Source organism: Pseudoduganella sp. R-31, assembly GCF_049913235.1.
Classification (GTDB): Bacteria; Pseudomonadota; Gammaproteobacteria; order Burkholderiales; family Burkholderiaceae_D; genus Rugamonas.
In genome coordinates, this window is record NZ_CP183986.1 from 3,229,304 (window position 1) to 3,342,600 (window position 113,297).

Here is a 113,297-nt window from a genome sequence, read left to right on the forward strand (position 1 = left end):
GCAGGGCCGACAGATCGAGCGGCAGGCGATTGAGCAGGATCTTGCCCGACATGGCACGACTGAGGTCAAGCAAGTCGTCCACGATACGGCCCAGGTGCCGGCTCTGGCGCTGGATGATTTTTTTCGCGTGGCTCACGCTGTCCGCGTTCACGCCCGGCAAGCCGATCAGCGAAGCGGCGCTGCTGATGGCCGACAGGGGGTTGCGCAACTCATGGCCCAGCATGGCGAGGAATTCGTCCTTGGCGTGGCTGGCGCGCTCGGCGGTCTTGCGTTCCTCGATCTCGCGCAGCAGGCGCTGGTTGCTGGCGATCAGGTCGGTGGTGCGCTGGCTTAGCTGGCGCGCCTGGCGCCGCAGCTCTTCGTTCTTGGTGGCGAGCGAGACGAACACGCTGATCTTGGCATACAGGACTTGCGGGATCACCGGCGTGAACAGGAAATCGACCGCGCCTTTCTGGTAGGCCTTCAGGCGGTCCAGTTCATCGGCCACGAAGGCAGTGATGAAGATGATGGGAATGTCCGATGAACGCGGGCGCTGGTGGATCGCTTCCGCCGTTTCAAAGCCGTCCATGCCCGGCATGTTCACATCAAGCAGGATCACCGCGAAGTCGTGCGTGAGCACTTCGCGCAAGGCTTCCTCGCCAGAGCGTGCGGCGACGACTTCGTAGCTCTCTTGCGCTGCCCACTGCTCAAGCAGGTTGGTCAGCGCGAAGAGACTGTTGGCGTCGTCATTGACGACGAGGATCTTGGGCTTGTCCACCAGTCTGATCATAGCCGTGCCCCTTTACTGTGTCAAAAGAACACATGCCAATCGAACACGTCCTGTGTACGCACGCGCACAGTCAGGCGGCAGCCCTGCTGCCATAGTGAAAACTCGTCCAATGGAGGAGTGACCATGAATATCGACACCATCGTTGACAAAGAGTATGTGGACAAGAGTTTCCGTGAATTGGCCGATGCTCCCGTGAGCGCCTTGCGCGGCCTGAGCCCGAAAGATGCCAAGGCACTGCATGCCGCGTTCGGCGTGAGCACCGTGCGCGAATTTGCGCAGCTCAATTTCGTGCGCTGGGCATGTGCCATTTCAATCCTGGCCGACGAAGAACAACTGGCGCCTGCCGAAAAGGCCAAGGAAGAATTGCTGGACGATGCAGTCGAAATGACTTTCCCGGCCAGCGATCCGATCTCGGTCGATGCCGGTATCACGCGCATTGAAGTGGCGCCGGAGAAAGTCGACGCACAGCAAGACCACCAGCACGCCGGCAAGGTTGAGGAGTCGACAGAGATTGGCCGCGAGGCGGAAACCACGTCGTGACGGCCTGGCGGCCTGGCCTTGCAGGCCGCCCGCATCGGCTGCCGGCATCACGCAGCCGTGACCTGCGCCTGCGGCGAAAGCGCCGCGTCGGTGTGCGCGGCCGCGCAATAGCGGTTCTTGCCGGTGCGCTTGGCTTCGTACAGCGCGGCATCGGCCACATGCATCAGGTTGTCGACCGTGCTGGCATCGTCAGGGTAGAGCGCGATGCCAAGGCTGGTCGATAGCTGCAGCGTCAGGCCATTCACCATATAAGGCTGGGCCACCACCTCGATCAGCTTGCTGGCCGGCTCTTGCGCATCGGCCAGGGTGCCGACATCGCCCAGCACGATCACGAATTCATCACCGCCGATGCGCGCCACCGTATCTTCCTTGCGCGCGGAGTTGACCAGGCGCTGCGCTACCTGTTTGAGGATTTCATCGCCATAGGCGTGGCCATGGGTATCGTTGACGGCCTTGAAGCCGTCGAGGTCGAGGTACATGACCGCGGCGCGGCGTTGCTGGCGCGCGGCGTGTTGCAGGGCGGTAGCAATGCGGTCTTCCAGCAAGCGGCGATTGGGCAGGCCGGTCAGCGGGTCGTGCAGCGCCAGTTCCTGCTGTTGCTTGCTGTAGGAGGCGAGCTCCTTGTACAGCAGGCGCACTTCCAGCATATTGTGGATGCGCTTGTGCACTTCGAGCAGGTCGAAGGGCTTGCTGATGAAGTCGCGGGCGCCGGCCTCCAGCGCCGCGATCTTGAAGCTGGGCTGGGCCGTCAGGGCCAGCACCGGGAGGTAGCCCTCCTGCTCGATTTCCTTCAGGCCTTTCATGACCTGGAAACCATTCAGTTCCGGCATTTGCAGGTCGAGCAAGATCAGATCGTAACGATGCTGGCGGTGCAGGGGGCAAACCTGCTCCGGCAACATGGTGGCCGTCACATTGGTGTAACCGGCATCGCGCAGGATCTCCAACATCAGGTCGATGTTGTCGGCGCAATCGTCAACTACCAAGATCTTGGCATTCAGGATCTCATCAGGGCTTGGCATGGCGGTCTCGGGAACTGGACTCTCAGTGTATCTTGCGACAGTTTGCCGCGGCGCACGTGTCATTAACCAGTCTAGCAAAGATTTCGCCAGTTTCTTGTAGGACATTTTCCCGTGCTAGGGTAGTCCTCAACCACTCTTGCTGGCATGGCAGACGCGCTCAATAGTGGCTACCAGTTCAGAAGGTTCTATGGGTTTGGGCACATGGTCAAGGAAGCCTGATTCGAGCGCAGTGAGGCGGTCTTCCGGCCGGGCGAAGGCGGTGAGGGCGATGGCGGGCAGGGCGCCGCCGCGGGCGGGGCCGAGCGCGCGAATGCGTGACAACAATTCAAATCCGTCCACATCGGGCATGCCGATGTCGCTGACCAGCAAGTCATAGCGGCTGGCGCGGGCCAGGGCAACGGCTTCGGCGGCATTGGCCGCTGGCTGCACCTCGCAGTTGCAATCCCGCAATATCCGGCTGATCAATTCGCGCGCATCGGCTTCGTCGTCCACCAGCAACACTTTCAGGCCGCCCAGGTCGCGCAAGCCCAGGTCGGGCAGGGGCACGCTCTCGCTGCGCGGCGGGCTGTGCATGCGCGCGGCGCGGATCTCGCCGCTGGCCAGCGGCAGCCGCACGCTGAAGCTGGAGCCCATGCCTTCGCCTTCGCTGGCTGCCGAGACCGTGCCACCGTGCTGCTCCACCAGGTGCTTGACGATGGACAGGCCCAGCCCGAGCCCGCCGTGCCGCCGCGTGGTCGAGGCGTCGGCCTGGCGGAAACGCTCGAAGACATAGGGCAGGAATTCGTGGCGGATGCCCAGGCCGTTGTCGGTGACCGTGATGTCGACGTGGCCTTCATGCGCCCAGATCGAAGCGCGCACCGTGCCGCCGCGCGGCGTGAACTTGAGCGCGTTGGTGAGCAGGTTCCATACCACCTGCTGCAGGCGGTTGGCGTCGCCCGCCACGTGGCCGGTGGAGGAGAAGTCGCGTTCCAGGCGGATGCCCTTGGCTTCGGCGGCCGGGCGCACCGCATCCAGCGCGGCATCGACCACTACGGAAGGCAGCAGCAGCTTCATGTCCAGCAGGACTTTGCCGGAAGTGATGCGGCCCATGTCCAGCAAGTCCTCGATCAGCTGGGCCTGGGCGCGTGCGTTGCGCTCGATGGTTTCCAGGCCGCGCAACTGTTCTTCCGGCGTGCGGTTGCCGCGCCGCAGAACCTGCGCCCAGCCGAGGATGGCGGTCAGCGGCGTGCGCAGTTCGTGCGACAGCGTGGCCAGGAATTCGTCCTTCATCTGGCTGCTGCGCTCGGCTTCGGCGCGCGCGTTGCGTTCGCGGTCCAGCAGCACCTTGCGTTCTTCGGCGGCGCGCTGGGCGGCGTCGACCATGCGCGCATTGTCGATCGCGATGCCGGCCTGCGCGGCCACGCCGCTGACGATGCGCTCGGTGCGCTCGTTGAACATATTCGGTTCGGGGTGGCCGAAAAACAGCGTGCCGACCACTTCGCCGGCGCGGGCCAGCACCGGCACGGCCAGGCCGCTGCGCACTTGCGGATGCGGCAGTCCCTGGAAGTCGTCCGGCGGAGCGCCCGACAGCGTGTGCATGGCCTGCTTGGCGTCGTCGCCATCGGCGCCATGGTAGAAGAAGGCGCCAAAGCGCGCGCCGGAAATGCTGGTGGCGGCATCGGTGACATCCTGCAACAGCGAATGCAGGTCGCGGTTCTGCACCAGGGCGGTGCCGGTGCTGTTCAGCAGCTCCAGGATATTGGTTTCATCGCGCAGCTGCTCCTGCACCCGCTTGACCTGGTCGACGTCGGTGCTGGTGCCGAACCAGCGCAGGATGCGGCCGCTGGCGTCGCGCATGGGGTTGGCGCGCGTCAGGAACCAGCGGTACTGGCCATCGCGCGCGCGGATCGGGAATTCCATTTCGAAAGGGCGGCCGGTTTCCACCGAGAGGCGCCAGTGCGCCAGCATGGCGGGGATGGCTTCCGGCGCATACACCTGGCGCCAGCCATCGCCCAGCATGTGCTGGTCGTCCGTGCCGGTGTATTCCTGCCAGCGCTCGTTGTACCACATCATGGCGCCATCGCTGCTGGCGATCCAGGCCAGTTGCGGAATGCTGTTGGCCAGCGCTCGCAATTCCTCTTCGCTGTTGCGCAGGGCGTCTTCGGTGGACTTGCGCGCCGTGATGTCCTGCATCATGCCGATCACGCCGCGCAGCTGGCCATCTTCGCTGAAATCGCCATGGCCGATCACGGACAGCCAGCAGGTCGCGCCATCGCGGTGGCGGATGCGGCATTCGACATTGAAATCGCGCCGCGCCTGGACGGCATCGGTGAAGGCCTGTTCGACCACCTCGAAATCCTGCGCTGCAATGCGGTCGCGCAGCACCGGCCAGGTAATCGGGATCTCGGCTGGCAGCTCGAAGATTTCCGCCGCGCGGCGGCCCAGGCGCACCAGGTTGGTGGCGGCATTCCATTCCCAGTCGCCGAGGCGGCCGGCGGCCAGCGCCACTTGCAGGCGGTTGGTGCTTTCGCGCAGGCCGCGTTCGTGCAGCTTGCGCTGGTGGATGTCGAGCAGCAGGCAGGTCATGCCCAGCGGCGATGGCCAGGCGCGTACTTCCAGCCAGCGCTGGCTGGGCTGGTAAAGCAGTTCGCAGGTGGCGGGCAAGCCCTGTTCGAGGGTGCGGCGCAGCGGCGCCTCCAGCGCGCCGCCAGCCAGGGCCGGAAAGGCGCGCCACAAAAGCTGGCCGCGCGGATCGTGCAGCACGGGAACCTGCGGCTGCAGCATGTCGGCCGCTTTCGGGTTCAGGTATTGGACGGTCCAGTCCCTGGCAATGACGGCAAAGCCGTCACCCATGCTATCCAGTACGTTGTGCGTGCGGGGATCGGGACTCATAACGTTCGATTGTAGCCTTGACAAGCAACTTGCCGACGCACTATTGCTTAGTGCAAACCTTGCAATACCTGCTGGAGCTGCTCGATGTCATACGGCTTTTGCATCGATACGGCGGGGAAGTCAAGGTGGCTGGTCAAAGACTGGCTGTAGCCGGACGCAAAGATGATGCGCAGGCGTGGCTGGCGCTTGAGGGCGGTGCGGCCCAGTTCGACGCCGCTCATGCCGGGCAGGCTGACGTCGCTGAACAGTACGTCATACTCCCGCTCGGCCAGCAGTTCGAGCGCGGCTTCGCCGTTGGCTGCTGCGCTGACCTCATGGCCGAAGGCGCGCAGCATTTCGCACACGAGGTATTGGGCGTCCTGGTTATCTTCCACCACCAGGATGCGCAAGTGGCCGTCATTGGCAGCGGCGGCGGGCAAGGGCGCAGCGCTGGCCGGGGCCAGCGTGCACAAAATGCCGACAACCGCGCCATCGGCTTCGCGCACGGGGGTGTAATGCAGGTCGAAGCTTGCTTCGGCCATGCGGCCGTCGCGCCACAGCTTGAGCGGCTGGCGCGGAAAGACCAGGCTTTGCCCGGCCCAGGCTTGTTCGATCGCCGGCGGGTTCCAGCTCCAGGCCGAAGGTGGCACGGCAGGGACGGTGCCGCCGGGCGGCACTGCGCTGGCGGTGCCGACATTGCTGGCGTAGGCCTGGTTGTAGAGCATGACTTGCCGGCGGCTCCACATCAGCAGCATCGGCAGCGGCGTATTGAGCATGATGTCCAGCACCAGGCGCAAGGCCTGGGGCCAGGTCTCCTGCGGGCCGAGGTCGGCGCGCGACCAGTCCTGGGTTGCCATGCTTTCACCTGCGATTTGCGCCATGTTGTATCAGTGCCGGGATGTCAATATGGGCAATGCTACACCAAGGACGACAAAAAAAAAGGCCCGCTATCTGCGGGCCCGAATTCTATTTTCTTGGAGGAGAATAGAGGAGACAGGTGAATGATGCTGCATCGCGGAATAAAGATCCAATTTCGATTCATGATGAGAGAAATAAGTTTCATGAATGAAGTAATAATGTCTGGAAGGCAATAAAAGAAAATGTTTCGCGAGACTGGACAAGCGGGAAACACCCACATATAATGCTGCCTCCTTGCACAGGATACTGCGCAGGAAAGAGCCGGAAACGCTGGTTTCGCCTTGGAAAGTTGAGTAGAACGTAAGCTTTCCAAAACGAAATTCATGCGATATAATCCTGCTTCTTAAGCGGCTGTAGCTCAGCTGGATAGAGTACTTGGCTACGAACCAAGGGGTCGTGGGTTCGATTCCTGCCAGCCGCGCCAGAATTTGTTGTAGAAGTTTGTGCCCTTTGCTGTCGAGCGAAGGGAGTAGCAGGAAGTTGGTAGTATGCATAACTGACTGTTATAATTTAGTTTTTGCGGCTGTAGCTCAGCTGGATAGAGTACTTGGCTACGAACCAAGGGGTCGTGGGTTCGATTCCTGCCAGCCGCGCCAGATTTTGTAAGTGTTGTACCCGCCGCTGTCGAGTGGCGAGGAAAAAGCAGTTTTTGCGGCTGTAGCTCAGCTGGATAGAGTACTTGGCTACGAACCAAGGGGTCGTGGGTTCGATTCCTGCCAGCCGCGCCAAATTGAAAGGGTCCATACCGGGAGGTGTGGACCCTTTTTCCTTTTTGCCGTTTGCGGCATATACTTCAGGCATGAACCAGCTCACCCATGCCACCGGCGCCGCCGTCCTGCTGCTCGCTTCGGCCAGCGCCTTTGCCGCCGCCACCGTCAGTTTTGTCGATATCGGCAAGATGACCGACGTGCCGCACGACTTCCAGAAGCGCGAAGACATGCAGTTCCTGTTCCGCGAACACCTCGCGCAGCTGTCGGAAAAACTGCCGGCAGGGCAGGTGCTGAAAGTCGATTTTCTCGACATCGACCTGGCCGGCGATGAATTTCCCCGCGTCGCCGTGCGCGACATCCGGGTACTGAAAGGCCAGGCCGACTGGCCGCGCATGCACCTGCGCTACAGCATCGAGCAGGATGGCAAGGTCATCAGCAGTGGCGAAAGCAAGCTGTCCGACCCCGGCTACCTGATGGGCACAAACAGCTACGACCGCGACCTGTACGGCCACGAAAAGCAAATGCTCGACGATTGGTTCCGCAAGGAAGTCCTCAAGCAGCGCTGACCCGCGTCATGTCCGTGCCCTGAAAACCAGGCCGGCCAGCAGCTTGCACAGTTCATCAAAAAGGTTGGGTTCCTTGTTGTTCATTTGCGTTTCCTTTCTACTAAAGGTCTAAGTAAGCGCATTGTGAACTGTTTCATTGTTGGGATAAATGCTTATAATTGAATTGAGTATCCCAAAAATGGAGCAATGAATGGATAGGCTGCACCATATGCGCCTTTTTGTCGAGGTCGCCAAGCGCAAGAGTTTCCGCGCCGCGGCCGAGGCGCTGGACATGTCGAATTCCACCCTGTCGCGCAATATCGCGGAACTGGAAAAGTCCATCGGGCTGCGCCTGCTGCACCGCTCGACGCGCAAGGTGGAACTGACCGAGGCCGGCGAAGCCTATTTCAAGCGCTGCCAGGGCATCGTGGAAGAAGCCATGAGCGCCCACGAGGCGCTGCTGGACTGGTCGGAAAAGCCCGCCGGCATCCTGCGCGTGACCATGACTTCCAGTTTCGGCGTCGGCTACCTGGCGCCGGTGCTGACGGAATTCGCCGACATGTACCCCGACATCAAGATGGAGTTCGATATCTCGTCGCGCACCGTGGACCTGCAGTCGGAACCTTTTGACGTGGCGATCCGCATGGGCCAGCCGCCGACCGCGCCTTCGACGCTGGTGGTGCGGCGCATTGCGATGATGCCGCGCTACCTGTACGCTTCACCGGTCTACCTGGCCAGGATGCCGCCGCTGGAACACGCCTGCGACCTGGTGCAGCACACCATGTGCGGCCGCTCCTTCTCCAGCCGGCTGCCCGATATCTGGCGCAAGCTGTATCGCGGCGAGGAAGTGGTGGAGGTGATGGCACACTCGCGCTACGCCACCAATAGCGCGGCGCTCAGCATGTCGTTTGCGGCCAATGGCCTGTGCATTTCGGCGCTGGACCCGCTGCTGGCGAAGCAGGAAGTGCAGGCCGGCCGCCTGCAGCGCGTGCTGCCGGACTGGCATATGGAGCCGATCATGGTGCATGCGTTGACAGAAACGCGCCACCTGCCGGCGCGCACGCGGCTGTTCATCGACTTCCTGCGCCAGCGCCTGGGGGCGGGTTAGCATTCAGCCGCCGCCGATCCCTTCGATAATGCGTCCGCTGCCGCCGCAGTTGGGGCATTGCTTGCCGTCCGGCGTCTTGCCGGAGCCGCTGCAGACGGGGCAGATGCCTTCACCGCTGCCGGGTGTTCCCGGCGCCGCTTCGTCGCCGGGATTGAGGGGCTGCTGGGTGGCTGCTTGGTTCATGGCTGCGATCCTCCTCGCTGCAGACTGCCATGTGCAACAGATTTCGTCTGTTGCTTGGCTAACGGAGCGCAATCGGCATTACAATGCCTGCATCACCCGACTGGAGAATGCGCCATGGCCACGCTGATCCGACACCGAAAGACCCGCATCATCACGCTTGATGCCGGCGATGACTTGCACGAGCATTGCAAACCAAAGGACATTGCCCTGGTTCCCGACCCGGCGGGATGGTGGACCTACTTCATCGGCGAGGACGGCTCGGTCGAACGCTACGACATCCCCTTCGCTACCTACAACGAGGCGCTGTGGTCGGCCAAGGCTGCCGCAGAATTCGACGCGCAATAAGCCCGAGAACCTATGCCCGACACCTCCATCCTGGTAATCGAAGACGACGAACATATCGGCCAAATCCTGACCTTCATCCTGCAGCGGCAAGGCTACCAGACCACTCTTGCCGCCGATGGCCTGGCGGCGCGCAAGGCCATCGTCTCAAGCCCGACGCCACCTTCGCTGGTGCTGCTGGACGTAATGCTTCCCTATATCGACGGTTTCGAACTGGTGCACATCATTCGCCAGCGCGAAGGCTGGACCGAAGTGCCGATCGTGATGCTGACCGCCAAGCATACCGAAAAAGACATTGTGCGTGCGCTCGACGCGGGGGCCAACGATTATGTCGTCAAGCCCTTCCAGCCGAATGAATTGCTGGCGCGCGTGCGGCGCCACCTGAAGGATCAGCAATGAAGTTCGCCATCCTCCCTGCACTGGCTTGCGCTGCCTTGCCGGCTGCCGCCCAGACCACCATCGGAATCAGCCACGGGATTGACAACCTGAGCGGGCCGGCATCGAACTGGCATGAGACTTCGCTGGCCGTGCGCCACCAGCTTGCGCCTCGGCTGGGCTTTGGCGCAGGCGTCACCCGCATCGAGCGCTTCGGCATCAGCGAAACCCAGTTCGGCGCCGGCACCGACATGCCGCTGTCCGACAGCCTGACCGCCTCGGTTGACGGCAACGCCAGCAGCGAGCACCATATCCTGGCGCGCCACGCCCTGGGCGCGACCTTGCAGTACGAGTTTGCCAAAGGCTGGCTGGTGCATGGCGGAGGGCGCAGCAGCAGCTACAACGATGTGCACGTCAACCAGAGCCTGCTGATGCTGGAACGCTATGTCGGCAATTACAGCTTTTCCGGCGCATGGCGCGCGGCGCGCGCCTTCGGTACGACAGCGCACAGCGGCGAGCTGCGCGGCAGCTATTACTACAGCGACCGCAGCACGGTCGGATTGTCTTTTGCAGTGGGCAAGGAAGCAGCAAATATCGCCGGTACCACGCGCCTGACCAGCGTGCAGTCGGCCGCCCTGGTGGGGCGGCACTGGTTTGACCAGCGTTGGGCCGTTACTTATGCCCTGGCATCTACGCGCCAGGGCGACTTCTACGTGCGCAACGGGGTCAATCTTGGATTACAGGCTGCCTTCTGATGTCTACCTCCAGGTCGCATTCTGGACCGGTGCCGGCGCGCTGGCGTTGACCGTACTGGTCGGGCTGCAGATCATCTGGCTGCGCCTGTCGATGCGCCGCATGCAGCGCCGCGAGCAGGAGCTCACCCTGAAATGGCGCCCTTTGCTGAATGCCGCCATTGCGGGCGAACCGGTGGGCAACCTGCCCGAACTGCCCCAGCGCGACGGCCTGCTGTTCATGAAGCTGTGGCTGCATTTGCAGCAGGCGGTGCGCGGCGAAGCAAGCGAAGGCCTGAACGGCATTGCGCGCCGCCTGGGTTGCGACGAACAGGCGAGAGGGTTGCTGGCGGGCGGCAACCGAGCCGAGAGGCTGCTGGCGATCCTGGCGCTCGGGCATATGCGCGACAAGGAATCCTGGGCGGCGCTGGCCCGTACCGCGCACAGCGCCGACAGTGCTTCCTCTGTTCACGCACTGTGGGCCATGGTGCAAACCGATGCCGCGCGGGCGGCGCATGAAATGGCGCCATTGCTGTTGCGGCGCGACGACTGGCCGCTGTCCCAGTTGGCCAACATCCTGCAAAATGCGCGCGCCGAATGGCAGCCGGTGCTGGCGGAGGCCCTGGCGCGCGTGACGCCGACCGAGCTGCCGCAAGCGCTGCGCCTGGTGGCAGCCTTGCGCATGCACCTGCCGCAGGCCCAGTTGCGCGGCTACCTCGCCAGCAAAGAACAGGAAGTCGTGCTGGCCGCGTTGCGCATGGCGCATGTGCCCGGCGTGGTGGACGAAGTGCGCCGGCACCTGGCCAGCGAAGATTGGCGCGTGCGCCTGCAGGCAGTCCGTGCGCTGGGTGAAATGGGGGACCGCAGCGACGTGGCGCGTTTCCGGTCCTTGCTGTCGGATCCGCAGTGGTGGGTACGCTATCGCGCGGCGCAGGCCCTGCTGGCATTACCCTTCCTGACAAGGGAGGAGCTGGCCGAATTGCGCAATGCCGGCGACCGCTACGCAGCCGACATGATTGCGCAGGTGACGGCGGAACAGGAGGCCGCATGACGCCCAATCCGCTTTTCATCCAGATTATCTCGATCAGCGTGCTGGTGTACTTCGTGCTGCTGAACGTCGGCTACCTGATGCTGAATTTCCTGGCGATGTATGCGCTGCGCCGGCGTTCGCAGGAAGCGATCCTGGACGACCTGCCGCAGGTATATTCGGCGCTGGAGCCGCCGATCAGTATGATCGTGCCGGCCTATAACGAGGAAGCAACCATCGTCACCTCGATCCGCTCGATGCTGCAGCTTTCCTATTCGGAAATGGAAGTCGTTGTGATCAATGACGGCTCCACCGACCGCACCCTGCAGGTCATGATCGACGAATTCGGCCTGGTGCCTTTCCCGGAGGCTTATCGCATCCAGCTTGAGACCAGGCCGGTGCTTGGCATCTACCGTTCCACGCGCTTCCCGAACCTGCGCGTGGTGGACAAGGTCAATGGCGGCAAGGCCGATTCGACCAATGCCGGCATCAATGCGGCGCGCTATCCGCTGTTCTGCTGCGTCGACGCAGATTCGATCCTGCAGCGCGACAGCCTGCAGCGGCTGGTGCGCCCGTTCCTCGGCGACCCGCTCATGGTGGCGACCGGCGGCACGGTGCGCATTGCCAACGGCTGCGAAGTGCGCGGCGGCTTCCTGACCCGCGTCGGCATGCCGAAAAATCCGTGGGCGCTGTTCCAGGTGGTCGAGTATCTGCGCGCCTTCATGTTCGGCCGCATGGGCTGGTCGGTGATCAACGGCATGCTGATCATCTCCGGCGCTTTCGGCCTGTTCCGCAAGGACACGGTGGTGGCCGTCGGCGGCTACAACCCGAAGGCGATTGGCGAAGACATGGAACTGGTGGTGCGCATGCACCGCAAGCTGCGCGCCCGCGGCGTGCCGTACAAGATCGAATTCGTGCCCGACCCGGTGTGCTGGACGGAAGCGCCGGAAGACCGCAAGCAGCTGCGCAACCAGCGCATCCGCTGGTCGCGCGGCCTGTCGGAGAGCCTTACCACCAACTGGGGCCTGATGTTCAGCCGCCATGGCGGCGTGGCGGGCTGGCTGGCTTTCCCGTTCTTCGTGCTGTTCGAGTGGCTGGGGCCCTTCGTCGAGCTGTTCGGCTATATCTTCATGGCGGTCGCCTCGTGGCAGGGCTGGGTGTCCTGGGAATCGTTCGGGATCTTCCTGTTCCTCGCGATCGGGCTGGGGATCCTCGTGTCGGCCTTCGGCCTGCTGCTGGAGGAAATTTCCTTCCACCTTTATCCGCGCCCCAGCCATCTGCTGATCCTGGCGGCAGTCGTCGTCGCCGAGAACTTCGGCTACCGGCAGATCAACAGCTGGTGGCGGCTGGTCGGCTTGTACAAATGGGCGATCCGCGAGGAGGCCAGGTGGGGCGTGATGACCCGCAAGGCCGACTGGCAGCGCGACATCAGTTAAAGGGCGGGCAGGGTCACATGGAAGGTCGTGCCGCGGCCTTCTTCCGTGTCGAAGCCTATGGTGCCGCCATGCTGTTCTGCGATGGCACGGCAGATCGCCAGCCCCAGGCCGGTGCCGCCTTTCAGGCGCGAGTCGGAACTGTCGGCCTGGGCGAATTTTGCGAAGACGCGCGCCTGGAATGCTTCCGGAATCCCCGGGCCGTTGTCGCTGACCGCTAGCCTGATACCTGCCGGCACTTGACTGCAGGCCAGGGTCACGGAATTGTATTGGGGCGAATACTTGATGGCGTTGGACAGCAGGTTGACCAGCAACTGCACCAGGCGGTCATGGTCGCCGCGCACGCGCAAGCCGCGACCGCTGCCCGCACGTTCCAGCGCTACCGGGCGCTGGGCCGCGCTGCCGCGCACCGCGTCGATGGCTTCGTCCAGCAGTGTTGCGATCTCCAGTTCGTCGCTGCGAAATGCCATCTTGCCGGCTTCGATTTTCTCGATATCGAGGATGTCGTTCACCAGGCGCACCAGGCGTTCGCTGCTCTGGTAAGCGATATTGACCAGGTGCTGCACGTCCGGCGGCAGTTCGCCGGCGCCGCCGTCGACCAACATGGACAGCGAGGCGCGGATCGACGTCATCGGCGTGCGCAGCTCGTGCGAAACGGTGGCGATGAACTCGTTCTTCATCTCTTCCACCTGGCGGCGTTCCGAGATATCGTGCAGGAAGACGCAGAACAGGCCGTTGGCCGGGCGGCTGATGCTGGCCTCCACGGTCAGCTCATCGCCGTTGCGCCGGATCAGGGTGCGTTGCACATGGCGGCCGAAAGCGGGCGCCTCACTGCCGCCGGCGGCCGCCAGCGCGGCCTCCTGTTGCGCACGGAAACGCTGCGGCACCATCAGGTCGATATAGCTCTTGCCTACAGCTTCCTCGCGCGACCAGCCGAACATGTGCTGGGCGGCGGGGTTCCAGTCGGTGATATGGCCGTCCGGACCGACAGCGATGAAGGCATCCTGGGCGGTTTCGATAATGGCGGCGATGCGCTGCATGGCATCGCGCAACTGGCTGGTGCGGGCGCTGACGCGGCCTTCCAGGTTGGAGACCAGGGAATTGAGGGTGCGCGACAGCGCCTGCACCTCGGCGTAGGGGGCGAGCAGCGGCAATTCGGCGGCCGCGCCGCGGCGGATATGGTCGGCTGCGTCGGCCAGTTCGCTCAATGGACGCGCAATGCGGCGGGCAAGAGGGAAGGCGAGCAGCGGGAACAGGGCTGCCATCGCCACGCCCAGCCACAGGGCGCGTTTCTGCAAGGCCCGTACCGGCGCCCAGGCAGTGTTGACAGTCTGGCGCACCAGCACCGTCCAGCCCAGGCCCGGATAGGCAGCGTGGCCGCGCGTGCGCGCATAGCCGACCAGATATTCGACGCCATCGGACCAGCGTTCCACCAGGTAGCCGTTACCCTGGCTTGGCGGCGGCAGGCTCCTGCCCAGCAAGTCCGGTGGCCCCAGCAAGACCGTGCCCCGCCGGTCGACGATGAGGGCCTGCACTTGGCGGTGTGCGCTTGCCGGTTCAATCACCGAGCGTTCAAGTTCGCGCGCCCATTGCCATGACAGGTGGGCGCCCAGGATGCCGCTGCCGTCGGCCAGCGGGAAGGCCAGGTCGACGAAGCGCTGTGTTTGCGAATCGGGTGCCGGCAACAGCTTGGCCAGCATGACGGCATCGTGCACGTCGCCGACGAAGGTCCCGGCCTGGGCGTTGCGGTACCAGGGGCGTTCACTGACGTCGATATTTTCCAGCAGGGAGCCGGTGGCGGCCAGCACGCGGCCGCTGCGGCCGGTGACGCCGATCCAGGCATAGTGGGGGTAGCTGTGCTGGTGCTGCTCCAGGGTGGCGCGGCGCGCCGCTGGCGCCGCGGCGGCGCCCATGTCGGGACGCTGCGCCAGCAACTGCACCTCGCGGTAGCGCTCGAACATATTGCGATCCAGCTTGTCGGCGGCTTGCTGCGCCAGGTCGGACAGGGCGCTGCCAATATCGGCCTTGACCTGGTTGCCGGCCGTGCGTGCGATGACGGCGGCCAATATCGCTCCCATGGCGATTGCCAGCGCGCAGAAAGCGACGGCAAGGTAGGTGCCGATTCCCGCCTTGGCGCGCGCGCGTTTCATGCGACGCGATTGGCCGGGCGGCCCGCAATGAAGGCTTCTATATTGTCGATCAGCTGGTCGGCCAGGCCCTGCATGGCCTGGCCGCTGGCCCAGGCGGAATGGGGCGTGAGCAGGAAATTCGGCAGGCGCAGGCGCAGCAGCGGATTGTCGGGCACCGGCGGCTCTTTCGTCAGCACGTCAAACCCGGCGCCGGCGATCACGCCACGCTGCAGGGCATCGGCCAGCGCTGCTTCGTCCACCAGGCCGCCGCGCGCGGTATTGACCAGGATGGCGCTGGGCTTCATCCGTTCCAGTTCGGCCGCGCCGATGATATTGCGGGTGGCATCGGTCAGCGGCGCGTGCAGGCTCAATACGTCGGATGTCTCCAGCAGTACGTCCCAGCTCACGTTGCGCACGTTCGGGTCGTCGGCCGGGGTGCGGGTATGCACGACCACTTCCATGCCGAAGGCGCGGCCAAGGTGCGCGACTTGCTTGCCCAGGTCACCGTAGCCCAGCAAGCCCAGGCGGCTGCCGTGCAGGTCGCGGATGGGATGATGGAACAGGCAGAAGCGCGGCGATTTCTCCCACAGGCCCGCTTCGACGTCGGCGCGGTAGGCCAGCAACTGGCGGCGCAGCGCCAGGATCAGGGCGAAGGCATGTTCCGGCACCGAGGCATGGGCGTAGCCCTGAATATTCGACACCACGATGCCGCGCTCGCGCGCCGCCGCCAGGTCGATGATGTCGGTGCCGGTGGCCGCCACCGCGATCATTTTGAGGCCGGGCAGGGCGGCCAGCGCTTCGGCTCGTAGCGGCACCTTGTTGGTGATGGCGATGGTGGCGCCACGCAGGCGTTCGATCGCCTCTGCGGCCGTGGAAGCGGGATGTTCGGCCCATTCGTGGGCAAACGATGGACGCCGGATGTCGGCAATGATGCTGTCGCGGTCCAGGAAAACGAGTCGTTCGGTCATACAGTCAGCTCCACAGGGAGGGAAGCGGCCAAAGGACGCAGCCGCATTTGGGGATGGCTGGCCATCAGGTCCGCCACCCATTCAACGAACACCCGCACCTTGGCCGACAGGTGACGGTTTTGCGGGTACACCACGTGGATCGGCAGGGGATCGGTGACCCAGTCCTCCAGCACGCGCACCAGGCGGCCGTCCCTGCCGTGGCTCCCCAGTTGTACATCCGTCATCATGATGATGCCCAGGCCCGCCAGCCCGGCTTGCAGGTAGGCGTTCGAATCGTTCAGTGCCACCACGCCCGGCAGCATCATTTCAATGCGCTCGCCGTCGCGCGTGTAGTCCCAGTTGTATATTTTGCCAGTCTTGGACGAGAAATAGTTCACGCAACGGTGCCGTTCCAGGTCGCGCGGGTGGGTGGGCGTGCCGAAGCGCTCCAGGTAGGAGGGCGCCGCGCAGGTCACAAAATTGAGCAGGCCGACGCGTCGCGCAATCAGGGTGGAATCGGCCAACTGGCCACCCCGCACTGCACAATCGACGCCTTCCTCGATCAAATCGACCGGACGGTCGCTGCAACCGAGTTCCAGCTGGATATCGGGGTATTGTTCAAAGAAGGAGGGCAGGGATGGCACCAGGATTTCGTTCGCGAGCCCGGTCGGCGCGTCGACCCGCAGCCGGCCGCTCGGGCTCAGTCGGGTGCGCGACAGCGACTCCTCGGCATCCTTCACGTCGGCCAGGATGCGCAGGCATCTTTCGTAGTAGGCAGCACCGTCGGCGGTGACGGAAACGTGGCGCGTGGTCCGGTGCAGCAGCTTGACCGACAGCGCCGATTCGAGGCTGGCCACCAGGGTGGAAACGGTCGCCTTGGGCAGCTGCAGGGTTTCCGAGGCGCGCGTGAAGCCTCCGGCGTCGACCACCTGTACGAACACTTCCATTGCTTGGAGCTTATTCATGAGTCCACCTTCATTGTTCGAGATTCTGAACAATCAATTCAACATTAATGTATTTTTCTTATTCTAGTGGAAGTTTATTATTACCGTATTGCAGCATGAAAAAGCCCTTGACCCTCCCGCGGTGGGAAAGTTTAAAGTGGCTTTCGGTAACACAGGAAAGGAGCAGTCATGAGTAACCGGGATGGATTCTTTGCAATGGTATCGCTGGCGCTGGGCGCGATCGCCCTGGCAGGCGTCCTGTATACCGACGAATACTCGTACGGCGCGCAAGTCGGCTTTGGCGCGGCGCCGGCGCGCACCTTGCTGGCTTCGGCCAGCTCGGAGGCGAAAGAATGACGGCGCAGGCGCCGGCGGACCTGAAGATCCGCGAACTCGAAGTGCGCGGGGCCCAGGGGCCGCTCGCCGCACGCCTGTACCTGGCCGGGAATTCGTCCGCCAAGCGCGATGCGCTGATCGTTTTCTTCCACGGTGGCGGCTTTGTAGCCGGCGACCTGGAGGAGGCGGACGAATTCCTGCGCCACCTGGTCGCGTGCAATCCTGGCCACGTGATCCTGGCCACTAATTACACCCTGGCCACCGTCAGCCCGTTTCCGGCAGCGGTGGAAGATGCCCACGCCGTGCTGGCCTGGGCCAAGAAGAACAAGGCCAAGCTGGCCTGGAGCGGCAAGCAGCTGCTGACCGCCGGCATCGAGGCAGGCGCCAACCTGGCAGCCGTGTCGGCGCTGATGGCGCGCGACCGCGGCGGCCCGGCCCTGGCAGGGCAGATCCTGATCATGCCGATGCTCGATCCCGGCCTGTCCACCTGTTCGATGCGCGAGCTGCCGAACTGTCCGGACCAGATGAAGGTAGCAAATAACTGTGCCGCCGCCTATCGCGGCTACCTGCCGAATGCCGCCGACCGCGCCCACCCTTACGCGTCGCCGCTGCAATCGAGCCGATTGAAGAATTTGCCGCCGGCCCTGATCCTGTCGGCCGAGGACGACCCCTTACGGGATGAAGCAGAACAATACGGGGCGAAACTGATCGCCTGCGGAGTAAAGACAACAGTCAGACGCATGCCACCGGCGCCATTGCAGGAGCCGGGAGCCAGGAATGAATGCGCGTGCAGGGGCTTTGCACTGAAAGAGATGGCCAGTTTTATCGGCGCCATCGACGGGACGGAAACACCCGCAGTGTAAGGCTGTATCAATAAAACAGAAGTTCAGAAAAAAGTGCCTGCGAGGCACATGGGCCCCTTTTTGCTCAAATTTCCCACTAATTTTCACCCCCAAGAGGTTAACAATGAAAAAGATGAATCAAATGTCCACTCTTGTGCGGCCGCTGGTTGCCGCATTGGCGATGGGCGGGCTGGCGGCGGCCATCCTGTCCGGTTGCAGCGCCAATAGCAAGCCGGCCGAAAGCCAGGGCCCTGCAGCGGGCGGTCCGCCGGTTTCGGCAGCCGTCGTCGTGCAGAAGTCCGTCGCCGAAACCCAGGAATTCTCCGGCCGCCTGGAAGCCATCGACCACGTGGAGATCCGTCCACGCGTCAGCGGCTTCATCACCGCGGTGAACTTCAAGCCTGGCAGCGAGGTGAAAAAAGGGGACGTGCTGTTCGTGATCGATCCGCGTCCATTCCAGGCTGAAGCCAGCCGCGCCGACGCCGCAGCCAATTCGGCCAAGGCCAAGGCCGACCTGGCCAAGCTGGAGCTGGCCCGTGCCGAAAAGCTGCTGGCCGATAAAGCGATCGCCCAGCGCGAATTCGACGAACGCGCTTCGGCATTGAAGGAGCTGGACGCAACCGCCCGCGCCGCCGCTTCGGCCGCCGAAGCAGCGCGCCTGAACCTGTCCTACACCCAGGTGACGTCGCCGATCAACGGCCGCGTGTCGAAGGCGGAGATCACCCTCGGCAACCTGGTAGACCAGAGCGCCGTGCTGACCAGCGTGGTTTCGCTGGACAAGATCTACGCCAGCTTCGACGGCGACGAAGACACTTTCCTGCGCGTCGGCGGCCAGGCCTACAAGGGCCAGCCGGTGACCGTGAAGGTCGGCCTGGCCAACGAAGCTGGCTTCCCGCATGAGGGCAAGCTGGAATTCGTCGACAACCAGCTCGATACCCGCACCGGCTCCGTGCGCATGCGCGCCACCTTCGACAACAAGGACCGCGCGCTGGTGCCCGGCCTGTTCGCCCGCGTCCAGCTGGACGGCGGCACCGCCACCCAGCAAACGGTGCTGATCAACGATCGCGCCGTCAGCACCGACCAGGATCGCAAGTTCGTCTACGTGGTCGGCGCCGGCAACAAGGCGGAATACCGCCCTGTGGTGCTGGGTCCGAACGTCGACGGCCTGCGCGTGGTACGCAACGGCCTGAAAGCAGGCGAAAAGATCGTCGTCAACGGCCTGCAGCGCGTGCGCCCTGGTGCGCCGATCACGCCGCAAATGGTCGACATGACCTTTGACCCGATGGCAGCAGAAAAAGTGGCCGCCGCCGATGCCAAGAAAACCAAGGAATAATCCATGAATTTTTCACGCTTCTTTGTCGATAAACCGATCTTCGCGGCGGTTCTATCGATCATTGTCTTCGTAGCGGGCTTGATCTCGATCTTCAAGCTGCCCGTCTCCGAATACCCGGAAGTGGTGCCGCCATCCGTCGTGGTGCGCGCCGTCTACCCGGGCGCGAACCCGAAAGTGATTGCGGAAACCGTCGCCGCTCCGCTCGAAGAGCAGATCAACGGTGTCGAGAACATGCTGTACATGTCCTCGCAAAACACCTCCGATGGCGCGCTGATGCTGACCGTGACCTTCAAGATCGGCACCGACGTCGACAAGGCTGAAACCGCGGTGCAGAACCGTGTGCAGCGCGCCTTGCCGCGCCTGCCGGAAGAGGTGCGCCAGATCGGCGTGACTACGGTGAAGTCTTCGCCGAATCTGACGATGGTGGTCCACCTGCTGTCGCCGAACGGCCGCTACGACGACCTGTACCTGCGCAACTACGGCGTGCTGAACGTAAAAGACCAGCTGGCCCGTATTCCAGGCATGGGCGACGTGCAGATCTTCGGTGCCGGCGACTACGCCATGCGCGTCTGGCTCGACCCGCAGAAGGTCGCAGGCCGCAACATGACCGCGTCCGACGTGGTCGATGCGATCCGCGAGCAGAACGTGCAGGTGGCTGCCGGTGTGGTGGGCGCTGCGCCTTCCAAGTCGGCCGACTTCCAGCTGACCGTCAACACCCAGGGCCGTTTGAGCTCCGTCGAGGAATTTGGCGACATCATCGTCAAGACCAATGAAGACGGCGCGCTGACCCGCCTGAAGGACGTGGCCCGTATTGAAATGGGCTCGAACAGCTACTCGCTGCGTTCGCTGCTGAACAACCATTCCGCAGTGGGCCTGGGTATCTTCGAAGCACCTAACAGCAATGCGCTGGAGTTGTCCGCCAACGTGCGCGCCAAGATGGAGGAACTGAAGAAGGACTTCCCTGAAGGCGTGGCCTACGACATCGTGTACGACCCGACCCAGTTCGTGCGCGAGTCGATCAAGTCCGTGATCCACACCCTGCTGGAAGCAGTGGCACTGGTGGTGATCGTGGTGATCATCTTCCTGCAGACCTGGCGCGCATCGATCATTCCGCTGCTGGCGGTGCCTGTATCGATCGTCGGCACCTTCGCGGTGATGATTGGCTTCGGCTTCTCGATCAATACGCTGTCGCTGTTCGGCCTTGTGCTGGCCATCGGTATCGTGGTCGACGATGCGATCGTGGTGGTGGAGAACGTCGAGCGGAATATCGCCAACGGCCTGTCGGCCCGCGATGCGACCATCCAGGCCATGAAGGAAGTGTCGGGCCCGATTATCGCTATCGCCCTGGTGCTGTGCGCCGTGTTCGTGCCGATCGCCTTCGTGTCCGGCCTGACCGGCCAGTTCTACCGCCAGTTCGCGCTGACCATCGCCATTTCGACCGTCATTTCGGCACTGTGCTCGCTGACCCTGGCGCCGGCCCTGTCGGCATCGCTGCTGCGTCCTCACGATGCACCGAAAGACGCGCTGACCCGCGTGATGGACAAGATCTTCGGCCGCTTCTTCGCCTGGTTCAACCGCTTCTTCAACCGCGCTTCGCACAGCTATGAAACCGGCGTGCAAGGCGTCCTGAAGCGCAAATCCGCCTCCATCGTGGTGTACCTGGTGCTGGCTGCCGCCGCAGGCATCATGTTCAAGGTCGTGCCTAGCGGCTTCGTGCCGGGCCAGGACAAGCAATACCTGGTGGGCTTCGCCCAATTGCCTGACGCCGCATCGCTGGAACGCACCGAGCAGGTGATCCGCAAGATGTCCGACATCGCCAAGGAAATCCCGGGCGTGGATGCTTCGGTTGCCTTCCCGGGCCTGTCGATCAACGGCTTCACCAACGCGCCGAACGCCGGTATCGTATTCACCACGCTGAAGCCATTCCACGAGCGTACCGACCCGTCGCAATCGGGTGCGGCCATCGCAGCGGAGATCAACAAGCGCATGGGCGCCGTGCAGGACGCGTTCGTGATGGTGTTCCCGCCGCCGCCAGTCAACGGCCTGGGTACTACCGGCGGCTTCAAGATGATGATCGAAGACCGCAACAACGCAGGCTACGACGCGCTGTACAAGACCGTGCAGGAAATCCAGATGAAGGCATGGGGCGACAAGCGCCTGGCCGGTGTGTTCTCCAGCTTCCAGATCAATGTGCCGCAGCTGTTCGCGGACATCGACCGCGCCAAGGCCAAGCAACTGGGCGTGCCGCTGCAGACCATCTACCAGACCTTGCAGATCAACCTTGGCTCGCTGTACGTGAACGACTTCAACCAGTTTGGCCGCACCTATCAGGTGCGCGTGCAGGCTGATGCCCCGTTCCGTTCGCAAGCCGAGCAGATCGCGCAGCTGAAAGTCCGCAACAGCAAAGGCGAGATGATCCCCCTGTCGTCGCTGATGCGCGTGAAAGACAGCTACGGCCCTGACCGCGTGGAGCGCTACAACGCCTACGTATCGGCCGAGATCAATGGTGCCCCGGCTCCAGGCTTCTCGTCCGGCCAGGCCCAGGCTGCGCTGGAAGAAATCACCAAGGCGACCCTGCCGAAAGGCATGGGCTATGAATGGACCGAGCTGACCTACCAGGAAATCCTGGCCGGTAACACCATGATCTACGTGTTCCCGCTGTGCGTGCTGCTGGTGTTCCTGGTGCTGGCTGCCCAGTACGAATCGTGGACCCTGCCGCTGGCCGTGATCCTGATCGTGCCGATGTCGATCCTGTGCGCCCTGATCGGCGTCAAGCTGACCGGCGGCGACAACAACGTGTTCACGCAGATTGCCTTGTTCGTGCTGGTCGGGTTGGCGTCGAAGAACGCGATCCTGATCGTGGAGTTTGCGCGGGAACTGGAAGACCATGGCCGCACCATCCTGGAAGCGGCGCTGGAAGCCTGCCGCCTGCGTCTGCGCCCGATCCTGATGACGTCGATCGCCTTCATCATGGGTGTGGTACCGCTGGTGTTCTCGGTTGGTGCAGGTGCTGAAATGCGTCATGCAATGGGTGTGGCGGTGTTCGCCGGCATGCTGGGCGTGACCTTCTTCGGCCTGTTCCTGACGCCCGTGTTCTACGTCCTGCTGCGCACCCTGGCCAAGCGCCTTGAGAAGAAATCCCCGGCAGCCGACGCTGCCCCGCAACTGGAAGGGACCCACTAATATGAAAAATATGATTGCCAAGGGCGTCGCCCCGCTGCTGGCAGCGCTGCTGCTGACGGCATGCGCCGCGCCTGAATTCAAGCAACCGCAAGTCGACACCCCGGCCGCCTTCAAGGAGCCGCAGGTGATGACTGCCGAAGACGGCACCAGCTGGAAGCCTGCCCAGAACGCCGAGCGCCAGCCGCGCGGCGAGTGGTGGCTGGCCTTCAGCGACCCGGCCCTGAATGAGCTGATCGCCGAAGCGACCCGCAACAACGCCAACCTGGCCGTGGCGGCCGCCCGCGTCAAGCAGGCACGCGCCATCGCCGGCATCGCCGAAGCGGACCGCATTCCGCAAATCGGCGTGGGCGTTGGCGCCCAGCGTGCCCGCAATTCGGCGTTGTCGCTCGGCGTGCCGGCTAGTACCGACATTGCGCCGCAGACCACTTACAACGCGAACCTGACGGCGAGCTATGAAGTGGACCTGTTCGGCCGCGTATCGAGCAATGTGGCCGCGGCCCGTGGCGACGCCGCGCAGGTGGAAGCGAATTACCGCTCCGTCCTGCTGTCGCTACAAGCCGACGTGGCACAGACCTATTTCCGCCTGCGCGCCACGGACGCCGAATTGGCGACTGTGGAGCAGACGGTCCGTTTGCGCGAAGAGAGTGTGAAAGTCAACCAGCGTCGTTTCGACCTGGGCGACATCGGTGAGTTCGACCTCTCCCGCGCCAAGACCGAGTTGTCGACCACCCGCTCGGAAGCGATCGGCCTGCAACGCCGTCGCGCCACCACCGAGCATGCGCTGGCAGTCCTGCTGGGCAAGCCGGCGGCAGCCTACACGGCGGGCAACAGCCCGCTGCTGGATTCGACGCTGCTGCCTGCGATCCCGACCGGCGTGCCGTCCGCGCTGCTGGAACGCCGTCCCGACATCGCCGCCGCACAGAAGGCGATGGAAGCGTCGAACGCCCGCATTGGCGTCGCGCGTTCGGCCATGTTCCCGGCGCTGAACATCACCGCCAATGGCGGCGGCGCTGCCGGCCACTTCAGCGACGTGTTCAAGTGGAGCAGCCGCTCGTGGGTGCTGGGCGCCTTGCTGTCGATGCCGTTGATCGACGGCGGCCGTAACAGCAACAACGTCAAGCGCAGCGAAGCAGCGCTGGAAGAATCGGTTGCGGGCTACCGCCAGACGGTGTTGGGCGCTTTCGCCGAGGTGGAAGACAACCTGGCCGGCCTGCGCATCCTGGGCGGCCAGACTGCGCAGATCGACGAAGCCCTGGTCTCGGCCCGCCGTTCGGCCGACCTGGCGCAGAAGCTGTACGACGCCGGCCGTTCCAGCTACCTGGACCTGCTGGACGCACAGCGCAACCTGGCAGCCGTCGAACGCAGCGCAGTCCAACTGCGCGGCGACCGCGCGGTGACGACCGTAGCCTTGATCCGTTCCCTGGGCGGCGACTGGAACTAAACAATATCGATCAGCCCTTAACGGCGCTCCGCATACGCGGGCGCCGTTTTTTTTATCAAAGTGGAAGGCAGGCGAGGGCGATCAGAGGTTCTTCTTAGTTCTTAATCTGAATGGTATTGATTGACTTCTGGTTCCCGAAACCACAATTTCCATTACCTTGTTGGTCATGCCAGATCAGCACAGTTTTGCCTTGGGCTTGGGCCGCCAGAAAGCCAGCGAGCAATTCCTTGTAAAGGGGGGACTCTTTGATGATGACGAATTGAGTGCCCGACCAGTCAGCGGTGCATCCGGCAGGCGCTGGCGTGACCTCTATGTGAGCGCCATAGCCCCCGACGATGACCGATTTAATAGTGAACGGACCTTCCGTGGTGGATGCCGATGCGACTGGGGCGATAGCGGTTGCGCAGAGTGCAGAAAGAATGGCGGTGCGGCCGACGGCTTTGAATCGAGTGATATGCATTTTCGAGTCGTGTGAGGTTGACAATCAGTGCTTTTGAATAAGAAGTCTTGTTGCGCTGACAACGTGGAAGGCAAGAGGATACAGGCTTTTCTGGGCAAATTCCACCCATTGACCGAAAATCGGAAGACCTTGTCGTGTCAGCGCAAATTCCGGGTAAGGCGTCATTGGTGAGCAGCAATGCGTCGGTCTTTGCGGCCGGCGCCGGCAAAGTATAATTTGCTGCTTTGGCCTGCTATCCGTTCAAATGCCGTTACTGCATAAAGCGACAATCACGTTGTTCACCATTTTTGTCGTCATCTGGTCCTACCTCGCCTTTTTCCCCGAGCCAGCATTGAATAAACCCGCGCTTGGTCACGATGCAAAAGCCTTCGTGACGCGGTCGCTGGAGAATTTCTGTGCCGGCCTTTACACCGATGGCATCTGTCCAAAAGTCTCAATTGCCGGCAAACAGCGATGGGTGGCAAGTACGTATCTTGGCGGCTCGGATATCCCGACGCAACAGACGGATACCATCCTGCTTGGGCAAGGGTGGCAGAAGGTACCGGCCGACTACGAACGGACAGCCGTGTTCTGCAAACAGGGTTACTCGGCCCGCTATACCTATATGGAGGGCTATGTGGGCACCTTGTACTTCGCGGCCGGCAGCCACAACTGCGAAAAACTGACCCGAACTAACTAGCGCGGCGCACTGTTGAATGGCACGCTTGCAAATCGGCCCGGATCAACCTATGATTGCGACAAATGTCACACAAAGGCTAATATGGTCGCAAGTAGTCTGTTAAGCAGTATTCCTGGCATCCGGCACGGTTTCGGCAGTGCCTCCGTACTCGTTCCGCTTGAACTGCTACCCGTATGGGATTCAAGGCCGACCAAGCGCCAGGTACACGGCACCCGCATCGCAGCGATTCACGAGCCGCTGCAACAGGCCGGTGAAGCCGATGGCTTCCATACGGCGGCGCTCAGCCTCCCTGTCAGCATCATCACCGCCGATTGCATCCCGTTGCTACTGGCGCGCCGTGATGGATCGCAGATCGCGGCAGTCCATGCCGGTTGGCGAGGCCTGTACGACGGCATCATTCCCGCAGCACTCGCCGCGATAGGGGACGGCGCTCCTGTCGTAGCTGCTGTCGGTCCGACGATTTGCGCATCCTGCTACGAGATAAGTGAAGAACTGGCAGAGGATTTCGCGCAGCGCTTTGCCGCATTGCCGCGCGACGTCGTGTTGCCAGCGTACCGCCACCTTGATCTACGCGCCATCGCAGAACACCAGTTGCGCACCTCCGGCGTTGAAGAAATCGAACATGTCGGCGGGTGCACCTGCTGCGCCCGCGATGCCGCCGGCGAACACATTTACCGCAGCTACCGGCGTGGCGACCGTGGGTCGCAAATGCACTCCGGCCTGTACATCACCACCAAAGGAGAAAAATGAAGGTCATCGCATCCCTCATCCTGGCCGCTTTCGCGACCGTCGCCAATGCACAAGACCGTGACTGGAGTGCGCCGCAGAAGCCGTTCACCATCTACGGCAACACTCACTACGTTGGCACCGCTGGCATCAGCGCCATCCTGGTGACGTCGCCGCAAGGACATATCCTTGTCGATGGCACCACCGCCCAAGGCGCCGAAGTCGTCGCAGCCAATATCCGTACGCTGGGCTACAAGCTGGAGGACGTAAAGTACATCCTCAGTTCTCATTCGCATGAGGATCACGCAGGCGGCATCTCCGCGCTACAAAAGATGACTGGTGCCGCCGTGCTGGCTGGTAGCGCCAACGTCGACGCCATACGCACCGGCGTCTCGCCGAAAATTGACCCGCAGTTCGGCAGCCTGTCGAACTTCGCCGGCTCCGCAAAAGTGCGCGGCGTCGCCGATGGCGATGTAGTCAAGCTTGGCCCACTTGCCGTCACCGCCCACAGCACTCCCGGCCACACGGCAGGCGGAACCAGCTGGAGTTGGCAGTCCTGCGAAGCAGGGCAGTGCAAGAACGTGGTGTTTGCCGACAGCGTAACTGCCGTCTCGGCCGACAACTACCGCTTCACCGATCACCCTGAAGTCGTCGCCCAACTGCGCGGCAGTTTCACCACCATCGAAGGCCTGGCATGCGACATCGCTATCGCCGCGCATCCCGAAGTAAACGACTTGTGGGGGCGCCAACAGCGCGCAGCGAAAGAAGGCAACGGCGCCTACGTTGACGCAAAAGGCTGCCGCATCATCGTTGAAGCGGCCCGCAAGCGCTTGGAGAATCGCCTGGCGAGCGAAATGAACTGATTGAGTCGCGGCGCGCTCGCGGTAAGGAGTGCCGCGCGTCGAGGTCATCGCCCCTAGTCGCCAACATTTAACCGTGAATGTTTAGACTCGGTCATCGTGGCGTGGGAGGTGCAATCGAAGAATTCGCGAGCTGTACGCGTTGATATAACGGCTAGAGCGCACGGGCTCAAATTTGCGTCTGTGCACGATTTCATATTAAGATTGCCACAGTTTTTGTTAACAATCAGTCCTGAGAAGGCTCATGAAGAATCTAAGAATCGCTCTAAGTGCCGTTTTCTGCATTTGTCTGTCACTTACCAGCAACAGTGCTAACGCAAGCGAATATGTTGCTGGACGTAAAGTCGTGGGTGTGGGGTGCCATAACACGGACGGCATTTGCTTTGTAACGTTGGACGGCAGCGCATTTGGGGCGACGCTTGGTTGTGCAAATGGGGCTTCGAACGAGTTTCGCTTTGATAATGGTGACACGTCAATCGGCAAGCGAGCATATGCGTCGTTTCTCGCTGCGGCCCTTGCTGGAAAGACTATTTCCGTTTCCGTGGAGGGGTGTACTGTTCAAGGCTATTCGAAGCTCGCCTACTTCTTCGTTTCGAACTAGCCTCCTGGTTCCAGTCCCGCCTAACTGAACAAACGGGTAGCAAGTACTTTACACCTTTGCTGCCCGGTTCAGGTCGCCATCTTTTGTTCCGTCGAAATAAGTCTGACGCGGCAGTTCCTTCGTGCCACATGTGGATCAGGCGATTTAGCGGGCGCCCTGCGGTGCACTCCGTGTCGCTGACGATGACGGTCAGGTTTTTTCCTGTCGAAAAGGCTAGTAGCGCGGCCGCATAGTGTGTTTTATAGCCCGGCTCTGAATTGCCGCCATATACGCGTCCGGCGCGGAGCAGTGGGCCGGGTTGACGACTGCCTGTCCAGTCTCAATGGCGAACGTATCGGAGCCCCAGCCAGTGCGAATCATGGTGATGGAGACAGCCCCTGAGTTCGACTGGGCATGGGCGTTTTCGGAAAGCGAGATCCCAGCCAGTAGCGCATAAGTCCAAAGGTATCTAAATTTCATTTTTATCATCAACGGGAGGCTTTGAATCCTCAAAAAATAGTTGCAATTCGATCACAGTTGTTGCTTGTGTGTGGGTTGTCTTTATGGCGCGAGCTCCGCAGATCGGCGTTGATAAATATTGCTTTGACGGTCATAATGTGAGGTTTTTGAAAACGCAGATTGCACCCAGGATACTGGCGGCGGATGCGCAATGCCGGGGAAGACAGCTGGCCGGATCGACAATATGCAACCAGGTGACAGAGGGACGACTTGTTTGTTGAGTTGCTCGAGCTTGGTGGGTGAACTGTCCTGGGAAAGCTGTCAGTATTTTGGAGAAATAAATTATGGAGTTGCGGAAATTGTCGTTCCGTATTCGCCGGAAATCTGTCGCAATTGTCGGTCTCTCGGCGGTGCTTGCGTTTCCTTTGAATTCGTTTGCCTACAGTTGCAATGGCACCGTCGCACATCTAGGGATTGATGCGGAGGGCCGGATCTACGTTTCGCTCACCAATTCAACCGCGGTCCACTCGATTTGCAGCGTGGTGACCCAGGGAAGTTTTGCAATGCCAGTGCCCGTATGCAAAGCGGCGTATGCATCGTTGGTGAGCGCTCGAGTCGCGGGAAAAAGTATGATCCTTTACTACAACGACAGCGCTTTCACTTGCAGCTCTATTCCCAATTGGGGGCAAATGCCTTCGGCCTATTACGTTGAAGGACCTTATTAAGCCTTCTTCGACTTCGAGCAGATCGGCGAAGGCCGACTTGCCGCAACAGCGGCAAATTGCCAGCGACGTTCTTCGAGTTATATATGCTTCTCCCATTTCTTCGTTTTCATGGTGCGCGACTGTTCCGCGCCCAGCCGATCGTTATGCCGCTTCTTGCTGTGTCTGGCACTGCATTGGTTGCAGCGGTGCTTGCATTTGCAGACCAACGGCGCGAAGCAAGGCAGGCGTTTGTTGAATTGCAGCGATTGCAGGAATCAATAGACGGCATGAAGGCACGCGCCCCAGAAATAAAGTCGGAAAGCCCGGCGGCGGTGGAGCTCCCTGCATTCGATAACGCCAGCTTGGTCCAGTCTTTGAATGCATTTGCGGCCGAGACGCAGTTGCCTCTCGACGAAGTCGCTTATGCGCTGGATGAAAACAGCAGCGAACCCTTCATTCGGTATCGCATTACGATGAGGGTCAACGGCAGTTATCGAGCCATTCGTGGCTTCAGTGCCCGCTTCACCACCGATTTGCACAATGTGTCGCTGGATTCGATTAGCTGTGCGCGGAAGGATGTCGCTGTTGCGCCACTGAGCTGCGACTTGGCTTTTTCAGCCTTCTACCGCCGGAGCCTGCATGGATAAGGCCACCGTTGTGCGGAAAGTGATTTTGTTCTCGGCCCTGGCCGCGACCGTCTATGTTTCAATTGGAACGAGCGACGAAGCGCCCGCGCAAGTCAAAATTCCCACTTCGGAAACAATTCAAAGGCCTGCGGTCTCTGTGCCTGGAACGATGCAGGTCGCAGAAGAACTTGGCGCGGAATCCGATGGCAGCGATCCATTTGAACCGAGGAACTGGGTACCAGCACCGCCGCCTCCGGAGCCGGTAAAGGAAGTGGTAGCTCCCCCTCCGATAGCGCCGTTGACCATTCCCGAGGGACCGCCTGCGCTGCCGTTCCAGTTTATGGGGCGCTTGAAGGATGGCGCCGATGAAGTTGTGTATTTGGGACGCGGCGATCAGCCGGTGGTGGCGCGGGCAGGGGAGGTCCTGGAAAGTACTTACAAGGTGATTTCGATCACCCCGACCCAGATTGAATTCGAACATTTACCGACCAAGCAGCGGCAAGTCCTGTCGATGCAGAGCAACTGAACAATGCGTATCAAACCGATGATTCTTCGATTGCGGCCGATGGCCGCGATGACTGCGGCAGCAATGTCCCTCCTATTGGCGGGATGTGACGCTACTCTCCATCACCGGCGCGGGATGGTTGCGCTGGACAAGGGCGAGTACGCCAACGCCGTGCAGGAACTGGGCATGGCCGCGGAGCAGTCGCCAGGCGATGTGGAGTATCGCCGCGACTGGCTGCGTACACGCGAAACTGTCACGGCAAAATTGCTGGCAAGCGCCGCATCGGCATACGCGGACGGGAAAATGACAGAAGCAGAGAAATCCTATCGCTCTGTCCTGCAATATGACGCTACGAATGCCCGGGCCCTGGAAGGATTGGAACTGTTGTCTGCAACGGCAGTCGCGAGCACAGATGCCGTGAATGCGAGGGATTCGTTCAAGCGTGGCAATACTCAGGAAGCATCGGAACTGGTGGCTCGGGTGTTGAAAGTTGCGCCAAATCACGCAGATGCGCGCGCCTTGAAGCGGGAGATCGAGACGCTGCAGGCGCAGGAAACAATGACATCCCCTAGCCTGGGCGCCATGTACCGCAAGCCGATCAATCTGGAATTCCGGGATGCGAGCCTCAAATTCGTATTTGACGCGTTGTCGCGCACTACCGGCATCAATTTCATTTTCGACCGTGACGTAAGGTCGGATCAGCGCACGACCCTGTTCCTGAAGAACACCACGCTCGACGATGCAATTGACGTAATTCTGTCGACGGGACAGCTCGAAAAGAAGGTTCTGAACCCCAGCAGCGTGTTGATCTACCCGAATACGTCCGGCAAAAATCGAGAGTACCAGGACCTGATGGTCAAGGCGTTCTATATGTCCAACGTTGAGGCCAAGCAGGCTGCAAGCATGTTGAAAACAGTCCTCAAATTGAAGGACGTTTTTGTGGACGACAAGTACAACATGCTGATCCTGCGTGAGAATCCGGAAACGATCGCGCTGGCCACCAAGCTGCTGGCCTTGCACGACCTGGAAGAACCCGAAGTCATGCTGGAAGTGGAAGTGCTGGAAATTAACCGTTCGCGGTTGCTGAACCTCGGCGTGCAGTGGAGCAGCCAGTTCACCGTGGCTCCATTGGCCAATGGTGGTTCGGGTGGGAGTAGCACGACTGCAGCCACAATGAAATTGAGCGACCTGAAAGCGCTGACATCTGCCGGCATTGGTATCACGGTACCGTCGGCGACGATTAACCTGACGAAGTCGGATGGCGACGCCAATTTGTTGGCGAACCCTCGAATCCGCGTGCGCGACCGGGAAAAGGCGAAAATCCTGATCGGAGACAAGGTGCCAGTGGTAACGACGACCACCTCTGGCAATTTTGTCACAGAGAATATTCAATACCTCGATGTTGGTCTGAAACTCGATGTGGAGCCTGATATCCACCAACGCGACGAAATCGGTCTCAAACTGGGACTGGAAGTCAGCTCGCTCGTGTCCTCGGTCAAGACCAATAATGGCTCGCAGGCATACCAGATTGGCACCCGCAACTTTAGCAGTGCGCTACGATTGAAGGATGGCGAGACCCAAATCCTGGCGGGGTTGATCAATGACGAAGATCGCTCGGCGGCCGCTAAACTGCCACTGATTGGCGACTTGCCGCTAGTAGGCCGCTTGTTTGGCAGCCAGAGCGATAATCGCCACAAGACTGAGATCGTGCTGTCGATTACCCCGCACCTTATCCGGAACATGCAGCGCAAGGATGCCAGCGCGGAAGCATTCTGGTCGGGCACCGAAGCCACGTTGAGCAGCAAGCCGCTTCGCTTGCGTAATTTTGAGCAGGCGAATGGCGCATCGGCGCCAGGTGCTGCTCCTGGCGCAGTGCCTGCCGCGCAATCGGCGCCGCAACCGATGCAGCCACCTGCTTCGCCGCCAGATGCGCCGAAATTCCAATGGCAAGGGCCGCCGTCTGCGAAAGTTGGTGAGGTGTTTACGCTGCAGTTGACGATGGATAGTCCGGAAGCATTGCGGGCTGCGTCGCTGCAGCTGGCGTTCAACCCTGCCGAGTTCGAGATCGTCTCCGTCAGCGATGGCGGATATTTCGGCCCGGAAGGGAAGGGAGCGTTCAGCCATACGATCGACAATGCTGGTGGGCGCGCGTCGCTGGGAGCCAGCATTCCTGGTGCTGCTGGTGTCAAGGGGCCTGGCAAGCTGATGTCCGTACAGGTCAAAGCAAAGAGTATCGCACCTGGCGCTCAAATTAGCGTAATCAGCATGACAGCAATTGGCGCGCAGCGTGCGGTATCGCGACCCGGCTTGCCATATTCGCACCAGATAACGGTTTCGCCATGATGCTTGTCTTGCGTGTGCGACGCAGTGGTGGATTTAGCCTGATCGAATTGCTGGCGGCGTCAGTGATCGTTGGAATACTGGCGTCTGTCGCGGTTCCGTTTATGGAAACAGCCTTAAAGCGCCAAAAAGAACAGGCCCTGCGCGTGGCACTGCGCGACATCCGCAATGCGATCGATGCGTACAAGCAGGCCACGTCGGATGGCCGTATCAAAATAGAAGACGGCAAAACGGGATACCCGGCGAGCCTGCTGGAGCTGACGGATGGAATTGAGGATGCCAAAGATCCGAAGAAGCCGAGGCTTGTTTTTTTGCGTCGAATTCCGCGTGATCCATTTTATGGAGACAGCAGAATCGCGGCTGCCAGTACCTGGGGACTACGCAGTTACGCTTCTTCAAGCGAGCAACCGCAGGTGGGCGACGATGTGTTTGACGTGTACTCCATGTCGGACAGGACAGGCCTGAACGGCGTGCCTTACAAGGAGTGGTAATGCGCGCGAAAAACGGATTCACCTTGATTGAACTGCTCGTCGCTTTGGCCATTGTCGGAATGATCGTAGCCATCGCTGCGCCACGCTATTTCAGCAATATCGACCGGACCAAGGAAGATGTGTTGCGCGAAGACTTGTACTTGTTGCGCGATGCGATCGACAAGTATTTCGCGGATCACAACGCGTACCCGAACGAACTGGAAGACCTGGTCAAGGATAAGTATTTGCGCGCGATCCCGAAGGATCCATTTACCAACAGCAGCAGCACCTGGATCGTAATGCCGCCGGAAACCGCGGCGCATGGTGCCGTTGCAAATGTTCGCAGCGGCGCAACTGGTACTGGTCGCGACAATACCCAGCTTGGAGACTGGTGAGGTATGGAGCGGCAGCGTGGTTACAGCTATGTGGTAGTGATGTTTCTGGTCGCGGTGATGTCACTGATATCTGTGCGTGCGTTGCGCAATACGCTGACTGAGGAGCGCCGTTCGAAGGAAGCTGAACTGCTGGCAACTGGAATCGCGTACAGGAATGCCATAAAAGCGTATTACGAAAATGCGCCGGGCACGGGAAAGATCTATCCGGAGACGCTGGATGCCCTGCTCGAAGACAGGCGAGGAACCAAGATTCGAAAGCATTTGCGCAAGCGCTTCCGCGATCCAATGAACGGTAGCAAAGAGTGGGGTCTGGTGTACCTCGATGAGGAACATAAGCAGCTTATTGGCGTGTATTCCTTGTCTGAGCAGAGACCAATCAAGCGTGACGGCTTTTCGGACGACCTGAAGACATTTGTCAACGCGGCGAGCTATCGCGACTGGAAGTTCGTATTTGCACCAGGTTAGGAAAAGTCATGAATCAAAGGGCGCGAGGCTTCACTCTGCTTGAATTACTGGTCGTGATCGTCATAGTCGGCATGCTGGCGGCATTCGTCGGCCCGAAGTACTTCTCCCAGATTGGGAAGTCGAAGGTGCAAATCGCCAAGGTGCAGATCGAGGCCTTCGATAAAGCTTTGCAGCAGTACCGCATTGACACCGGTCATTACCCACCGGCTGCGGCGGGCCTGGCCGCACTGTACGTGCAGCCGCCCAACGAACCAATGTGGCACGGCGCCTATGTGAAAAAAGGCATTCCTCTCGACCCATGGGGGAGCCCATACCAGTACAAGATTCCAGGCGTCGATGGCCGTGATTTTGAGCTGATGTCGTTTGGCAGCGATGGAAAGCAGGGCGGTGAAGGCGAGAATGCCGACATCCCGAATTACTAATTTTTTTGTATTTTGTTGATTGATGCAGTTCAAGGCAAAGGTACTGAGTGCCACACATGGCGTTCAGCAAGTTGAAGTCAGCGCGGCCAGTGAGTCCGAGGCGCACCGCGTGCTTGCATCGTCAGGCGTGCGCGTGCTTGATTTGCGTGCGGTGGGTTCGGGCCTGGCATTCGGGCATAAGCGGTCATCTTTCAATTTGACGGTATTTAACCAGCAGCTGTCTTCACTTCTTGAGGCCGGCCAAACCGTGGTGGATGCCATTGAGATACTGGGCAAGAGCGACCGCCGCGAACAGCATCGCACCGTCTACAACGCGATCCTGCAAAGCCTGCAGCAAGGTAACCAGCTATCCGAAGCAATGGCCGGCTTGCCTTCCGTTTTTCCGCCGCTCTACGTGGCGATGGTGCAGGCAAGCGAAACCACCGGCACCGTGCGCGCTGCGGTGGAACGCTATATGCGCTACCAGAAGCAGGTGGACGATATTCGAGGCAAGTTGCGTGCGGCGGCCACCTACCCGGCAGTGTTGATGAGCGTTGGTTTGCTGGTGATTGGCTTCTTGATGATGTACGTGCTGCCGCGCTTCAGCGAGATATACGATGACGGCGCCGCAGGGCAGGCTCGGGGGGGCTTTGTGCAGATCTGGGGTAGCTTTGTCCGTGAAAACACTTTGATGGCCTGGTCCATCGCCGCCGCAGTGTTTGCGACGGTGGCTGCAATGGTTCTACATCCAGGCCTGCATGCGCTCGCCTATCGCAGGCTCATGGCCACACCGTGGATTGGCGAGCGTGTCTGGATTCTTCAGTTGGCACGCCTGTATCGCACCTTGGGCATGCTGCTGCGCAGCGGCGTAAGCGTGCTGGCCGCCATGCGCATGACGCAAGCATCGCTCCCTGAATCTATGCAAGACGACCTGGCTGCTGCTCTGCAGCACGTCAGTGAAGGCAAAGCAATGTCCCGTGCGATGACGGAGTCGCGCCTTAGTACAGAGGTGGCAGAGCGCCTGCTTGTGGCCGGTGAATCCTCCGGCAACCTTGATGAAATGATGGAGCGCATTGCAGACTTCTATGACCAGGAATCAGCCACCTGGATCGACACCGCGGGCAGGTTGATTGAACCGGCGTTGATGCTGGGTATTGGCCTTGTCGTTGGTGCCATCGTACTCATGCTATACAGCCCCATTTTCGATCTGGCGAATATCACTTGATACCTATGCTGACACCTAAGATACTCGATGAGGCGCGTCAGGCCGCGCATCCTCCTCAGCGCTGGCTGGAACTGCTGGCCGAAAAACTGGGGTTACTGCCAGCCGAAGCATTAAAGCAGGCGGCGGAAGCTCTTGGCTATGCCGCTATTGATGCGAGCGAAGTCGGACGCTTGGTACCGGCGTTTGATCGCGCACCCTACAAAGATATGCTGGAGCGCATCGTAATCATTTCCGAGCAAGACGATGGTGGCCTGGTTGCCGTTCTCGGCCTGCCGTTCGATGCAGCCGCAGGCGCGTGGCTCGCGACTCTGCCGCTGGCCGACATTTACCTTGGCGACCCGGCTGCCATACGCGAGCGCCTTGAGTCGTATGAAGGTACGTTTAGCGCCGTGGCAGATGCGGTGGGCATCGAAGAGGCTAGTGAGATCGAGCGCGACTCAAGCGCCGACTTGACCCTGACTGGCATTCAGGGCGAGGCCAGCCCCGCCGTCCGCCTGATCAACTCCACGGTGTTCGACGCCTTGCGAATGGAGGCCAGCGACATCCACTTGGAAACTTTGCCGCAAGGCTTGGTGATCAAGTTCCGTATCGACGGTGTACTGAATCACATCGCTTCGGTTAACAACCCGGCCCTTGCGGACCAGGCAATTGCACGTGTGAAGGTTTTGGCGGACCTGGACATCGGCGAAAAGCGCATACCGCAAGACGGCCGTTTCCGTGTTGCGAGCAGGGGGCGTGATATCGACATCCGCGTATCGATCATGCCAAGCATTCACGGCGAGGATGCCGTGCTGCGCGTGCTTGACAAGAAGGCGCTGATTGACAGCGTTCAGCGCTTGACGCTGGACTCGCTCAGTTTCGATAAACAGACAATCCGCTTGCTGCGCCGCCTTGCAGCAGAACCTTACGGCATGATGCTGGTGACCGGGCCGACCGGCAGCGGCAAGACCACGACGCTGTATGCCGCATTGACTGAAATTAACCGCGGCGAAGACAAAGTCATCACCATTGAGGACCCCGTCGAATATCAGTTGCCGGGCGTGCTGCAGATCCCCGTCAATGAGAAGAAAGGCCTGACCTTTGCAGTCGGCCTTCGGTCAATCCTGCGTCATGACCCCGACAAAATCCTCGTGGGCGAGATCCGCGACGCCGAGACCGCGCAGATTGCAGTGCAATCCGCGCTGACTGGCCACATGGTGTTCACTTCCGTTCACGCCAACAATACGTTCGACGTGATTGGTCGTTTCATGCACATGGGGGTTGACCCCTATAACTTCGTATCGTCGTTGACGGGTGTGGTCGCCCAGCGACTCTTGAGACAGAACTGCCCGCATTGCAGTGAGCCAGTGGCAATTGATGCGTCATTGCTGGAGGAGTCCGGCATTCGCGATCCGGAGAATTATCGATTTCACGCGGGGCGCGGCTGCCTCCAGTGCCGAAATACCGGCTTTAAAGGGCGTCGAGCAATTGCGGAAGTACTGCGGTTAACGGATGAAATCCGCGAGATGATCGTCGCGCGGGCATCGATTCGCGCTCTGAAGGAACAGGCGCGGCGCGAAGGGATGCGCTTCCTGCGCGACGTTGCGCTGGACCTGGTGAAGGAAGGCCATACCACACTGCAGGAGGTGAATCGTGTCACTTTTGTGGCCTGAGCGCCTTACTATCGGCCTGTTTCCAGGCCAATCCTGGATAGTGCGCGATGCTGTCGTCACTCCGCATGGGGCGGAGGATTTGCTGGTTGCGCTCGAAGGTATGCTGAGCGCCCAAGCGAAGCCGCTACGCAGGGGCACTCGTGTACAACTAATGATCTCGGACAGCGTTGCATTTGTCATGCCATTGGCTTGGCAGGAGTTGCTGACTTCTCCGGACGAATTGCGCACCTACGCGCGTGCGGCCTTTGAGCAGCGAGGGGCACCAGTTGATGAGGGGTGGATCGTGCAGACAGGTTTCCGTCACTTCCGTTCAATGGGAATTGCTTATGCGGTACGCAGGCAGTGGATTGAGCAGGTACTTGAACTCCTGGCGGCGAAAGGCCTTAAGCTGTCATCGGTCCTGCCCGTGTCGGCTGCAGCGTACTGGCGCCTGGCGGGGGGGGGGCAAACCAAGCAAATTGTGCTGCTTCGCGAGTCTGCCCGTCTAACGGCAATTGTAGGGCAGGGCGCTCGATTCCTGGATCTTGACGTGCAACCTCTTGCCGGCTCGTTCGAACAGGCCGCCAATCGACTCATGAAACGAGTGGCAGTTGCGCAGGGGGATATTCAACAAGTCTCTACCTGGCACTCCGAGCCGGATTGTTCCGTGTCACTGGACTCCATCGTCTCGGCATGTCTGCCGGATGCCGCGACTGCACGGCTGCCATTGCGCGCGTGGAGGTGAACATGGATCGAATGACGAACTACTTGAAGCCAGAGTCGCGCCATACCGCAAGGCTGGTGCTGATTTGCCTCGCCCTGGCTGCCGTATCGATTTGGCTGGGACTAGTCGCGAGAGCGGAACACGGAAGGGCCACCACATGGAACGCGCAGGAGAAATCCCTGCGCACCGCGAACAGGCCGAAACCTGCGCCTAGCTTATCGAAAACCCAGGTGGAAGACTTAAAGCGCTGGAACGTATTGAAGGCTGAGCGCGGATTTAATTGGGAGCCGGTCTTTGTGGCAGTTGAGCGTGCCGGTAACGCCGACATAGAGCTGCTGGCGTTTCAGCCAGACAAACCCGCGCGCCAGCTTGTGCTGCGCGGTGAGGCAAAAGATGGGTTGGCTGTTGTTGAATTCATCGAGCGCCTGGGGAGGCAGAGAAACCTGATGAACGTTCATCTTACGCGTCAGAAGAACATGCAGCGCGCCCGGATGATGACGATTGCATTTGAAATCAGGGCTACTTTGGCCCACTAAGGACAATGATTTTTCGTTCATACCTGTTGCTAAAAATGAATACAGCTTGATACAATTAAACATTTGTCCACACGCCAAGGCTTGAAGCATCAATAAGTCCAGCGATATTACGAAGAGATACAAGATGGGGAAGACGCTTTTGTCGGTAGTGCTCGCAGTAATGGCGAGCTTATTTGCTGCATCTGCATTTGCAGAGCCAACCGGGGCGCCAGTGAAGATTCTGAGCCTTCGCCCATACAACACGCCGTCTGGCGGAAATATTTATGTTGAAGTAAGCCAAACCAACCAGCCGTGTGAGACGCAGGGCTATGTGATTGACCTTTCCTGGGTTGGCGCCAAAGAGGCATACGCGGCTGCGTTAACTGCGTTGGTGACGGATAAGTCTGTCCGCATTGAGGCGGTAAATAGTGGCTGCACCGGATGGGGCACCAAGATCCAGTCCATTATCCTGATCAAATAGAACAGTCTGCACATTGCCAAGTCCGGCACGTCCAAAATTCACGCTTCATTCAAACCTCGTTATACCGATTCGCCGATGTTTAAATCTAAAAGTTCGTTGCTAGTTGCTGTAGCACTCAGTCTTGCGTCTGCTGGCGCATTTGCGGAGCCAACAGGCGCCGCTGTAAAAATTCGAAGCCTGCGTCCTTACATCTACGATGCTGGTCCGGTCGTATACATCTATGTGGGCCAATTGTCTGCCCCTTGCGAAACAGACACCTACAAGCTCGAACTCTCGTCACCTGGCGGAAAGGAAGTGTACGCCGCTGCTCTTGGTGCTCTTTTGGCTGGCAAATACGTGAGGATTGAGGCCGATAGTTGCACCGGTTGGGGTTCGAGAGTCCGTTCGCTATTTGTCGACGAATGACAGTCGACTTGAACAATACTGAGCCATAACTTGCCACTACGGTCATAACTTATATCGCCCCTAGCGACCGCTTCACAAAACCTAAACCCAATGTTGAAGAAAACCTTTGTTGCGCTTATTTGTGCGACGTTAATGCTGCCTGTGATCGCGGCGGATACGACAATTCCGAGCTCCGATCCAACTGCCGTGAAAGCGGCGATGAATGCCATTTTTAGCCTATTGCTAGACGATGATTCGGGGACTTCGACAACGCCACCAAGTGGTGGGACAGGAGGCGGTAGTGGGAGCGGGGGAACCGGCACTCCGGGACAAATCACGCTTGCGAATCTTTCGGTACCGCATCTGAACGATCCAGACGGTGGAACTCTGCCGGGTGAACTAGGAGTCTCTAACGGGGGGGCTGCAACATACAGCATTCCGCTTGTTGTGCCGCCTGGTTCGGCAGGTCTTCAGCCAAGTCTATCGCTGAACTATAGTGGATCTACTCAGAATGGCCTTCTCGGGGTAGGGTGGTCTATCGGCGGGCTGTCGAGTATCACGCGCTGCGCGAAAACTATCGCTCAAGATGGCGTTAATGATCGGGTCAGCTTCACGACCTCTGATCGTCTTTGTCTGGACGGTCAGCGTCTGGTCCTCGTAAACAAGGCTGTAACTGACGATAACTATTGGTCGGAAGGTGCCGAATACCGAACGGAGATAGAAACGTTCAGTCGAGTGACTGCATTAGGAAGCATTGGCGCTCGCACTTTTAAGGTTGAAACGAAAGACGGGCGAATCATGACGTACGGTGGCGGTACAGCTACCGTCGCAGTTGTCGTGCAGCCTGTGCAAAGCGGCGTGAACGGCAAACAGCCCGATGCAGCAAGTAAGCTGGGGGCGCAGTCTTGGGCGATTGGCCGCATTGAAGACAGAATCGGCAATTACATCAAATTCGAATATAGCCAAAACATGACGCGCGGTGAACACCGCCCGTCTGTCATTCGCTACGGCGGCATGGGCGCTTCGGGCCCCAACACACCACACGCTGCAGTTCACTTTGGCTACGATGACACGCGCTCGGACAAATGGAAGCGCTATCTGGATGAGACTCGCATTGACCTCGTTAGTCGCCTTAGCGGGATTGTTACCTATGTTGGTGACAACCTTGATGGTCCTGTCTCAAATGGGCTGGTACCGGCTGGATGGAACGAAGTACGCCGGTATCACTTGGAATATATCGCCAGCAAGAGTAGTGGTCGTAGCCTGTTGAAGTCGGTTCAGGGATGCGCGCGTGGGACCTGTCTGCCAAAAACTGAATTCGATTGGGGACAACCTGATCCATCCAAAACACCTGGTTTTGAGTTCATTGGCAATTGGGCCGGGGCGCCGATCCTGACAACAAACCAGAGGCTCGATTATCCTGCCTCACTTAACCATGCCGACTATTTCGCCTTCGCGGACTTTAATAACGACGGTGCGACGGACGTTCTTGAGAAACGCAAAGCCTCGCCGTTGCCAAGTGGGACGGGATTTGACATGGCAACGGTTGCAAATCCCTTTCCCCCCGGTACATTGTTTAAGGAGTACGCGTACTACCACAATAGTGGCTCCCTAAGTGCCGGCTTTGCAAAGTATATGTATGGCCTGAGTACAGATGAACCATTTGCTGTACTTGAAATTGGCGATTTTGACGGCAATGGCGCGCCCGATATTCTGGTCGCAACGCCAAGCGGGACCAAGATTTGTATTTCTCCGCTCGCTCGGCTAGAGACGCTTTCGGTGGGAGTCTCGAAGTTCGTTTTCAACTGCGATGGCAGTTTGGCCGCCAAAGGCGAAAACGTAATCGGCGCAATGCCCTACGTAGTGGACGTTACCGGCGATGGTCGCCCCTCACACTACACGCCAATCAATGCAAATGGCAAAGCTTACCTTTGCACTGGCAGTTCTTGTGTGGAGGACTCGGACCCTCCTAAACGGGTACTTAATAGTACATTTAGTGATCCAAACTCGGCGAGCTTCACTCAGCGAGACTACGTTGCCTTTACGCAGATGGTCGATTACGCAGGCGTGGGTAAGCCTTATGATACCCGGTGGACCGCACCAATGTATGTTGAGCGCGATCAGAATGGGAATCCTATCCAACAGCCATATTGGGCCAATCTTGCTCCGCGCGTTGCAATTACCGGGTTCCGCAAGCCAGGGGAGAGTCTCGCCCAGGTCGCCGACTACGTATATCCTGAGATCTCCTGCACAGTGCAAGGAGCATGGTGCCCGTCGTATTACCAGTTTGATTGGCCATATCAGGGGGGCGGTCTGTCCGCTGACTTTAACGGTTCGGGGTACAACAGCCTCATATTTGGATATATCGAGACTAAGGACTGGTTTAAGTACAACCGAATTGAAACTACAGTTTGTTTGTCCACTGGTCGATCACTGGATTGCGACGTGCGCAGAAAATTCAGCGGCGCACGCACCGAGACTCCGGGCGATACGGGCTATTCCGTGATTCACTCCGTTGGCAATTTTGTCGGCGACGGCATGCCAGGAATATTGGTCGAAAAACAGTCAATGGTGGACGGCATCGCGACGCGATCGGGGCAACTTCAAATGTGCCGGCTTACCGGTGATTCGACCGCAGCCGATAAGTCTGACACGTCCATGGTTTGCACGGATTGGGCGGGTCCAGGCCTTCCTTTAGGCAAGTACATCGATCCCGAGGTGACGGCTGAAGATAAGTTCTATTTCATGGATCTACTGGGAACAGGACGTTCACAGTTGGTGAAGTATCGTTCTGGCAAATATGTTAACAATGTCTGGGTAGAAGATGGGCGATGGGAAGTGTATGCACCTGTGGATATTGCGTCCGCAGGTCAAGCGCTTGACCGAATTCATCGCGTCACGAACGGTCTAGGGGCCGTAGACTCTGTGATGTATGAAGAGCAGGGTTACGATAACCGGTCGACAAACGACAGGCCCTATCCGCAACCACAGTCGCCATTCAGTGGAAAGCTTGTCAAGCGCTCGACGCATGGCAATGGAGCGTCCGTTTCGCGAAGCTACACTTATCAGTACTCAGCCCCAGCTATCAACCTTCAAGGTCGTGGGGTTCTGGGTTTTGGCAGGGTGAAAACAACGGACGTCGAAAATGGCATCCAAACCGACAGCCTTTACTCACAAATTTGGCCGCATATTGGGCAGGTTGAAACGAAATGGGTATCCAGCCGCGTTAACAATGCATTGGCGGACGAGAAGAATACGTTAAAGACGCAGACAATCACGTATGCGAATGGCGCTCGCACCGTGTTTCCGTATGTAGGCGAAAGCGCCATAACGCGAAGAGATTGGTACGGCCAAGAGCTTGGAACAGTCACGACAACGAACACCTATGAGGAAACATCGGCAGCTAGCTATGGCAATCTTAAACTCCAAAAAATTGTGAGTAGTGGAGGTGGCAACGAGTTCGTTACGACGATCGCTACCACGTACCAAGACAATGCAACGAAGTGGCTGATCGGATTGCCAGATTCCGTTACTCGGACACAATCAAGTACTGTCGCGGGTGTGAAAACTAGCGAGGCGCGTAAAGTTGCTTATGCCTTTGATCCTAACGGCCTGCTTAGCAAAGTGACGACCGAACCCGATGCTACGGGGGATGAGGGCGACCGCTACCGTGTTGTGACGGATTACATCCGGACGGGCAATACGTTCGGTCTGGTGAAGCAGACCAAACAGACTTGGAAGCATTCGAACCAGACGCTAACGCGTGTGGTTAGCGACATCGATTACGAGAGCAAAGGACGTTTCCCTTTGACCGTCAAGAACGCGCTCGGCCAGCAGAAGACCATTGGATTTGATGGCGGAACTGGCGCCATCATCAGCCTGAAAGGCCCAAACGGTCTATCGATTAGCGCTGTGCCGGATGGGTTTGGTCGTATTAAAACGACAATCAACGACCAGAACGGCTCTCGTGTTCAGAGCTACTTTAAACGTTGCTTGGGCGACTGCCCTGGCGGCGCAAAAGTTGTTCAGATAACGGATGCTTTCAACGGTGCCAATAGAACTGATGCGCCTTTATTGGCCTATGCAGATGCTCAAGGTCGTGTACTTACCGCTGAAACTTGGGGCTTTGATGGTACGCGTATCCGCGCCGATAAAGAATATGACTCTCAAGGTCGTTTGGAAAAAACGTATCAACCGACCTACCTCAATCAGCAGCGCTATTTGGATAAACGTTTTGCTTACGATGGATTTGGCCGCGTGGAGTTTGTTTACGGCCAGGACGAGACTGGGGCAGAAACCGTCAACAAGACGGCATACGCTGGTTATAAAACAATCCAGACCAATCCGATGACATATTCGCGCACCATCGAGAGGGATGTCGTTGGTCAAATACGGTCGGTTAAGGACGCGAACGGAAAATCAACCAGCTACACCTATAGTCCATTTGGTGACTTGGCCAGCGTGACTGATCCGCTTGGCAACGTAACGACGATCTCGTATGACCGCTTGGGCCGTAAGACGGACTTGAATGACCCCGATCTGGGTTGGATCCACTACGATGTCGATGCATTGGGACGAGTGTGGCAAGAAGTATCGCCAAACCAACGAGGGAAGGGCCGCTCTACACGTACTGAGTACGACATGTTGGACCGTGTGACGGGGCGCTATTCATTTGATTTGGAAAGTCATTGGATCTATGACACTGCACCAAACGGCATCGGCCAATTGGCTGAAGCATATGTCGGCGCGAACAAGGATGGTTACAGGCGCACGTATGAATATGACGAATTGGCGCGGCCAAAACAAGTGACGCAATGGCTCACTGATGGCACCTATACGCAGAAAACAGAATACGATGATTGGAGCCGACCGAAGGCTCAGGTATATCAGCGCAATGCCGACACTGCCAAGCGCTTCGATATGCTTTACAACGGATGGGGCTACATCGAGCGCGTAATGCGTGGGGACCTCGAGCTTTGGAAGGTGAACAAGCAAGATGCTGCGAATCGACTGAGGGAGGCCAAGCTCGGCAATGGATTGATCGAAACCAAAGCGTTCAATGACTACACTGGCACGTTGACCTCTATCCAGACCAGTGCTGGCGGCGTCCGTCGCACGGAAGTTTCGTACGAATACGACAAGCTAAGTAATGTTAAGAAGCGTGTGCAGTATTGGGAGAACGCTGGCTTCATCGAAGACTTCACTTACGATAATTTAAATCGGGTCAAAACCAGTAAAGTGCTTTCGCAAGAGCAAAGCTATACCTATAACGACGATGGGAGCATTGCAAGCAAGTCTGGTTTAGGAACCTACAGCTATCCGCCTGGGGGCAACGGTGTTAAGCAACCGCACGCAGTGACGAACATCACTGGGTTAGGTGCATTCAATTACGACGATAACGGCAATGTCTTGGTTGGCGCTGGTCGTACAACTGAATGGACCGACTTTGATATGCCGGCGAAGATTTCGGATGCGGCAGGACACTGGAGCAAGTTTGCCTATGGACCGGAGCGCCAACGCACACGACAGGATCGCGGCGAAAGTGGAGATGTCATTTACGCAGGCCCCCAAGAGGTCGTCGCGTCGGCGAACGGAAACACGGTGAAAACTTATTGGCCTGCTGGAATTGGTCTGGAGATCGACCGTCCGAACGCTACAACCGAATTGCTTTGGTCGCATGTCGATCATCTGGGAAGTACTGTTGCTTTGACCGACATCAGGGGCGCGGTGAAAGAGCGCATGTCTTACGATGTGTGGGGCAAGTGGCGTCGTTTGAATGAAGCCGGGATGCCCATTTCTCTCAATGGGATGCCCGATACCAGCGGGTATACCGGGCATGAAATGCTGGATCAGCTTGATTTGGTGCACATGAATGGACGGGTTTACGACCCAAATACAGCGCGCTTCCTCAGCGCCGATCCGCATGTGACGGATCCATTTAATGGGCAATCACTTAATCGGTATAGTTATGTGATTAATAATCCGCTGGCCTATACTGATCCCACAGGATTTGACCCTGTTTACGGTCAAGTTTGGCAGGTCGCCTATAACAATCCTTGGCAGCCCACTAGCGGGTCCGGAAGTACGAATTGCAACCCTTGGTGCTTCCAATTTAACTATAGCGCCATAAGGAATGATCCGAAACCGTCCCCCCTTCCTGGGCCGGCAACGCCAGCTGCGCCGAGTCCATCGCCGGCCGGCAAAGCGCCAAAAGCGCCAGACACCGCGATGACCGTAAATTCGGGTTCGAAGTATTCGACTGGCGCGGGACCGTCTACCTATGACAGGTTCAGTAAATGGGCGCACATGGGGCTTAGCGCTGGAGGTGCATTCCCAGGCGTTGGCGTTGTTCCCGACGTAGCTGACTTCGCGTTGACGGCGGTTGAAATTCCTTTTGGGAAATCGGATGGTTGGGATCTTGGATTGGGTGCGGTAGGTATTCTTGCGACTTTAGCTCCGGGGCCAGGTGATGGTGCCGCAGCTGCGGCAAAGATTGCGCGCCGAGCTTCCCGTGCATGTGGCTGCTGTTTCCGAGCGGGAACTCCAGTGCATGTGTTTGGCGGAACTATTCCAATCGAAGAAGTGCGAATCGGGCAGTTAGTATTTGCACGTGACCCTAACGCTGGCGAGACACAGTTGAAGCCAGTCACTGATGTAATTATTACGAACGGAAAGCCATTATATGAGTTGGTTACTCGCTCGAGCGAAGGAGTAATTGATCGACTGGAAGTGACGGACAACCATCCGTTCTGGGTAGTTGACAAAGGTTGGGTGGATTCCGCGAAGTTAGTAACAGGAATGATGCTTGTCGACATCGACCAAAAGCCCATTCAGGTGATATCGTTGAAGCCATTGGGTTTGGTAGAGACGACCTTCAATCTCACTGTTGCTGACTACCACACATATTTCGCGGGTGCTCAAAAAGCTTTGGTCCACAATTGTTGGTGTGATAATGCAGTTGCGGAAATCGTTCCACATGCTGGAAATTATCGTGAGCTTTTTGAAAATGCATTGGGACGCTCGATAAAGGGCCTTGATGTGCACCACAGCATTCCTCAAAAGTACGAGTCAATTGTTGGGCAATTAATGAATATTCATAGAAAGGAATGGTTGCGTGGGGTTGCACCCAATATTCACAAGCAGATCACTAATGAATGGACCGCATGGGAGCGTTCATTGAGGAGGAGCCCAACAGTCCAGGAGATTATGAATTTTGCAATTTCGATTGATCAGAAGTACGGAAAATACTTTATTTACGCCCGTTGAAAGGCTGTATATGTCTAATAAAATGGATTTCTTTGAGGATTTGTCTGAATCTCTGGACTATTGGGTTGGTACTACAGTTACTTCCATTACCGATGAAACTGCTGATCTAGTGTGGGTTCGAAATGAAGCTGCATTTAAAAGATTGCAGAATCTGTTGGTGGATAAGGGAATATCTGAAGACGTGGAGAGTGTACTGAAAGAATGTGTGCAAGGACTGGCGCATTCGTTCCTTTGTATTTTGGACGGAGCGACGCAAATGTCCAGCAAGGGGCGAATCTATTTGGTGGACGCCCATGGATCCAGTCTGGGTGAAGGATTACATGAGGAATTTGAGGAGTTTTTATATGACAAAGGTAAGTTTGATTGAGTGATGTCGGTGAATCCGTGGTATTGGCATACCCCTATTTAGACGGACTCTTCTGAAAGGCAGGATGTCTCTTTGAGCGTGCTGCCTGCTGATTTGTCGGGGTAAGCAGGGGCATCGCAAGCTATTAGCTGAAGCACCCAGTCAAGGATCAAGCACTTGGCATCCAGTTGCGGCGCGGTAAAGATGCTTTGCATCCTGGAAGAACACACGCGCGAATGTCTGGCCATCGAAGTTGGCAAGTCATTGCGCAGCCGAGGCGTAATCCTGGCGCTATCCCGGCTGATGCGAATCTACGGGAAGTCTGCATACATTTGGTCTGACAACGGCGCGGAATTTACGGCCAAGGCAGTGATGAAGTAGCTACGCGACCAGAATGTCGTCCCGGCCGACGAGGCGCCTGGCAGCCCTTGGCAAAACGGCTTTGTGGAGAACTTTAATGAAAAGCTGCGCGAAGAACGTTTAGACGGAATGGTTCGTGAGCAGGGGAGACCAAGCTAGTCATTGAGAATTGGCGTAAGCGGCCAGCCCTACCACTCTAGGTAGTCCGGTCTGAATAAATCAAAATTCAGAGCGACGTCAGTTGTCTTCGGGGCTGCCAGCGTATCGCCAAGTTCAACGACGACGCCAAGTCTGCGGCGATCCAGGCAAAAAGAAGCCGTAGCGTAAGCGTCTGTTCAATACCGTATAGAACGAAGAGCCTATTTCCCTGATGATGTGAAAACACCGCTGGGAAGCGGCGTGTAGTTAATTGGAAGGTGCGAGCTGCGCCGCGCAATTCCAGGGCAGGAATTCGTCAATGCGATTGACGGGGTGGTCGGCGATGTGGGCCAGCACATAGCGCAGCCAAGCTTCGGGGTCGACACCGTTTAGCTTGGCCGTGCCGATCAGCGCATAAATGGCGGCTGCGCGTTCGCCGCCGCTGTCGGCACCGGCAAACAGGTAGTTGCGGCGACCTAGGGCAACGCCCCCCCAGTGTCAAAATAGTTGTCGCTCCGATAGATCTGAGAAAATGGGGGCGATAACAGGAGTGTGAAGTGGCACGGTACGGACAGGAATTTAAGGATAAGGCGGTAGCGCGTTTGTTGCCGCCAGAGAGCGCGTCGATCAAGGATGTCGCCTTGTCGATTGGCGTGAGCGAATCGACATTGGAACGCTGGCGCAGTGAAGCGCTGGCCAATCCGACGCAACGCCGCGAATGGACGCCCGCCGCGCGGTTTGAAGCGGTGCTGGCGACGTCCATGATGGACGAGGCAAACAAAGGCGCTTGGTGCCGCAGTAATGGCGTCTATCCGCACGAGCTGGCAGTGTGGCGCGAGCATGCAATCAATGCTTTAGCCGAACCTGGAGAGAAGCGCGTGACTGCGGCAGAGGCCAAGCAAGACAGGCGCCGCATCAAGGAACTGGAACGCGAGATCCGCCGCAAGGACAAGGCGTTAGCGGAGACGGCAGCTTTGCTCGTGCTATCAAAAAAAGCCGAGGCGATCTTCAGCAAGTACAAGGCCGAGGACGAATGATCGGACTCGAAGATCGCCAAGTCATGGCCCGAGATATCGCCGACGCTTGCCAGGCCGGTGCACGCCTGAGTGAGGCATGTGCCACAGTCGGCTTGAATGCGCGCACCCTGCAACGCTGGCAAGCGCACGGCGGCTTGGAAAACGGCGACCGCCGGCCGACGGTAATACGCCCTCTGCCTTCGCATGCGCTGACGGAGAACGAACGCGCTGCCGTTTTGGCCGCCGCGAACGAACCGCGTTTTGCTGACATGCCGCCGGCTCGCATCGTCCCCATGCTGGCCGACGAGGGCGTCTACTTGGCCAGCGAATCGACATTCAGTCGTATCCTGCGCGCCCATGGTCAGATTCGCCATCGCGGTCGGGCCAAAGCGCCGCGTCGGCAGCGGCCACCGACCACACATATCGCCACTGCGCCCGGCCAGGTCTGGTGCTGGGATATGACCTATTTGCCGGCTCGGGTGGCGGGCCGCTGGTTTTACCTCTACTTGATCCTGGATCTCTACAGCCGCAAGATCATTGGCTGGGAGGTGCATGCCGAGGATGATGCCGACCATGCCAGTCACTTGGTGCGCCGCACCGCATTGGCCGAAGGCGTCGCTATGAACCGCAACAAGCCAGTGCTGCATGGCGATAACGGTGCCACACTGAAGGCGACCACGGTGTTAGCCATGCTGCATTGGCTGGGCATCAAGCCTTCTTACTCGCGCCCGCGTGTGAGCGACGACAACGCGTTCGCCGAGGCACTGTTCCGCACCGCAAAGTATCGCCCGGAATTCCCATCGGGTGGCTTCGCCGATCTGGCCGCCACGCGCGACTGGGCCGCCCGCTTTGTGCAGTGGTACAACGTCGAACATCGACACAGCGGCATTCGCTATGTCAGCCCCGCACAGCGCCATGCTGGGCAAGACAAGGCTATTCTGGCAGCGCGGCATCAGCTCTATTTGGCTGCCCAGGCGCGCCATCCGGCCCGCTGGTCGGGCAATACGCGCAACTGGGCACCTTGTGGCGCCGTTACCTTGAACCCAGAGCGCGATCACGTCGTTTCCACCAGTGCAAAGGAGAGCCATACTCAGCAAATTGCTGCTTGAATCGGGCGACAACTACCTTGACACGCGCCGCGCCGCGCAGGGCGCGCTCTGCGGCCGAGTTGTCGATCTCGATCTGGCCATCATCGCAATAGCGAGTCAGCGCTGGCCACAGCTTGAGCGAATACGTGATGGCGGCGGCCGTGTCGGACTTGTTCGACAAGGTGGTGAGCGTGGCGCGCAGCCAGCGTTCAAGATCGTCCAGCAAGGGGCGTGCGCGCAGCAATCGAGCGTCGCGCCGCAGATCCGGTGGCTGGCCCCGGATCTCGGCTTCAATGGCATAGAGCGCGCCGATACGCCGCAACGCCTCGGTGGTCACGGTCGATGGCCGTGCTACATGCAGGGTAAGCGTCCAGCCCTACCACCTGTAATTTCCTGTTGAACGGTTCAATACTCCTGTCTTTTTTGGAGGCAGGAATGTCGAAGCAAGACAAGCAGCAACTGTGGCAAGAACGGTTAGACGCATGGCGAGCCAGCGGCGAATCGATGCGTAGTTTTTCGGCTCGCCAAGGCTGGGCACCGGTAAGCGTACAGTCACCACCGTCTGGACCGTCTAGCAGGTCCCAGCCATGATTGAATTTTGGCACAGCAGTTGTGCCCACAAATTTGATTATGGACACAAATTCTCAACCAGTCATTCAGCGCGCTCCGCGAGGTACATACCGGCGCCATTCCCTTGAGTTGAAGCGCAGGCTCGTCGCGTTGACCTTGGAGCCTGACGCCTCGGTCGCTCGCATAGCGCGCGAACACGGCGTGAACGCAAACCAGGTATTCAGTTGGCGCAAGTTGTTCGAGGCGGAACTGCCGGTGCCCGATGGGTCAACGCAGGAGGCTGCGTTGCTGCCGGTGATGTTGGCGGCGCCAACAACAGCGCCAGTGCCGGAACAGCCCAACACCGGTGCCATCACGCTGGAGATTGGGCGTGTGAGATTGCGCATTGACGGTCAAGCAGATCCCTCTACGTTGGCGCAAATACTGGATCGGGTGCTGCGATGATCGGCCTACCGGCGGGAACGAAAGTCTGGCTGGCGGCGGGCACCACGACATGCGCAGCGGATTCAACGGCCTGGCTGCGAAGGTAGAGACCGCGCTGGCGGAAGACCCATTCAGCGGCCACGTTTTCGTATTCCGTGGTCGGCGCGGCGATTTGATCAAATTGTTGTGGTGGACCGGTGACGGTTTGTGCCTGTTGGCCAAACGGCTCGAGCGCGGCCGCTTCATCTGGCCACAGGCCAGCAGCGGTAGTGTGGCACTGACGCAGGCGCAGTTGTCGATGCTACTGGAAGGCATTGACTGGCGCCGGCCCGAGCGAACTTGGCGCCCACAGTCGGCCTTGTAAACATGACAGCATTCTCGTAAACTGAGGCGCATGCTGACCGCCACCGATCTCCCCGACGACATTGCCGCCCTGAAGGCAATGCTGTTGGCGCGCGACGAGCAAGTGCAGCGCCTGACGGCGCAGCTTGACACCCGCGCGGCAGAGATCGAACACCTGAAGCAGTTGATTGCCAAACTGCAGCGCATGCAGTTTGGCCGCCGTTCCGAAAAGTTGGAACGCCAGATCGAGCAGCTGGAGTTGAAGTTGGAAGACCTGGAGGCTGAAACGGGCGCCGCCGAAGAGGCCGAACCAGAGTCCTACCCGCCAGCGCGCCGCAAGGCGGCGCGCAAGCCGTTGCCAGATCATCTGCCACGCGATGAACGCGTGCATACCCCGGAGGTAGATGCCTGCCCAGCATGCGGCGGCGGCTTGCGCCACCTTGGCGAGGATGTATCGGAGCAGCTGGAATATGTGCCGGCCAGCTTCCGCGTGATTCGCCATGTGCGCCCGAAGCTGGCCTGCAGCTGCTGCGACGTCATCGTACAGGCGCCGGCGCCAGGCCGCCCGGTACAACGAGGGATTGCTGGCCCTGGCCTGCTGGCTCACGTGCTGGTGGCAAAGTACGCCGACCACCTGCCGCTGTATCGCCAGAGCGTGATCTATGCGCGCGAAGGCATCGAGCTGGATCGTTCGCTGCTGGCCAATTGGGTTGGCGCCGCTAGCACCTTGCTGCGCCCCTTGGTTGATGCGGTTCAGCGCCATGTGTTTGCCGCCACCAAGCTGCATGCTGATGACACGCCAATTCCTGTGCTGGCACCGGGAAACGGTACAACGCGCACGGCACCCCTGTGGACCTATGTGCGCGATGATCGTGCCAGCGCATCGGCGGTGCCGCCGGCTGTCTGGTTCGCCTATAGCCCAGATCGCAAAGGCATCCACCCGCAAACCCACCTGGCCCAATTCAAAGGCGTCCTTCAGGCCGATGCGTATGCTGGCTTCGATGCCATCTTCGACAGCGGCCAGGTACACGAAGCCGCGTGCTGGGCGCACGCACGACGCAAATTCCATGACCTGCATGTGGCACGGCCATCGACCGTGACCACCGAGGCGTTGCGGCGTATCGGCGCGCTCTATGCCATTGAAGCCGAGATCCGGGGCCAGCCACCGGATCTGCGGCGCGACGCTCGATTGCTGCGCGCACGCCCTTTGCTGGACGATCTTGAACGCTGGCTGCGCGCCACGCTCACCACCTTGTCGAACAAGTCCGACACGGCCGCTGCCATCACGTACTCGCTCAAGCTGTGGCCAGCGTTGACCCGCTATTGCGATGATGGCCAGATCGAGATCGACAACTCGGCCGCAGAGCACGCCCTGCGCGGCGTTGCCCTGGGTCGCCGCAACTACCTGTTTGCCGGTGCAGACAGCGGCGGCGAACGCGCAGCCGCCATCTATGCGCTGATCGGCACGGCCAAGCTAAACGGTGTCGACCCCGAAGCTTGGCTGCGCTATGTGCTGGCCCACATCGCCGACCACCCCGTCAACCGTGTTAACGAGTTCCTGCCTTGGAACTGCGCGGCGCAGCTCGCACCTTCCAATTAACTACACGCCGCTTCCCAGCGGTGTGTTCACATCATCAGGGAAGTAGGCGCTTCATTCAATACGGTATTGAACGGACGCTTACGGCTATGCTGGCCAAGAAGGATGAGCAAATTGCGGCGAATGCAGCGCTGCTTGCCGCGCAGGGCGAGCAACTGCAGTCCTTGCGCGTGCAACAGGACGAATTGGCCGCAGCAGGAAAGTCCAAAGACTTCAAGATTCAGGCGTTGACGTTGGAATTGGCGCACATGAAGCGCATCAAGTTCGGCAAGGCCAATGAAGCGTATAGCGGCGATCAGCTGGAATTGTTCGGCGAAACCATGGCTACCGACCTGGCAGCGCTGGAGGCGGAATTGGAAGAGCTGCAGGGCAAGCGCGAATTCTAGCCGCGCAGCCGTGCCGGCCGCCAGCCTCTGCCGCCTGAACTGCCGCGCATCGAGCATCGCCATGAGCCATCGTCCTGCCAGTGCGAAGCCTGCGGCCGCGACCTGGTCAAGATCGGCGAGGACGTCAGCGAGCAGCTGGACGTGGAACCTGCACGCTTCTTCGTGCACCGCCACATCCACCCACAATACGCCTGCCGTGGCTGCGAAACGGTGACGGCGGCACCGATCCCGCCAGCGGTGATTGACGGCGGCATGGCAGTCCCGGGCCTTCTGGCGTGGGTGGCGGTCAGCAAATACGCCGATCACTTGCCGCTGTACCTGCTGGAGCAGATCGCCTCCCGCCAGGGCGTAACCCTTGCGCGCTCGACGCTGGCGGAATGGCTTGGCAAGGTCGGCGTGGCGTTGCAGCCGCTGTGCGACCGGCTGGCGCAGTTGTTGCGGCAGCGCCCATGCCTTCATGCCGATGAAACGCCAGTGCGCCAACTCGACCCCGGTCAAGGGAAAACACGGCAAGCCTACTTGTGGGCCTATCGCTCCAACAGCCTTGATGAGGGGCCGCCCATCATCGTGTTTGATTACCAGACTGGACGCGCTGGCGCCCATGCCCGCGCTTTCCTGGAGGGATGGCGCGGCCACCTCATGGTCGACGACTATGCCGGCTATAAGGCGCTATTTTCCGATGGCGTGACCGAGCTCGCATGCCTGGCGCACGTGCGGAGGAAATTTTTCGACCTGCACGCTGCCAATGGCAGCCCAGTGGCGGCCGAAGCGCTGCAGCGCATCGGTGCCTTGTACGCCATCGAACGGCAGGCTGCCAGCTTGACGCCGGAGGCACGGCTGCAGCTTCGCCGATCGCAGGCCCTGCCTGCACTGGCCGACCTGCATGCCTGGCTACTGGCGATGCAGCCGGCGGTAGCGCCTGGCAGTGGCACTCGCAACGCCATCGAGCATGCCCTCAAGCGCTGGCCAGCACTGGTACGCTACGCCGACTCGGGCACCTTCCCGATCGACAATAACGCCGTCGAGAATGCGATCCGCCCGATCGCCATTGGCAAGAAGAACTGGCTCTTTGCCGGCTCGGAGCGCGCTGGCCGACGCGCTGCCGCCATCCAGACTTTGCTGGGTACTGCTAAGCTTAATGGCCTCGATCCGCTGCATTGGCTGGCCAGCGTATTGGAACGTCTCCCGACGTGCCCAAACAGCCAGATCGATTCGTTGCTGCCATTCCCGAACTCTACGCAGTCTTAGTGATGCTGCCTAGAGTGGTAGGGCCGGCCGCTTAGATCATCTGCCACGCGATGAACGTGTGCATAAACCGGAGGTCGATGCTTGTCCCGCATGCGGCGGTGGCTTGCGCCACCTTGGCGAGGATGTATCGGAGCAGCTGGAATATATGCCAGCCAGCTTCCGCGTGATACGCGACGTGCGCCCGAAGCTAGCCTGCAGCTGCTGCGACGTCATCGTACAGGCACCTGCGCCAAGCCGCCCGGTGCAGCGAGGAATTGCTGGCCCTGGCCTGCTGGCTCACGTGCTGGTGGCAAAGTACGCCGACTACCTGCCGCTGTATCGCCAGAGCGTGATCTATGCACGTGACGGCGTCGAGCTGGATCGTTCGCTGCCGGTCAATTGGGTTGGTGCCACCAGCAGCTTACTGCGCCCTTTGGTTGATGCGGTGCGACGCCATGTGTTTGCCGCCACCAAGCTGCAGGCTGACGACACACCAATTCCGGTGCCGGCACCTGGTTTCAAGGGTTGTTAAGACGGCGCAATGCGAACGTGGTGTCAGTTGCGCAGCCCAATAAGAACGCCAGGATCGCTTGGGCGCTATTGGCCAAGGACCGCAAGTTCCAGTCCAACTATGCCCCTGCTGGCGCATTCGCATAGTTGGGCCGGCCGGATGAAAAAACCGAAGAAAGGAATGGAGGAGGCAATCTCTCAAATGGTTGCTTGGGCAAACACACAGTGATGGCAGGACAGGTCAGACCGAGGTCGAGAAAATCTTTGGGTCCACGGCGCTTAGAGCGCGGCTCAGCCAGCAAATTCTATCACGGACAGAGGTTTGCCGCCTCATAAAAAGTCCGGATGTATGGCTGCAATCTAAACTTGGCCGGTCATCATGAAGTGAAAAGACCTTGTAAATTGGGGGCGTCCATGTATGGACCCCGAATTTGAGGCGGTGGTTTAAGTTGTCGTCCGCGAAAGGACGATAGCAAATGAGTGGAGGTAAAAAACGCAGGGTGCATACGGCGGAATTCAAGGCCAAGGTGGCTCTGGAGGCTGTGCGCGGGGTGAAGACGGTCACGGAAATCACGCAGGATCCATGACCATGCTCACGTGATGTCCTTTCTGCGTTATCACCTGAGCAGGAATCCAGGGGGGCATTACAGGGCCGCCCATTATCGTGTTCGATTTCGGCGGCAACTTCGCCGGTCGCAGGACTTACCTGCCTTGGCTGATCTGCCTGTGCGGCTGCGGGCTATGCAGCCGGCGGTAGCGCCAGGCAGCGGCACTCGCAAGACCATTGAGCGTGCACTCAAGCTGGCGGGCGCGGGCGCGCTGCCCCGACTCGGAGTGCACCGGCCCGCGTGCTGCCGCCATGCAGACTTTGCTGGGTGCTGCCAAGCTTAATGGCCTCGGTCCGCTGCATTGGCTGGCCAGTTTGGCAACACAATTCAATCAAAAGAAACTACGACCACCTTTATTCTGAGATTTCAACCAGATCAAGGTTACATGCAGCGCCGTTACTTTGGTTGAAGTCAATTCGACTAAGGCGCTTTCCCGTCAGCTTTGCGGCCAGCAGCTGGGTGTATAGTCCCTTCTTCGACGGATCGACATACATAATCCCGCCAGGACAAGCAGAGTTAACCGGCTCCACAAAGAAGACATAAAAACCGGTTCCTTGAGCTCCCAGGGATTTAATAGTCTTGTTTAACTCGGTATAGTAGTTTACTTGGGCATATGCTGGGGAAAAAACTATTCCACAAAAAGCTACGCCGATTGAAGATGTAAGAACTTTAAAAAATTTATTCATGTTGGGTGCCAATTTTTCATCTTGCTTGCCCAGAGAACCACCAAAAAGCGGGCGTCAATTTTCCGGCAGTATTATCTCCCATGCTTATGGTTTGGGCAACAAATATTTCCCAGCTGATTCTTCTTTTGTTTCGACCACTCTGCGGCGGAGTTGCCCAGATAGTGGCGGTTGTATGCGATTTGCGGGACAGTGTAGCCTATTGCCTACGGCCGTCGTTCGAGGTTGTCTAGTAGAGCTCTTGCTTGTCGTAGGCGTGGCGCATCGCTCGTCAGGTGTTTGCAGCGTAGGTCTTCTTCGGTACCTCATAACTGCCCAACGCGAAGTGGCGCCTCCGTCGCTAAGGTGGAATGACTCGTGGCATAAGAACTCATCGTGCCCTGTCGTGTTTAGCGAGGAATCCAAAAGGGCTCCAATCTCCAAGCTTGGGCGGTGGATGCTTGGACCATTTAAAGGAAGTCCAAGAGCGCAGATGGTTAGATAGCCACGCAGAGACTTTTAAAGGCGTCAATCCCGTGACGCTTTCGGCAGTGCGTTGACGTTTTGAGGCGGCAGGGCCAGTTCGCACTTCCCGACTGAGTGCATTTTGTTCGCAGCCGTCAAGGTCAAGAACTGTAGAGACTGAATATTTACAAGCGTTTCAGTTGTAACGAAAAGCCAATGATATGGCGCATTGCTCGCGGACGCAAAAAAGCCCGCCTGGTCAGCGGAGAACCCTGCCAGGCCGGGAGAAAGATGCCGCGATTGGTCCCCGCTCGGCCAGCGCGCCATTCCGGTTTGGAGGCGGATTCGGGAGGCGCGCTGGCGGCTGGGGAATCGGCGGCGTGGATTACTTAGCCGGTGCGGCTTCCTTGGCAGCGGCTACTTCTTTGGATGCAGCGGTTTTTTTGGAGTGCTTGGTCTTTTTCACTTCCTTGGTGGCGCTGGAGTGCTCGTGCGATGCGGCCGGGGCAGCAGCGGTGGCCGAGGAGGCTGGGGTAGCAGCTACGGCTGGGGTAGCAGGAGTTGCAGGAGTCGCCTTGCTGCCTTTTTCAGCAGGAACCGCCGGGGTAGCTGGAACAGCTGGAGTTGCTGGCGTTGCCGGAGCGGCTGCGGTAGCAGCAGGCATCGGGGCAGCGGCAGGCTTGGCTGCGTGGCCGCCGGCAGCCGGGGCTTGGGCGAAGGCAGCGGTTGCGAACAGGCCGGCGATCAGGGTGGCGATGGTCTTCTTCATGGTCAAGCTCCTCGGAGAGAATTGGGTGAGTCGTTTGGGGTGTCGTGCACTATTGCCGTGTCACTGAGCCTAAAAACGATGCCAAAGCCGCGCTAGTTGACGGCCTTTACACATGGTTACATCTGCCAAAACTGCTTACAAAGTGCGGCAGGTAACCGTGCCGGCGCGGCGCTGCCCGTACAGTGCTGACATGAAGGACGCACTCAAGACTTACAAGGCGAAGCGGGACTTCAGCATCACGCCGGAACCCGCAGAGGGAGGCCAGCCGGGACGGGGGCGGCTGGCCTTCGTTATCCAGAAACACTGGGCGCGTCGCCTGCACTACGATTTCCGCCTGGAGCTCGACGGCACGATGAAAAGCTGGGCCGTGCCGAAAGGCCCCAGCTACGACACCCATGACAAGCGCATGGCGGTGCACGTTGAGGACCATCCGATTTCGTATAACGAGTTCGAGGGCACCATTCCCGAAAAACAGTACGGCGCTGGCAAGGTGATCATCTGGGACCGCGGCACCTGGGAGCCGGTCGAGGATCCGCGCAAGGGCTACCGGGCGGGCAAGCTGGTGTTCAACCTGCACGGCCACAAGATGCACGGCCGCTGGGCCCTGGTTCGCATGCGCGGCAAAGGCGAGGACAAGGAGCCGTGGCTTCTGATCAAGGAGAAGGATGAATACGTGCGTCCTGCCGCTGAGTTCAGCGTCGTCGATGAAATGCCTGATAGCGTCAAATCGCTTGGCGCAGCGGCTGCGGCGCCGGTCGCCGAGCGCGTGGCTGCGCCGCGCATCAAACGCCTGCCCGCGGAGCTTGAACCGGAGTTGGCGACATTGGTCGACGGTCCGCCTTCGACACCCGAAGACTGGCTGTTCGAAGTCAAATACGACGGTTACCGCCTGCTGGCCCGCATCGAAGACGGCGACATCACCCTGCATACCCGCAACCGCAACGACTGGACGCACAAGCTCGAACCGTTGCGGGCGGCGCTGGCCAAGGCCAGGCTGCCGGACGGCTGGTACGACGGCGAAATCGTAATCCACAACGAAGAAGGGCGCCCTGATTTCGGCCTGTTGCAGCAGGCCTTCGATGGCCAGCGTACCAAGGATATCGTCTACTTCCTGTTCGATGCGCCTTACCTTGGCGGTGAGGACTTGCGCGGCCTGCCGCTCGATGAGCGCCGCGCCAGGCTGGAGGCGGCAATGGCCAAGGTCAAGGGCGACACGGTGCGCCTGAGCGCCGTCCTGCAGGCTTCTCCCGACGAAATGCTGGCCGCTGCCTGCAAGATGGGGCTTGAAGGCGTCATCGGCAAACGCCGCGACTCTACCTACACGGAGCGCCGTTCGCGTGACTGGATCAAGCTCAAATGCGCCCAGCGCCAGGAGTTTGTCATCGGCGGCTACACTGACCCGCAGGGCAGCCGTACCGGGATCGGTTCGCTGCTGCTCGGCGTCTATGGCAAGGATGGCGAGCTGCATTACGCCGGTAATGTCGGCACGGGTTTCAATGACAAGACCCTGCGCGATCTTGCGGATAAACTGAAGCACCTGAAAGCAGACGAAAGCCCGTTTGCCACCAGCAAGGCCATTGCCCGCAAGGCGCACTGGGTCAAGCCGCAGCTCGTGGCGGAAGTCAGCTTCGGCGAATGGACGCGCGGCGGCTCGATCCGCCATTCCGTATTCCAGGGCCTGCGCAAGGATAAAAAGGCCGGTGAAATCAGCCGCGAAGTGCCAGCCCACGTGGAGGAGGAAACCGTGCAAAGCAAACTGCCCGCCTCACTCAAAGTCACCAATCCGGACCGGCTGGTCGACCCGGCCAGCGGAATCAAGAAGATCGACATGGTGCGCTATTACGCCCTGGTCGCCGACTTGATGCTGGAGCACACCAAGGGGCGCCCCGTGGCTCTGCTGCGCGCACCGGAAGGTGTTGGCTCCGAGCTGTTTTTCCAGAAGCACGCCGATGTCAGCAAGCTGCGTGGACTGAAGGAGTTTCCCCGGGAGCTTGACCCCGACCACCCGCCGATGCTGGAAGTGGCCACCACCCAGGCCCTGCTGGCGGCCGCCCAGTTCAATGTGATCGAATTCCATACGCAGAACGCGTTCGGCCGCACTTACGAGAAACCAAACCGCATCTTGTTCGACCTCGACCCCGGCAGCGGCGTCGAATGGTCGCAGATGCAGGAGGCGGCGCAACTGGTGCATGCCTTCCTGGATGAACTGGGGCTGCCGTGCTTCCTCAAGACCAGCGGCGGCAAGGGGCTGCACGTGGTGGTGCCGATCAAGCCGTACTACGACTGGGATACGGTGAAAGCCTTCAGCAAGCAGGTGGTGGAGCACATGGCGACGACGCTGCCGGACAGGTTCGCCTTCAAGAGCGGGCCGAAGAACCGGGTTGGCAAAATCTTCATTGACTACCTGCGAAATGGGCGTGGCGCGACCACCGTGGCCGCGTGGTCGGCCCGCGCGCGGCCCGGGCTTGGGATTTCGGTGCCTGTGGCCTGGGATGAACTAGCCTCGTTGCGCGGCGGCGATCACTGGACGGTTGCCACGGCGCATACGCGGCTGGATGTCGGCAATGCGCCGTGGGCGGATTATGCGAAGGCCGCCGTTGGCCTGGCGCCAGCGATGAAGGCGATCGGGGCTGTCGAGTAACTGGGGAGCCTGTTACGGCACGCGGCAACGTGCGATCGGGGTCTGACCCAAGGGTCAGCCCCGATTTTTGTTGGCCGCTGACTTGCGAACTGTGTTCAGGCGGCTTTTCGACGGGGGCTGCTTGTTTTGGCGGCGGACTTGGCTGCGCTGGTGCGCTTGGCGGCGGGTTTCGCCGATGACGTGGAGCGCGAGGAACTTGTGCTGCGGGTCTTGCTTGCGCCTGTGCTGGTACTGCGACGCGCGCGCGGTGCGCGTGGCGCTGCTTCCTCGCCTTCCTCCTCTTCAGCAGCGGCTGCCGTGCGGCCTTTCGACCCAAGGCTTTGCTTCAGCAGGGCGACCAGGTCGACCACATTGCTGGCTTTCGGCACCGGCGCTTCGCCAGTCGGCTCGGTCAGCGTGTGGGTCTGTCCGGCCTTGACCTTTTTCTCGACCAGCTTGAGCACGTCTTCGCGGTAAGTGTCGTGGTATCCCTTGGGATTCCACTTTTCGCTCATTTCCTCGACCAGCGACAGGGCCATTTTCAGCTCCTTGTCGGTGATGCCGGAATCGCCCGGCAGCTTGAGGTCTTCGGGATTGCGGATTTCGGTCGCGTAGCGCAGCGTGTTCATGATGATGCCGTCGCCGACGGAGACCAGCGCGCACAGGTGTTGCCGCGTGCGGATCACGACGGTCGCAATCGCAATCCTGCCCGCCTTGCTCAGTGTCTGGCGCAGCAGGGCGTAGACCTTGTCGCCGCCGCGTCCGGGCGAGAGGTAGTAGGGCGTTTCATAGAACGTCAGCGGCACTGAATCGGCGTCGACGAAGGCCATGATGTCGATGGTCTGCGTCGCCTTCGGGTTCGCCAGCCGCAAGTCTTCGTCGCTGAGCACCACGTACTCGCCATCCGAATATTCGTAGCCTTTGACGATATTGTCCCAGGTGACTTCCTTGCCGGTGCCCTTGTTGTAGCGCTTGAATCCGATCGGCGAGAAGTCGCGCTTGTCCAGCATGGTCAGGTCAAGGTCGTGCGACTCCACCGCCTTGTGCAGCTCCACAGGGATGTGCACCAGGCCGAAACTGATCGCGCCTTTCCAGAGTGCTCGTGCCATCTTTACTCTCCGATACTGCCGGTGATCGGCAAGACGATACCGGTGATATAGCTGGCGCACGAAGGCGCTGCCAGGAAGACGAAGGCCGGCGAAATCTCTTCCGGCTGTGCAGGGCGATGCATATCGGTCTGCGCGCCGAATTCCTTGATCTTGTCGGGCGACTGGTCGGCCGGGTTCAGGGGCGTCCACACCGGACCGGGCGCCACCGCGTTGACGCGGATGCCTTTCTCGAGCAGGTTGGATGCCAGCGACATCGTGAAGGCGTGGATCGCGCCCTTGGTGGTCGAGTAGTCCAGCAGTTTTTTCGAGCCGCGCAGGCCTACCACCGAGCCGGTATTCAGGATCGAACTGCCGCTTTTCATATGCGGCAGCGCCGCCTTTGCCATGTGGAAGTAGCCGTAGATATTGGTCTTCATGGTCAGATCGAAGCGCTCTTCCGACAAGTCCTCGAGCGAGCCGGCATGCTCCTGGAAGGCGGCGTTGTTGACCAGGATGTCGACCTTGCCGAAGCCCCGCAGGACTTCGTCGATGGCATGGCGGCAGAAGGCAGGGTCGCGTACATCGCCTGGAATCAGGAGGCAGCGCTGCCCTTCGGCCTCGATGTATTTCCTGGTTTCGTCCGCATCCTGCTGTTCCTCGGCCAGGTAGACCAGCGCGACATCCGCGCCTTCGCGGGCATACAGCACTGCGACCGCGCGTCCGATGCCGGAGTCGCCGCCCGTAATCACGGCAGCCATGCCGGCGAGCTTGCCGCTGCCGCAATAGCCGGGCGCCATGAATTGCGGCTTCAATTGCATCTGGTGTTCAAGGCCGGGCTTTTCCAGGTGCTGCCCGGGCAGCGGCGGCGCCGGGAATTCGTGCGTCCCGGCCTGTGCCGGCTGTTTCTGCTCCTCGGCCTTTGGCTTGGCCGCGTCGCGCTGGTCCTGTTCTTGCTGGACGGTGCGCTGTTCGCTGCCCGCGCCAGTCTTTTGTTGCGAATTGCCCATGACTTCCTCCTGTGCTCGGAAGTCCAGTATTCGCCGCAGCAACGTTGCTAACCGTGCGCTCCCACACATAAATAGGGATGTTGTCTGCAGTGAACTTGTGGCAAACTAACCCAATGCCTACTGCTGCGGGCCGACGTCACCGTACCGGCCTTTTCCTCCATCCCGATCCTGCGCGACGCCAGGAATTCATGACCGCTTGCGCTGAGTCGTTCGATCGCTTGCTGACTGCGGACAGCATTGCCAGCGCACGCCATGCGATGGCGCATAACAAGATTTCCCTGCTCATCATCGACCTCGATGGCCCTGCGATGGCGGCCGGCAATGAGCTGGCGGCGCTGGTGCGTAGCCGCGCCGGCGCGCCGGTGCTGGTGCTGTGCCCCTACACCCGCTCCTCGACCATGGCTGAGCTGATGGCGCAAGGACCGCTGGCTTATCGCATCACACCCATCGCACCGGACGACCTCAGCGAAGCCGTGGCCGCGCTGCTGGCGCCTGCCGCCAACACCAAGGCGTCGGCCCAGCAGCATTTGCTGGACCTGGAAGCGGACCTGAATGACTTGCTGGCGATCCAGCGCAGCTTGCAGCGTGCACTCTACGGTTCGGAAGAAATGGAACGGATGGGCGCCCGCATCTGCAATGCGTTGTGCAGCTATCCCGGTATTTGCCATGCATCCTTGCTGCAGGCGGTCGACGAGGGCGCGCTGCGGCTGGTGGCCCAGGATGGGCGCGTCGACCTCGATATCAAGGAAGTGCTGGGGGGCCGCGATGAACTGCTGGAAGCGCCTGTGCGGCGCGGCGAAATGGTGCTGCTCGATGCGCCGTCCAAAACGGGGGACACGGAGCTGACGGAAATGCTGGAAGAGCAGGGCGTGCACATGCTGCTGGCCTTCCCCTTGCGCGGCGAACCCGGCGGTCCGTTGCTGGGCGCCGTCTGCATGCTGTTCGACCGGCCGCTGGTCATGAGCCGCGAGCATTTCAGCTGCTTCGGTTCAGCCGCACAACTGATCAGCTTTGGCATGGTGATGAGCGACCTGCGCCAACAGAACAATGCGCTGGGCCTGGAAATCACCCAGATCACCCCGTTCGATGGCTTGACAGGCGTATCCAACCGGCGCCAGGGCGAACAGGTGCTGGACGGGGAAATCCGGCGTGCGCGCCGCTACGCCGTGCCGCTGGCGGTGATCGCTTTCGACCTCGATGGCTTCCGCACCATCAATGAACTGCATGGCTATACGACGGGCGACCGTGCGCTGGCCGTGCTGTCTGCCATGGTGCAGTCGCGCCTGCGCAATTCGGACACGATAGCGCGCATGCGCGGCGAACAATTCATGATCATCGCCACGCACACCGTGGCGATCGATGCCTACAAGCTGGCTGAAGAATTGCGCGAGACGATCGCCGCCACCGAGCTGCCCGGCGGCGATACCGTCACGGCCAGTTTCAGCGTGGCCCAGCTGGCTCCCGACGAAGGTGCTTCCGAGCTGGTGACGCGGCTGGAGGCCGCGCTGCACCGCGCCAAGCGGGCAGGGCGCAATTGCGTCGAACTGGCCATGGCACGCTAAAAAGCCGGCGGCTCGCCCTGGCAAGCCGCCGCAAAGCACGATAGATAGATGACGATCGTCATCCACGTGTGATATATTACATCCATAATAAAAATAATCAAGGAGAAGATCATGCGTGTCAGTAGGGAACAGGCGGCGCAGAACCGCGAGCGCATTGTTGAAACGGCATCCCGCTTATTCCGGGAAAAGGGCTACGACGGCATCGGCGTGGCGGACCTGATGAAAAGCGCCGGCCTGACGCACGGCGGCTTTTACGGCCATTTCGCCTCGAAGGAAGACCTGCTGGCCGAGGCTTTCGGCAAGGCGATGGAGAATTCCGCCAAGCGCTGGAGCGAATTGCTGGCCGAGCAGCCGGCCAATCCGCGCGCTGCACTGGCCCATATGTACCTGACTTCCAAACACCGCGACAACCCCGGCAAGGGCTGCGCACTGGCGTCGCTCGGTCCCGATGTTTCGCGCGTCGGCCCGGAAGTGCGGCATGCGATGGACGAGAGCTTCCAGGCGCAGCTAGAGGCGCTGGCGCAGGCGCTGCCCGGCGAACCGGCGCAGGCGCGGCGCGATGCCATTGCCACCTATGCCGCGATGGTCGGCGGCCTGGTCCTGGCCCGCTCGGTGGCGGATAAAAAGCAGTCCGACGAAATCCTGGCAGCCGTGCTGTCCTCGCTGGAACAGGAACGCTAATGCTGGCCTGGCTGCGACACTACCGGCGCGCAATGCTGCCGGGCGATATCAGTGCGGGCATCGTGGTGGCAATGATGATGATCCCGCAAGGCATGGCCTATGCGCTGGTGGCCGGCCTGCCGCCGGTGACGGGCATTTACGCCAGCATCCTGCCGCCCGTTGTCTACGCAATATTCGGCACCAGCATGACGCAATCGGTCGGGCCGATGGCCATTGTGTCGCTGATGACGGCGGCGATCATCGGCCCGATGGCGGCTGCCGGTTCCGGCCTGTATTCGGTGCTGGCGGCGCAACTGGCGCTGGTGGCGGGCGCGGTGTTGCTGTTGTGCGGCCTGCTGCGGCTTGGCTTCCTCGCCAATTTCTTCTCGCGTCCTGTGATGAGCGGCTTTACCGTCGGTTCCGCGCTGGTGATCGCCTGGGGCCAGCTCAAGCCTTTGCTGGGCGCTGAACTGCCGCACTGGCACGGCCCGAGCGCGGCCATGGGCATAGGCTCCGTGCTGCTGCTGGTGCTGTCGCGCAGCCATCTGGCGCGGCTGCTGCGCTCCCTCGGCATGAAAGCGGCGGGCGCCGACATGGCAACGCGCCTGGCGCCGATGCTGGTCGTGATGCTTGGCCTGGTGCTGGTGCAGCTGCTGGGACTGGAAGCGATGGGCGTGCAAACCACGGGCGAGGTGCCGAGCGGCCTGCCGCAACTGAATCTGGCCATGTCGCAGGCGCACTGGCAGCAGCTTGCGAAACCGGGCCTGCTGGTCGGCTTCGTGGTCTTCATCATGAGCATGTCGGCGGCGCAGTCGCTGGCCTTGAAGCGCAATGAAAAACTGGTCAGCAACCGTGAGCTGATTGGCCTGGGCGCTGCCAATGTGGCCAGCATGGTATCGGGCGCTTTTCCCGTCACCGGCAGCATGTCGCGCTCCGCGGTGAATTTTGCGGCCGGCGCGCAAACGCCTTTGGCCAGCATCATCACCGCCGGCTTGCTGTCCCTGGCGCTGGTGGCCCCAACCGGCTGGCTGGCCCTGCTGCCGATGCCGGTGCTGGCCGCAACCATCATCGTCGCTGTGCTGGGCATGCTGGAACTGGGTACCCTGCGCACGGCCTGGCGCTATGACCGCGGCGATGCATTGGCGTGGTTTGCCAGCGCGGCAGGCGTGGTGGCGCTGGGCGTGGAGGCTGGCGTGCTGGTGGGCGTGGCGCTATCGATGGGGACCCTGATCTGGCGCGCCAGCCGGCCGCATATCGCGGTGCTGGGCCGCATCGCCGGAAGCGAGCATTTCCGCAATATCGAGCGCTATCCTGCCGAGACCCGGCCGGAGCTGCTGGCATTGCGCATCGATGCCAACCTGTTTTTCGGGAATGTGGAAGCGGTGCAGGAGCGCATCGAGGACGAGTTGCGCAGCCATCCGGCCGCGCGCCACCTGGTGCTGGTGATGACGGCGGTCAGCTCGATCGATACGTCGGCGCTGTTCGCGCTGTCGGAGTTGAACCAGAGCCTGGCGCGGCGCGGCATCGGCTTCCACCTGGCCGAGGTCAAAGGTCCGGTGATGGACCGGCTGCGCCAGTCCGACCTGCTGCAAACGCTGAATGGCCAGGTCTTTCTCAGTATCGACATCGCCGACAAGCATCTGCAGTAGCCTGCGGATCGGGCATGGGCGCCGCCTCGGTTGATTCCATCCGCGGCCTGATACGTTCCGGCACAATCCCGCCATTGACGCCGCCAGTCCTTTGGCCGTAAGGTACACTCCCGGAACCGTTACCAACCTGAGCTTCGGGAGCACCATGAAACAGATTGTCGCAGCACTCGCCATCGCAGCAGCCTTCAGTTCTCCATCCTTTGCAGCAGCCAAACCCGGTAGTGCCGACGCCCGTTTCACCGCCATCCACCAGGCGGAGTGGAAGTGGCGCCTGCAGCAAAGGCTGGAAGACGATGAGGACGATGTGCGCGGCGTCGAGAGCAGGCTGCCGAACGTCAGCCTGGCGGTGCAACTGGAGCGCCAGAAGAAATGGGAAGAGACGCTGCGCCAACTCGAAAGCATCAAGCCCGAACAGCTTTCGAACAAGGAGCGCATCAACTACCAGGTGTACCGCGCACAGGTCGCGGCGCTGCTGGATAACCAGCGCTTCCGCGAATACGAAAAACCGCTGAACGCCGATTCTTCGTTCTGGGGCAACCTGGCGGGCGAGGCGCGCAAGTCCTTCCGCACCGCCGAAGACTATCGCAACTACGTGGCGCAGCTGAACGACGTGCCGCGCTACTTCAGCGAGGAGATCGCCAATATGCGCGCTGGCCTGGCGCGCGGCTTCACGCCGCCGAAGATCACGCTGGAAGGCCGCGACAAGTCGATCACCTCGGTCACCGAAGCCAAGCTGGAGGACGTGGTGTTCTTCAAGCCGTTCAAGGAAATGCCGAACGTGATCCCGGCCGCCGAACAGGAAGCGCTGAAGGCGCAGGGCTTGCAGGCGATCCGCGAAAAAGTCATCCCGGCCCACGCGGCGCTGCTGAAATTCATGCGCGAGGAATACGTCCCGAAAGCCAAGGAAACCCTGGCTGCCGAGAGCTACCCTGACGGCAAGGCGTATTACCAATCCAAGATTGTCGAATTCACGACGACCAACCTGACGGCCGAGCAGATCCACCAGATCGGCCTGGACGAGATGGCGAAGATCCGCGCCGAAATGCAGGAGGTGATGAAACAGGTCGGCTTCAAGGGCGACCTGCCGGCCTTCCTGCAGTTCCTGCGCACCGATCCGCAGTTCTACGCCAAGACGCCGGAAGAACTGCTGATGCGCGCGGCCTGGATCGCCAAGAAGTTCGACGGCAAGGTGGCCGACTACTTCGGCCGCCTGCCGCGCAGCCGCTTCGCCATCATCCCGGTGGCGCCGGAAATCGCGCCGTTCTATACCTCGGGACGCGGCGGACCTGGCGGCTACTGGGTCAACACCTACAACCTGCCGGCCCGCCCGCTGTATTCGCTGCCGGCGCTGACGCTGCATGAATCGGCGCCGGGCCACGCCTTCCAGATGCCTATCGCGCTGGAGCAGAAGGGGCGTCCGCCGTTCCGCAACGCCTATATCTCCGCTTATGGCGAGGGCTGGGCGCTGTATTCCGAGCGCCTGGGCACCGAGATGGGCATCTACGAGACGCCATATGAAGTGTTCGGCATGCTGAGCTACCAGGCCTGGCGCGCCTCGCGCCTGGTGGTGGACACCGGCGTGCACGCCAAAGGCTGGACGCGCGAGCAGGCGCAGAAGTACCTGATGGAGAATACCGCGCTGTCCTCGCACGAAATCATGACCGAGGTCGATCGCTATATCTCGTGGCCGGGCCAGGCGCTGTCCTACTACCTGGGCGAAATGGCGATCTTCGAAGCGCGCAAGAAGGCGGAGCAGGCCCTGGGCAGCAAGTTCGACATCCGCGCCTTCCACGACACCATCCTGGAACTGGGCTCGGTACCGCTGCCGGTGCTGCAGGCGCGCATCGATGAATTCATCGCCGGCGGCGGCAAGAGCCCTTATCCGAAAGAATAAGCGCACCTGCGTGGTGCATTGCCTTATGCTGGTGCAAAAAAAGTGAGAAAATCACTTGAAATTACTGGCATGAGTCTTGCAGATATAGGTCACATGACTGATCGCACTACGCTTACCGTAACAAACCAGGGGAACCGTCCTATCCAGGTCGGCTCCCATTTCCACTTTTTTGAAGTCGATTCGGCGCTGCAGTTCGAGCGCTGGAAGGCCTATGGCATGCGGCTCGATATCGCGCCGGGAACGGCGCTGCGTTTCGAACCGGGCAAGGCGCACACCATCACGCTGGTGCGCCTCGAGGGGGATGCGGAGGTGGCCGGCTTCAGCGCTGGCGCAAGACGATAGGCGCCATCAGCTCGGGATGCTTGCCGAGGTGGCCTTCGAAACCGGCGCGAATGGCCGCCATGTCCTGATCTTCATCGCCGGTCAGCCAGACGTGCTCGACCAGCCCCAGGGTCTTGTTCGGATAATCCATATAGACCAGCACCAGCGGCACCTTGGCGGCCAGCGCCAACTGGTAGAAGCCGCTTTTCCAGTAAGGCTTGTAGCCGCGCGTGCCTTCCGGCGTGATGCCGACCCAATACCAGTCTTCCTTCATCATCGCATCGGCCTGGGCCTGGATCAGGCCTTGCGGCGCGCTGCGGTCGACCGGCGCACCGCCGAGGTAGTAGAACCAGCGGCCCAGCAGTGGAATCTTGAACAGGCTGTCCTTGGCCAGCCAGCGGAACGGCAGGTCCAGCGCCCATTTGCCCAGTACGCCGATGATGAAGTCCCAGTTCGACGTGTGCGGGTAGACTACGGCGATGCCGCGCGGCCCGGGCAGCGGCTTGAACTTCATTTGCCATCCGAAAGCATGCAACATGCGTAAGGCGACGCGCTGCTTTAGTGTTGGCAGTTTGTCCGCCTCTAGCTTATATTGATCCATGCCTTCCCCATTGTTTGAATTGCACCATTAAGAGTTTGTAACTTCTGGTGCTGAAAATTTGTGCGGCGGTATTCTATCCTGCCGGTCCTCGGGGCAGCAAGGTGAAATTATGACAAGGCAAGTGTTGTGCGTCGCCGCTACAACGGCAGCGCTGCCGGCGGCGTTGCTTGCCGCAGGCCAAACGTTCGACGTCTGCCACGTGTGCGGCCTGGCCGAGGCGGCGGCGGCCTTGCGCGAACAGCATTTCCCGGTGGGCTTGCTGGTGCTGGACGATTGGACCGCCTCGCTTGCCGAACTCGATCATTTTTTGCGCCGCCACAGCCGGCCGCGCTGGGTTGCGGTCTTCCTCCCCCAGGCATTGGAAGAGGCCGCCTTCCGCCAGCTGGTGCATGACCATTGCGTCGACTTCCACACCTGGCCGCTGGATGCCGAGCGGCTCAGCCATACCTTGGGCCACGCGCTCGGACTGGCTGCGCTTTCCGGCCTCGGCCATTTGCCGGAAGCATGCCAGGCGATGCGGCTGACCGGCACCAGTACAGCCATCACCTTGCTGCGCCAGCGGATACTGAAAGTAGCGAGCGCCGATGCGCCCGTGCTGATCTGGGGCGAAAGCGGGACCGGCAAGGAGCTCGTGGCGCGTGCCATCCACGAGCATTCGGGACGGCGCGACGGGCCCTTCGTGCCCATCAATTGCGGCGCGATCCCGGCCTCGCTGGTGCAGTCGGAATTGTTCGGTTACGAGAAGGGCGCCTTTACCGGCGCCGGTCCCGGCAAGTGCGGCTTGATCGAATCGGCCAGCGGCGGCTCCATTTTCCTTGACGAGATCGGCGACCTGCCGCTCGAGCTGCAGGCCAACCTGCTGCGTTTCCTGCAGGAGAAAACCATTTACCGCGTGGGCGGGACGCGCAGCGTGCCGGTCGATGCGCGCGTGATTGCCGCGTCGCACGTCAAGCTGGACGATGCGGTGAAACGCGGCTTGTTCCGGGAAGATTTGTTTTACCGGCTCAATGTCCTGACCTTGCAAGTGCCGGCCTTGCGCGAGCGGCGCGATGACGTGGTGGCGTTGGCGCAAGAAGTTTTCCACAGTTATGCCACGGAACGTGCACGGCGCGTGCGCGGCTTCAGCAATAGTGCGCTGCGGGCGCTGCGCGCGCATGACTGGCCGGGCAATGTGCGCGAGCTGTTGAATCGCGTGCGGCGCGCGGCCGTGATGGCCGACGGCGCCCTGATCCAGCCGCACGACCTCGAGCTGGATGGCAGCGACAGCGCGGCCGCTGCCGAAGATCTCGGCGCCGCGCGCGCCAGCGCCGAACGGACGGCCCTGCAAGGCCGTCTCGATGCCGGCCACAGTATCACTGCCGTGGCGCGCGAGCTTGGCGTATCGCGCATGACGCTGTATCGCCTGATGGCGAAACACGGTATCCAGCGGCCCTCGCGCCGCGGCGAAGACTGAGCTGGCGTACAGCCGCGTAACACCGATGTGACACTGTCCTGCAAGCCTTGTCTCCCATGGAGAAAGGCACTGCGTGGCCACGCTTGTGTCACAGATGCGTGACAAACTTGCCTCAATCATGCACGCCACTTGCTGCACCGCCGCACCAAAGTCGAGCAATTTCAACAGCTTAGGACAGGTGGCATCAAGCTTGCGATATGGGTTCTGGCCCCAGCATTGCGGGCACTTGAAGAACACGACATCAGCGAGGACGAGATGAAGAAAACTTTGCTAGCAGCAGCCATTGCACTGGCGATGGGTAGTGCATTCGCGCAGGAGACACCGCCGCCCAATGTGAGCCAGACCGGGCCGGGCGCCCAGGCCAATGACAATTCCACGGCGACACAGGACAGCAGCCAGGCCAACGCCAACAACAACAGTACCGGCGCCGCCGATGCGGCCGCAGCCGGCGCCGCGGCAGCCAACAACGGTGCGACAGCGACATCGTCGATGACCAACGCCTTCAATACGTCGACAGCGACCGCGGTCAGCACGCTGACCGGCACTGTCACCAACAATACGATCAACAATATCGGCAACGTGGCCAGCAACGGCGGCAATGCCAATGGCGGTGCGGGTGCGGCTGCCCTTGCTGGCGGGGCCGCGGGCGGTAATGCCAATGGTACCGGCGGCGCTGGCGGCGCCTCGAACGGCGGCGCCGGCGCGGCAGGTGCGACCGGCGGCGTGGCGTTCAATGGCAGCGCGGTCGGCGGCAATGGCAGCGGCGGCGGCGGCTCGGGCGGTGCAGCCATGGCCGGGGCGGGAACCGGTGGAACCACCGGTGCTGGCGGACTGGCTGCCGGTGCGGCAAGCGGCCGCGGCGGCGATGGTGCGCGCGGCGGTGAAGGCGGCGCCGGTGGCGCAGGCGGCATTGTGGTCGCCGGCGCTGGCGGGGCCGGTGGCGCAGGCGGCGCGGCAGCAGGCGGCGCGGGCGGCGTGGTTGGCACTGCAGGCAGCGGTGCTGGCGGCGCCAGTGGCGCGGCGACCGGCGCCCGCGGCGGCGACGGCGGTTCGACTGGTGCCGCCGCCGGCGGTGCGGGCGGCATGGGCGGCGCTGGCGGAGCGGCGGGCGCCGGCGGCATGGCAGGGGCTACCGGCAGTGTCGCAACCGGTGCTTCGACGTCGAGCCAGACTTCGACCGGCGGCGCCGCATCGAGCGGCAGCGCGGGCTCGAGCAATACTGCGTTGAACGGCACCAGCGGCACCGAGCCGCTGACCATCCCCGGCATGGGCGACCAGAACAGCACTGGCGGCACCACCGGCACGGCTGATGGCCGTTCGGCCAATACCGGCAACGCATCGACTTCCGGTGCCGGCACCAGCGGCGCGGGCGGCACGGGCGGCGCGGGCGGCGGCGGCGGTGCCGGCGCAGCGGGCGGTAGCGGCGCGGCAGCCAGCAATACGGCAGGCAACGGCGCTGCAGGCGGCGCCAACAGCTCCGGTGCCGGCGGCGGCAGCGGCGCAGTGGCGGCTACCGGCGGTGCGGGTGCTGCCGGTACCGGCGGCGCAGGCGGCGGCGGTGCGGCTGGCGGCAATGGCACCAGCACCGGCGGTGCTGGTGCGGCCGGCGGCAACGGCGGCAACGGCGGTTCCAGCGGCCTGGCAAGCAATACTGCCGGCTCGAGCGGCGCTGCGGGCGGCGGCACCGGCGGAGCGGCGACCGGCGGCAGCGGCACCGGTGCGGCGGGCACTGGCGGCGCGGCGACCAACGGCAGCGCCACGGCTGGTGACGGCGGTGCTGGCGGCGCCGGCGGCGGCGGCAACGTGGCCGGTGCGGGCGGCGACGGCGGCACCAATACTGCCGGCAACGCGACCGGCGGCAATGCCACGGGCGGCAACGGCGGGGCTGGCGGCACCAATAGCGTGACTGCGGGCACCTTCGACATGTCGAACACCATGAGCGGGGTCGGCCAGTCGGCTGCGGGCATCATGGTGATCAGCCAGAACAACGGCATGTCCTCGCTGGTGCAGCAGAGCGTGAACGTGCAGGCCAACCTGGCTGTGGGCAAATAGCCGGCACAGCATCATGCGAAGCTTAGGCAGGCCAGTGCAAGTCCTGGCCCTGTGCGCCGCCTTGGTGCCGGGCCTGGCGGTGGCGTCCCCGTGGGTGGGGGCGCTGCCGCTTGGCCCGCTGGCTGCGGCGGCGGGCCCGTCCCCGCCGGAATCGCCGCCTGCGCCGCGGCCTGCGCTGGCCGGCAACGAGCGCCCCGCGCAGGATGAGCGCCTTGAGCAGATGCGCGGCGGCAGCGATGCGCCGTGGAGCGATATGAAGCTGGCCGGCACCGTGGCCAACAACAGCGCGGTGAACGTCGTTACCGGCGCCAATATCGTGACTGACGGTGCGTTCAGCAACGCGTCGGGTATGCCGATGGTGATCCAGAATTCCGGCGCCAACGTGCTGATCCAGAATGCAACCATCGTCAACGTGCAGATCAAATGAGAGGCCTCTTCAGCGTTCTGGCATTGCTGCCGGCATTTGCCGCGCAGGCCGCCGACTTTTCAGCCGGCGGCGCCAGTTTTGTGCTGCCGGTGACCAGCCTGAAGGAGGCGCGCTTCCGCACGACGGTAAGACAGCAATACGATTTCAGTTGTGGTTCGGCCGCGCTGGCGACTTTGCTCAGCCACCACTACGATTTCCAGGTCTCGGAGCAGGAAATTTTCCGTGACATGTTCGTGCGCGGCGACCAGGCGCGCATCCGGCGCGAGGGCTTTTCGCTGCTGGACATGAAGCGCTACCTGGCCACGCGTGGCTTCACTGCGGACGGCTTCGAACAGCCGCTGGACAAGCTGGCGCAGGCCGGCTTGCCGGCGATCGTGCTGGTGGCCGACAACGGCTATCGCCACTTCGTCGTGGTCAAGGGCGTGCAGGGCGAGCGTGTGCTGCTGGGCGATCCGGCCGGCGGCACGCGCGCCTTGTCACGCCAAGGGTTCGAGGCGATCTGGCAGAACCGCCTGCTGTTCGTGATTCATGGCCGGCCCGGCAAGCCGCGCTTCAATGAAACCGCGGACTGGCGTGTGGCGCCGCAGGCGATGCTGTCGGAAGGGATCATGCGCGACAGCCTGCGCGACGTGACGGTGCCGAAGCTGGGCGCCGGGGATTTTTGAAGGGAGGGCGGCATGAAGCGAAGAATCGGCGTCAGCGGCTTGTTGCTGTTGCTGGCGATGCCTGCCATGGCGCAGGGACAGGGGCCGCCTGAAGGCTGGGCGCCGGCGCCGGAGGCGCGTCTCGAAGAGGCCCGTGGCGGCTTTGAGAACGGCAACGGCCTGCTGGTCGCGCTGGGCGTGGAGCGCATCGTCGAAGTCAATGGCGTGGTGGTGGCGCGCAATCGCGTGGAACTGGCCGATGTGGCGCGGCTGGCGAATTCGCCGCAGGCCGGGGCTGCGCTGGCGCCGATGCTGGTGCAGAACAATACGAACGGGCAGTTGATCCGCAGCCTGACCACGATCGACCTCACCGTCAACGCGCTGTCGACCTTGAAGAGCCTGAACCTGGAGGGCAACCTGCGCCAGGCCTTGTCGAACGTCATTGTGCCCCGCTAGGGAGGGAGCGATGCTTTCAAAGAAATTCGCGGCCGGGATGCTGATTGTCGCCAGCCAGGCGACGCTGGCCCAGATGCCGGTGCAGCAGCGCAGCAACGCCGAGCTTGCAGCCGAGTTGACCGAGTTGAAAAAGGCGCTGGCCGAGCAAAGGGCGCTGCTGGAGGATTTGCGGCGCCAGGTGGCTGAGGAGCGCCTGGCGTCCGCGCGCGGCACAGGGGCTGCGCAAAGCCAGCCGCAACCCAACGTCCCGCCACCCGGACAGGCGCCGGCGCCGTCCGGCCCGGCGCAGCCGGCATTGGCGGTGGGCCAGCCGCCAAAGCGCGACAGCAAGCCGCCTGAAGTGGCGCCTATCTTTGAAAGCCCCGGCGTCCTGACCGGGCGCGGCAAGCTCGTGCTCGAACCGGCCTTCCAGTTCGGCTATTCGTCGAGCAACCGCGTCGCCCTGGTGGGCTACACCATCATCCCCGCCTTGCTGATCGGCCTGATCGACGTGCGCGAAGTCAAGCGCAATACCAGCACCGCCACGCTGAGCGGGCGCTATGGACTGAGCAACCGCACTGAGCTCGAACTGCGCCTGCCTTACATTTACCGCTCGGACTCGACCGTGAGCCGCGAAGTGTTCACCGGCTCGGCGGTGGAAAAGGTATTTGATGTGAGCGGCCGCGCGCTGGGCGACGTCGAACTCTCGCTGCGCCACCAGCTCAACGATGGCGGCGCCGAAAAGCCCTATTACGTCGCCGGCCTGCGCTTCAAGACGCGCACCGGCCGCGATCCCTTTGAGGTCGTGACCGACTGCGTGCGGCGCTGCATTGGCGAAAACGCCACCGGCACCGGCTTGCCACTGGAGCTGCCAACCGGTTCCGGCTTTTATGCCTTGCAACCCAGCCTGACCTGGCTGTATCCGACTGACCCCGCCGTGCTGTTCGGCAGCGTCAGCTACCTGCACAACTTCCAGCGCAAGAACCTGAGCCGGCTGGTGCTCGATGGGGAACGCGAGCCGCTCGGCACGGTCAAGCCGGGGGCGGTCATCGGCTTCAATTTCGGTGTCGGGCTGGCGCTGAATGAAAAGGCCTCCCTCAGCTTTGGCTACGACCACAGTTCCATTGCCCGCACCAGGCAGAATGGCGTGCCGGCGCCGGGCTCAGTGCGCACGCAACTGGGTACCTTGCTGGTCGGCTTTTCTTACCGGCTGAACCCGAAGCAGACGGTCAATGTCTCGGTGGGGGCAGGGCTGACGCGGGATACGCCGGATGTCTCCGTCATGCTGCGGGTACCGACAAGCATGTAGTTGCCGTTTACGCTAATCTAGCGTTTTGGCAACTAACAAGAAGGAGATCGAATGATCCTGAAAAAGCTCGCCGTACCGTTCGCAATTGCCGCCATTGCAGGCGCCGCCCACGCTGCAGCGCCGATGGCCAAGACCCAGGCGCCCGGCTTCTATCGCATGAATGTGGGCGACTTCGAAGTCACCGTACTGAACGACGGCACGATCGACCTGCCGATGGACCAGCTGCTGAACCAGAAGCCTGAGAAAACGACCAAATCCCTGGAGCACAGTTTCCTGAAGTCGCCGGTTGAGACTTCGGTCAACGCTTTCCTGGTCAATACCGGCTCGAAGCTGGTGCTGATCGATACCGGCGCCGGCAGCCTGTTCGGGCCGACCCTGGGCAATATCCTGACCAGCCTGAAAGCAGCCGGTTACCAGCCGGAGCAGGTTGACGAGATCTACATCACCCACCTGCATGGCGACCACGTCGGCGGCCTGGGCGGGCAGGACAAGCCGGCGTTTCCGAATGCCGTGGTGCGCATGGACAAGCGCGATGCCGACTTCTTCCTGAGCAAAGCGAACCTCGATAATGCCAGTGCCGAGGCGAAGGGCAATTTCCAGGGGCCGATGAGCGCGGTGTCCGGCTATGCGGGCAAGGTGAAACCGTTTGAGGGCAATACCGAACTGGTGCCGGGCGTGCGTTCGACTTCAAGCTATGGCCATACGCCGGGCCACACCACCTATGTGGTGGAAAGCAAGGGGCAGAAGCTGGTGCTGATTGGCGACTTGATGCACAACGCGGCGGTGCAGTTCCCTGATCCGGGCGTGACGATCCAGTTCGACAGCGATTCGAAAGCGGCCCTGGCGCAGCGCAAGGCGGCGTTTGCCGAGGCGGCGAAGCAGGGGTATTGGATGGGGGCGGCGCACTTGCCGTTCCCGGGGGTGGGGCATTTGCGTAGTGAGGGGAAGGGGTATAAGTTCTTCCCGGTGAACTATTCGGCGAACCGTTGAACCGGTAAACCTGTGTCTGACCCGCAGGGTCAGACACTTGTACGCGACGGCCGCGAGTCAAGTGTCTGACCCTGTGGGTCAGACACTGGTTTACCAGGTTCAGGCCAGCGCTGGATAATCGGTATACCCTTCCGCCGACGGGCCGTAGAACAACTCAGGGCGCTGCGCATTCAGCGCGGCACCGGTCTGCAGGCGGCGCGGCAGGTCCGGATTCGCGATGAAGTCCTTGCCCCAGGCAATCGCATCGGCGCGGCCTTCTGCCAGCGCAGCCTGCGCCCCCGCCACATCAAACTTCTCGTTGGCGATATAGACCCCGCCAAACTCACGCTTCAGCAACGGACCCAGCGAATCATCGCCAACCGCCTCGCGTGCCGCGATGAAGGCAATACCGCGCTTGCCCAGTTCGCGCGCCACATAGCCGAAGGTCTCGGCCGGGGTCGAATCGCCCATGTCATGCGCATCGCGGCGCGGCGCCAGGTGCATGCCGACGCGGTCCGCACCCCAGACGCCGATCACGGCATCGGTCACTTCCAGCATCAGGCGGGCACGGTTCTCAACGCTGCCGCCGTATTGGTCGGTGCGCTGGTTGGTTGAATCCTGCAGGAACTGGTCGAGCAGGTAGCCATTGGCGCCGTGGATTTCCACGCCGTCGAAGCCGGCCTTTTTGGCATTCTCGGCACCCTTGCGGTATGCCTCGACGACGCCCGCAATCTCCTCGGTATCCAGCGCGCGCGGCACGGAATAGGGGCGCGGAGGGCGCAGCAGGCTTACATTGCCCTTGGCCGCGATTGCGCTTGGCGCGACAGGCGCCTGGCCATCGAGCAGGCTAGGGTCGGAGATACGGCCCACATGCCACAGTTGCAGCACGATCTTGCCGCCCTTGGCATGCACGGCTTCGGTCACCAGCTTCCAGCCTTCGACCTGCTCATCGGACCAGATGCCGGGGGTGTTTTCATAGCCCACGCCCTGCGGAGTCACCGAAGTGGCTTCGCTGATGATCAGGCCCGCGGAGGAGCGCTGCGCGTAATACTCGGCCATCAAAGCATTTGGCACGCGCTTGCCGCCGGTGGCGCGCGAGCGGGTCAGGGGAGCCATGACGACGCGGTTCTTCAGGGTCAGCGCGCCGATAGTGATGGGGTCGAACAGGGTGCTCATAAGGTATTCCTCTCATGCTCAATAAATTGCAGGATGACCTCCTCATTGCGCTTGAAGAAATTCCACTGGCCGACCCGCTGCACCGTCACCAGTCCCGCCTTCTGCAAGATGGCGAGGTGGCCGGAAACGGTCGATTGCGAGAGGCCGGCCTGCTTGTCGATCATGCCGGCGCAGACGCCCAGCGACAGCGGTGCGAGCTGCTCGCTGAACCAGGCCTCCGGCTCTTTCAGCCAGGACAGTATCTGGCGCCGGACCGGGTTGGCCAGGGCCTTGTGGATTGCATCAATGTCAATGGAGTCAGTCATATTTCGGTGTTTCACGATAAGTATATCGGAAAAAGCCGATACGTATATCGGAGCATGTCGATGGATTTCAAGCCTTGTTTTTATGCTAATCGGTAGAGCACCAGCGCCACGACGGCCGGCACGGTCTGCACGAAGAGAATGCGTTTGCTGACGGTCAGCCCGCCCCAGATGCCCGCCACGGCCACGCACAGCAGGCCGTATGTGATGAAGGCGGAACGCACTGCCGGCTCGCCATGCAGCAAACCCACCGCCAGCGCCGCCACCAGGAAGCCGTTATAGCAGCCCTGGTTCGACATGGCCGGCTTGACGATGGCCGCCTTTTCCGACGACAGGCCGAACGCGCGGCGGCCGCGGGTATCGAAGAGGACGGTTTCCAGCAGCACGATATAGACGTGGATCAGCAGGACGATGGCAACGGCGATCTGTGCGAACAGCAGCATTGGGGGGCTCCCTGAAAGTTTGGACCCCCAATGATATACTGTCGGCCTTCTCCCGCGGGGACGACCTCGCCGCAAGACCAGGGAGCCAGGCGGGGACGACCCCGTCATGACTTGGGAGAACATCATGCACTGGATCGTCCTGTTACTCGCCGGCCTGCTGGAAGTCGTCTGGGCCGTCGGACTCAAATACACCGAAGGTTTCACCAGGCTGGTGCCGAGCGCCGTGACGCTGGCCGCCATGGCCGGCAGCGTGATCCTGCTTGGGCTGGCGCTGCGTTCACTGCCGCTGGGAACCGCCTACGCCATCTGGACCGGCATCGGTACCGTGGGCACCGTCATCTGGGGCATCATGATGCTGGACGAGCCGGCCAGCTTGGTGCGGCTGGTGTGCATCGCCATGATCGTGCTGGGCATTGCCGGGCTGAAAATCCTGTCGCCGCATTAATCGTTGCGCGGGCCGACGCCCGACTCATCCGACCAGCGCGCATAAATGCGTGCCAGTTCGCCGCTGTCGCTGAGCTTTTTGACTGCCGCCGCCAGCAGCGGCGCCGCCTGTGGGGGCGCCTTCTTGCTCAACCACAAGAACATAGAGTCCTCTTTCAGCACGGCTGGCATCAGCTTGATCCTGTCCTGCAGTTTTTGCTCGCGTATCAGCCAGTGCAAGGTCAACTCGTTCATATAGAAATAGCGCCCATGGCCGGCCAGGATCTTGCGCAGGTTGGTCACGTTGCTGCCGGTGCTGTCGTCGACCGTGATGCCGAGCGCGCGCAACTGGTCGATATAGGCCGCGCCGCGCGAAGTGGTGACCAGCGGCTTCAGGCGAGCAAGGTCGTCCAGCGAATTGATTTCGGCTGTGTCGTCGGCGGCAGCGGCCAGGCGCTGGCGCGAAACGTACAAGGGTTGCGGAATGGCGATGGCGATATGGCGGCGCAATGGGGTGGAGACCAGGGCGCAGGCAATTTCGGCGTTGCCGAGGCGCAGGTTCTGTTCGATCACCAGGACCGAACGGATGTCGTCCAGTCCCGTGAAACGAAGGCGCGGTTCAACGCGGGAGATGGCGGCAAGGATGTCGGGGCAGACCCCGGTCGAAGCGCGCCCGTCCTGCTGGATCCATTTTGGCGGCAGGCTTTCCTGGCCGGTGACGCGCAGTACAAATTCAGTGGCGACTGCCGCTATGGGGAGGGTCGCGAACAGGAGCGTGCCAAGCGCGGTAAGCGGGAATATATTCATCTTGTTACCCCCTTACCGCGATTTTAAAGCTAATGGCTATCAGACAAAAGAGTCACTCACTTTGGCGAGGTAGAACCATTCGGCATTCGGCTTGGCATTGACGTCCGGGAACAACATATAGGCGTCAAACGGCGCCAGCACGGCGCTGCCATCGGCGCGGCGGCCGATTTCGTCACCGGCTTGCAGGCGGTCGAAGCTGGACCAGGTGCGGCTGAAGGCATCGCCGGTGTCCAGCTTGTCGTGCACCTCCACCATCGACAGGTATTCCATGTCTTCCAGTGCGATCGGCTGCGGCTTTGGCGCCTCGATCAGGCCAAAGTGGGCCAGCACGTTCATGATGGCGCGGTAGGCGACATCCGGCGCTTGCGGGTCGAAGTGTTGGCCGCATTCCAGGGTCAGGGCCATGCCGCCGGTGCTGCGCATGTACTCGGTGGTGCCGACGCCGTATTTCAGGACGGTCTGCACTTCACTGTCGTCGCGCAGGCGGCGCTGCACGCCGGCGCCGTAGGTGGCCATCCAGCCGTCGACGAAGCGCTTGACGCCGAGGATGCGGGCCATGGCGCGTTCTTCGGCTTCGTGTCCGAACGGTTGCAGGGTGCCGTCGTTGTTGCGCGGGCCGACCATGACGAAAGGCTGGCTCTGGGCGTTGAAGGAATGCAAGTCCAGCAGGATTTCGTGCTGGCCGAGCAGGGGGCACAGCCAGTTGGCGATATGGTCCTCGAAGTCTTGCGGATTTTCGGTCGGGAACAGGTTCCGGTTCAGGTTACGGTCGCCGGAACGCTGGCCTTTCTGGTACGCCAGCGGATTGGTGACCGGCACGAAGGTCACGCTGCCGTTCAGGATGTGAAGTTCGCCTTTGTCCAGTTGATCCATCACGCGCAGGATGCCTTTGGTGCCGCAGGTTTCGTTGCCGTGCACGGCGCCAGTGATGATCAGGCGGCGGCCCTTGCCCTGGCCGGTGTAATTGACAGATTTAAAATGCATTTTGCTGGCGTCGGTCATGCTGTTCCTTTAAGGCTTGGCGAATAAGTGGCCAATATTCTAGCTCAGGTAGAATTCGCGCATGAATCGACTCTCCCGCGTCCATGGCCTGGACACTCTGCGCGCGCTGGCCATCATGCTGGTGTTTGCCAACCACTATATGGGCTTCGTCAGTCACGAGCCGACCTTTGGCTGGTTCAGCGAAATCGGCTGGGCCGGCGTGGACTTGTTCTTTGCGCTTTCCGGTTATCTGATTGGACACCAGGTGTTTTCCGCCTTGCGCGGGCCTGGCCTGTCGCTGCCGCATTTTTATGCGCGCCGCTTGTTGCGCACCTTGCCGGCCTACCTGGCAGTGCTGGCGCTGTATGCCTGGTGGCCGTATTGGGCCGGCAACCTGCCGCATGCGCCGTGGTGGAAGTACCTGACCTTTACCCTGAATATCAATCTCAAGCCGGGGACGCTGTTCTCGCACGCGTGGTCCTTGTGCGTGGAGGAGCAGTTCTACCTGTTGCTGCCGCCTGTCGTGCTGGCCATTGCCGCCATCACGCGAGTACGCCGCGCAGGCGGCCTCGCGCTGGTGCTGGGCTGGGCGGCGCTGCTGTCCGCCATTGCAGCCGGCATGTGGCTGCGCGACAGCTGGTGGCAGCCGGCGATGGACCTCGGTGAGCGTGGCAGCCGCAGCTACTACACCCTGATCTACTACTCCACGCTGGCGCGTTTCGATGAACTGCTGGCCGGCGTCGCCCTGGCCATGCTGCGCAACTTCCATCCGAAGGCATGGCAGCGCCTGACCAGTCATGGGAACTGGATGCTGGCTGCCGGCGCAGTGTTGACAGCACTGGCATTCTGGCTGTTCCTTGAGCACCATTTCAGCTGGGGCATGTCGGTCTTCGGCTATCCTCTGTTGGGCGTGGCGTTCGCCGCTTTGCTGCTTGCCGCACTCAGCGAAGGCTCGCTGCTGCACAGCACCCGGATTCCCGGCATGGGCGCGATCGCGCTCTGGTCTTATTCGATCTACCTGACGCACAAACAGGTTTGCATCCTGCTGGCCGAGCATTGGGAGCCGGTTGACCTGGACTCGATCGCCGTCATGATCGCCGCCAGCATTTTTGCCGGATGGCTGCTATATTTTGCGGTCGAAGCGCCATTCATGAGCCTGCGTGAGCGCTTCATTCCGAACAACTGCAGACGGAGAACGATTGACGTCCCCCCCGCCCTAAAGGACGGGGATTCCTGCTTCCAGCGTCGCACGTCCGCGACGGAGAATGTTTAACGCAGCATTACGATCGCGATCATGTACCCCACCGCATTCGCTGCATTCCCACTCTCTTATTCCAAGGCCTGCGATACCCTTCGGCCTCGAATCGGGCAGTGCACCACAACTCGAGCAGGTCTGGGTGGTAAAGCGTTCGTCCACTTCCACGTACCGCGCGCCATGCCTCATGGCCTTGTACGCCAGCATCTTGCGGAAGGACGACCAGCCTGCATCAAGCACGGACTTCGCCAGGCTGGTTTGGGCGAGTCCACTGGCATTCACATTGCCAACAGCGATATGGTCGAAAGCGCGGGCAAGCTCCACCGACCTGTTATGCAAGAAGTCCAGCCGTCGCCGCGCCGTGCGCGCCTGGATGGCTTTGATGCTGCGCCGCTTGTGGGCTCGCTGCGCTACCGCCAGCGCAGCTTCAGCCTCACGATAAAAGCCCGGCGCCGGAATCTTTTCTCCCTCGGACGGTGTAGCGAGATCCTTCAAGCCAAGATCGATACCGACACCGTGGTCAAGTGGACGAACCGGCGGCTCGGCCACCTCGATCACGATATTGAGGAACCAGTTGCCGCGGCTGGCAAAGCTTTTCACGGGGCCCGAATTGCTGCGCAATTCGTCTTGCGCAAAGCAACTGCCGTCCTTGATCTTCCCTTCAGGAAGGGGGCGAGAGTAAAACACGCGGAAAGTATTACCTGCAAAGCGAAACGCGTTGCCTTCCCGGTGCAGGTCACGTCCTTTGAGCGGAACCCAGCCCAAGGACCTTCGGCCGCGGTAACGCAAATACGGCCGGCGGTGTTGGGCACGCGATTTGGCAAATTGTTCGCATACAGCATTGATCACACCAGAATGCAGCTCCAATTCTTTGCTGCTGCCGGTAGTCAGCTTGTTCAAGTCGAAGCCGGTCAGCCAAGGGCGCTCAAATCGCAAGGCATCTTTCTGCCGATCATTGCAGTAGTTCCAGACAAAATTCACCTTACGGGCTTGCAGATCAAGCAGCCCGTTTTTCGATTTCACACGGAAACGGTAGACGAGAAGCATACTGTAAGTTTATACAGTATTTCACAAATCTCAAGGAGAACGGCAGCTTTGCGGCCAGCTCCTTTCACTCCCCGCCCTGAAGGACGGGGTTTCTCGGAGCAAATCTGATGAAGCACCTGTTGGCAACGTCCCTGTTACTCCTTAGCGCAAGCGCGTTCGCACAACCCGCCGCCGGGCCATTCGCCCGTATGGTGGTGATCCAGCCGAAGCCGGGCCAAAGCGCTGCCTTCGAGCAGGGCTACCAGCGCCATCTCGAATGGCACAAGGGCGCGAACGACCGCTGGACCTGGTACGGCTGGTCGTTCGTGCTGGGCGACCGGCTCGGCATGTTCATGGATGGCACTTTCGGCCATGCCGCCGCCAACTTCGACGCCGCCGTGCAGCCGGCAGGCGACGCGGCCGACAACGCGGCCAACGTCGTGCCGCACGCCGATTTCCTGAGTCATGGCGTGTTCCGCCGGTTGGAGTCGGCCAGTGTCGGCCAGCCGTTGCCCGATGCATCGCCGTTCCTGGCGATGGCGACCTACACTGTCGCGCCGGGTGAGGAGACGGCGTTCGAACGCCAACTGGTGGCCGGCGCCTCGTCGCCCGCAAACACCGGCCGCGCGGCGCCCAGGTTCACCTGGTACCGCCTGCAGGTCGGCGGCGCCGGCGGCCAGTATGTCCTGATGCGTGCCGTGCCAAGCTTTGGTGCGGCCGCGGAGCTGCCGGAGGTATTGCCGGCAGGGGCGAAGGCGCTGGTGCAAGGCGTCCGAACCGAATTGCTGCGATACCGCGCAGACATGAGCTATATCCCGAAAGACTAGCTGCGCATCTCGATGACGTTGTCGTTCTGGGCGTCCGTCAGGAAGGCAAACAGCGCACGGACGCGGGCAGGGGCTTCGTAGCCTTCGGTCGCTTCGATGGCGTGGCGCATGCCCGGCACCGCTTCGCTGATATGCGGGCTGCCGTAAGCGCATATCAACAGGGCGGCGAGTTGCGCCGCCTCGCGCTCGTGGTTCTGGCGCAGGCGGCGCTCGATCACGTCGACCAGCACGCGCTGCATGCGTGGCGTCGGGTTTTCGATGTGGGCAAACACCAGGGGCGTGTTGGCGATCGCTTCGCACATGCGGCGTTCGATGTCGTCGGCCTTGGTGTCGGAGGGGATGTCGAAATACGCGCCCGCCCACCGGGTACGTGCGTACTGGTGGCCGGGCGGGAAGGAGTCGGCGGTGTCGAAGCCGAGCGCGTGGCTCAGCTTCTTCAACCAATCAAGGATGGCGGAGCTCATGGCGGCCATTGTACCGCCACTGCTTACACTGCGTGCGCTTCCTCGCCGAGGCGGCCGGCGCGGAAATCTTCGACCGCCTGGAAAATCTCGGCCTGCGAGTTCATCACGAAGGGGCCGTACTGCACGATCGGCTCATTCAGCGGCTTGCCCGACAACAGGATAAAGCGGCTGTCCGGGCCGGCCTTGATGGTCACGCCATCGGCGCCTGCATTATTGGCCAGGATCGCCATGCTCTGCGCAGGAACCGCCTTGCCATCCACCGTCACCTCGCCGCGGTAGGTGTAGATAAAGGCGTTATGGCCTGCGCGGATCGCCTGGCTGAATGCTTCGCCGGCCGGCAATTCCACGTCGATATACAGCGGTTCCGTCACTTCGCGTTGCACGGCGCCTTTCACGCCCTGGCTTTCGCCGGCGATGATGCGCACCGTGGCGCCGTTTTCAGTCTTCGCCACCGGGATTTCACCGGCTTCGAAGTCCTTGTACCAGGGCTGCTGCATCTTGTCCTTGGCAGGCAGGTTAAGCCACAGCTGGAATCCTTCCATCAAGCCTTCGGCCTGTTCCGGCATTTCGGAGTGGATCACGCCACGCCCGGCGGTCATCCACTGGACGCCGCCACTGGCCAGCAAACCTTCATTGCCGGCGCTGTCGCGGTGCCGCATGCGGCCGGTCAGCATATAGGTGACCGTTTCAAAGCCGCGGTGGGGGTGGTCGGGGAAGCCGGCGATGTAATCGTTGGCTTGCTCCGAACCGAAATTGTCCAGCATCAGGAACGGGTCCAGGCGACGCTGCAGTGGCTGGGTCAACACGCGGTTGATTTTCACGCCAGCGCCATCCATCACGGCCTGGCCGCGGATAATCCGTTCCACTGTGCGGGTTTGTGCGATGTTGTCCATTTTCTTTTCCTTTGTTGGTTAAGCCAGCAGTTCTGCAACGCGGGCATCGGCAGCGGCTTGCTGTTGGCCGGCCACTTCCGCGCCGTAGGCCTGGCCTTCGATGAACACATATTCCACGTCAGTCAGGCCGATAAAAGCCAGGAACATCTTCAGGTGCGGGAACTGGGTGTCAGTCGGCGCATCTTTGTGCATGCCGCCGCGCGAGGTGGCGACATAGACTTTTTTACCTTGCAGCAGGCCGACCGGGCCGTTCTCGCTGTACTTGAAGGTAACGCCGGCACGGGCAATCGCGTCGAACCACGATTTGAGCTGCACGGTGATGCCAAAGTTGTACATCGGAGCGCCGATCACGATAGCGTCGGCACGTTGCACCTGGGCGATCAGGGCGTCATCCAGGGCGACGCGGGCGGCTTGTTCCGGAGTGCGTTTGTCGGCTGGGGTGAACAGGGCCTGCAGGGTTGGCTCGTCCAGCACAGGGTGCGGGTTGGCTGCCAGGTCGCGCACTTCCACGGTGGCGCCAGGGTTGGTCGCCAGCAGTTTGTTGACGATATTGGTCGCTACGCGGGTGGATTCGGAACCGGAGCTTTTTGCGCTGGAGTTGATTTGCAGGATGTTCATGGTTTGCTTCCTTTCGAGTATTTGGTTTGTTGCTGCGATGGAGTAACTATAGTGGTTCCAAATATGATCCAGAAGCCGTTAAAATGGATAACATCGTGCCATCAGTGGAACAATCATGAGCGATATCGACCCCAGCGACCTGCTGTTATTTGCCCGAATCGTGGAATTTGGCAGCCTGAGCCAGGTTTCCGAACGGCTGCAATTGCCCAAATCGACGGTTTCCCGCCGCCTGACCCAGCTCGAGGCCACGCTGGGCGAACGGCTGTTGACGCGGACCACCCGCAAGCTGGTGTTGACCGAATTCGGCGCCAGCCTGCTGGAACACGCGCGCCGGGTCGCGGAGGAGACCGAAGCCGCCGGCGCCCTGGCCCAGCATCGCCAGCAGGCGCCCAGCGGCTTGCTGCGGGTGTCAATGCCGGCGGACTTTGCCAACGTCCACCTGGCGCGGATGCTGCCGGCCTTCATGGCCAAGCACCCGGCAATTACCCTGGAACTGGACCTGTCGCCGCGCCGCGTGGACCTGGTGGCGGAAAATTTCGACATCGCGATCCGCATGGGCGCCTTGCCTGACGATGCCACGCTGGCGGCACGCAAGGTGCTGATATCGACCTGGGGCCTGTACGCTGCGCCTTCCTATACGGTGGTGCACGGCCTGCCGGAGCATCCGGACGACCTGTTCAAGCACGAATTGCTAAGCCTGCGGCGCATGCCAAATGGCCTGGTGCGCTGGCCGCTCTCGCGCGGCAAGACCACCTGGGAGCGCGACCTGCCGGTGCGGCTGATGGCAAACTCGCCGGAGCTGCTGACACGCATGGCTGCCACCGGCATGGGCATTGCCACCTGCACCACGCAATTCGCAGCCCCGCTGGTGGCGCGCGGCGAACTGGTGCGCGTGCTGCCCGACTGGTGCTTTGCGCCCGTCACAGGCTGGGCGGTATTCCCCGGCCGCCGCCTGATGCCCGCCAAGACTCGCGCATTCCTTGATATGCTCGAGACCAACTTTAAGGAGAGTTAAGTGTAGAAATCGTGGCCTCAAGTGCTCAGATGCGATGAATTGTTTTCTCTCGGGATCAGGGAGTATCCATGAATGAACTAAAGAATCTATTGGAGCTGTTTGCCGGCGATTGGGTAGGTGAGGAAGACATTGCACCGTCCAGATGGGGGGCAGGGGGCACGGCAAACGCGTCGATTTCGGCGCGGCTGGATTTTGATGGCCGTATGCTGATCCAGGATTACAGCGCCGAGCGTGATGGCAAACCATGGTTCAAGGCGCATGCCGTGATCGCGTACGACCAGCAATCTTCTGCCTTGAGTCTCCACTGGTTCGACAGCATGGGATTCATTCCTGCTGCGCCCGCGCCAGGCCAATGGGATGGCGAGGCATTGCGATTCGAGCGTAGCTCGTCGCGTGGGCAGACGCGCCACACCTACCGACCTTCCGGCCCCGTTTCGTATGAGTTGGTACTGGAAAGCTCGTTTGACGGGGGCGCCAACTGGGTCGCTGTAATGACGGGGCGCTACTCGCGGACCAGCGGCTAAGGTAAGTTGGCGCGCGCTTTTGATGTGGATCAAGTCGTCCCGTAGACCAGGTGCCACCATGCCAGTTCATCTTCTTTACACAGGAGGCCAAGATGAAGCTGGCGATGATTCCCGTAACCTTGCCTGGCGGTGCGCGCGATACGGCGCTCACCAGTGCCTGGCTGCAGCGCGCCTGCGCGCCGGTCATCGAGTATTTTGATGACCATTCCGGTGGCAAGCAGAACCTGGAATTCACGGTATTCGATTGGCTGCCCCTCACTTTCCAGCAGTGGAGCGAGCTCCAGGAATTCCGCAACGGCGCCGTCAACGGACTGCTTGCTGCAGTCCGGCACGTGGACTTGAGCGGATACCAGCATTTTATCTATGTGGTCGACGATGGTGACGTGCGCGGCGGCTCAACTGTCGTTGAATTACAGACCTCAATTATTGGCGCACGCGACGTCTGCCCATCCCTTGTCGCGCGCGAGGTTGCGATACTGTTCGGCGCCACTGGCACCTCTCTTGAAAGACCGGAAGGTCCGGATGCCAACGGTGACCGCTTCTGCGTCATGGGAGGCGACGATTCAAAGTTCTCCTTCCATGACGCCAGCCTGGAAGATCCTGGGCAAGGAGCTGACGCTCCCCATACCCGATGCGGGCCCGGCATGTGCCTGCCGACGTTGTTGGCGACGGGTTGGATTACCCTGGAGCAGAACGGGGTCCAGGCATCGGGAAGTGTTACAGGATTGACTGGCAGTGTTGCTACTATTCGCGTCCTGGATGGAGTGACGCATACCGAAGGCGGGATAGCTGTGTGTTGCTACCTGGATGACGGCGACCGCTACCTGGTCGAATACCGTAGTCATCACTCCAAATGGGACCGCGGCACTCCTCCCTTGCCCTTGGGGTGGTTGCTCGTGCATCGGACGCCGCTTGACGGTCCCCTTGAAAGCCTATTGGTGGGGCAATTGCCTGTGACGCCTGGGCTTGCCCAAACTTTTGGAGGCCCGGAAAGCCTTTACCTGTTTGGCGCCAGCCCGCTGCGCCTTACCATCCTGGGCGCTGACGCTCAAGCCGGAACCGTTCAGATTCAGTTTGCGCGCCACAAGGCAGAGGTGCCCCAATATATTGATCCGGATCGGCAGTTCCGCCAGGAGCTGCGTTATGTGCTCTGGTCCCCAGAGTCCGGGCTGCATGTGTTTCCGGCGAGTTCGGATCTGGCAAAGGTCTTGAAGGGTGTCGCGGACTTGAAGGTGCTGCGCAGCACTTTACGTGCATCTCCGCGTCGCTACCAGGCCGGACTGTCAACGGCTTTCGAGAGCCAACAAAAGAAGGTGCAACATGCGGTTGCAGAAGTCAGCTTGCGCGACGAGTCTCCCGAGGACAGGTTGTTGTCTCGACTGGAGCGGCTCAAGGAGCGTCTCGCGCGGCATAAGGACTTCGCAGAATTCGAGCGCGACCTGGAGACACTGGAATCTCTGGCACGTTCGATCAGGCAAGCCGCTGCTATGCGGCCGTAAATTTGTGGCGCATCAAGCGCCACTTGGATTACTTGAGATTGGCCATCAGCTCGCCCAGGCGAACCGGGCCGGCAGGCTGCCAGTGCTGGTTGAAGTGCAGGGTGTCTTTCGGGAACAGCATGACAACAGTGGAGCCCAGCAGGAAGCGGCCCATTTCTTCGCCTTTTTTCAGCACGATGTTCTGGTCGGCATAAGTCCATTCGGTGACCTTGGGCAGGCGCGGCGGATTGACCAGGCCGTGCCAGACAGTGGCCATGCTGCCGACGATGGTCGCGCCCACCAGCACCATCACGAACGGGCCGAAGGCCGTTTCGAACTCGCACACCACGCGTTCATTGCGCGCGAACAGCCCCGGCACGCCGCGGGCGGTGGTCGGGTTGACCGAGAACAGTTCGCCCGGCACATAGATCATGCGTTTCAGCTTGCCGTCGCACGGCATGTGGATGCGGTGGTAGTCGCGCGGGCTGAGGTAGAGGTTGGCAAAGCTGCCGTGCTCGAAATGCTTGGCGAGCGAGGCATCGCCGCCGACCAGGGCCGTGGTGCTGAACTTGTGACCCTTGGCCTGGAAAATCTGGTCGCCTTCAATGGCGCCGAACTGGGAGATGCGGCCGTCGACCGGGCAGACGAAATCGGCCTTGGCCAGCGGGCGCACGCCCGGCTTCAGCGCGCGGGTGAAGAATTCATTGAAGCTGTGGTAGCTGGCGATATCCGGATTGGCCGCTTCGTCCATGTTGACGTCGTACTTGCCCACGAACCAGCGAATCAGTCGGGTGGTTTTGTCGCCGCCTTTGGCGCCTGCTACGCGGCCGGCGAAGTTGGTCAGGGCGCTTTTCGGGAGCAGGTATTGCGGCAATACGGCAAGTCGGGACACGGTCGGCATTCCAATGATTTGAAGATCCCGAATTATATCCTTGCTACCGCCTGCACCATAGGGTACAGTTTCGGCCAAGAATTATTTACCTTTTTTGCAATAATGAGTCGCCTGTCACTCGCAGCAGCCGCCATTCTCGCCGCTACCCAGGCCATGGCGGAGGAACAGAAGCAGGAACCTGTCCAGAAAGTCGAAATCAAGGGCGCGGCCGAAGCCTACAATCCGCGCAAGGACGACACAGCCAGCAAGATCATCGTCAGCAGCGATGAGCTGAAACGCTATGGCGACACCTCGATCGGGGATGCGCTGAAGCGGGTGCCGGGCGTGTCGGTCGGCGCCGGCGGACGCGATATTCGCATGCGCGGCCTTGGCAGCGGCTATACGCAAATCCTGCTGAATGGCGAGCGCGTGCCGCCTGGCTTCAATATCGAGACGCTGGCGCCGGACAGCATCGAGCGCATCGAAGTGATTCGCGCCGCCAGCGCGGAGTTCAGCACCCAGTCGATCGCGGGCACCATCAATATCGTACTGAAGAAGGCGGTCAAATCGGCGCAGCGTGAGTTCAAGTTCGGCGTCAGCCGCAGCAAGGAAGCGACCAACCCGAACGGAAACCTGGTCCTGTCGGACAAGGACGGCAATTTTTCCTATTCAATCAACCTGGGCGGCGGCCGCTACGAATTCGACCGCAATGGCCTTAGCCATGAAGAACTGATCGACCTGGCGGGCACGCCGCTGCTGGATCGCCGCATGCTGACGCATGACCGCGGCCATGCGCGCGGCCTGGAACTGTCGCCGCGCCTGAACTGGAACCTGGAGAATGGCGACACGCTGACTTCACAGTCCTTCATCAACCGTAATGTCTTCAAGAGCGCGATTGACCGCGACTACGACGTCGATGCGGGCGCGGCGCCATTCTTCGACGCCGTGCGGATCAAGAATGAAAACAAGAGCCTGTTCGCGCGCACGGACCTGAACTGGGTGCACAAGTTCGGCGAGGGGGCCAAGCTGGACGCCAAGATCGGGGGCCACCGCATGCGCAGCAACGGCAGCTGGTTCGAGTCCGATGCACATGGCGGTGCGCCCAAGCTGCAGCATGACGTCTTCAGCGGCGTGCGCGAATGGGGCATCAGCAGTACCGGCAAATATTCCACGCCGATCGGGGCCGAACATGCCTTGGCCGCAGGCTGGGAGGTGGGCTACACCGACCGCGACGACTGGCGCAACCAGCGCGACCTGTTCAGCCCCGATGGCCTGCGCGACGACAAGGACGAGGGCTATCAGGCTTCTCTGCGCCGCGCTGCCGCCTATGTGCAGGACGAGTGGAACATCAGCAAGGCCTGGTCGGTCTATGCCGGCTTGCGCTGGGAAGGCATACATACGCAAAGCTCTGGCGCCGGCTTCGACCCGGTCAGCAATCGCAGCAGCGTATGGAGCCCGCTGGCGCAAACCTTGTACAAGCTCCCCAACGGCAAGGACCAGTTGCGCGCCGCGCTGACCCGCACGTACAAGGCGCCGCAAGCGTCGAACCTTTCCGGGCGCCGCTTTACCTCCACGAACAACAGCCAGATCGATACCGATTGGATCGGCAATCCGAACCTGAAACCGGAGCTGGCGACGGGCATCGATGCCTCTTACGAGCATTACTGGAGCGAGGGGGCGTTGTTCAGCGTGGCCGCTGCCGCCCGTCGCATCAACAATTTCACCCGCCGCCGCGTCTTGCTCGATGAGACGGGCCGCTGGGTTTCCGCGATGACGAATAACGGCCGTGCCGACGTGCGCAGCGTGGACGTGGAACTGAAATTCCCGATGAAGGCAGTCATGGACAAGGCGCCCGCGCTCGACGTTCGCGCCAGCGTCAGCCGCAACTGGTCGCGCGTCGATTCGGTGCCGGGGCCGCACAACACGCTGGACCAGCAAGTGCCGCTGACAGCCATTTTCGGCCTCGATTACAAGACGCCCGACGGCGCCTGGAGCATGGGCGGCAGTTTCAACCTGCGTACCAATGGCGCCGTGCGCATTGAAGAAAACCGATATAGCTGGGCAACAGTAACGCGCCAACTGGATGCTTACCTGGCCTGGAAACTCGATAGCAAGACGCAGTTGCGTTTCTCCGCCTGGAATCTGCTGAAACAGGATTACCGGTCGAAGAATATCTACATTACCGATAATGGATCGCTGTCCTCGGAGCAGACCAGTTTCGGCGTGCGTAATATACGCCTGCAGCTGGAGACCCGCTTCTGAAAGTAAATGCCTGGCTTATACCGGAATTTAATAGAAATGAAATAAAAGAGCGCCGCCTGTCAAATGTGTGGCGCTTTTTTTTTAATATGGTTAAATTATGTGGATAAAATCATCGTAACTATGGTACATTGCAGGGAAGAAATCTCACACATTGTCACACTTTGATTTTTCATACACTTAGGGTAAAGAAAGATGACCACTTACCAAGAATACCAGGCAAAAATTGCCGAACTGCAAAATCTGGCCGCTGATGCGCGCAAAGCAGAAGTGCAAAAGGCGAAAGAACAGATCTGGTCCATCATGCGGGAATATGACCTGTCTCCGGCTGATCTCGGTCCAGCGGCCAAGAGCAATAAGCCTGTCAAGCCGCGTGCACGCGTGCCAATGAAATACCAGGACCCGGTATCGGGTTCCCAGTGGACCGGCCGCGGCCGTGCGCCGAAATGGCTGGAAGGCAAGAAGAAGGAAGACTTCCTGATTAAATAAGCCGATCGCGGCGAGAGGGGCGGATTAATATCCGCCCCTTTTCTTTTTATACGGAGAGAATATGTCGAGCTTAGCTTTGCGGCCGCTGCTGGCCGCTTTCCTGCTTTCCTTTGCCTCATCCGTGATGGCGGCAGGGCCCGTGCTGCTGACGCCCGAGCGCGTCTGGACGGGCGAGGGAGCGGCTCGCAGCGGCTGGTCGGTGCTGGTGGCCGATGGCAAGGTGGCGGCAGCCGGCCCGACGGCCGGCATGACGATTCCCGCCGGCGCCGAGCGCGTCGACTTGCCGGGCAAGACCCTGCTGCCAGGCCTGATGGACCTGCATTCGCATGTGCTGCTGCATCCGTATAACGAGACCAGCTGGGACGACCAGGTGCTGAAGGAGCCGGAAGCGTATCGCGTGCTGCTGGCTGCGCGCCACGTGCAAGCGCAGCTCCAATCCGGTTTCACCACCTTGCGCGATCTCGGTTCGGAAGGCGCGGGCTATGCCGACGTGTCGCTCAAGCGGGCGATCGAGGAGGGCATGCTGCCCGGCCCGCGGCTATTCGTGGCCACGCTGGCGATCGTGGCCAGCAGCAGCTATGGCCCGAACGCCAGGTCCTACCGGCCCGACATGGTGCTGCCGGTCGGCGCGCAGGAGGCAACCGGCGTTGATGAAGTGGTGAAGGCGGTGCGCGAGCAATCCGCACGCGGCGCCGACTGGATCAAGGTGTACGCCGATTACCGCACCGGTCCGGATGGCTCGGCGCACGCCACTTTCAGCCAGCAGGAACTGGATGCGCTGGTGGCGGCGGCTCATGGTTCGGGGCGGCGCGTGGCGGCCCATGCGGCCACGGATGAGGGAATGCGCCGTGCAGTGCTGGCCGGCGTGGACACTATCGAGCATGGCTATGGCGGCAGTGAGGCCACCTTCAGGCTGATGGCGGAACGCAAGGTTGCCTATTTCCCGACCCTGGCTGCGCCGGAAGCGACCAGCGAGTACTTCCAGAAGCATGTGCGGGGCGGAACGCCTACGCCTTCCATGCAGGCCGCCGCGCGGGCGTTCCAGCTGGCGCGCAAGGCGGGCGTGACGGTTGGCCTGGGGAGCGACGTGGGCGTATTTGCCCACGGCGGCAGCGCGCGCGAGGCCGAATGGCTGGTCAGGCTGGGCATGACGCCGACCGAAGCGTTGCGGGCAGCGACCGTGGTCAATGCCGGGGTGCTGGACCGTGCTGGCTCGCTGGGCCAGGTAAAGCCGGGCTACCTGGCGGACCTGGTGGCAGTGGAGGGCGATCCGACCGCCGATATCACGGCCCTGTACCGTGTTGCCTTTGTGATGAAAGGCGGCATTGTCTATCGAAACGTGCGATGATGAAGTATGTCCGCGATTCCCTTATTCCCCTTGCATACGGTGCTTTATCCGGATGGGTACCTGCCGTTGCAAATCTTCGAGGTGCGCTACCTCGACATGGTGAAGCGTTGCATCGAACATAAGGAAGATTTCGGCGTCGTGGCGCTGGTGCAGGGCGATGAGGTGCGCAAGCCGGACCAGCACGAGACCCTGTGCGCGGTGGGCACCATGGCGCATATCGGGGAATGGAAGGCGATCTTGCCGGGCCTGATGCAGTTGCGCTGCAGCGGGCGGCAGCGCTTCCGCATTGTCGCCGCGGAACAGCTGAAGCACGGCCTGTGGATGGCGGATGTGGCGCCGATCGACGATGACATGTCGGTGCCGGTGCCTTCCGAGCAGCAGGATGTGGCCGACAGCCTCGGCATCCTGATCCAGACCTTGCAGGAGCGGGGCATTCCGGCCGGGCAGATGCCGATGCAGGCGCCTTATCGCCTGCAGGAAGCGGGCTGGGTGGCTAACCGCTGGTGCGAGTTGCTGCGCCTGTCGCTGGCGCAGAAGCAGCTCTTGCTGGCGCAGGAGAACCCGGTCCTGCGGCTGGAGCTGGTGCAGGATGTGATGGTTGAACATGGCCTGCTGAATTAGGCCATCGCTGGCTCTATGCGCGTTCCGGCGCCCCGCGCTACACTGGGCGCATGTACCTTCCTGCTGCTTTCGCTGAAGACCGACTTGAGGTCAAACATGGGCTGATCCGGGCGTATCCGCTTGGGATGCTGCTTATCCCTGGCGCTGTGCCGACGGCCGACCTGGTGCCGTTTGCGCTTTATCCCGATGAGGGAGAGGCGGGGCTGGGCGTGCTGCGGGCGCATATTGCGCGCGCCAATCCTGCATGGAAGGCGCTGGCTGCAGGCGGCGAGTGCCTGGTCGTGTTCCAGGGGCCAGAGGCTTATATCAGCCCTACCTGGTACGCCTCCAAGGCGACGTCGCACAAGGTGGTGCCGACCTGGAATTACGCGATGGTGCAGGTGCGGGGAAGGGCTCGGGTCGTAGAAGATCCTGCGTGGCTCGGCCAGCAGTTGCGTGCCTTGACTGCCCTGCAGGAGGGCGCCCTGCCGGAGCCCTGGGAAGTGGACGATGCGCCGCTTGATTTCATCGAAGGCTTGCTGAAGGCGATTATCGGTATCGAGATTCCCATTGCGTCCATCGAAGGGAAATGGAAAGTCAGCCAGAACCGTGGCAAGGCGGATGCCGAAGGCGTCGTCGCGGGCCTGAATTCGCGCGCCGCAGCGGCCGGCGAGGGGGCGGCGGCGATGGCCGCGCTGGTGGCGGAGCGCATCGCGCCTGGCTTCAGGCAGGACTGAGTTCTTCTTCCCGGGCGTGGACGTGCATCGACCACGTCACGCCGGCAATCAGCAGCACAATGGCGGCGACTTCCAATGGGCGCGGGAACTGCTGCTTGTAGATAAAGCCATACATCAGCGCAAACAGGGTCTCGAACAGGATCAACTGGCCGGACAGGGTAATCGGCACCCGGCGGCTGGCGACGTTCCACAAATGGTTGCCGATCACCGAGGCGCCGAGGGCCAGCAGGCTATTGCAGATCCAGAACAGCGTCCAATCGCGTCCCGAGGCCGCACCTGCGGCGCCAGTGACGTCGCCATGGAAGACCGCGAACGCCATCGCGCCCACCACCAGTGCAATCAGCCCGGTCGACAGGCCGTACAGTGCCGACCACTCCGCGCTGCTGTAATGCGGATTGCGTTTCAGGTAGCGTGCGTTATCCAGCGTGTACCAGCTCCAGCACAGCAAAGCGCCGGTCGCACAGGCGACGCCGATCACCGTATTCAGCATGGAGGCGCCGGCAGCGGCGGCGTGCTGGAACACGTCGACATTGATGCAGGCAATGCCGGCCGCCGTCACCAGCAACGGCATGGCCAGCTGGCGCAACGGCACCGCGCCATGGTCGTTGCGCCCCATCAATGTCACGGCGATCGGCAGAACGCCAATGATCAGGGAAGTCGGCGCCACCCCCGCCAGTTTGACGCCCAGCGCAAGGAACATGTAATACACCAGGTTGCCGGCCAAGGCGTGCCGCAGCAGTGCGAAATAATCATCGCGCTCCAGGCGGCCGACCAGGTTGCGCAGGCGTGGCAGCATCAGGACCAGGGCGATGGCGCCATAAGCGAGGTAGCGGCCGACCGCCATCTCGAGCGGCGTAAAGGCCGCCAGCAACTCCGGCACGATGAACACCATGCCCCACATCGCGCCTGCCAGCAGGCCGCACACCACACCAGTCCACATGCAATATTTCCCAATTTAAACCTGCGACAGTGTCGCACAGCTTGCGATATCTTGCTGAATCATGGACAAGACGTTGATCGCCGCGTTGCAGCGCGAGGCGCGGCCATTGGAAACAGCGGAGGACCTGGACTACCTGCTCGACTGCATCGGCGACGCTTCGCTGGTGCTGCTGGGCGAAGCCACCCACGGCACCCAGGAGTTCTACCGCCTGCGCGCCGACATCAGCAAACGTCTGATCGTCGACAAGGGTTTCGACGCCATCGCGGTCGAAGCCGACTGGCCGGACGCCTTGCGCGTCAGCCGCTACGTGCAGCATGGCGGCGACGACATGAGCGCCGACCAGGCGCTGTCAGGATTCAAGCGCTTTCCACAATGGATGTGGCGCAACCATGAAATCGTGGAGCTGGTGAACTGGCTGCGGGTGCACAACCACCACGTCGCCAGTCCGGCGCGCCGTTGCGGTTTCTATGGCCTGGACTTGTACAGCCTGCAGCAATCGATGCATGCGGTGATCGACTACCTCGACCAGGCCGACCCGGAAGCGGCGGCCCGCGCGCGCCAGCGTTACGGCTGCATCGACCACTTCGCGGAAGACCCGCAGCGCTACGGCTACGCCACCAGCTTTGGCATGAAGCCCGATTGCGAGGCCGAAGTGCTGCGCCAGCTGGTCGACATGAACCGCACGGCCAACGAACACCTGCGCACCGGCACGGTGCCGGATGAATTCTTCTACGCCCAGCAGAACGCGCGCGTGACCCGCAATGCGGAGGTGTATTACCGCGCCATGTTCAAGGGCCGCGACGAATCGTGGAATGTGCGCGATTCGCACATGGCGGAAACCCTGCAGGCACTGCGCGAGCACCTGGGCCAGAGCATCGGCCGGCCGGCACGCGTCGTGGTGTGGGCGCATAACTCGCACCTGGGCGACGCGCGCCACACCGAAATGGGCAGGCATGGCCAGTTGAACCTGGGGCAACTGGTCCGCGAGCGTTACCGGCCGCAGGACAGCTTCCTGCTTGGCTTTACCACGCATGCGGGCAGCGTGACGGCGGCCAGCGACTGGGATGGCCCGGCCGAGCTGAAATCCATCGTGCCGTCCAGGCCCGACAGCGTGGAACGCGTGCTGCACGAGGTGGGCATGCCGGCCTTCCTGTTGCCGCTGCGCGGGCGCAACCGCGCCTTGGCGCGGGCAGGCGGTCGCTTGCTGGAAAGGGCGATCGGAGTGATCTACCGGCCGGATACCGAGCGCATGAGCCACTACTTCCGGGCGGACGCGGAGCATCAGTTCGATGCGTTGATCCACATCGACCGTACCACGGCACTCAGGCCGCTGGAGCGTTCAGCTCTGTGGCGCCACGAGGAACCGGCCGAGACTTACCCATCCGGCTTGTAGCGCGACCAGGGTTGCCAGGTTCGCGATGACCGTGAGCCAGAACTTGAGCAGGAATGAGGTTTTGGAAGACTTGTGGCGCAGCAGCTGCTGCGCCGCGAGAGCGCCGGGCCAGCCGCCGGCCAGGACAAGCAAGAGCAGCGTGCGCTCGGGCGTGCGCCGGCGGCCACGGCGGGCGGCCGACTTGTCGAGCGCATAGGCGATGAAGCAGGCCGCGCTGGCGATGGCATACAGCGCGGCGATGCACAGCATCAGAAGTAGTTCAGGCCCAGTGCGGCCTTGACTTCATCGGTGGTGCGGGCGGCAACTTCGCGCGCGCGCATGGTGCCTTCCTTCAGCACCTGCATGATGTAGCCCTTGTCCTTGGCCAGTTCTTCGCGGCGGGCGCGGATCGGGGCCAGCATGTCCTGCAGCACGGCTTCCAGGCGCTTCTTGACGACGGAGTCGCCCAGGCCGCCGCGCACGTAGTGGTCCTTCATCTCCTGCAGGCTGGCCTTGTCGGTGTCGAAGGCATCGAGGTAGATGAAGGCGACGTTGCCCTCCAGGTGGCCAGGGTCCGACACTTTCAGGTGCAGCGGGTCGGTGTAGACCATTTTCACTGCAGCCGTGATTTCGGCGGCGCTGGCGCCCAGGTTGATCACGTTGCCCAGCGACTTGGACATTTTTGCCTTGCCGTCGATGCCAGGCAGGCGGCCCACTTCCGGCACCACGGCCTTGCACTCGACCAGGATGTCCTTGTTGGCCAGGCGGTTGAACTTGCGCACGATCTCGTTGGTCTGCTCGATCATCGGGATCTGGTCTTCGCCGACCGGCACGATGGTTGCCTTGAAGGCGGAGATGTCGGCAGCTTGCGAAGCAGGGTAGGTCAGGAAGCCGGCCGGAATGTCGCGTTCAAAGCCGCGCAGCACGATTTCCTGCTTCACGGTCGGGTTGCGCTCCAGGCGCGCGACGGTGACCATGTTCAGGTAATAGAAAGTCAGTTCGGCCAGCTCCGGGATTTGCGACTGGATCAGGATGGTCGACTTGGCCGGGTCGATGCCGCAAGCCATGTAGTCCAGCGCCACTTCCACCACATTACGGTGCACCTTGTTGGTGTCTTCCATATTGTCGGTCAGCGCCTGCGAGTCGGCCAGCATGATGAATTGCTGGTAGTCGTCCTGGTAGGAAACGCGGTTGCGCAGGCTGCCGACAAAGTGGCCGAGGTGCAAGGGCCCGGTCGGACGGTCGCCGGTCAGGATGATGGGTTTGGAATTGGATGCTGGCTGGCTCATAGGGTTCTTTCTCTTGCCCCTACCGATTGCGCCAAGAAAAACGCCACCTGGTCAGAGGCGGCGCTGATATTAAAATCACATCACTTTACAGTGGCCGCGCTATGTCAGCGGCGCCACCAATTGCGGGAAAACAGATGTGATTGGATAAATTTCATCCCGCAATGGTTACAGTTCAGCGCGGCCCTGTCAAGCCCGCTTAATAGCGGTTGGGGTTGTTGGGGCGCTCGTCCACCCGGTTAGGGACGCCGTCGTTGTCGCGATCGCGGTCGTAGCGGTTGGGGATGCCGTCACGGTCACGGTCGCCGCGCTCCCAGCGGCCGCGCTCCATGCGCCAGCGACCATTGTCCATCTGGGCCCAGGCCGGTTCGCGCCAGTAATAGCCGTGGCGGGCGCGCACGTATTTGCCGTTGACCCAGACGTGGCGGTGGCCGTTCCAGCGCCAATAGCCCGGCGTCCAGACAAAGCCGGCGCGGGCCGGGGGAACGACTTCATCGCGTGGTGGCGGCGGAGCAACACGTACCACGACCACATCGGCGCTGGCAGTTGGCGCCAGGGCCAGGCCGCCGCCCAGGGAACTTGCCAGAAGGGTGGCAATGAGCAATTTTTTCATGATTGGCTCCTTCCATTTCATCATAGTGGCCATTGTTGCTGGGACTGCCGCGGCCGTATGTGCGCGCACTAGCTTTCATATCAGCATTGATTTTCTAGTAATATTGCGAAGTTCATGCCCCACCGGAGTTCCCATGCGTTCTTGCCTCACCCTTATTTCCTTGCTGCTGGCCTCCCATGCAGGCGCGCAAACCTCGCCAATGGCGCCGGATATCGTGTCCGGCTTCGAGGCGCCGCAAGAGCAGGCGGATTACGTCAAACGCGTGGTGATGATCCCGATGCGCGATGGCGTGCGCCTGCATACCGTGATCGTGGTGCCGAAGGGCGCCAGCAAGGCGCCGATCATCCTGACCCGTACGCCCTACAACGCTGATGGCCGCGCGCGTCGCAATGTCAGCCCCTATATGCAGTCCTCGCTGCCGCAGGGCGACGAAGTATTCGGGCGCGATTTCATCCGCGTGTTCCAGGACGTGCGCGGCAAATACGGCTCCGAGGGCGATTACGTGATGAACCGCCCCGTGCGCGGCCCGTTGAATACCAGCCAGACCGATCATGGCACCGATGCCTGGGACACCATCGACTGGCTGGTGAAAAACGTGCCGGAAACGAACGGCAAGGTAGGCATGATCGGTTCTTCGTATGAAGGCTTTACCGTCCTGATGGCGCTGACCGAGCCGCATCCGGCGCTGAAAGCGGCGGTGCCAATGAGCGCGATGGTGGACGGCTGGCGCGGCGACGACTGGTTCCACAATGGCGCCTTCCGCGTCAATACGCTGGACTACATCGCCAGCCAGAATACGGTGAAGGGCCGCGGCGAGCCGCTGGCGACCGGGGCTTATGACGATTACGACGTGGTGCTGCGCGGCGGTTCGGTGGCTGGCCTGGCGCGCAAATATGGGCTGGACCAGCTCAATTTCACCAGGAAGCTGTTCGAGCATCCCGCTTACGACAGCTTCTGGCAGGAGCAGGCGCTGGACCGCATCCTGGCCAAGCGTCCTTTATCCGTGCCGACCATGCATGTAGTAGGGCAGTGGGACCAGGAAGATATCTACGGCACTTACGCGACTTATGCAGCGCTGGAAAAGCAGGACAAGGACAATAAGCTGAATTTCCTCGCGGTCGGGCCATGGCGTCACAGCGGCGTCAATTACGACGGCTCCTCGCTGGGCGCCTTGCAGTTCACCGGCGATACGGCGCTGGAATTCCGGCGCGATGTGATGGTGCCGTTCCTGAAGCAATACCTGGTTGACGGCGCGCCAGCCGCGGACACGCCACCGGTACTGAGCTACCAGACCGGCAGCAACCAGTGGCAGCGACTGGCGCAATGGCCGGCGTCGTGCGCGTCGGGCTGCGCGTCGGCGGCAAAGGCGCTCTATCTGCAGGATGGCTTCAAGCTGTCTTGGTCGCTGGCGGGCAATGCCAAGGGCTTCGACGAGTATGTGGCCGATCCGGCCAAGCCGGTGCCTTTCGTGCCGCGTCCTGTACGCATGGGCGATGAAAACGTGTGGAAGCCCTGGCTGGTGCAGGACCAGCGCTTCGTCAGCGACCGTACCGACGTGTTGAGCTATGTGTCGGAACCCTTGAAAGAGCCGCTGGTGCTGTCCGGCGCGCCTCAGGTGCACTTGCTGGCGTCGACCTCGGGCAGCGACGCGGACTGGGTGGTCAAGGTGATCGACGTATACCCCGACGAGGTGCCGTCGCAGCCCAAACTGGGGGGCTACCAGCTGCCGCTGTCGATGGATATCCTGCGCGGGCGCTATCGCGACAGCTTCGAGAAGCCGTCGGCTATCCCGTCGAACAAGCCGGTGCAGTTCAACTTCGCACTGCCGCCGGTGAACCACGTCGTGCAGCCGGGACATCGCTTGATGATCCAGGTGCAGTCAAGCTGGTTCCCGCTATATGACCGTAATCCGCAGACCTTCGTGCCGAACATCTTCCTCGCTGCGCCGGGCGACTACAAGAAGGCGACGCAGCGCGTGTTCCATGGCAGCTCGGTAGAGTTGCCGGTGGTGGGTAAGCAATGAATCTCGTACATGCCCGATAGGAGCGTTGATGGAATTTCGCTGGACTGACTCGACCGAAAAGCTCGACTGGGAAGAAATGTCGGAGCTGTATCGCATCGCACCTCTTGGCATCAAGAGCGGCGAGTGGCTGAAGACCGGTTATTCGAACAGCATGTTCAAGTGCATTGCGTTCGACGGCGAACGAATCGTCGCCGCGGGGCGCGCTGTTGCCGACGGCGTCGATTGCTCCTATCTCTGCGACATTGTGGTTCACCCGGCTTACCAGGGTTCGGGGCTCGGGAAGGAGCTCATACAAAGACTGGTCGACCTGTCCCGGGGCCACCGAAAGATCATCCTGTATGCCGTTCCTGGGAAAGAGCCATTCTATGAAAAGTTCGGATTTCGCCGCATGAACACGGCCATGGCGATATTTGCGGACCCTCAGAAGGCGGCCGCAGACGGCTATACAGAGTGAGATGTACTCATATTTTATGAACTCTAGAAAGGAGGTTCGTTCAAATGCTGCACACAGCTAACTGCCGAATCACACAAAATGGAGCAACATATGCAAGTACATATCTTCAGAGGTCCCGGCCGCATCTTCGGCTTTACCGCACAACCATCGGGTGAAAACCTGCCACGGAAGTATGCGCCATGGTCGGAATTCAGGACCATCGAGCTTCGCAAGGGCGAGCATACACCGGGTGTTGATGCGAACGAATGCCTGGATGACATCGAGACTTATGGAGTGCACGTCACCGATGCGCACTCCCGAATCACTGAGGAAGCAATTCGTTAAGCGGTTCCCGCTACATGCTTCTGAATTGCGGCCGGGAAGGCCTGCGCTGGTGGCCTAACCCCACCGTTTACCGGTCTGTTGCGACGTATTGCGGCTGACCGGCACTTTGGGTCGCTTCGAAGGAGAAGAAGTTGCAGACCGTCCCATGCGTACTTTCAGGTCAAGTCTTATTAGCTACTATAGTTGAATGATTATGCGACGTCTCACGAAGGTCGAGGACCTGTTTCAAGTTGCCGGACTAGGTCTGATCGTCGTCCCAGGTCCATCGAGAACAGAAGTGGCGGGCGGGGCCAATATTCCTGTCGAACTCCGCCTTCCAGATGGATCAGTCCTGCACGCGCATGCGACACTACGACACGTTTTCCAGTCGCCTCCGCCACCACCGGCTGTGGCAGCGCAGTGGGTTTGCATTCTATCGGGAGTATTAAAAGAAAATGTTCCTATCGGTACCGAAGTCTGGAGCTGCAATGTTGCATGACCCATCGCTCCGGCGGTCCGCCCATTGTCATCGCTGGAAATCACAAAAATGAGTTACAGATTTCATTTCACCTTTGAAGCGGATTGGCGCAGTGCTCCGGGAGCATACTGGGTGCACGTGCCGGCCGCTGATGACCCTGGAACATTTATTCCTTCGGCACCGAGGGAGGTGCCGCATAAGGGCTTCGCCATGCTGCATGTGGAGTTCGATGTATTCGATCTGTGGTTTAGTTCCCAAGCCCAAATCGACCATTACATAGAGGTTCTTTCGATGACCGCTTTGCCAACTACTCGCCAGCTTTCGAGGTCCCGCGGTGTCGGAGCAGGACCTAATCAACATTGGTTAAGCCGCCTTCCCGGTAGGCTAAAATCTTCGCGGGTACGCCCGGCGCTGGTAAAGGCGCTTCGCGAAGCGAGGGAGTTTGCGACCGCAAACTCGCCCAGTAATGCTTTCCATCTGTACTCGAAAGAGGGGACCGCATAATGCCTCGCGGGCAGCTCTTGGCCGCGTTTATTGTCGGCGGGCAAGCCAAACGACGACACTGATATGCACATAGGGACCTTTTAATTGCTACGCATACTGCCATTTCTCGTACTGCTTCTCTGGTCTTCGATTGCGCTTGCCAAGGATATCTTCATTCATTCGCATCATCCGGTCTCGAAGAGGTTCGCGATCTTCGAAGATAATGAGACGGTTGCCTATCTTTACTTAACAAAACCAGGTACGCAGCGGCCGGAGAAAGATGCCGTTGCTTACTCCCGCGTCCCGCCAGCTCCAGAAGTGGATTGGAACGTCATTGGGCAGACCGGCGAAGTGCCTCCGCTTCCAAGAGACGTCGCGAGCTCTCAAGCGCTCATTCGAAATCCGCGTGAACAGGAGTTCACATTTAAATGGTCCTCTAGCGGCGAGGCAGTAGCGTTGCTACGCAGCGGAGTTCCCATTGCCTTCGCAGCTGCGTCAGAAAAATTTGGATACTCAAAGGCGGTTTCAAAATCCAGCCACCTTGCCAATGCATGGGACCAGAAACGTTACGACGCCATCTTCGGGAAATAGCTTGTCGAGGGAGAAGAACCAAACTGTTCGCTGTCGCTAACTGCCGCTTAAGTCATAACTCTTATCGACGACCGGGAGAAATACAATTGAAGTCTTCACTGCTCTTTCTTACGGCGTTTGCGTATGCTGCCGTTAGCGCGGCCGAGCCGCCTTACACCTTCATCGAAGGCAAGGTGCCCGAAGATGTGCAGCCGGATGGGAATTCGATTGTGTTCGAGGGCCCAAAGGAGATCCTGGTGATCGATACCGGCCGTCATCCAGAGCACACCGACAAGATCATCGCCGTTGCAAAGGCGCGAAATAAACCCATCACGGCCATCATCAACACGCACTGGCACCTCGATCATGCGACCGGCAATGCTCGCATCCGTTCTGCCTATCCTGGCGCGAAGCTTCACGCAAGTACGGCTGTCGAGGAGGCGTTGCAAGGCTTCTTGATCCGGAATGTCGAAAAGGCGAAAGCGAGGCTGGAAGATCCATCGGTGCCCGAACCGCGCAAGGCCGATACGCGGCTGTACCTGAACGCGATCAACGATCCTGCCAACCTGGTCCCCGACCAGCCAGTCAAGGGAGCGATGTCGATAAATGTTGGCGACCGCAAACTGCAACTGCATCTGGCCAAATACGCGGCAACCGAAGGCGACGTCTGGGTCCATGATCCGGCCAGCAAGACCGTGTTCGTTGGTGACCTGGTGGTTGTGCCGTTGCCATTCTTTGATACGGGCTGTGCGGAAGGCTGGCGGCAGGCGCTTGCTGAGATCGACAAAGTTGATTTCCAGACCTTGGTGCCGGGTCATGGCTTGCCGATGGATCACGCCGCGTTCTCCAATTACCGTAGCGCGTTTGATGCATTCACCGCTTGCGCCGGAAGCAGTCAGCCTACGGCTAGCTGCGTCGCAATCTGGATGCAGAAGGGGGCGGCCTTCGTGGCCATGCATCCGGACCCCAAGTATTCGGAAGCTGCGCTTGCGTACTATGTTGACCAGGTATTGCGCATACCCGCCAAGCGCGCTGAATATTGCGGCAATCCGAATGAAGCCGCTCGATGAGCCCATCATGGATACTCCCGGTGTGCGAGCTCACCGGCCAGTGGCGCAGGCTTTCCGGGCGAAATTAGTCGGGCGGAGCGTCCTCCTGGCGGCGGTATCGCTGGCGCCGGTCCAGTGTGGGGATATCCCTGGCGGCAGCCGTCGAGGCAGTGGAAGCTGGCTGGTGGCGGGCTTGTGTGCGGATGGGCGGTACTCGGGGAGGCGTGGACGCCTGGCCGGTGCAGGCCCAGTGGTCGGTGGCAGCACGGTCGAAAATCCAGCCGGTGTCTCCGCGGGCAGCGGCGGTGCAAGCGTTTGCGCAGGCGCGGTTCGCAAGACGGGCATCCTTTCCAGTTCGCGGCGATAGGCATCGGCGCGCTTCCAGTTGTTTTCGTGAGGAAATAGCAGTGCCACTTCTGCCCAGGCACTGCGCGAAATGCCTTTGCAGCGGCAGATGAAAGCATGCGGCGAAACTGGTTCGCCTTGATGGATGATGGAATCCCCAAGGACTTCGGCATATGCGAAGCTTGTACGGTTCCAGGCACGCAATTGAGTGCCTTCTGGCAGGAAAACGGTTTTACACTGGTAGCCGCGATGGCGGATGGCCGGTCCTTTGCCCAGCTCGCCACGGGTAAGCCACTCCTCGATCGCTAATGCCGCCAGTTCGCCGGCGCTCGCCTCGCCGGGACTGGCTTCAACATATTGCAATAGCCGGCACAAGGTACCGGCGGGTAACGCCAGAGTCGCTATGTCTTTCATGCTGTTTTCCTCCGCTGTTTTGCGCTGAAACGCGCTGTTTTCCGCTGCTCTTGTCTTGGACCGGGTCGTGCAGAGAGAGTTCCAGAAAAAGCAGCGGAAAACAGCGGAAAACAGCAGAAAACAGCGCGTCATTTCAGCGGAAACGCCATAGGCAGCCAGGTCGATTTACCTGTACCTGTGCCGGGTGCCGCGATCTATGCCAGACGCATCAGGACGGCGCCGGCGGCGATGGCTGCAATGGCGAGGGCGCGCTTGCTGCCTATGCGTTCGGACAGGAAGAATTTGGCGATCAGTGCGGCAAACAGGATCGAAGTTTCGCGCAGGGCTGCGACGGCGGCGAGCGGGGCGACCGTCATTGCCCACAAGGCCAGGCCGTATGCCCCAAGTGTGCCGGCGCCGCCGAGGATGGCGACATGCCAGAATTGCCAGGCGTAGGCGTGCAGTTCACGCGGACAGCGGAACAGGCACCAGGCCAGCAGCCCGATGGCGCTCAGAACGTGCAGCCACATCACATAAGCTGCGGGAGCGGCGGAGGCGCGGGCGCCGAGGCCGTCGAGCAGCGTATAAGCGGCGATGACCAGGGCATTCAGCAAGGCGTAGGCGCTTGAGCGGCGGCGAGAACCTGCATCTGCGCCGTCGCCGTCAGCGGGACGTGTAGCGAACCAAAGGCCGAAGATGCCGCCGCTGATGCACGCTACGGCGGCGCATTGGGGCGTGCTAAGGTGCTCGCCCAGCAGGGGCACGCTGGCGATGGCGACCAGCAGCGGGGCGCTGCCGCGCATCAGCGGATACGCGTGGCTCATGTCGCCGTGGCGGTAGGCTGCCGCGAGCAAGCCGTAGTAAGCGTAGTGGATGACCGTGGAGGCCAGCGCGTAAGGCCAGCTAGCGGCGGCGGGTTGTGCGAGGAAGGGCAGCAGCGGCAGCGAGATCAGTGCGGCGCCGCTGGCCACCAGCACGCTGCTCAGGAAGGGATCGCGGCCTTTCTTGACCAGCGCATTCCAGCCGGCGTGCAGCAGCGCGCCGCACAGGACGATGGCGACTACCGAGGGCGCCATCAGCGGGGCCGCACGCTTTCGGCGAGGATTTCCGGGCGGTGGTAGCGCTGGAAGCCTTCCATTACCACGTTCGATTTGGCGGCGCGTTCCAGCAGCTCGAGCAGCAGGGCGCGGTCATCCGGGTCCAGCGAAGACCGGGAAACGTAGACGCCGGTCTGCTGCCATGGCAGTTCGGGAATCGGCTCCATGCGCAGCCGGTCCAGCATGCCGTTCACGCGTGCTTCCCGGTTGATGGCGCCGGCCAGGATGGTCGGCCCCATGATCGTGAGGTCCACCGCGCCAACGTATAGCAGGCGAGCGACTGCGCTCGGCTCCACTTCGGTGAACAGGCGGCCCTGGCGCGCCAGCTCGCGCACGATGGCCTGGTAGGCGTCGCCATAGTCGTAGCCGCGGACAATTGCCACGCGCAGGTCGCGCCGGTCCAGCAAGTCCTGGGCATTGGCAATTTGCGGCCGCGGGCTTTGCAGGGAAATCAGTACGGCGCGGTGCCCCACCATCGGCACGAAGATGCCGCTGACGTCGCGCGCCGGTGTGCGGGTGGCCGGCACCAGCAGGTCGGCCTTGCCGGACTCGAACAGCAGTTCCTGCCGGGCGCGCGGGACCGAGCTGAAAACGAAGTGGCAGCCTGCGCGCGGGCCAAGGCTGCGGAATATCTCCGGATAGATTCCGCTGTATGTCCCGTTGTTGACGATGACGCTGACACCGGTGGTCGATACCGGCACCACGATGTCGCGCGAGCAGTCGGCATGGGACGGCAAAGCCGCCGCCGCCAGCGGCAGGGCGGCGAGCAACTGGCGGAAGAAGCTGTGCGCGCGTCCGGTCATGGGCTGATTATGCGCCTGTTTCCGAAGTCGCCGTCGTGGCCATATGGTGTTGGCGGAAGTAGCGCCGGGCGACGTAGATGCCGACCGCCTGCATCGCCGCGCACAGGAAGAAGGTGCTGCCGATGCGCCAGTCGCTCGGGGGCAGGTGGCTGACCGTGCCGAGGATGGCGCCGCCCAGCAAAGGCATGATCACCGTACCAAGGCTGCTGATCGACTGCAGGGAGCCCATCAGTTCGCCCTGTTCGTTGGCCGGCGTCGCCTTGGACACGATGCCTTGCAGCGCCGGGCCGGCGGCGAAGGCCAGCAGGTTGCACAGGATGAAGACATACATCATCCAGCCGTGCGTGGCTAGGCCATACAGCATGTAGGTGATGGCGCCCGAGGTCAGGCCCAGCAGCGACAGGCGTACCTCGCCGAACTTGCGGATCAAGACGCCGAGCAGGCCGGCCTGCACCACGGCTGCCGTCAGGCCAACGCAGAACAGCGCAGCGCCGTTCTCCGCCGGGCTCCAGCCGAAGCGGAAGTGGGTGTACAGCACCCAGGTCGACTGCAGCATCATTTGCGCGCCGGTCACCAGGGCGAACGTGATGACCAGGCCGCGGATATCCTGGCGCCGGGCCAGCTTGGCCAGCGAGTTGAACGGGTTGACCGACACCAGCTTGAATTTGGTGCGCTGTGCTTCCGGCAGCGATTCGGGCACGAAGAAGTAGCCGTAGATGAAGTTGGCGAACGATAGCGCCGCTGCGACGTAGAAAGGCAGGTGCAGGTTGACGTCGCCCAGCAAGCCGCCCAGCATCGGCCCGCAGATGAAGCCCAGGCCGAAAGTGGCGCCGATTTTGCCGAAGCTCTTGGCGCGGTCTTCATGGCTGGAGATGTCGGAAGCATACGCGGAGGCGACCGACATGCTGGCCGAGGACATGCCCCCGATCACGCGGCCGATGAAAAGGCAGGCCAGGTTGGGCGCCCAGGCGGTGGTCAGGAAGTTGATGCCCATGCCGGCCATGGAATACAGCAGCACGGGACGGCGGCCGACCCGGTCGCTGATCGCCCCCAGCATCGGCATGAAGATGAACTGCAGCAGGCCGAAGGTGGCGCCCAGGATGCCGTACCACAGCGCGTGCAGTTCACGGTCCTGCACATACTGGCCGACCAGGATCGGCAGCACCGGCACGATGATCCCGATGCCCAGCATGTCGATGAAGATGCTGACGAGGACGAAGTTCAGGTTGCCTTTCGATCTGGTGTCTGGCGCAAGCTCGCTCATGCTGCCACCGCCCATTCTGCGACGAAGCTGTCGCGAAAGGCCAGCAGCTCCTGCAGGCGCCGTTCGCCCAGCGCGCGGCCGGCGGCGGTCTGCATGGTGCCGGGCAGGGTGGCCAGCTTTACCTCAATGTGGTCCAGCGAATAGGCCTTGTCATTGCGCTCGCGGTTCAGCGCGAGCGGATCGTCCGGGTGCGCCAGCGCGGTGCCCATGCGGCCTGCAATGTAGAACATGCGTGCGAGGCCGACGGCGCCCAGCGCATCCAGCCGGTCGGCATCCTGCACGATGCGCGCTTCCAGCGTGATCGGCTGCAGCGCGGCGGAAAAGCTGTGGGTTTCGATGGCGTGGGCGACCGCATCCAGGCGCTCGGCCGGAAAGCCGGCTTCGGCCAGTTGGGCGCGCGCCAGCACGGCAGCCTGGCGCGAGGCGAGGTGGCGTTCCGGGTGGTTCTTCGGCAGGTTGACCAAGTCGTGCAGGTAGCAGGCGGCCATCACGACCAGGCGGTCGGCGCCGGGATGCTGTTCCAACAACAGGCTGGCGTTGCGCCACACCCGGTGCAAATGGTTGGTATCGTGGGCGCCGTCGTCGCCCGCCGCTGCGCTGGCCAGCGCGACCAGGCGCGGCTGCCAAGTGCTCAGAGAGATATCCATAAAACCTTGTTTCGTTTTTAGCTGCGCAATTGTGCCATGTATTTATCGCAAGCTTGTATGTTTCTCTAGAGCAAAATTCTTGGTGATTATTTTATTGGTCTACGGTAACATTATGCTGTCATCGTTCATAAGTGAAAAATTATCATGACTACAACCACCAGCCAAGCTGCCGAGTTCCTGGCCTTTACCCTGGGCCAGGAAGAATACGGCATCGACATCCAGAAGGTCAGCGAGATTCGCAGCTACGAGAACCCGACCCGCATCGCCAGCGCGCCGGACTACGTGAAAGGCGTGATCAACCTGCGCGGCCTGATCGTGCCGATCATCGACATGCGCGTGCGCTTCCAGCTTGGCGAGCCGACCTACGGCCCGTTCACCGTGGTCATCATCCTGCACATCGGCAGCCGCACCGTGGGCATCGTGGTGGACGCCGTTTCCGACGTGACGACCCTGCAGCCGGAGCAGATCAAGGCGGCGCCCGACATCAGCGGATCGATGGATACTGAATACATCACCGGCCTGGGCACCATCGATGACCGCATGCTGATCCTGGTTGATATTGAACGCCTGATGTCTTCGGCTGACATGGGCCTGATCGAGAAGATGGCGGCATGAACTTCCTGAACAACCTGAGCATCGGCAAGCGCCTGGCATTTGGCTTTGCGGTGACGCTTGCATTGTCGATCGTGATTGCCGCCCTCGGCGTCTGGCGCCTGCAGCAAGTGGCCGGCGCCACGCGCCATATGATGGAGACGCCGCTGGCGAAAGAGCGCATGATCTCCGACTGGTATTCGAAGATCGACAGTGCGATCCGCCGCACCACGGCAATTGCCCGCAGCAGCGACGCCTCGCTGGGCTCCTTCTTTGCCGAGGAATCGAAAGTATCGAGCGCCACCTCGGCCGAGCTGCAAAAGAAAATCGAACCGCTGATCAGCGACGCCGACGAGAAAGCCTTGTGGGAGCGCGTGATGGAGCAGCGCAAGGCGTACATCGCTTCGCGCGACAAGGTGGCCAAGCTGAAGACCGACGGTGAGCTGGAACAGGCAAACGAAGTCTTCGAGAAGACCTACCGCCCGGCTGCCGCGCAGTACCAGGAGCTGGTGCAGGACCTGCTGTCGATGCAGCGCGGGAAGATCGACGCCATCGGCAAGGAAATCGACAGTATTTCTTCCACCAGCCGCAAGCTGTTGACGGTATTGGCGGTGCTGGCCGTGGTCTTCGGCGCGGCGTGCGCCTTTATGCTCACCAAGGGCATCACCACGCCGCTGTCGCGCGCAGTCGATGCGGCGCGCCGCGTGGCGGCGGGCGACCTGACCGGCGACATCCGCGTGCACGGCAGCGATGAAACCGGCCAGCTGCTGGGCGCCTTGCGCGACATGAACCAGGCCTTGCTGAACATCGTCAGCGAAGTGCGCAACGGCACCCATTCGATCACGATTGCATCCAGCGAGATCGCGGCCGGCAACCAGGACCTGTCGGCGCGCACCGAGCAGCAGGCCGCGTCGCTGGAAGAAACCGCCTCGTCGATGGAAGAGCTGACGTCGACTGTCAAGCAGAATGCCGACAATGCGCGCCAGGCCAACCAGTTGGCCGGGGCCGCGGCTTCGGTGGCGCGCAAGGGCGGCAGCGTGGTGTCGGAAGTGGTGGGCACCATGGAGTCGATCGATGCCTCTTCGCGCAAGATCGTGGACATCATCGCCGTGATCGACGGCATCGCGTTCCAGACCAACATCCTGGCGCTGAATGCCGCGGTGGAAGCGGCACGCGCCGGCGAGCAGGGCCGCGGCTTCGCGGTCGTGGCATCGGAAGTGCGCAACCTGGCGCAGCGCTCGGCAGCGGCAGCGAAAGAGATCAAGGAATTGATCGGCGACTCGGTCGAGAAGGTCAATGCCGGGACGCGCCTGGTGTCGGACGCGGGTAACACGATGGAAGAAATCGTCTCCAGCGTGCAGCGCGTGTCGGACATCATCAGCGAGATCACTGCCGCCAGCGCCGAGCAGAGCTCCGGCATCGATGAAGTCTACAAGGCTGTCGGCCAGATGGACCAGGTCACGCAGCAGAATGCCGCCCTGGTGGAAGAAGCGGCAGCTGCCGCCGAATCCATGCAGCACCAGGCCAGCAACCTGGCTGACGTGGTCAGCGTGTTCAAGGTGCGCTAAGCGGCGCCTGCGCGGATGGCCTGTTGCGACAGGCGGTCCGCATCGCCATTCCTGTGGCGCGGCACCCAGCGCACGTTCACCAGCGTCAGTGCCGCCATCAAATGCCCCACGCGGGCGCGATGTTCTTCCAATGCTTTGGCGCCAGCCTGCGGCGACAGCAGCACATCCTGCACCACCACCTGGCTGTCGCCGTACACCAGCAGTTCCGCTACGCCCAGTTCCACCGCCTTTTCCAGGGCGGCGATCAGGGCCAGGTATTCGGCGTCGCCGCTGCTGCCGTGGCCTGCGCGGCGGCATATTTCCACGCGTTCGCCGGCCGGGCCGGACAACAGCACGCCGATGCCGATGCGGCCCGGATTGGGATGGGCGGAGCCGTCGAACCAGGCGCGCCATGCTGCGGGAGAGGCGGCGACGGGCTGGCGCGCGAGTTTTTCAGCGCGCGCACGTTCTTGTCTTATCTGCATAGGTGAAGGGGCATGAAAAGGCCGCCTGGACCGCGCAACAGGCTGTTGCGGGCCAGGCGGCCATTTTCACACGCCGTTAGCGGCGGCGAGGATTGTCCGGGCGGTGGTCGTAGCGGTTGGGCACGCCGTCGCCATCGCGGTCGCGGTCATATCGGTTTGGCACGCCGTCGTTGTCGCGGTCGCGGTCATAGCGGTCCGGCACGCCGTCGTGGTCGCGGTCCCGGTAGCGGTCGCGATGGTGGTCGCGATAGTAGTAATTGTCGCGGTGGACATCGCGGTAGCCGTAGCCGGGGCCCTGGACGTAGCTTGGGCGGCTATCGTAGACGGTCCAGCCGCCTTCACGCCATCCCCAGCCGTTGTCGACACGGACCCATTGCGAAGGGGCGTAGCGGTAGCCCGGACGTTCCTGCAGCCAGTGGCCGGCGACCCAGACGTGGCGGTAGCCGTCCCAGCGCCATACGCCAGGGGCCCATACATAGCCGTAACGCGGCGGCGGCACGCTTTCAAAACGCAGTGGTGGAGGAGCGTTGCCGATCACGACGCTGAAATCAACCTGCGCCAGCGCGGCGGTCGGTGCTAATGCAACCGTGCCAAGTGCCAGGGCGGCTGCAGCGATGAGTTTCGATTTGAACATGGCTTTTCTCCTGTTTGGTGATGCGCTGAGTTCAATATACCAAGCGCTGCGAAGAGGCGAAAAGCCTGATTCAGTTTTTTACAAATCCCGCAGGGAAGTAACAATTGCTCAGATCTTGTCGCCCGGGGCAGCTTTGCGTTCTGCCGCCAGCGAGGCCTGCTTTTCCGCTTCGCTCATGCGCTTGGCAGCGACCACCACCACCGGCACCGCAGGCGCTGCCCGGGACGCGCTGGCGGCGGCAGCCGGCGCCGTCGTTTCATCGGCGCGGTTTTCAAGCACCAGGCTGGCGGCGCAGGCCAGGCCGATCATGGCGATGAACAGGGCTTCGAAATTTCGCAGGGCTTTCATGATGTTCTCCGCTTGAGGACTATCCATGTGCACACTGTATCCATGCCGCCTGCCGCCAGCCACCGGCGTGCGACAAGCGGTCCAAAACGTGGTGCGAAATGCAAAAAAGCCGGGCTTTTGCGGCCGAATCGCGAACAGAAGGGAAATCGTCCCTCATACGGAGCGAATGGATGGGCTGCCCATGTGCCAAGATAGGGAGGTGTGTAATGGGCAAATGGGCCCATGGCGCCCTGATACAATCGACAGGCGCAGGGTCAGACAAGGAGTGGGAAATGTTCAAGATGTTTGGTTTTGGCGGCGTGAAGTGCCCGCGATGCGGGCACCGCAACGGCGACAGCTCCGACTACTGCAGCCATTGCGGCCTGTCGCTCGGCGCGCCGCGCGGCGAGCCCGTGGTGCGCGACAACCGCTGGATCCCGGCCAGCGATGAGCTGGCGGTGTTCTTTGGCGTGCGCCAGCTCTCCGGCCTCTTCACCAAGACCCTGCACGTGCCGGCCGCGGCACGCGCTTTCATCCTGCAGGGCGAACAGGTCAGCGAGGTGCCGCAGGGCGACTACGAGCTGGACGGCCTGTTCGCGCGCCTGGGCAAGCTGCGGCGCGACGAGCCGGGCGAAATCCTGGTCACCCGCAGCTCGCCGCTGCCTGTCGAGTTCAATTTCACCGACTTGCTGAGCGCCGAATTCCTGAAGCTGGCCGCGCATTTCACGGTCGGCCTGGTGGTGCAGGACGTGCCCGCCTTTGCGCGCCATTTCATGACAGCGCCGGGTACCGTCACCACGCTGCAGCTGCACGACCTGCTGGCGCCGTCCATGCGCCAGCTTTCGGCCGAATTCCTGGGCAGCCGTTCTGTGCGCGACATGGCCAGTACCAGCGTGCTGCGCGAGCAGCTCAACGAACGCCTGCACAGCGCGCTGGGCCAGCGCCTGGCCGAATTCGGCCTGGCGGCGGCGCAGGTGGAAACCTTGTCACTTCGACACGATAAATACGATGACAACCGCGAGCGGGAGGGGAGCCTGTTCCTGGTGGCGGACGAGCGCCAGCGGCAGCTGGAGCACGTCAAGCAGCTCGACCAGCTGTACAACGAGGAAGAATGGCAGGCCATCAGCCGCCAGGAGCAGAAAATGCGCAGCGATTTCCGGCGCGCCGAGCTGAAGGCCGAAGCCGAGGAGCAGATGCAAGCCATCCGCGCCCGCGAAATCGACCTGTATGGCCGCATCGTGGCGGCCAAATCGCGCAAGCAGGCCTTCGAACACGGCGCCGGACTGGCCCTGGCCGACCTGGAACATGAACTGGCGCGCCACAAGTCGCTGCATGCCGGCGAGTCGGCCCAGTGGGACCAGGTGCGCCGCCTGGCGCAGATCAAGATGCGCACCGAGATGGAACTGGCGCAGCAGGCGGGCCTTGAGGAAAAGGCACTGGCCAGGCAGCGCTTCTCGCACCAGTTGTACCAGCAGCAGCTGCAGTACCGCGTCCAGCAGGCGCTGGCCATCGAGGACGAAGAGCACCGCCGCAAGCAGCTCCAGCTGCTGCGCAAGGCCGAAACCGACGCCACGCAGCGCGAGCAGGAGATCGAGGCCGAGCACCACCGGGCGAAATTCCAGGGCCTGGCCCTGGCCAACGCCGCCCGCCATCGGGAGGCGGAGCGCATCGTCGAGTGGGAGGAAGAACAGCACCTGGCCCGCAAGCGCGAGCTGGCGCGCGGCGAGCAAGCCAAGGACGCCAGCGCGCATGTCCATGTGGCCGAAATCAGCGCCAAGCTGGAAGAATTGAAGCGCAGCGGCGCAGCCGCCGAATCGGTGGCCCAGTATGAAAAGCTGCTGCGCACCATCGAGGCCGACGGCGTGCAGCAGCGCCAGGGGCAAAGCCTGGCGCGCCAGGCAATGCTCGACCAGGTGGCCGTGGAAGAACAGCGCCTGCAGCTGAAACTGCGCGACCAGGAAGCGCAGTGGCAGCAGTCGCTGAAAAAGATGGAAGCGGAGCGAGAAGAGCGCTTCAACCGCTGGAAGGTGGAATACGACAGCATGGTGGCGCAGCAGCAGCACGCCGCCGACCTGGCGCGCATCGACATCGACCGGCTGGAGGCAATCGGCCGCATGAGCGATACGGCCAAGATTGCGCTGGCAGCGACGCCGAACGCCGAAGCGCTGTCGCGCCTGATGCGCCAGCAGGCCCAGGCCGCGATGTCGCCCGAGCAGCTGCAGGCACTGGCCGGCGTGGTCGCCGCCGAGAACAGCATC

General features: G+C 61.2%; 103 protein-coding genes, 3 tRNA genes and 6 pseudogenes (2 of these 112 running past the window's edge). 74 read left to right on the plus strand and 38 right to left on the minus strand.

Translation table 11 applies throughout. The features are described from left to right. On the minus strand, positions 1-769 hold the beginning of the coding sequence (locus ACN9MY_RS14820) for a response regulator (protein WP_426323323.1). Its footprint begins 863 nt before the window's first position; only the first 769 of its 1,632 coding nucleotides appear in the window; its start codon is at positions 767-769; its stop codon lies beyond the left edge, outside the window. A gap of 123 nt (positions 770-892) precedes the next feature. Between ACN9MY_RS14820 and ACN9MY_RS14825 the strand changes: the two genes are divergently transcribed. Further along, on the plus strand, positions 893-1,309 hold the full coding sequence (locus ACN9MY_RS14825; RefSeq protein WP_426171757.1) for a hypothetical protein: 417 nt from the start codon (positions 893-895) through the stop codon (positions 1,307-1,309). A 47-nt stretch (positions 1,310-1,356) separates the two neighbouring features. Here the strand turns inward: ACN9MY_RS14825 and ACN9MY_RS14830 are convergent, their stop codons facing one another. The 3 genes from ACN9MY_RS14830 to ACN9MY_RS14840 form a co-directional block, all read right to left on the minus strand. Next, positions 1,357-2,328 (minus strand): diguanylate cyclase domain-containing protein, encoded by a 972-nt coding sequence (locus ACN9MY_RS14830; protein ID WP_426337558.1) that lies wholly within the window; start codon positions 2,326-2,328, stop codon positions 1,357-1,359. A 126-nt stretch (positions 2,329-2,454) separates the two neighbouring features. Beyond that, positions 2,455-5,199 (minus strand): ATP-binding protein, encoded by a 2,745-nt coding sequence (locus ACN9MY_RS14835; protein WP_426171760.1) that lies wholly within the window; start codon positions 5,197-5,199, stop codon positions 2,455-2,457. A 47-nt stretch (positions 5,200-5,246) separates the two neighbouring features. Then, positions 5,247-6,035 (minus strand): response regulator, encoded by a 789-nt coding sequence (locus ACN9MY_RS14840; RefSeq protein ID WP_426171762.1) that lies wholly within the window; start codon positions 6,033-6,035, stop codon positions 5,247-5,249. Between the two features lie 408 nt (positions 6,036-6,443). Here ACN9MY_RS14840 and ACN9MY_RS14845 point away from each other — a divergent pair. The 5 genes from ACN9MY_RS14845 (at position 6,444) to ACN9MY_RS14865 (ending at position 8,459) form a co-directional block, all read left to right on the plus strand. Next, a tRNA-Arg gene (locus ACN9MY_RS14845) sits at positions 6,444-6,520 on the plus strand. A gap of 95 nt (positions 6,521-6,615) precedes the next feature. Beyond that, positions 6,616-6,692, plus strand: a tRNA-Arg gene (locus tag ACN9MY_RS14850). Between the two features lie 55 nt (positions 6,693-6,747). Continuing rightward, positions 6,748-6,824, plus strand: a tRNA-Arg gene (locus tag ACN9MY_RS14855). Between the two features lie 71 nt (positions 6,825-6,895). After that, the gene (locus tag ACN9MY_RS14860) at positions 6,896-7,372 is read left to right on the plus strand and encodes a DUF3016 domain-containing protein (protein WP_426337559.1); all 477 of its coding nucleotides are present in this window, start codon (positions 6,896-6,898) and stop codon (positions 7,370-7,372) included. Positions 7,373-7,562: 190 nt separating this feature from the next. Beyond that, positions 7,563-8,459 (plus strand): LysR family transcriptional regulator, encoded by an 897-nt coding sequence (locus tag ACN9MY_RS14865; RefSeq protein ID WP_426171768.1) that lies wholly within the window; start codon positions 7,563-7,565, stop codon positions 8,457-8,459. A gap of 3 nt (positions 8,460-8,462) precedes the next feature. On the opposite strand, the gene ACN9MY_RS14870 is transcribed toward ACN9MY_RS14865, so the two are convergent. Then, complete coding sequence (locus ACN9MY_RS14870) at positions 8,463-8,642, minus strand: hypothetical protein (protein ID WP_426171769.1); 180 nt, start codon at positions 8,640-8,642, stop codon at positions 8,463-8,465. Between the two features lie 114 nt (positions 8,643-8,756). Between ACN9MY_RS14870 and ACN9MY_RS14875 the strand changes: the two genes are divergently transcribed. Genes ACN9MY_RS14875 through ACN9MY_RS14895 form a run of 5 tightly spaced genes read left to right on the plus strand, consistent with a single transcriptional unit; the run spans position 8,757 to position 12,553 of the window. After that, a complete protein-coding gene (locus ACN9MY_RS14875) occupies positions 8,757-8,987 on the plus strand; it encodes a hypothetical protein (protein WP_426171771.1) in 231 nt (76 codons plus the stop codon). A 12-nt stretch (positions 8,988-8,999) separates the two neighbouring features. Continuing rightward, a complete protein-coding gene (locus ACN9MY_RS14880; protein ID WP_426171772.1) occupies positions 9,000-9,383 on the plus strand; it encodes a response regulator transcription factor in 384 nt (127 codons plus the stop codon). Further along, positions 9,380-10,114, plus strand: coding sequence for a YaiO family outer membrane beta-barrel protein (locus ACN9MY_RS14885; protein WP_426337560.1), 735 nt, complete (start codon positions 9,380-9,382; stop codon positions 10,112-10,114). The genes ACN9MY_RS14880 and ACN9MY_RS14885 overlap by 4 nt, the downstream gene beginning before the upstream one ends. After that, positions 10,092-11,141 carry a HEAT repeat domain-containing protein gene (locus ACN9MY_RS14890; RefSeq protein WP_426171775.1) on the plus strand — a complete coding sequence of 350 codons (1,050 nt, stop codon included), beginning with the start codon at positions 10,092-10,094 and terminating at the stop codon, positions 11,139-11,141. The genes ACN9MY_RS14885 and ACN9MY_RS14890 overlap by 23 nt, the downstream gene beginning before the upstream one ends. Beyond that, a complete protein-coding gene (locus ACN9MY_RS14895) occupies positions 11,138-12,553 on the plus strand; it encodes a glycosyltransferase family 2 protein (RefSeq protein ID WP_426337561.1) in 1,416 nt (471 codons plus the stop codon). Before ACN9MY_RS14890 ends, ACN9MY_RS14895 begins: the two co-directional genes overlap by 4 nt. On the opposite strand, the gene ACN9MY_RS14900 is transcribed toward ACN9MY_RS14895, so the two are convergent. From ACN9MY_RS14900 to ACN9MY_RS14910, 3 genes are read right to left on the minus strand one after another with little or no spacing between them, the layout of a single operon-like run. Further along, complete coding sequence (locus tag ACN9MY_RS14900; protein ID WP_426323338.1) at positions 12,550-14,700, minus strand: ATP-binding protein; 2,151 nt, start codon at positions 14,698-14,700, stop codon at positions 12,550-12,552. The genes ACN9MY_RS14895 and ACN9MY_RS14900 overlap by 4 nt on opposite strands. Then, positions 14,697-15,647, minus strand: coding sequence for a D-2-hydroxyacid dehydrogenase (locus tag ACN9MY_RS14905; RefSeq protein WP_426337562.1), 951 nt, complete (start codon positions 15,645-15,647; stop codon positions 14,697-14,699). The genes ACN9MY_RS14900 and ACN9MY_RS14905 overlap by 4 nt, the downstream gene beginning before the upstream one ends. After that, a complete protein-coding gene (locus ACN9MY_RS14910; protein WP_426171781.1) occupies positions 15,644-16,591 on the minus strand; it encodes a LysR substrate-binding domain-containing protein in 948 nt (315 codons plus the stop codon). The genes ACN9MY_RS14905 and ACN9MY_RS14910 overlap by 4 nt, the downstream gene beginning before the upstream one ends. A 168-nt stretch (positions 16,592-16,759) precedes the next feature. On the opposite strand from ACN9MY_RS14910, the gene ACN9MY_RS14915 reads away from it, so the two are divergent. The 5 genes from ACN9MY_RS14915 (at position 16,760) to ACN9MY_RS14935 (ending at position 23,705) form a co-directional block, all read left to right on the plus strand. Further along, complete coding sequence (locus tag ACN9MY_RS14915; RefSeq protein WP_426171783.1) at positions 16,760-16,927, plus strand: hypothetical protein; 168 nt, start codon at positions 16,760-16,762, stop codon at positions 16,925-16,927. After that, positions 16,924-17,769, plus strand: a complete 846-nt coding sequence (locus ACN9MY_RS14920) for an alpha/beta hydrolase (protein ID WP_426337563.1) — start codon at positions 16,924-16,926, stop codon at positions 17,767-17,769. Before ACN9MY_RS14915 ends, ACN9MY_RS14920 begins: the two co-directional genes overlap by 4 nt. 103 nt (positions 17,770-17,872) lie before the next feature. Beyond that, positions 17,873-19,081: an efflux RND transporter periplasmic adaptor subunit gene (locus ACN9MY_RS14925; RefSeq protein ID WP_426171786.1), complete on the plus strand. Its 1,209-nt coding sequence runs from the start codon at positions 17,873-17,875 to the stop codon at positions 19,079-19,081. A gap of 3 nt (positions 19,082-19,084) precedes the next feature. Then, complete coding sequence (locus ACN9MY_RS14930) at positions 19,085-22,264, plus strand: efflux RND transporter permease subunit (RefSeq protein ID WP_426171788.1); 3,180 nt, start codon at positions 19,085-19,087, stop codon at positions 22,262-22,264. A gap of 1 nt (position 22,265) precedes the next feature. Next, positions 22,266-23,705 (plus strand): efflux transporter outer membrane subunit, encoded by a 1,440-nt coding sequence (locus tag ACN9MY_RS14935; RefSeq protein WP_426337564.1) that lies wholly within the window; start codon positions 22,266-22,268, stop codon positions 23,703-23,705. Between the two features lie 94 nt (positions 23,706-23,799). On the opposite strand, the gene ACN9MY_RS14940 is transcribed toward ACN9MY_RS14935, so the two are convergent. After that, entirely contained in the window at positions 23,800-24,165 is a 366-nt protein-coding gene (locus ACN9MY_RS14940; RefSeq protein WP_426337565.1) for a hypothetical protein, read from the minus strand. A 244-nt stretch (positions 24,166-24,409) separates the two neighbouring features. On the opposite strand from ACN9MY_RS14940, the gene ACN9MY_RS14945 reads away from it, so the two are divergent. From ACN9MY_RS14945 to ACN9MY_RS15035, 19 genes and pseudogenes are all read left to right on the plus strand, one after another. Continuing rightward, complete coding sequence (locus ACN9MY_RS14945) at positions 24,410-24,844, plus strand: hypothetical protein (RefSeq protein ID WP_426323349.1); 435 nt, start codon at positions 24,410-24,412, stop codon at positions 24,842-24,844. Positions 24,845-24,925: 81 nt separating this feature from the next. Then, positions 24,926-25,594, plus strand: a complete 669-nt coding sequence (locus ACN9MY_RS14950) for a polyphenol oxidase family protein (RefSeq protein WP_426337566.1) — start codon at positions 24,926-24,928, stop codon at positions 25,592-25,594. Beyond that, the gene (gene blaSMB, locus ACN9MY_RS14955; protein WP_426323353.1) at positions 25,591-26,433 is read left to right on the plus strand and encodes an SMB-1 family subclass B3 metallo-beta-lactamase; all 843 of its coding nucleotides are present in this window, start codon (positions 25,591-25,593) and stop codon (positions 26,431-26,433) included. Before ACN9MY_RS14950 ends, blaSMB begins: the two co-directional genes overlap by 4 nt. A gap of 241 nt (positions 26,434-26,674) precedes the next feature. Then, positions 26,675-27,031 (plus strand): hypothetical protein, encoded by a 357-nt coding sequence (locus ACN9MY_RS14960; RefSeq protein WP_426323355.1) that lies wholly within the window; start codon positions 26,675-26,677, stop codon positions 27,029-27,031. 1,246 nt (positions 27,032-28,277) lie between these two features. Next, a complete protein-coding gene (gene pilO, locus ACN9MY_RS14965; protein ID WP_426337567.1) occupies positions 28,278-28,820 on the plus strand; it encodes a type 4a pilus biogenesis protein PilO in 543 nt (180 codons plus the stop codon). Next, a complete protein-coding gene (locus ACN9MY_RS14970) occupies positions 28,813-29,325 on the plus strand; it encodes a hypothetical protein (protein ID WP_426337568.1) in 513 nt (170 codons plus the stop codon). The genes pilO and ACN9MY_RS14970 overlap by 8 nt, the downstream gene beginning before the upstream one ends. A 3-nt stretch (positions 29,326-29,328) precedes the next feature. After that, the gene (locus tag ACN9MY_RS14975; protein WP_426337569.1) at positions 29,329-31,647 is read left to right on the plus strand and encodes a cohesin domain-containing protein; all 2,319 of its coding nucleotides are present in this window, start codon (positions 29,329-29,331) and stop codon (positions 31,645-31,647) included. Beyond that, positions 31,644-32,135, plus strand: coding sequence for a type II secretion system protein (locus ACN9MY_RS14980; protein WP_426337570.1), 492 nt, complete (start codon positions 31,644-31,646; stop codon positions 32,133-32,135). Before ACN9MY_RS14975 ends, ACN9MY_RS14980 begins: the two co-directional genes overlap by 4 nt. Continuing rightward, positions 32,135-32,509 (plus strand): type II secretion system protein, encoded by a 375-nt coding sequence (locus ACN9MY_RS14985; RefSeq protein WP_426323365.1) that lies wholly within the window; start codon positions 32,135-32,137, stop codon positions 32,507-32,509. The genes ACN9MY_RS14980 and ACN9MY_RS14985 overlap by 1 nt, the downstream gene beginning before the upstream one ends. A 3-nt stretch (positions 32,510-32,512) precedes the next feature. After that, positions 32,513-32,974, plus strand: coding sequence for a type II secretion system protein (locus tag ACN9MY_RS14990; protein WP_426323367.1), 462 nt, complete (start codon positions 32,513-32,515; stop codon positions 32,972-32,974). Between the two features lie 8 nt (positions 32,975-32,982). Then, complete coding sequence (gspG, locus tag ACN9MY_RS14995; RefSeq protein ID WP_426323369.1) at positions 32,983-33,396, plus strand: type II secretion system major pseudopilin GspG; 414 nt, start codon at positions 32,983-32,985, stop codon at positions 33,394-33,396. A gap of 22 nt (positions 33,397-33,418) precedes the next feature. After that, on the plus strand, positions 33,419-34,600 hold the full coding sequence (locus tag ACN9MY_RS15000) for a type II secretion system F family protein (RefSeq protein WP_426337571.1): 1,182 nt from the start codon (positions 33,419-33,421) through the stop codon (positions 34,598-34,600). Between the two features lie 5 nt (positions 34,601-34,605). Beyond that, entirely contained in the window at positions 34,606-36,252 is a 1,647-nt protein-coding gene (locus tag ACN9MY_RS15005) for a GspE/PulE family protein (RefSeq protein WP_426337572.1), read from the plus strand. Continuing rightward, positions 36,233-36,976, plus strand: coding sequence for a hypothetical protein (locus ACN9MY_RS15010; protein ID WP_426337573.1), 744 nt, complete (start codon positions 36,233-36,235; stop codon positions 36,974-36,976). The genes ACN9MY_RS15005 and ACN9MY_RS15010 overlap by 20 nt, the downstream gene beginning before the upstream one ends. Positions 36,977-36,978: 2 nt before the next feature. Beyond that, positions 36,979-37,491: a hypothetical protein gene (locus ACN9MY_RS15015; protein WP_426337574.1), complete on the plus strand. Its 513-nt coding sequence runs from the start codon at positions 36,979-36,981 to the stop codon at positions 37,489-37,491. Positions 37,492-37,615: 124 nt separating this feature from the next. Further along, complete coding sequence (locus tag ACN9MY_RS15020) at positions 37,616-37,951, plus strand: hypothetical protein (RefSeq protein WP_426337575.1); 336 nt, start codon at positions 37,616-37,618, stop codon at positions 37,949-37,951. Positions 37,952-38,446: 495 nt separating this feature from the next. Continuing rightward, positions 38,447-45,601 carry an RHS repeat-associated core domain-containing protein gene (locus tag ACN9MY_RS15025; protein WP_426337576.1) on the plus strand — a complete coding sequence of 2,385 codons (7,155 nt, stop codon included), beginning with the start codon at positions 38,447-38,449 and terminating at the stop codon, positions 45,599-45,601. A 10-nt stretch (positions 45,602-45,611) separates the two neighbouring features. After that, positions 45,612-45,968, plus strand: coding sequence for a hypothetical protein (locus ACN9MY_RS15030; protein ID WP_426337577.1), 357 nt, complete (start codon positions 45,612-45,614; stop codon positions 45,966-45,968). A 177-nt stretch (positions 45,969-46,145) separates the two neighbouring features. Continuing rightward, positions 46,146-46,486 (plus strand): annotated as a pseudogene (locus ACN9MY_RS15035) (integrase core domain-containing protein); the annotation flags it as partial. Between the two features lie 226 nt (positions 46,487-46,712). Here the strand turns inward: ACN9MY_RS15035 and ACN9MY_RS15040 are convergent. Then, positions 46,713-46,931: pseudogene (locus ACN9MY_RS15040) on the minus strand (transposase domain-containing protein); the annotation flags it as partial. Positions 46,932-47,002: 71 nt separating this feature from the next. Here ACN9MY_RS15040 and ACN9MY_RS15045 point away from each other — a divergent pair. After that, positions 47,003-48,570 (plus strand): IS3 family transposase gene (locus ACN9MY_RS15045; RefSeq protein ID WP_426336026.1). Its coding sequence is split into 2 segments (ribosomal slippage): positions 47,003-47,441 and positions 47,441-48,570, totalling 1,569 coding nucleotides; the frame shifts between segments, so codons are not numbered across the junction. A 25-nt stretch (positions 48,571-48,595) separates the two neighbouring features. On the opposite strand, the pseudogene ACN9MY_RS15050 reads toward ACN9MY_RS15045, so the two are convergent. Beyond that, positions 48,596-48,910, minus strand: a pseudogene (locus tag ACN9MY_RS15050) (IS66 family transposase); the annotation flags it as partial. A 353-nt stretch (positions 48,911-49,263) separates the two neighbouring features. On the opposite strand from ACN9MY_RS15050, the pseudogene tnpA reads away from it, so the two are divergent. The 5 genes and pseudogenes from tnpA to ACN9MY_RS15075 all read left to right on the plus strand — a co-directional run. Beyond that, positions 49,264-49,563, plus strand: a pseudogene (tnpA, locus tag ACN9MY_RS15055) (IS66-like element accessory protein TnpA); the annotation flags it as partial. After that, positions 49,505-49,906, plus strand: coding sequence for an IS66 family insertion sequence element accessory protein TnpB (gene tnpB, locus ACN9MY_RS15060; RefSeq protein WP_426337578.1), 402 nt, complete (start codon positions 49,505-49,507; stop codon positions 49,904-49,906). The pseudogene tnpA and the gene tnpB, both read left to right, overlap by 59 nt. Before the next feature lie 30 nt (positions 49,907-49,936). Continuing rightward, positions 49,937-51,484 (plus strand): IS66 family transposase, encoded by a 1,548-nt coding sequence (tnpC, locus tag ACN9MY_RS15065; protein WP_426337579.1) that lies wholly within the window; start codon positions 49,937-49,939, stop codon positions 51,482-51,484. Between the two features lie 86 nt (positions 51,485-51,570). After that, positions 51,571-53,115: pseudogene (tnpC, locus tag ACN9MY_RS15070) on the plus strand (IS66 family transposase). A 34-nt stretch (positions 53,116-53,149) separates the two neighbouring features. Then, positions 53,150-53,611, plus strand: a pseudogene (locus ACN9MY_RS15075) (IS66 family transposase); the annotation flags it as partial. Positions 53,612-54,565: 954 nt separating this feature from the next. Here the strand turns inward: ACN9MY_RS15075 and ACN9MY_RS15080 are convergent. Together ACN9MY_RS15080 and ACN9MY_RS15085 are read right to left on the minus strand one after the other, a co-directional pair. Beyond that, positions 54,566-54,898: a hypothetical protein gene (locus tag ACN9MY_RS15080; RefSeq protein WP_426337580.1), complete on the minus strand. Its 333-nt coding sequence runs from the start codon at positions 54,896-54,898 to the stop codon at positions 54,566-54,568. A gap of 826 nt (positions 54,899-55,724) precedes the next feature. After that, on the minus strand, positions 55,725-56,108 hold the full coding sequence (locus tag ACN9MY_RS15085) for a hypothetical protein (RefSeq protein ID WP_426171798.1): 384 nt from the start codon (positions 56,106-56,108) through the stop codon (positions 55,725-55,727). A gap of 190 nt (positions 56,109-56,298) precedes the next feature. Between ACN9MY_RS15085 and ligD the strand changes: the two genes are divergently transcribed. Beyond that, on the plus strand, positions 56,299-58,749 hold the full coding sequence (gene ligD / locus ACN9MY_RS15090) for a DNA ligase D (RefSeq protein WP_426337581.1): 2,451 nt from the start codon (positions 56,299-56,301) through the stop codon (positions 58,747-58,749). A 95-nt stretch (positions 58,750-58,844) separates the two neighbouring features. On the opposite strand, the gene ACN9MY_RS15095 is transcribed toward ligD, so the two are convergent. After that, positions 58,845-59,837: a Ku protein gene (locus ACN9MY_RS15095; protein WP_426337582.1), complete on the minus strand. Its 993-nt coding sequence runs from the start codon at positions 59,835-59,837 to the stop codon at positions 58,845-58,847. Positions 59,838-59,839: 2 nt separating this feature from the next. Then, positions 59,840-60,823, minus strand: coding sequence for an SDR family oxidoreductase (locus tag ACN9MY_RS15100; protein WP_426323411.1), 984 nt, complete (start codon positions 60,821-60,823; stop codon positions 59,840-59,842). 188 nt (positions 60,824-61,011) lie between these two features. Here ACN9MY_RS15100 and ACN9MY_RS15105 point away from each other — a divergent pair, with 188 nt between their 5' ends. From ACN9MY_RS15105 to ureB, 5 genes are all read left to right on the plus strand, one after another. Then, a complete protein-coding gene (locus ACN9MY_RS15105; RefSeq protein ID WP_426337583.1) occupies positions 61,012-62,385 on the plus strand; it encodes a diguanylate cyclase in 1,374 nt (457 codons plus the stop codon). A gap of 111 nt (positions 62,386-62,496) precedes the next feature. After that, positions 62,497-63,066: a TetR/AcrR family transcriptional regulator gene (locus ACN9MY_RS15110; protein ID WP_426323415.1), complete on the plus strand. Its 570-nt coding sequence runs from the start codon at positions 62,497-62,499 to the stop codon at positions 63,064-63,066. Then, positions 63,066-64,694: a SulP family inorganic anion transporter gene (locus ACN9MY_RS15115; protein ID WP_426337584.1), complete on the plus strand. Its 1,629-nt coding sequence runs from the start codon at positions 63,066-63,068 to the stop codon at positions 64,692-64,694. Before ACN9MY_RS15110 ends, ACN9MY_RS15115 begins: the two co-directional genes overlap by 1 nt. A 145-nt stretch (positions 64,695-64,839) precedes the next feature. Then, positions 64,840-66,588, plus strand: coding sequence for a DUF885 domain-containing protein (locus ACN9MY_RS15120; protein ID WP_426171810.1), 1,749 nt, complete (start codon positions 64,840-64,842; stop codon positions 66,586-66,588). 69 nt (positions 66,589-66,657) lie between these two features. Then, on the plus strand, positions 66,658-66,930 hold the full coding sequence (ureB, locus tag ACN9MY_RS15125) for an urease subunit beta (RefSeq protein ID WP_057264856.1): 273 nt from the start codon (positions 66,658-66,660) through the stop codon (positions 66,928-66,930). On the opposite strand, the gene ACN9MY_RS15130 is transcribed toward ureB, so the two are convergent. Next, the gene (locus ACN9MY_RS15130) at positions 66,908-67,423 is read right to left on the minus strand and encodes a 1-acyl-sn-glycerol-3-phosphate acyltransferase (protein WP_426171812.1); all 516 of its coding nucleotides are present in this window, start codon (positions 67,421-67,423) and stop codon (positions 66,908-66,910) included. The two genes, ureB and ACN9MY_RS15130, sit on opposite strands and share 23 nt — an antisense overlap. 196 nt (positions 67,424-67,619) lie before the next feature. Here ACN9MY_RS15130 and ACN9MY_RS15135 point away from each other — a divergent pair, with 196 nt between their 5' ends. From ACN9MY_RS15135 to ACN9MY_RS15165, 7 genes are all read left to right on the plus strand, one after another. Next, positions 67,620-68,963, plus strand: coding sequence for a sigma 54-interacting transcriptional regulator (locus ACN9MY_RS15135; RefSeq protein WP_426171813.1), 1,344 nt, complete (start codon positions 67,620-67,622; stop codon positions 68,961-68,963). A 255-nt stretch (positions 68,964-69,218) separates the two neighbouring features. Then, positions 69,219-71,015, plus strand: a complete 1,797-nt coding sequence (locus tag ACN9MY_RS15140; RefSeq protein WP_426323424.1) for a hypothetical protein — start codon at positions 69,219-69,221, stop codon at positions 71,013-71,015. Between the two features lie 13 nt (positions 71,016-71,028). After that, entirely contained in the window at positions 71,029-71,442 is a 414-nt protein-coding gene (locus tag ACN9MY_RS15145; RefSeq protein ID WP_426337585.1) for a hypothetical protein, read from the plus strand. After that, positions 71,439-72,107, plus strand: a complete 669-nt coding sequence (locus tag ACN9MY_RS15150; protein WP_426323428.1) for a C39 family peptidase — start codon at positions 71,439-71,441, stop codon at positions 72,105-72,107. The genes ACN9MY_RS15145 and ACN9MY_RS15150 overlap by 4 nt, the downstream gene beginning before the upstream one ends. 12 nt (positions 72,108-72,119) lie before the next feature. Next, positions 72,120-72,542, plus strand: coding sequence for a hypothetical protein (locus ACN9MY_RS15155; RefSeq protein WP_426323430.1), 423 nt, complete (start codon positions 72,120-72,122; stop codon positions 72,540-72,542). 37 nt (positions 72,543-72,579) lie between these two features. Continuing rightward, a complete protein-coding gene (locus ACN9MY_RS15160; protein WP_426323760.1) occupies positions 72,580-73,830 on the plus strand; it encodes an acetate kinase in 1,251 nt (416 codons plus the stop codon). 51 nt (positions 73,831-73,881) lie between these two features. After that, the gene (locus ACN9MY_RS15165; protein WP_426323432.1) at positions 73,882-74,820 is read left to right on the plus strand and encodes an MBL fold metallo-hydrolase; all 939 of its coding nucleotides are present in this window, start codon (positions 73,882-73,884) and stop codon (positions 74,818-74,820) included. A gap of 99 nt (positions 74,821-74,919) precedes the next feature. Here the strand turns inward: ACN9MY_RS15165 and ACN9MY_RS15170 are convergent, their stop codons facing one another. The 3 genes from ACN9MY_RS15170 to ACN9MY_RS15180 all read right to left on the minus strand — a co-directional run bounded on the left by ACN9MY_RS15170 (position 74,920) and on the right by ACN9MY_RS15180 (position 76,720). Beyond that, a complete protein-coding gene (locus tag ACN9MY_RS15170; protein ID WP_426323434.1) occupies positions 74,920-75,975 on the minus strand; it encodes an alkene reductase in 1,056 nt (351 codons plus the stop codon). Continuing rightward, positions 75,972-76,280: an ArsR/SmtB family transcription factor gene (locus ACN9MY_RS15175; RefSeq protein ID WP_426337586.1), complete on the minus strand. Its 309-nt coding sequence runs from the start codon at positions 76,278-76,280 to the stop codon at positions 75,972-75,974. The genes ACN9MY_RS15170 and ACN9MY_RS15175 overlap by 4 nt, the downstream gene beginning before the upstream one ends. 80 nt (positions 76,281-76,360) lie before the next feature. After that, entirely contained in the window at positions 76,361-76,720 is a 360-nt protein-coding gene (locus ACN9MY_RS15180) for a DUF1304 domain-containing protein (RefSeq protein ID WP_426337587.1), read from the minus strand. A 124-nt stretch (positions 76,721-76,844) separates the two neighbouring features. Here ACN9MY_RS15180 and sugE point away from each other — a divergent pair, with 124 nt between their 5' ends. Further along, a complete protein-coding gene (gene sugE, locus ACN9MY_RS15185; RefSeq protein WP_426337588.1) occupies positions 76,845-77,165 on the plus strand; it encodes a quaternary ammonium compound efflux SMR transporter SugE in 321 nt (106 codons plus the stop codon). Here the strand turns inward: sugE and ACN9MY_RS15190 are convergent. Continuing rightward, on the minus strand, positions 77,162-77,950 hold the full coding sequence (locus ACN9MY_RS15190; protein ID WP_426337589.1) for a substrate-binding periplasmic protein: 789 nt from the start codon (positions 77,948-77,950) through the stop codon (positions 77,162-77,164). The two genes, sugE and ACN9MY_RS15190, sit on opposite strands and share 4 nt — an antisense overlap. A gap of 39 nt (positions 77,951-77,989) precedes the next feature. Further along, positions 77,990-78,934, minus strand: a complete 945-nt coding sequence (locus tag ACN9MY_RS15195) for a succinylglutamate desuccinylase (RefSeq protein WP_426171832.1) — start codon at positions 78,932-78,934, stop codon at positions 77,990-77,992. 79 nt (positions 78,935-79,013) lie between these two features. Between ACN9MY_RS15195 and ACN9MY_RS15200 the strand changes: the two genes are divergently transcribed. Further along, positions 79,014-80,204 carry an acyltransferase family protein gene (locus tag ACN9MY_RS15200; RefSeq protein WP_426337590.1) on the plus strand — a complete coding sequence of 397 codons (1,191 nt, stop codon included), beginning with the start codon at positions 79,014-79,016 and terminating at the stop codon, positions 80,202-80,204. On the opposite strand, the gene ACN9MY_RS15205 is transcribed toward ACN9MY_RS15200, so the two are convergent. Next, complete coding sequence (locus tag ACN9MY_RS15205) at positions 80,148-81,233, minus strand: RNA-guided endonuclease InsQ/TnpB family protein (protein WP_426337591.1); 1,086 nt, start codon at positions 81,231-81,233, stop codon at positions 80,148-80,150. The genes ACN9MY_RS15200 and ACN9MY_RS15205 overlap by 57 nt on opposite strands. Positions 81,234-81,340: 107 nt before the next feature. Here ACN9MY_RS15205 and ACN9MY_RS15210 point away from each other — a divergent pair, with 107 nt between their 5' ends. Beyond that, on the plus strand, positions 81,341-82,039 hold the full coding sequence (locus ACN9MY_RS15210) for a hypothetical protein (RefSeq protein ID WP_426337592.1): 699 nt from the start codon (positions 81,341-81,343) through the stop codon (positions 82,037-82,039). Here the strand turns inward: ACN9MY_RS15210 and ACN9MY_RS15215 are convergent. From ACN9MY_RS15215 to ACN9MY_RS15225, 3 genes are read right to left on the minus strand one after another with little or no spacing between them, the layout of a single operon-like run. Next, on the minus strand, positions 82,036-82,512 hold the full coding sequence (locus ACN9MY_RS15215; protein ID WP_426337593.1) for a hypothetical protein: 477 nt from the start codon (positions 82,510-82,512) through the stop codon (positions 82,036-82,038). The two genes, ACN9MY_RS15210 and ACN9MY_RS15215, sit on opposite strands and share 4 nt — an antisense overlap. 14 nt (positions 82,513-82,526) lie before the next feature. Next, a complete protein-coding gene (locus ACN9MY_RS15220; protein WP_426337594.1) occupies positions 82,527-83,396 on the minus strand; it encodes a pirin family protein in 870 nt (289 codons plus the stop codon). Positions 83,397-83,414: 18 nt separating this feature from the next. After that, a complete protein-coding gene (locus ACN9MY_RS15225) occupies positions 83,415-84,014 on the minus strand; it encodes an FMN-dependent NADH-azoreductase (protein WP_426323454.1) in 600 nt (199 codons plus the stop codon). A 115-nt stretch (positions 84,015-84,129) separates the two neighbouring features. Between ACN9MY_RS15225 and ACN9MY_RS15230 the strand changes: the two genes are divergently transcribed. The 3 genes from ACN9MY_RS15230 to ACN9MY_RS15240 all read left to right on the plus strand — a co-directional run bounded on the left by ACN9MY_RS15230 (position 84,130) and on the right by ACN9MY_RS15240 (position 87,052). Further along, a complete protein-coding gene (locus ACN9MY_RS15230; RefSeq protein ID WP_426323456.1) occupies positions 84,130-85,029 on the plus strand; it encodes a LysR family transcriptional regulator in 900 nt (299 codons plus the stop codon). A gap of 68 nt (positions 85,030-85,097) precedes the next feature. After that, complete coding sequence (locus ACN9MY_RS15235; RefSeq protein WP_426323458.1) at positions 85,098-85,553, plus strand: DUF1579 family protein; 456 nt, start codon at positions 85,098-85,100, stop codon at positions 85,551-85,553. A 92-nt stretch (positions 85,554-85,645) separates the two neighbouring features. Further along, positions 85,646-87,052, plus strand: a complete 1,407-nt coding sequence (locus ACN9MY_RS15240) for a hypothetical protein (protein WP_426323460.1) — start codon at positions 85,646-85,648, stop codon at positions 87,050-87,052. Between the two features lie 28 nt (positions 87,053-87,080). On the opposite strand, the gene asd is transcribed toward ACN9MY_RS15240, so the two are convergent. Continuing rightward, complete coding sequence (gene asd, locus ACN9MY_RS15245; RefSeq protein WP_426323462.1) at positions 87,081-87,932, minus strand: archaetidylserine decarboxylase; 852 nt, start codon at positions 87,930-87,932, stop codon at positions 87,081-87,083. Positions 87,933-88,025: 93 nt separating this feature from the next. On the opposite strand from asd, the gene ACN9MY_RS15250 reads away from it, so the two are divergent. From ACN9MY_RS15250 to ACN9MY_RS15270, 5 genes are all read left to right on the plus strand, one after another. Then, entirely contained in the window at positions 88,026-90,164 is a 2,139-nt protein-coding gene (locus ACN9MY_RS15250; RefSeq protein ID WP_426323464.1) for a TonB-dependent receptor plug domain-containing protein, read from the plus strand. A gap of 192 nt (positions 90,165-90,356) precedes the next feature. Next, positions 90,357-90,650: an H-NS family nucleoid-associated regulatory protein gene (locus ACN9MY_RS15255; protein WP_426171848.1), complete on the plus strand. Its 294-nt coding sequence runs from the start codon at positions 90,357-90,359 to the stop codon at positions 90,648-90,650. 61 nt (positions 90,651-90,711) lie between these two features. Continuing rightward, entirely contained in the window at positions 90,712-91,998 is a 1,287-nt protein-coding gene (locus ACN9MY_RS15260) for an amidohydrolase family protein (protein ID WP_426337595.1), read from the plus strand. A 6-nt stretch (positions 91,999-92,004) separates the two neighbouring features. Then, positions 92,005-92,619, plus strand: a complete 615-nt coding sequence (locus tag ACN9MY_RS15265) for an LON peptidase substrate-binding domain-containing protein (protein WP_426171852.1) — start codon at positions 92,005-92,007, stop codon at positions 92,617-92,619. A gap of 50 nt (positions 92,620-92,669) precedes the next feature. Then, positions 92,670-93,335 carry an FMN-binding negative transcriptional regulator gene (locus tag ACN9MY_RS15270; protein WP_426171854.1) on the plus strand — a complete coding sequence of 222 codons (666 nt, stop codon included), beginning with the start codon at positions 92,670-92,672 and terminating at the stop codon, positions 93,333-93,335. Here the strand turns inward: ACN9MY_RS15270 and ACN9MY_RS15275 are convergent. Beyond that, complete coding sequence (locus tag ACN9MY_RS15275; RefSeq protein ID WP_426337596.1) at positions 93,322-94,275, minus strand: DMT family transporter; 954 nt, start codon at positions 94,273-94,275, stop codon at positions 93,322-93,324. The two genes, ACN9MY_RS15270 and ACN9MY_RS15275, sit on opposite strands and share 14 nt — an antisense overlap. 61 nt (positions 94,276-94,336) lie before the next feature. Between ACN9MY_RS15275 and ACN9MY_RS15280 the strand changes: the two genes are divergently transcribed. Next, complete coding sequence (locus ACN9MY_RS15280) at positions 94,337-95,668, plus strand: erythromycin esterase family protein (RefSeq protein ID WP_426337597.1); 1,332 nt, start codon at positions 94,337-94,339, stop codon at positions 95,666-95,668. Here ACN9MY_RS15280 and ACN9MY_RS15285 read toward each other — a convergent pair. The 3 genes from ACN9MY_RS15285 to ACN9MY_RS15295 form a co-directional block, all read right to left on the minus strand. Next, positions 95,615-95,917: a DUF1294 domain-containing protein gene (locus ACN9MY_RS15285; RefSeq protein ID WP_426323476.1), complete on the minus strand. Its 303-nt coding sequence runs from the start codon at positions 95,915-95,917 to the stop codon at positions 95,615-95,617. The genes ACN9MY_RS15280 and ACN9MY_RS15285 overlap by 54 nt on opposite strands. After that, complete coding sequence (gene trpS / locus ACN9MY_RS15290) at positions 95,917-96,936, minus strand: tryptophan--tRNA ligase (protein WP_426323478.1); 1,020 nt, start codon at positions 96,934-96,936, stop codon at positions 95,917-95,919. The genes ACN9MY_RS15285 and trpS overlap by 1 nt, the downstream gene beginning before the upstream one ends. A gap of 196 nt (positions 96,937-97,132) precedes the next feature. Further along, entirely contained in the window at positions 97,133-97,546 is a 414-nt protein-coding gene (locus tag ACN9MY_RS15295) for a YXWGXW repeat-containing protein (RefSeq protein WP_426323480.1), read from the minus strand. Between the two features lie 133 nt (positions 97,547-97,679). Here ACN9MY_RS15295 and ACN9MY_RS15300 point away from each other — a divergent pair, with 133 nt between their 5' ends. The 5 genes from ACN9MY_RS15300 (at position 97,680) to ACN9MY_RS15320 (ending at position 102,927) form a co-directional block, all read left to right on the plus strand. Continuing rightward, positions 97,680-99,569 carry a CocE/NonD family hydrolase gene (locus ACN9MY_RS15300; RefSeq protein ID WP_426323482.1) on the plus strand — a complete coding sequence of 630 codons (1,890 nt, stop codon included), beginning with the start codon at positions 97,680-97,682 and terminating at the stop codon, positions 99,567-99,569. Between the two features lie 28 nt (positions 99,570-99,597). Then, on the plus strand, positions 99,598-100,023 hold the full coding sequence (locus tag ACN9MY_RS15305; RefSeq protein WP_426171865.1) for a GNAT family N-acetyltransferase: 426 nt from the start codon (positions 99,598-99,600) through the stop codon (positions 100,021-100,023). A 90-nt stretch (positions 100,024-100,113) separates the two neighbouring features. Beyond that, positions 100,114-100,347: a hypothetical protein gene (locus ACN9MY_RS15310; RefSeq protein ID WP_426171867.1), complete on the plus strand. Its 234-nt coding sequence runs from the start codon at positions 100,114-100,116 to the stop codon at positions 100,345-100,347. 1,045 nt (positions 100,348-101,392) lie between these two features. Further along, on the plus strand, positions 101,393-101,878 hold the full coding sequence (locus ACN9MY_RS15315; protein WP_426323486.1) for a hypothetical protein: 486 nt from the start codon (positions 101,393-101,395) through the stop codon (positions 101,876-101,878). A gap of 86 nt (positions 101,879-101,964) precedes the next feature. After that, positions 101,965-102,927: an MBL fold metallo-hydrolase gene (locus tag ACN9MY_RS15320; protein ID WP_426337598.1), complete on the plus strand. Its 963-nt coding sequence runs from the start codon at positions 101,965-101,967 to the stop codon at positions 102,925-102,927. A gap of 30 nt (positions 102,928-102,957) precedes the next feature. Here the strand turns inward: ACN9MY_RS15320 and ACN9MY_RS15325 are convergent, their stop codons facing one another. From ACN9MY_RS15325 to ACN9MY_RS15345, 5 genes are all read right to left on the minus strand, one after another. Next, positions 102,958-103,797 carry a hypothetical protein gene (locus ACN9MY_RS15325; RefSeq protein ID WP_426337599.1) on the minus strand — a complete coding sequence of 280 codons (840 nt, stop codon included), beginning with the start codon at positions 103,795-103,797 and terminating at the stop codon, positions 102,958-102,960. Between the two features lie 62 nt (positions 103,798-103,859). Next, positions 103,860-104,720: an EamA family transporter gene (locus tag ACN9MY_RS15330; protein WP_426323492.1), complete on the minus strand. Its 861-nt coding sequence runs from the start codon at positions 104,718-104,720 to the stop codon at positions 103,860-103,862. Beyond that, on the minus strand, positions 104,720-105,544 hold the full coding sequence (locus ACN9MY_RS15335) for a substrate-binding periplasmic protein (protein ID WP_426323494.1): 825 nt from the start codon (positions 105,542-105,544) through the stop codon (positions 104,720-104,722). The genes ACN9MY_RS15330 and ACN9MY_RS15335 overlap by 1 nt, the downstream gene beginning before the upstream one ends. Before the next feature lie 7 nt (positions 105,545-105,551). Then, complete coding sequence (locus ACN9MY_RS15340) at positions 105,552-106,808, minus strand: TCR/Tet family MFS transporter (protein WP_426171877.1); 1,257 nt, start codon at positions 106,806-106,808, stop codon at positions 105,552-105,554. Further along, a complete protein-coding gene (locus ACN9MY_RS15345) occupies positions 106,805-107,455 on the minus strand; it encodes an HD domain-containing protein (RefSeq protein ID WP_426323496.1) in 651 nt (216 codons plus the stop codon). Before ACN9MY_RS15345 ends, ACN9MY_RS15340 begins: the two co-directional genes overlap by 4 nt. A 144-nt stretch (positions 107,456-107,599) precedes the next feature. Here ACN9MY_RS15345 and ACN9MY_RS15350 point away from each other — a divergent pair, with 144 nt between their 5' ends. Then, positions 107,600-108,070 (plus strand): chemotaxis protein CheW, encoded by a 471-nt coding sequence (locus ACN9MY_RS15350; protein WP_426323498.1) that lies wholly within the window; start codon positions 107,600-107,602, stop codon positions 108,068-108,070. After that, positions 108,067-109,614 (plus strand): methyl-accepting chemotaxis protein, encoded by a 1,548-nt coding sequence (locus ACN9MY_RS15355; RefSeq protein ID WP_426171883.1) that lies wholly within the window; start codon positions 108,067-108,069, stop codon positions 109,612-109,614. Before ACN9MY_RS15350 ends, ACN9MY_RS15355 begins: the two co-directional genes overlap by 4 nt. Here the strand turns inward: ACN9MY_RS15355 and ACN9MY_RS15360 are convergent. The 3 genes from ACN9MY_RS15360 to ACN9MY_RS15370 form a co-directional block, all read right to left on the minus strand. Then, positions 109,611-110,078 (minus strand): ribonuclease HI family protein, encoded by a 468-nt coding sequence (locus ACN9MY_RS15360; RefSeq protein WP_426171884.1) that lies wholly within the window; start codon positions 110,076-110,078, stop codon positions 109,611-109,613. The genes ACN9MY_RS15355 and ACN9MY_RS15360 overlap by 4 nt on opposite strands. Positions 110,079-110,154: 76 nt before the next feature. Continuing rightward, positions 110,155-110,712, minus strand: a complete 558-nt coding sequence (locus ACN9MY_RS15365; RefSeq protein WP_426171886.1) for a YXWGXW repeat-containing protein — start codon at positions 110,710-110,712, stop codon at positions 110,155-110,157. A 108-nt stretch (positions 110,713-110,820) separates the two neighbouring features. After that, positions 110,821-111,060, minus strand: coding sequence for a hypothetical protein (locus ACN9MY_RS15370; RefSeq protein ID WP_426171888.1), 240 nt, complete (start codon positions 111,058-111,060; stop codon positions 110,821-110,823). Between the two features lie 272 nt (positions 111,061-111,332). Here ACN9MY_RS15370 and ACN9MY_RS15375 point away from each other — a divergent pair, with 272 nt between their 5' ends. Then, positions 111,333-113,297 carry the 5' portion of a zinc-ribbon domain-containing protein gene (locus ACN9MY_RS15375; RefSeq protein WP_426323501.1) on the plus strand. The gene runs 225 nt beyond the window's last position, so the window shows 1,965 of its 2,190 coding nt (coding positions 1-1,965); the start codon lies at positions 111,333-111,335; its stop codon lies off the right edge, out of view.

Coding starts and splice junctions, on each gene's coding strand:
- ACN9MY_RS15140 (WP_426323424.1), top strand. CDS start 69,219: ATGAAGAAAACTTTGCTAGCAGCAGCCATTGCACTGGCGATGGGTAGT.
- ACN9MY_RS15180 (WP_426337587.1), bottom strand. CDS start 76,720: ATGCTGCTGTTCGCACAGATCGCCGTTGCCATCGTCCTGCTGATCCAC.
- ACN9MY_RS14865 (WP_426171768.1), top strand. CDS start 7,563: ATGGATAGGCTGCACCATATGCGCCTTTTTGTCGAGGTCGCCAAGCGC.
- ACN9MY_RS15170 (WP_426323434.1), bottom strand. CDS start 75,975: ATGAGCACCCTGTTCGACCCCATCACTATCGGCGCGCTGACCCTGAAG.
- ACN9MY_RS15275 (WP_426337596.1), bottom strand. CDS start 94,275: ATGTGGACTGGTGTGGTGTGCGGCCTGCTGGCAGGCGCGATGTGGGGC.
- ACN9MY_RS15265 (WP_426171852.1), top strand. CDS start 92,005: ATGTCCGCGATTCCCTTATTCCCCTTGCATACGGTGCTTTATCCGGAT.
- ACN9MY_RS15195 (WP_426171832.1), bottom strand. CDS start 78,934: ATGCATTTTAAATCTGTCAATTACACCGGCCAGGGCAAGGGCCGCCGC.
- ACN9MY_RS15130 (WP_426171812.1), bottom strand. CDS start 67,423: ATGAAGTTCAAGCCGCTGCCCGGGCCGCGCGGCATCGCCGTAGTCTAC.
- ACN9MY_RS14960 (WP_426323355.1), top strand. CDS start 26,675: ATGAAGAATCTAAGAATCGCTCTAAGTGCCGTTTTCTGCATTTGTCTG.
- ACN9MY_RS14990 (WP_426323367.1), top strand. CDS start 32,513: ATGGAGCGGCAGCGTGGTTACAGCTATGTGGTAGTGATGTTTCTGGTC.
- ACN9MY_RS15190 (WP_426337589.1), bottom strand. CDS start 77,950: ATGAATATATTCCCGCTTACCGCGCTTGGCACGCTCCTGTTCGCGACC.
- ACN9MY_RS15210 (WP_426337592.1), top strand. CDS start 81,341: ATGAAGCACCTGTTGGCAACGTCCCTGTTACTCCTTAGCGCAAGCGCG.
- ACN9MY_RS15345 (WP_426323496.1), bottom strand. CDS start 107,455: ATGGATATCTCTCTGAGCACTTGGCAGCCGCGCCTGGTCGCGCTGGCC.
- ligD (WP_426337581.1), top strand. CDS start 56,299: ATGAAGGACGCACTCAAGACTTACAAGGCGAAGCGGGACTTCAGCATC.
- ACN9MY_RS14950 (WP_426337566.1), top strand. CDS start 24,926: ATGGTCGCAAGTAGTCTGTTAAGCAGTATTCCTGGCATCCGGCACGGT.
- ACN9MY_RS14880 (WP_426171772.1), top strand. CDS start 9,000: ATGCCCGACACCTCCATCCTGGTAATCGAAGACGACGAACATATCGGC.
- ureB (WP_057264856.1), top strand. CDS start 66,658: ATGAGTCTTGCAGATATAGGTCACATGACTGATCGCACTACGCTTACC.
- ACN9MY_RS15120 (WP_426171810.1), top strand. CDS start 64,840: ATGAAACAGATTGTCGCAGCACTCGCCATCGCAGCAGCCTTCAGTTCT.
- ACN9MY_RS15300 (WP_426323482.1), top strand. CDS start 97,680: ATGCGTTCTTGCCTCACCCTTATTTCCTTGCTGCTGGCCTCCCATGCA.
- ACN9MY_RS15155 (WP_426323430.1), top strand. CDS start 72,120: ATGAAGCGAAGAATCGGCGTCAGCGGCTTGTTGCTGTTGCTGGCGATG.
- ACN9MY_RS14835 (WP_426171760.1), bottom strand. CDS start 5,199: ATGAGTCCCGATCCCCGCACGCACAACGTACTGGATAGCATGGGTGAC.
- ACN9MY_RS15335 (WP_426323494.1), bottom strand. CDS start 105,544: ATGACCGGACGCGCGCACAGCTTCTTCCGCCAGTTGCTCGCCGCCCTG.
- ACN9MY_RS15285 (WP_426323476.1), bottom strand. CDS start 95,917: ATGCTGTGCATCGCCGCGCTGTATGCCATCGCCAGCGCGGCCTGCTTC.
- ACN9MY_RS15310 (WP_426171867.1), top strand. CDS start 100,114: ATGCAAGTACATATCTTCAGAGGTCCCGGCCGCATCTTCGGCTTTACC.
- ACN9MY_RS15005 (WP_426337572.1), top strand. CDS start 34,606: ATGCTGACACCTAAGATACTCGATGAGGCGCGTCAGGCCGCGCATCCT.
- ACN9MY_RS14970 (WP_426337568.1), top strand. CDS start 28,813: ATGGATAAGGCCACCGTTGTGCGGAAAGTGATTTTGTTCTCGGCCCTG.
- trpS (WP_426323478.1), bottom strand. CDS start 96,936: ATGAGCCAGCCAGCATCCAATTCCAAACCCATCATCCTGACCGGCGAC.
- ACN9MY_RS14930 (WP_426171788.1), top strand. CDS start 19,085: ATGAATTTTTCACGCTTCTTTGTCGATAAACCGATCTTCGCGGCGGTT.
- ACN9MY_RS14940 (WP_426337565.1), bottom strand. CDS start 24,165: ATGCATATCACTCGATTCAAAGCCGTCGGCCGCACCGCCATTCTTTCT.
- ACN9MY_RS15150 (WP_426323428.1), top strand. CDS start 71,439: ATGAGAGGCCTCTTCAGCGTTCTGGCATTGCTGCCGGCATTTGCCGCG.
- ACN9MY_RS14840 (WP_426171762.1), bottom strand. CDS start 6,035: ATGGCAACCCAGGACTGGTCGCGCGCCGACCTCGGCCCGCAGGAGACC.
- ACN9MY_RS15115 (WP_426337584.1), top strand. CDS start 63,066: ATGCTGGCCTGGCTGCGACACTACCGGCGCGCAATGCTGCCGGGCGAT.
- ACN9MY_RS15030 (WP_426337577.1), top strand. CDS start 45,612: ATGTCTAATAAAATGGATTTCTTTGAGGATTTGTCTGAATCTCTGGAC.
- ACN9MY_RS15085 (WP_426171798.1), bottom strand. CDS start 56,108: ATGAAGAAGACCATCGCCACCCTGATCGCCGGCCTGTTCGCAACCGCT.
- ACN9MY_RS15175 (WP_426337586.1), bottom strand. CDS start 76,280: ATGACTGACTCCATTGACATTGATGCAATCCACAAGGCCCTGGCCAAC.
- ACN9MY_RS14980 (WP_426337570.1), top strand. CDS start 31,644: ATGATGCTTGTCTTGCGTGTGCGACGCAGTGGTGGATTTAGCCTGATC.
- ACN9MY_RS15270 (WP_426171854.1), top strand. CDS start 92,670: ATGTACCTTCCTGCTGCTTTCGCTGAAGACCGACTTGAGGTCAAACAT.
- ACN9MY_RS15025 (WP_426337576.1), top strand. CDS start 38,447: ATGTTGAAGAAAACCTTTGTTGCGCTTATTTGTGCGACGTTAATGCTG.
- tnpC (WP_426337579.1), top strand. CDS start 49,937: ATGCTGACCGCCACCGATCTCCCCGACGACATTGCCGCCCTGAAGGCA.
- ACN9MY_RS15105 (WP_426337583.1), top strand. CDS start 61,012: ATGACCGCTTGCGCTGAGTCGTTCGATCGCTTGCTGACTGCGGACAGC.
- ACN9MY_RS15220 (WP_426337594.1), bottom strand. CDS start 83,396: ATGGACAACATCGCACAAACCCGCACAGTGGAACGGATTATCCGCGGC.
- ACN9MY_RS14900 (WP_426323338.1), bottom strand. CDS start 14,700: ATGAAACGCGCGCGCGCCAAGGCGGGAATCGGCACCTACCTTGCCGTC.
- ACN9MY_RS15015 (WP_426337574.1), top strand. CDS start 36,979: ATGGATCGAATGACGAACTACTTGAAGCCAGAGTCGCGCCATACCGCA.
- ACN9MY_RS15165 (WP_426323432.1), top strand. CDS start 73,882: ATGATCCTGAAAAAGCTCGCCGTACCGTTCGCAATTGCCGCCATTGCA.
- ACN9MY_RS15365 (WP_426171886.1), bottom strand. CDS start 110,712: ATGTTCAAATCGAAACTCATCGCTGCAGCCGCCCTGGCACTTGGCACG.
- asd (WP_426323462.1), bottom strand. CDS start 87,932: ATGCCGACCGTGTCCCGACTTGCCGTATTGCCGCAATACCTGCTCCCG.
- ACN9MY_RS14885 (WP_426337560.1), top strand. CDS start 9,380: ATGAAGTTCGCCATCCTCCCTGCACTGGCTTGCGCTGCCTTGCCGGCT.
- ACN9MY_RS15215 (WP_426337593.1), bottom strand. CDS start 82,512: ATGGCCGCCATGAGCTCCGCCATCCTTGATTGGTTGAAGAAGCTGAGC.
- ACN9MY_RS15260 (WP_426337595.1), top strand. CDS start 90,712: ATGTCGAGCTTAGCTTTGCGGCCGCTGCTGGCCGCTTTCCTGCTTTCC.
- ACN9MY_RS15330 (WP_426323492.1), bottom strand. CDS start 104,720: ATGGCGCCCTCGGTAGTCGCCATCGTCCTGTGCGGCGCGCTGCTGCAC.
- pilO (WP_426337567.1), top strand. CDS start 28,278: ATGCTTCTCCCATTTCTTCGTTTTCATGGTGCGCGACTGTTCCGCGCC.
- ACN9MY_RS15080 (WP_426337580.1), bottom strand. CDS start 54,898: ATGAATAAATTTTTTAAAGTTCTTACATCTTCAATCGGCGTAGCTTTT.
- ACN9MY_RS15340 (WP_426171877.1), bottom strand. CDS start 106,808: ATGAGCGAGCTTGCGCCAGACACCAGATCGAAAGGCAACCTGAACTTC.
- ACN9MY_RS14830 (WP_426337558.1), bottom strand. CDS start 2,328: ATGCCAAGCCCTGATGAGATCCTGAATGCCAAGATCTTGGTAGTTGAC.
- ACN9MY_RS15205 (WP_426337591.1), bottom strand. CDS start 81,233: ATGCTTCTCGTCTACCGTTTCCGTGTGAAATCGAAAAACGGGCTGCTT.
- ACN9MY_RS14905 (WP_426337562.1), bottom strand. CDS start 15,647: ATGACCGAACGACTCGTTTTCCTGGACCGCGACAGCATCATTGCCGAC.
- ACN9MY_RS14920 (WP_426337563.1), top strand. CDS start 16,924: ATGACGGCGCAGGCGCCGGCGGACCTGAAGATCCGCGAACTCGAAGTG.
- ACN9MY_RS15305 (WP_426171865.1), top strand. CDS start 99,598: ATGGAATTTCGCTGGACTGACTCGACCGAAAAGCTCGACTGGGAAGAA.
- ACN9MY_RS15295 (WP_426323480.1), bottom strand. CDS start 97,546: ATGAAAAAATTGCTCATTGCCACCCTTCTGGCAAGTTCCCTGGGCGGC.
- ACN9MY_RS15000 (WP_426337571.1), top strand. CDS start 33,419: ATGCAGTTCAAGGCAAAGGTACTGAGTGCCACACATGGCGTTCAGCAA.
- ACN9MY_RS14935 (WP_426337564.1), top strand. CDS start 22,266: ATGAAAAATATGATTGCCAAGGGCGTCGCCCCGCTGCTGGCAGCGCTG.
- ACN9MY_RS15325 (WP_426337599.1), bottom strand. CDS start 103,797: ATGACGCGCTGTTTTCTGCTGTTTTCCGCTGTTTTCCGCTGCTTTTTC.
- ACN9MY_RS15280 (WP_426337597.1), top strand. CDS start 94,337: ATGGACAAGACGTTGATCGCCGCGTTGCAGCGCGAGGCGCGGCCATTG.
- ACN9MY_RS15370 (WP_426171888.1), bottom strand. CDS start 111,060: ATGAAAGCCCTGCGAAATTTCGAAGCCCTGTTCATCGCCATGATCGGC.
- ACN9MY_RS15020 (WP_426337575.1), top strand. CDS start 37,616: ATGGGGAAGACGCTTTTGTCGGTAGTGCTCGCAGTAATGGCGAGCTTA.
- blaSMB (WP_426323353.1), top strand. CDS start 25,591: ATGAAGGTCATCGCATCCCTCATCCTGGCCGCTTTCGCGACCGTCGCC.
- ACN9MY_RS15095 (WP_426337582.1), bottom strand. CDS start 59,837: ATGGCACGAGCACTCTGGAAAGGCGCGATCAGTTTCGGCCTGGTGCAC.
- ACN9MY_RS14915 (WP_426171783.1), top strand. CDS start 16,760: ATGAGTAACCGGGATGGATTCTTTGCAATGGTATCGCTGGCGCTGGGC.
- ACN9MY_RS14825 (WP_426171757.1), top strand. CDS start 893: ATGAATATCGACACCATCGTTGACAAAGAGTATGTGGACAAGAGTTTC.
- ACN9MY_RS15225 (WP_426323454.1), bottom strand. CDS start 84,014: ATGAACATCCTGCAAATCAACTCCAGCGCAAAAAGCTCCGGTTCCGAA.
- ACN9MY_RS15355 (WP_426171883.1), top strand. CDS start 108,067: ATGAACTTCCTGAACAACCTGAGCATCGGCAAGCGCCTGGCATTTGGC.
- ACN9MY_RS15200 (WP_426337590.1), top strand. CDS start 79,014: ATGAATCGACTCTCCCGCGTCCATGGCCTGGACACTCTGCGCGCGCTG.
- sugE (WP_426337588.1), top strand. CDS start 76,845: ATGCACTGGATCGTCCTGTTACTCGCCGGCCTGCTGGAAGTCGTCTGG.
- ACN9MY_RS15250 (WP_426323464.1), top strand. CDS start 88,026: ATGAGTCGCCTGTCACTCGCAGCAGCCGCCATTCTCGCCGCTACCCAG.
- ACN9MY_RS15135 (WP_426171813.1), top strand. CDS start 67,620: ATGACAAGGCAAGTGTTGTGCGTCGCCGCTACAACGGCAGCGCTGCCG.
- ACN9MY_RS15235 (WP_426323458.1), top strand. CDS start 85,098: ATGAATGAACTAAAGAATCTATTGGAGCTGTTTGCCGGCGATTGGGTA.
- ACN9MY_RS15240 (WP_426323460.1), top strand. CDS start 85,646: ATGAAGCTGGCGATGATTCCCGTAACCTTGCCTGGCGGTGCGCGCGAT.
- ACN9MY_RS14860 (WP_426337559.1), top strand. CDS start 6,896: ATGAACCAGCTCACCCATGCCACCGGCGCCGCCGTCCTGCTGCTCGCT.
- ACN9MY_RS15360 (WP_426171884.1), bottom strand. CDS start 110,078: ATGCAGATAAGACAAGAACGTGCGCGCGCTGAAAAACTCGCGCGCCAG.
- ACN9MY_RS14925 (WP_426171786.1), top strand. CDS start 17,873: ATGAAAAAGATGAATCAAATGTCCACTCTTGTGCGGCCGCTGGTTGCC.
- ACN9MY_RS15350 (WP_426323498.1), top strand. CDS start 107,600: ATGACTACAACCACCAGCCAAGCTGCCGAGTTCCTGGCCTTTACCCTG.
- ACN9MY_RS14975 (WP_426337569.1), top strand. CDS start 29,329: ATGCGTATCAAACCGATGATTCTTCGATTGCGGCCGATGGCCGCGATG.
- ACN9MY_RS14945 (WP_426323349.1), top strand. CDS start 24,410: ATGCCGTTACTGCATAAAGCGACAATCACGTTGTTCACCATTTTTGTC.
- ACN9MY_RS14875 (WP_426171771.1), top strand. CDS start 8,757: ATGGCCACGCTGATCCGACACCGAAAGACCCGCATCATCACGCTTGAT.
- ACN9MY_RS15110 (WP_426323415.1), top strand. CDS start 62,497: ATGCGTGTCAGTAGGGAACAGGCGGCGCAGAACCGCGAGCGCATTGTT.
- ACN9MY_RS14985 (WP_426323365.1), top strand. CDS start 32,135: ATGCGCGCGAAAAACGGATTCACCTTGATTGAACTGCTCGTCGCTTTG.
- ACN9MY_RS15160 (WP_426323760.1), top strand. CDS start 72,580: ATGCTGATTGTCGCCAGCCAGGCGACGCTGGCCCAGATGCCGGTGCAG.
- ACN9MY_RS14895 (WP_426337561.1), top strand. CDS start 11,138: ATGACGCCCAATCCGCTTTTCATCCAGATTATCTCGATCAGCGTGCTG.
- gspG (WP_426323369.1), top strand. CDS start 32,983: ATGAATCAAAGGGCGCGAGGCTTCACTCTGCTTGAATTACTGGTCGTG.
- ACN9MY_RS15255 (WP_426171848.1), top strand. CDS start 90,357: ATGACCACTTACCAAGAATACCAGGCAAAAATTGCCGAACTGCAAAAT.
- ACN9MY_RS14910 (WP_426171781.1), bottom strand. CDS start 16,591: ATGAATAAGCTCCAAGCAATGGAAGTGTTCGTACAGGTGGTCGACGCC.
- ACN9MY_RS15230 (WP_426323456.1), top strand. CDS start 84,130: ATGAGCGATATCGACCCCAGCGACCTGCTGTTATTTGCCCGAATCGTG.
- ACN9MY_RS15100 (WP_426323411.1), bottom strand. CDS start 60,823: ATGGGCAATTCGCAACAAAAGACTGGCGCGGGCAGCGAACAGCGCACC.
- ACN9MY_RS15145 (WP_426337585.1), top strand. CDS start 71,029: ATGCGAAGCTTAGGCAGGCCAGTGCAAGTCCTGGCCCTGTGCGCCGCC.
- ACN9MY_RS14870 (WP_426171769.1), bottom strand. CDS start 8,642: ATGAACCAAGCAGCCACCCAGCAGCCCCTCAATCCCGGCGACGAAGCG.